At 74.3% G+C, this 82,849-nt stretch carries 59 protein-coding genes, 2 tRNA genes, 1 pseudogene and 1 riboswitch; of the genes and pseudogenes, 40 read left to right on the top strand and 22 right to left on the bottom strand.

Annotation, left to right across the window (positions count from 1 at the left end):
• From ACMA1D_RS05170 to moeZ, 5 genes and pseudogenes are all read left to right on the top strand, one after another.
• Positions 1-502, top strand: a pseudogene (locus ACMA1D_RS05170) (hypothetical protein); the annotation flags it as partial.
• 111 nt (positions 503-613) lie between these two features.
• Positions 614-751, top strand: a complete 138-nt coding sequence (locus tag ACMA1D_RS05165; RefSeq protein ID WP_414722654.1) for a hypothetical protein — start codon at positions 614-616, stop codon at positions 749-751.
• A complete protein-coding gene (locus ACMA1D_RS05160; RefSeq protein ID WP_414722653.1) occupies positions 751-1,746 on the top strand; it encodes an NAD-dependent epimerase/dehydratase family protein in 996 nt (331 codons plus the stop codon). The genes ACMA1D_RS05165 and ACMA1D_RS05160 overlap by 1 nt, the downstream gene beginning before the upstream one ends.
• Positions 1,734-2,483 (top strand): spherulation-specific family 4 protein, encoded by a 750-nt coding sequence (locus tag ACMA1D_RS05155; RefSeq protein WP_414722652.1) that lies wholly within the window; start codon positions 1,734-1,736, stop codon positions 2,481-2,483. The genes ACMA1D_RS05160 and ACMA1D_RS05155 overlap by 13 nt, the downstream gene beginning before the upstream one ends.
• 60 nt (positions 2,484-2,543) lie before the next feature.
• Positions 2,544-3,722, top strand: coding sequence for an adenylyltransferase/sulfurtransferase MoeZ (moeZ, locus tag ACMA1D_RS05150; protein ID WP_414722651.1), 1,179 nt, complete (start codon positions 2,544-2,546; stop codon positions 3,720-3,722).
• 180 nt (positions 3,723-3,902) lie between these two features.
• Here moeZ and ACMA1D_RS05145 read toward each other — a convergent pair whose 3' ends face one another.
• Together ACMA1D_RS05145 and ACMA1D_RS05140 are read right to left on the bottom strand one after the other, a co-directional pair.
• Positions 3,903-5,510, bottom strand: coding sequence for an alpha/beta hydrolase (locus ACMA1D_RS05145; RefSeq protein WP_414722650.1), 1,608 nt, complete (start codon positions 5,508-5,510; stop codon positions 3,903-3,905).
• A gap of 552 nt (positions 5,511-6,062) precedes the next feature.
• A complete protein-coding gene (locus tag ACMA1D_RS05140) occupies positions 6,063-6,623 on the bottom strand; it encodes a TetR/AcrR family transcriptional regulator (RefSeq protein WP_414722649.1) in 561 nt (186 codons plus the stop codon).
• Positions 6,624-6,733: 110 nt separating this feature from the next.
• Between ACMA1D_RS05140 and ACMA1D_RS05135 the strand changes: the two genes are divergently transcribed.
• The gene (locus ACMA1D_RS05135; protein ID WP_414722648.1) at positions 6,734-7,642 is read left to right on the top strand and encodes an NmrA family NAD(P)-binding protein; all 909 of its coding nucleotides are present in this window, start codon (positions 6,734-6,736) and stop codon (positions 7,640-7,642) included.
• Positions 7,643-7,724: 82 nt separating this feature from the next.
• Here the strand turns inward: ACMA1D_RS05135 and ACMA1D_RS05130 are convergent, their stop codons facing one another.
• Positions 7,725-10,736 carry a flippase-like domain-containing protein gene (locus ACMA1D_RS05130; protein WP_414722647.1) on the bottom strand — a complete coding sequence of 1,004 codons (3,012 nt, stop codon included), beginning with the start codon at positions 10,734-10,736 and terminating at the stop codon, positions 7,725-7,727.
• A gap of 191 nt (positions 10,737-10,927) precedes the next feature.
• On the opposite strand from ACMA1D_RS05130, the gene ACMA1D_RS05125 reads away from it, so the two are divergent.
• The 5 genes from ACMA1D_RS05125 to nudC all read left to right on the top strand — a co-directional run bounded on the left by ACMA1D_RS05125 (position 10,928) and on the right by nudC (position 23,987).
• Positions 10,928-11,476, top strand: a complete 549-nt coding sequence (locus ACMA1D_RS05125) for an MGMT family protein (protein WP_414722646.1) — start codon at positions 10,928-10,930, stop codon at positions 11,474-11,476.
• 843 nt (positions 11,477-12,319) lie between these two features.
• Positions 12,320-15,940, top strand: coding sequence for an ATP-dependent helicase (locus tag ACMA1D_RS05120; RefSeq protein ID WP_414722645.1), 3,621 nt, complete (start codon positions 12,320-12,322; stop codon positions 15,938-15,940).
• A 115-nt stretch (positions 15,941-16,055) separates the two neighbouring features.
• On the top strand, positions 16,056-20,555 hold the full coding sequence (locus tag ACMA1D_RS05115) for a UvrD-helicase domain-containing protein (RefSeq protein ID WP_414722644.1): 4,500 nt from the start codon (positions 16,056-16,058) through the stop codon (positions 20,553-20,555).
• Positions 20,556-20,861: 306 nt separating this feature from the next.
• Positions 20,862-22,271, top strand: a complete 1,410-nt coding sequence (locus ACMA1D_RS05110; RefSeq protein ID WP_414722643.1) for a dipeptidase — start codon at positions 20,862-20,864, stop codon at positions 22,269-22,271.
• A 759-nt stretch (positions 22,272-23,030) separates the two neighbouring features.
• Positions 23,031-23,987 (top strand): NAD(+) diphosphatase, encoded by a 957-nt coding sequence (gene nudC, locus ACMA1D_RS05105; protein ID WP_414722642.1) that lies wholly within the window; start codon positions 23,031-23,033, stop codon positions 23,985-23,987.
• Between the two features lie 784 nt (positions 23,988-24,771).
• Here the strand turns inward: nudC and ACMA1D_RS05100 are convergent.
• Together ACMA1D_RS05100 and ACMA1D_RS05095 are read right to left on the bottom strand one after the other, a co-directional pair.
• Complete coding sequence (locus ACMA1D_RS05100) at positions 24,772-25,014, bottom strand: mycoredoxin (RefSeq protein ID WP_349996711.1); 243 nt, start codon at positions 25,012-25,014, stop codon at positions 24,772-24,774.
• A 96-nt stretch (positions 25,015-25,110) separates the two neighbouring features.
• On the bottom strand, positions 25,111-25,287 hold the full coding sequence (locus ACMA1D_RS05095) for a hypothetical protein (protein ID WP_414722641.1): 177 nt from the start codon (positions 25,285-25,287) through the stop codon (positions 25,111-25,113).
• A 191-nt stretch (positions 25,288-25,478) separates the two neighbouring features.
• On the opposite strand from ACMA1D_RS05095, the gene ACMA1D_RS05090 reads away from it, so the two are divergent.
• The 5 genes from ACMA1D_RS05090 (at position 25,479) to ACMA1D_RS05070 (ending at position 29,477) form a co-directional block, all read left to right on the top strand.
• Positions 25,479-27,710: an ATP-dependent DNA helicase UvrD2 gene (locus ACMA1D_RS05090; protein ID WP_414722640.1), complete on the top strand. Its 2,232-nt coding sequence runs from the start codon at positions 25,479-25,481 to the stop codon at positions 27,708-27,710.
• A 144-nt stretch (positions 27,711-27,854) separates the two neighbouring features.
• Entirely contained in the window at positions 27,855-28,190 is a 336-nt protein-coding gene (locus tag ACMA1D_RS05085; RefSeq protein ID WP_414722639.1) for a hypothetical protein, read from the top strand.
• A gap of 143 nt (positions 28,191-28,333) precedes the next feature.
• A complete protein-coding gene (locus tag ACMA1D_RS05080; protein ID WP_349997269.1) occupies positions 28,334-28,705 on the top strand; it encodes a WhiB family transcriptional regulator in 372 nt (123 codons plus the stop codon).
• Positions 28,702-29,022 carry a hypothetical protein gene (locus tag ACMA1D_RS05075; protein WP_414722638.1) on the top strand — a complete coding sequence of 107 codons (321 nt, stop codon included), beginning with the start codon at positions 28,702-28,704 and terminating at the stop codon, positions 29,020-29,022. Before ACMA1D_RS05080 ends, ACMA1D_RS05075 begins: the two co-directional genes overlap by 4 nt.
• Before the next feature lie 248 nt (positions 29,023-29,270).
• Complete coding sequence (locus ACMA1D_RS05070; RefSeq protein WP_414722637.1) at positions 29,271-29,477, top strand: hypothetical protein; 207 nt, start codon at positions 29,271-29,273, stop codon at positions 29,475-29,477.
• Between the two features lie 298 nt (positions 29,478-29,775).
• Here the strand turns inward: ACMA1D_RS05070 and ACMA1D_RS05065 are convergent, their stop codons facing one another.
• Together ACMA1D_RS05065 and ACMA1D_RS05060 are read right to left on the bottom strand one after the other, a co-directional pair.
• Positions 29,776-31,404, bottom strand: coding sequence for an ABC1 kinase family protein (locus ACMA1D_RS05065; RefSeq protein ID WP_414722636.1), 1,629 nt, complete (start codon positions 31,402-31,404; stop codon positions 29,776-29,778).
• A 74-nt stretch (positions 31,405-31,478) separates the two neighbouring features.
• Complete coding sequence (locus tag ACMA1D_RS05060; protein ID WP_414722635.1) at positions 31,479-32,843, bottom strand: ThiF family adenylyltransferase; 1,365 nt, start codon at positions 32,841-32,843, stop codon at positions 31,479-31,481.
• Between the two features lie 1,214 nt (positions 32,844-34,057).
• Here ACMA1D_RS05060 and ACMA1D_RS05055 point away from each other — a divergent pair.
• From ACMA1D_RS05055 to ACMA1D_RS05040, 4 genes are all read left to right on the top strand, one after another.
• On the top strand, positions 34,058-34,630 hold the full coding sequence (locus ACMA1D_RS05055) for a M48 family metallopeptidase (RefSeq protein WP_349997286.1): 573 nt from the start codon (positions 34,058-34,060) through the stop codon (positions 34,628-34,630).
• 604 nt (positions 34,631-35,234) lie between these two features.
• A complete protein-coding gene (locus ACMA1D_RS05050; RefSeq protein ID WP_414722634.1) occupies positions 35,235-37,067 on the top strand; it encodes a TerD family protein in 1,833 nt (610 codons plus the stop codon).
• A gap of 11 nt (positions 37,068-37,078) precedes the next feature.
• Positions 37,079-37,762, top strand: a complete 684-nt coding sequence (locus ACMA1D_RS05045) for an AIM24 family protein (RefSeq protein ID WP_349997384.1) — start codon at positions 37,079-37,081, stop codon at positions 37,760-37,762.
• Positions 37,763-37,777: 15 nt separating this feature from the next.
• A complete protein-coding gene (locus ACMA1D_RS05040) occupies positions 37,778-38,542 on the top strand; it encodes an AIM24 family protein (protein ID WP_414722633.1) in 765 nt (254 codons plus the stop codon).
• Between the two features lie 274 nt (positions 38,543-38,816).
• Here the strand turns inward: ACMA1D_RS05040 and ACMA1D_RS05035 are convergent, their stop codons facing one another.
• On the bottom strand, positions 38,817-39,347 hold the full coding sequence (locus ACMA1D_RS05035; protein WP_414722632.1) for an NUDIX hydrolase: 531 nt from the start codon (positions 39,345-39,347) through the stop codon (positions 38,817-38,819).
• Positions 39,347-40,864, bottom strand: coding sequence for a zinc-dependent metalloprotease (locus ACMA1D_RS05030; protein WP_414722631.1), 1,518 nt, complete (start codon positions 40,862-40,864; stop codon positions 39,347-39,349). The genes ACMA1D_RS05035 and ACMA1D_RS05030 overlap by 1 nt, the downstream gene beginning before the upstream one ends.
• 191 nt (positions 40,865-41,055) lie before the next feature.
• Between ACMA1D_RS05030 and ACMA1D_RS05025 the strand changes: the two genes are divergently transcribed.
• From ACMA1D_RS05025 to ACMA1D_RS05010, 4 genes are all read left to right on the top strand, one after another.
• The gene (locus tag ACMA1D_RS05025) at positions 41,056-42,198 is read left to right on the top strand and encodes an SDR family oxidoreductase (protein ID WP_414722630.1); all 1,143 of its coding nucleotides are present in this window, start codon (positions 41,056-41,058) and stop codon (positions 42,196-42,198) included.
• A 216-nt stretch (positions 42,199-42,414) separates the two neighbouring features.
• On the top strand, positions 42,415-42,891 hold the full coding sequence (locus ACMA1D_RS05020) for a molybdenum cofactor biosynthesis protein MoaE (RefSeq protein WP_414722629.1): 477 nt from the start codon (positions 42,415-42,417) through the stop codon (positions 42,889-42,891).
• Positions 42,892-43,097: 206 nt separating this feature from the next.
• Complete coding sequence (locus tag ACMA1D_RS05015; RefSeq protein WP_414722628.1) at positions 43,098-43,268, top strand: hypothetical protein; 171 nt, start codon at positions 43,098-43,100, stop codon at positions 43,266-43,268.
• Positions 43,269-43,684: 416 nt separating this feature from the next.
• Entirely contained in the window at positions 43,685-44,791 is a 1,107-nt protein-coding gene (locus tag ACMA1D_RS05010) for a PDZ domain-containing protein (RefSeq protein WP_414722627.1), read from the top strand.
• A 234-nt stretch (positions 44,792-45,025) separates the two neighbouring features.
• Here ACMA1D_RS05010 and ACMA1D_RS05005 read toward each other — a convergent pair whose 3' ends face one another.
• The gene (locus ACMA1D_RS05005; protein WP_414722626.1) at positions 45,026-45,592 is read right to left on the bottom strand and encodes a PPA1309 family protein; all 567 of its coding nucleotides are present in this window, start codon (positions 45,590-45,592) and stop codon (positions 45,026-45,028) included.
• A 144-nt stretch (positions 45,593-45,736) separates the two neighbouring features.
• Between ACMA1D_RS05005 and ACMA1D_RS05000 the strand changes: the two genes are divergently transcribed.
• From ACMA1D_RS05000 to ACMA1D_RS04985, 4 genes are all read left to right on the top strand, one after another.
• Positions 45,737-48,763 carry a UPF0182 family protein gene (locus tag ACMA1D_RS05000; protein WP_414722663.1) on the top strand — a complete coding sequence of 1,009 codons (3,027 nt, stop codon included), beginning with the start codon at positions 45,737-45,739 and terminating at the stop codon, positions 48,761-48,763.
• A 53-nt stretch (positions 48,764-48,816) separates the two neighbouring features.
• Positions 48,817-48,890, top strand: a tRNA-Met gene (locus tag ACMA1D_RS04995).
• Positions 48,891-49,179: 289 nt separating this feature from the next.
• On the top strand, positions 49,180-51,084 hold the full coding sequence (locus ACMA1D_RS04990; RefSeq protein ID WP_414722625.1) for a sel1 repeat family protein: 1,905 nt from the start codon (positions 49,180-49,182) through the stop codon (positions 51,082-51,084).
• Between the two features lie 80 nt (positions 51,085-51,164).
• Positions 51,165-51,238 (top strand) — tRNA-Met (locus tag ACMA1D_RS04985).
• A 336-nt stretch (positions 51,239-51,574) separates the two neighbouring features.
• Here ACMA1D_RS04985 and ACMA1D_RS04980 read toward each other — a convergent pair.
• The gene (locus ACMA1D_RS04980) at positions 51,575-51,991 is read right to left on the bottom strand and encodes a Fur family transcriptional regulator (protein ID WP_414722624.1); all 417 of its coding nucleotides are present in this window, start codon (positions 51,989-51,991) and stop codon (positions 51,575-51,577) included.
• A gap of 157 nt (positions 51,992-52,148) precedes the next feature.
• Here ACMA1D_RS04980 and ACMA1D_RS04975 point away from each other — a divergent pair, with 157 nt between their 5' ends.
• Positions 52,149-53,624, top strand: a complete 1,476-nt coding sequence (locus ACMA1D_RS04975; protein WP_414722623.1) for a catalase — start codon at positions 52,149-52,151, stop codon at positions 53,622-53,624.
• Between the two features lie 243 nt (positions 53,625-53,867).
• On the opposite strand, the gene ACMA1D_RS04970 is transcribed toward ACMA1D_RS04975, so the two are convergent.
• Together ACMA1D_RS04970 and hisN are read right to left on the bottom strand one after the other, a co-directional pair.
• Positions 53,868-54,275 (bottom strand): cyclic nucleotide-binding/CBS domain-containing protein, encoded by a 408-nt coding sequence (locus tag ACMA1D_RS04970; protein ID WP_414722622.1) that lies wholly within the window; start codon positions 54,273-54,275, stop codon positions 53,868-53,870.
• A 531-nt stretch (positions 54,276-54,806) separates the two neighbouring features.
• Positions 54,807-55,598, bottom strand: a complete 792-nt coding sequence (hisN, locus tag ACMA1D_RS04965; protein ID WP_414722621.1) for a histidinol-phosphatase — start codon at positions 55,596-55,598, stop codon at positions 54,807-54,809.
• 126 nt (positions 55,599-55,724) lie between these two features.
• On the opposite strand from hisN, the gene ACMA1D_RS04960 reads away from it, so the two are divergent.
• Positions 55,725-56,519 (top strand): TetR/AcrR family transcriptional regulator, encoded by a 795-nt coding sequence (locus tag ACMA1D_RS04960; RefSeq protein ID WP_414722620.1) that lies wholly within the window; start codon positions 55,725-55,727, stop codon positions 56,517-56,519.
• Positions 56,520-56,532: 13 nt separating this feature from the next.
• On the opposite strand, the gene ACMA1D_RS04955 is transcribed toward ACMA1D_RS04960, so the two are convergent.
• From ACMA1D_RS04955 to ACMA1D_RS04940, 4 genes are all read right to left on the bottom strand, one after another.
• Positions 56,533-56,856 (bottom strand): multidrug efflux SMR transporter, encoded by a 324-nt coding sequence (locus ACMA1D_RS04955; protein ID WP_349995948.1) that lies wholly within the window; start codon positions 56,854-56,856, stop codon positions 56,533-56,535.
• A 102-nt stretch (positions 56,857-56,958) separates the two neighbouring features.
• Positions 56,959-57,966 (bottom strand): ribosome small subunit-dependent GTPase A, encoded by a 1,008-nt coding sequence (gene rsgA, locus ACMA1D_RS04950; RefSeq protein ID WP_414722619.1) that lies wholly within the window; start codon positions 57,964-57,966, stop codon positions 56,959-56,961.
• A 10-nt stretch (positions 57,967-57,976) separates the two neighbouring features.
• Positions 57,977-59,377, bottom strand: coding sequence for a 3-phosphoshikimate 1-carboxyvinyltransferase (gene aroA / locus ACMA1D_RS04945; RefSeq protein WP_414722618.1), 1,401 nt, complete (start codon positions 59,375-59,377; stop codon positions 57,977-57,979).
• A 287-nt stretch (positions 59,378-59,664) separates the two neighbouring features.
• On the bottom strand, positions 59,665-60,378 hold the full coding sequence (locus tag ACMA1D_RS04940) for a M50 family metallopeptidase (protein ID WP_414722617.1): 714 nt from the start codon (positions 60,376-60,378) through the stop codon (positions 59,665-59,667).
• Between the two features lie 240 nt (positions 60,379-60,618).
• Here ACMA1D_RS04940 and ACMA1D_RS04935 point away from each other — a divergent pair, with 240 nt between their 5' ends.
• From ACMA1D_RS04935 to def, 8 genes are all read left to right on the top strand, one after another.
• Positions 60,619-61,440, top strand: coding sequence for an SOS response-associated peptidase (locus ACMA1D_RS04935; protein WP_414722616.1), 822 nt, complete (start codon positions 60,619-60,621; stop codon positions 61,438-61,440).
• Positions 61,441-61,753: 313 nt separating this feature from the next.
• Complete coding sequence (locus tag ACMA1D_RS04930; protein WP_414722615.1) at positions 61,754-62,428, top strand: alpha/beta family hydrolase; 675 nt, start codon at positions 61,754-61,756, stop codon at positions 62,426-62,428.
• Between the two features lie 255 nt (positions 62,429-62,683).
• The gene (locus ACMA1D_RS04925) at positions 62,684-63,475 is read left to right on the top strand and encodes a sigma-70 family RNA polymerase sigma factor (protein ID WP_414722662.1); all 792 of its coding nucleotides are present in this window, start codon (positions 62,684-62,686) and stop codon (positions 63,473-63,475) included.
• Positions 63,472-63,954, top strand: coding sequence for a mycothiol system anti-sigma-R factor (gene rsrA / locus ACMA1D_RS04920; protein WP_414722614.1), 483 nt, complete (start codon positions 63,472-63,474; stop codon positions 63,952-63,954). The genes ACMA1D_RS04925 and rsrA overlap by 4 nt, the downstream gene beginning before the upstream one ends.
• A gap of 650 nt (positions 63,955-64,604) precedes the next feature.
• Positions 64,605-67,043, top strand: coding sequence for an HD-GYP domain-containing protein (locus ACMA1D_RS04915; RefSeq protein WP_414722613.1), 2,439 nt, complete (start codon positions 64,605-64,607; stop codon positions 67,041-67,043).
• Between the two features lie 275 nt (positions 67,044-67,318).
• Entirely contained in the window at positions 67,319-68,608 is a 1,290-nt protein-coding gene (locus ACMA1D_RS04910; protein ID WP_414722612.1) for an HD-GYP domain-containing protein, read from the top strand.
• A gap of 349 nt (positions 68,609-68,957) precedes the next feature.
• Positions 68,958-69,956, top strand: a complete 999-nt coding sequence (locus tag ACMA1D_RS04905; RefSeq protein ID WP_414722611.1) for a tetratricopeptide repeat protein — start codon at positions 68,958-68,960, stop codon at positions 69,954-69,956.
• Between the two features lie 231 nt (positions 69,957-70,187).
• Positions 70,188-70,844 (top strand): peptide deformylase, encoded by a 657-nt coding sequence (def, locus tag ACMA1D_RS04900; RefSeq protein ID WP_414722610.1) that lies wholly within the window; start codon positions 70,188-70,190, stop codon positions 70,842-70,844.
• A 164-nt stretch (positions 70,845-71,008) separates the two neighbouring features.
• Here def and ACMA1D_RS04895 read toward each other — a convergent pair whose 3' ends face one another.
• The 3 genes from ACMA1D_RS04895 to ACMA1D_RS04885 form a co-directional block, all read right to left on the bottom strand.
• On the bottom strand, positions 71,009-71,719 hold the full coding sequence (locus tag ACMA1D_RS04895; RefSeq protein WP_414722609.1) for a hypothetical protein: 711 nt from the start codon (positions 71,717-71,719) through the stop codon (positions 71,009-71,011).
• 105 nt (positions 71,720-71,824) lie between these two features.
• Positions 71,825-72,781, bottom strand: a complete 957-nt coding sequence (locus ACMA1D_RS04890) for a ribonucleotide-diphosphate reductase subunit beta (protein ID WP_414722661.1) — start codon at positions 72,779-72,781, stop codon at positions 71,825-71,827.
• Positions 72,782-72,903: 122 nt separating this feature from the next.
• Positions 72,904-75,423: a ribonucleoside-diphosphate reductase subunit alpha gene (locus tag ACMA1D_RS04885; protein WP_414722608.1), complete on the bottom strand. Its 2,520-nt coding sequence runs from the start codon at positions 75,421-75,423 to the stop codon at positions 72,904-72,906.
• 157 nt (positions 75,424-75,580) lie between these two features.
• Positions 75,581-75,720, bottom strand: a riboswitch (cobalamin riboswitch).
• A 426-nt stretch (positions 75,721-76,146) separates the two neighbouring features.
• On the opposite strand from ACMA1D_RS04885, the gene ACMA1D_RS04880 reads away from it, so the two are divergent.
• A complete protein-coding gene (locus ACMA1D_RS04880) occupies positions 76,147-77,538 on the top strand; it encodes a TolB family protein (RefSeq protein ID WP_414722607.1) in 1,392 nt (463 codons plus the stop codon).
• 153 nt (positions 77,539-77,691) lie between these two features.
• Here ACMA1D_RS04880 and ACMA1D_RS04875 read toward each other — a convergent pair whose 3' ends face one another.
• Both ACMA1D_RS04875 and ACMA1D_RS04870 read right to left on the bottom strand, forming a co-directional pair.
• Positions 77,692-77,904, bottom strand: a complete 213-nt coding sequence (locus tag ACMA1D_RS04875) for a CstA-like transporter-associated (seleno)protein (protein WP_414722606.1) — start codon at positions 77,902-77,904, stop codon at positions 77,692-77,694.
• Positions 77,905-78,285: 381 nt separating this feature from the next.
• Complete coding sequence (locus tag ACMA1D_RS04870) at positions 78,286-80,472, bottom strand: carbon starvation CstA family protein (protein ID WP_414722605.1); 2,187 nt, start codon at positions 80,470-80,472, stop codon at positions 78,286-78,288.
• A 1,255-nt stretch (positions 80,473-81,727) separates the two neighbouring features.
• Between ACMA1D_RS04870 and ACMA1D_RS04865 the strand changes: the two genes are divergently transcribed.
• Positions 81,728-82,510 carry a PIG-L deacetylase family protein gene (locus ACMA1D_RS04865; RefSeq protein ID WP_414722604.1) on the top strand — a complete coding sequence of 261 codons (783 nt, stop codon included), beginning with the start codon at positions 81,728-81,730 and terminating at the stop codon, positions 82,508-82,510.
• Positions 82,511-82,849 lie beyond the last annotated feature (339 nt).

The following is an 82,849-nucleotide window of genomic DNA, read 5'->3' as shown; positions in this document are numbered from 1 at the left end:
GCCCGGCTGCGGGGCGCCGGCCCGCCCCGTCGAACACCTGATGACGGCCGCGGGGCCGGCCGCGGTCCCCGCACTGGCCGCCGCGACCGCGACCCTCGCACTCGGCGGGTACGCGCTCGCCGCGCTCGGCCGCGCCCGACCGCACCCCATCGGCGCCGCGCGCCCGGCGGCGCACGCCCCCTGCCTGACCGACACTGGACCGCTCGGCCGCGACCTGCTCGCCGCGACCGGCACCCGCACCGGGCGCCGCGCCACGGCAGGCTCCCGCACGGGCCGCCGCGCGGACGCCCACCCCTACGACCGCGGTGGCCGCCAGGAGAGCGCGGCGGCCACCCCCCACCCAGGCGCCCGCCACCCCCTCGTGCGGGACGCCGCGTACACGCGGAGGGCGACGGACGGCGAGCGCCGTTCCGCCGCGGTTCCGCGGGGAACCGGTGCCCGCAGCACAGCACCGTGCGACGGCCGGCCACGGCGATCCCGCGGCCCCGCCGTCTCCCCGTAGACCCCGCCCACCCCAGCCCGGGCGCCGTGCCTCCCGGCGCCCGACCCACGACCTCCGCCGCCCACCACCGGGCCAGCCCGGCCGGCGCAACCCTCACAAGGAGCAAGCGAGATGACCAACCACTCCGTCGACCGCCCCATCGGCCCGGTGGCCGAAGCGCGCGGGGCCACCCGGCGGGGCGCGGGGGACCGCGCCCACGCCGCCGGCCCCGCGCGGACCAGCGGCCCTGCGGAACGGGGGCGCGGCTGATGCGCGTACTGCTGCTCGGCTCAGGCGGCTACATCGGGCGCTACGTCGCCGACCACCTGCTCGCCGACCCCGCGGTCCAGCTCACCGAACTCGGCCGGGGCGACACCGCCGACGTCCGCTTCGACCTGTCCACCGGCAGCCCGGGAGCGCTGACCAGGTTCCTGGACGCCGTCCACCCCGGCGTCGTCATCAACTGCGCGGGCACCACCCGCGGCGGCGCCAGGGAGCTCACCCGGCACAACACCGTCGCCGTCGCCACCGTCTGCGAGTCGCTGCGCCGCAGCGGCTGCGGCGCCCGGCTGGTGCAACTCGGCTGCTCCGCCGAGTACGGGCCGTCCCAGCCGGGCTCCTCCACCGCCGAGGACGCCATCCCGCGCCCCGGCGGCCCGTACGGCGTGAGCAAGCTGGCCGCCACCGAATTGGTGCTCGGCTCCGGGCTCGACGCCATCGTGCTGCGCGTCTTCTCGCCGGTCGGCCCCGGCACCCCGCCCGGCTCGCCGCTGGGCCGGCTCGCCGACACCATGCGGCGCGCGATGCAGGCCGGCGACCACGAACTGCGCTTCCCCGGGCTCGGCGCGCAGCGCGACTTCGTCGACGTGCGCGACGTGGCCCGCGCCGTGCACGCAGCCTCGCTCTCCGCCGCGCAGGGCGTGGTGAACATCGGCACCGGGCGCGCCGTACGGATGCGGGACGCCGCCGGCGTACTCGCCAGGGTGGCCGGCTTCGGGGGCGCGCTGCACGACGTCGAGGGCCACCCGCTGCGCACCGTCCCGCACCCCTCGGGCCCCTCCGGCCTCCACTCCGCCGGGCACGGCCGGGGCGAACACGGCCCCGAGACGCCGGCCGGCGCCGTCGGCTACGCCTACCCGGACGGCTGCGGGAGCTGGCAGCAGGCCGACGTGCGCACCGCCCGCGACCGGCTGGGCTGGCGGACCAGGATCGGCCTCGAAGAGTCGCTGGCCGACATCTGGATGGAGGCGGCATGCCGTATCTGACCTCCACCGGCACCCGGCGCCCCGGGGCGGTGGGGTGGCGGCTCGGCTTCGGGGTGCCCGGCTGCGCGCACCCGCTCGTCGCCCCCGCCGAATGGGCCGAACTCGCCCGGCCCCGCACCCCGCTGCACTGGGCGGTGCTCAACGTGGCGCGCGGCCCAGGCAGTCGCCCCGACCCGCACTGCCTGGGCGCCGCCGCCCGGCTGCACGAGGCGCGCGCCCGCGTCCTCGGCCACCTCGACCTGCGGTTCGGCACCCGCCCGTTCGGCGAGCTGATCTCCGACGCGCACCGCTTCCTTGAGTGGTACCAGGTCAACGGGTTCTACCTGGACCGCTGCCCCACCGAGCGGCCGGGGCTGGCCGAGGTGCGCCGGCTGGCGACCACGCTGCGCGCCCTGTGCGCACCGGTGTACGTGGTGTTCGGGCACGGCACCCACCCGTACCCGGACTACGTGCAGGACGCCGACCAACTGGTGACCTTCTGCGGACAGTGGGCCGACTACCGCTGGTCGCAGGCGGCGCCGTGGACGGCCGACTACCCGCCGGAGCGGTTCTGCCACCTGGTGCACGGAGTGCCCCGCACCCACCTGGACGAGGCGCTGCGCATCGCCCGCTGGCAGGGTGCAGGGACCATCTACTTCACCGATCGGCAAGGCCATGGCCAAAGCGACGCATGGGAGACACTGCCCGGTTACTGGGACGAAATCGTCTCGCGCATCGGACCTGGTGTCACGGAATGAGACGCCGCGTGGCAGTGTTACCAGGAGAACAACGCTGCTCCCTTCCCTTACGGAGTCCCCGTGTCGCTGCCACCCCTGGTCGAGCCGGCTGCCGAGCTCACCGTCGACGAGGTCCGCAGGTACTCGCGTCACCTGATCATTCCCGACGTGGGAATGGACGGGCAGAAGCGACTGAAGAACGCCAAGGTGCTCTGTGTGGGCGCGGGCGGCCTCGGCTCGCCCGCGCTGATGTATCTGGCCGCCGCCGGTGTCGGCACGCTCGGCATCGTGGAGTTCGACGAGGTCGACGAGTCGAACCTGCAACGCCAGATCATCCACAGCCAGGCCGACATCGGCCGCCCGAAGGCCGAGTCCGCCCGTGACTCGGTCCTCGGCATCAACCCGTACGTCAACGTCGTCCTGCACGAGGGCCGCCTTGAGGCGGACAACGTGATGGAGATCTTCTCCCAGTACGACCTGATCGTGGACGGCACGGACAACTTCGCCACCCGGTACCTGGTCAACGACGCGTGCGTGCTGCTCAACAAGCCGTACGTGTGGGGCTCGATCTACCGCTTCGACGGCCAGGCGTCGGTGTTCTGGAGCGAGCACGGCCCGTGCTACCGCTGCCTGTACCCGGAGCCCCCGCCGCCGGGCATGGTGCCCTCCTGCGCCGAGGGCGGCGTCCTCGGCGTGCTGTGCGCCTCCATCGGCTCGATCCAGGTCAACGAGGCCATCAAGCTGCTCGCCGGCATCGGCGAGCCGCTGGTCGGCCGGCTGATGATCTACGACGCCCTGGAGATGGCGTACCGCCAGGTCAAGGTCCGCAAGGACCCCGACTGCGCGGTGTGCGGTCCCAACGCCACGGTCACCGAGCTGATCGACTACGAGGCGTTCTGCGGCGTGGTGTCGGAGGAGGCGCAGGAGGCGGCGGCCGGCTCTACGATCACGCCCAAGCAGCTCAAGCAGTGGATCGACGACGGTGAGGGCATCGACATCATCGACGTCCGCGAGCCCAACGAGTACGAGATCGTCTCCATCCCCGGCGCGCGGCTGATCCCGAAGAACGAGTTCCTGATGGGCACCGCCCTCCAGGACCTCCCACAGGACAAGAAGATCGTCTTGCACTGCAAGACGGGCGTCAGGTCGGCCGAGGTGCTCGCCGTCCTCAAGTCGGCGGGCTTCGCCGACGCCGTGCACGTGGGCGGCGGCGTGATCGGCTGGGTCAACCAGATCGAGCCGGAGAAGCCGATCTACTGATCCGGCGGGGCCGCAGGGGTCACCGGGTCTGCTGACCCGGCCGGCCCGTCGGCGGCGCCGTGGAGCGGCGGGACCTGCTCCACCCGAGCACGGAGCAACAAGGGGCCGGGGCCATCCCTCACGGGTGGCCCCGGCCCCTTGTGCGTGCCGGGTGCCCGGTGCGTCCGGGTGACCGGGCCGTCAGCCGCAGGTGGTGCCGTTCGCCGGCACCACGCCCTTCAGCAGGTAGTCGTTGACGTTGCGGGTCACGCAGTCGTTGCCGCTGCCGTACGCGCCGTGCCCCTCGCCCCGGTAGGTGAGTTCGACGCCGACGCCCTTGCCGAGTTGGCGGGCCATCGCGCGTGCGCCCGCGTACGGGGTGGCCGGGTCGCCGGTGGTGCCGATCACCAGGATCGGGGGCGCGCCGGGCGCGCTCACCCGCGGGTGGTCGTGCAGCCCGGGCACCGGCCAGTCGGTGCAGGAGAGCAGCGACCAGGCCAGGGACTCACCGAAGATCGGCGATGCGGCGCGGAAGGCCGGCAGTTCGGCCTTGACCTGCTCCGGCGTGAAGCGCTGCCGGACGTCACGGCAGGAGATGGCGGCGTTGGCGGCCTGGATGTTGCTGTAGCGGCCCTTCTCGTCGCGGCCGGCCTGGGAGTCGGCGAGCAGGAGGAGCACCGAACCCTGCCCCGCCTCGATCGCCTCCTGTAGGCCGTACGAGAGGTACTCCCACCCCTCCTTGTCGTACAGCGAGGCGATGATGCCGCCGAGCGCCTGGCCCGCGGTCAGTTCGCGGTCGCCGTCCTCGGTCGGCAGCGGCTGCGTCTCCAGGTCCTTCAGGAGTGCCTGGATGCGCTGCCGGCCCTCGGCCGGGTCCGCGCCCACCGGGCAGTCCGCGCCCTGCGTGCAGTCCTTGAGGTAGTTGTCCAGGGCGAGTTGGAACCCCCTGGCCTGGGCGAGTGCGCTCGCCTTGAGGTCGGTGTTCGGGTCGACGACCGCGTCGAACACGGCCCGGCCGACCTTGTTCGGGAACAGGCCGGCGTAGGTGCCGCCGAGTTCGGTCCCATACGAGAAGCCGACGTAGTGCAGCTTCTCGTCGCCGAGCACCGTGCGCATCAGGTCCAGGTCGCGGGCGGCGCTGACGGTGTCCACGTGGGGCAGCACCTTGCCGGAGGTGCGCTGGCAGGCCGCGGCGAACTTGCGGGCGTCCGCGAGGCCGGCCTGCAACTCCTGTTCGTCGTCGGGCGTGCCGTCGACGGTGGCGGACGCGTCCCGCTCCTGGTCGGTGAGGCAGGTGATGCCGGCGCTCTCGCCGACCCCGCGCGGGTCGAAGCTGACCAGGTCGTACCGGGTGCCGAGCTCTTCGTAGTCCTCGGCGAAGGACGGCAGGGTGGCGACGCCCGAGCCGCCGGGGCCGCCGAAGTTGAAGACCAGCGAGCCGATGCGCTGGTCGGCGTCGGTGGCCGGCTTGCGGATGAGCGCCAGGTCGATGGCCTCGCCCTGTGGCTTCGCGTAGTCCAGTGGGGCCTTGAGCGTGCCGCACTGCCAGGCGTCGCCCGGCTTGTCGCCGCCCCCCTGGAGCGTGCTCGGCGCCTCGCACGCGCCCCACTTGACCTGCTGGTTGGTGAGCGCCCTCGGGAGCCCGGGGTCGGCCCCCGCGGGTGAGGCGGTGGCCGAGTGGGTCTCGCGGATGCCGGAGGGGCCATCGGCCTTGCCGTCGTCCCCACCCCCGCAGCCGGCCACCGTGGCCCCGACCGCGACCATCAGGGCGGCCGATGCCAGGGCCGTGCTCCGTATGTGACGTGACATGGCAAGTGATCCTAGGGCGCGGGGCCGGCCGCCGCGCAGGGGCCGGCCACCGGGTCCGGGCCGGCTGCCGGGTCCGGGCCGGGGCGGCGTCCGCTCCGCGCGCACCGTCCGCATCGCGCACCTCCTGCGCATCGGCCCTATCGGCCACCGCCTACGCGCCCGGCGTCCGGCCCGCGCCGGGTGGCCGGGGCCAGGGCTCGGGGCTGCGGTCGGGTGGGAGCGCCCGGGGCATGGTCGTCCGCTCGGTTGCGCGGCCCCGGTACGGGGGCACCTGTCTGCCATCGTCGGCACTGCCGCAGCCCCCTGCCCGCGCAGCGCGCCGGACGGGTGAGGGGCGGTGGCCGGGGCCGAGCCCCGTGCGGCTTCCGGCTCGTACGAACTGGTTCCGCACGGCCCGGCCCCGCGCGGGCAGCGCTCGCTCCGTACGACCTGATCCCGTACGACCCACGGCGCCCAGGCCCCGCCGGCAGCGCGCCGTACGGCCAGGCCCCCGCGGCCAGCGCCCCGTACGACTGCCCCGCGCGGGCAGCACCCCGCGCCCCGCACGCCGATTCAGCGCGGTGGGATGACGCCGCGCACCGTCAGGTCGAGCAGGCGGCTGGCCTCGGCGGTCGGGTCCTGGTGGCGTTCGGTGGCCAGGGCGATGCCGGTGACGAGGGTGAGCAGGTCGGTCGCGGTGACGCCGGGGGCCAGCGCGCCGGCCTGGGCTGCGCGCCGCACCAGTGGTTCGGCCGCCGCCCCGAGCTTGGCCGAGCAGTCCTGTACCTGTTCCGGGTCGGTCAGCCCGTCCTGCACCAGCGCGTCGGCCATGCCGCGGGCTGATGCGGCGTACGCGGTGAGCGCGTGCAGCCACTCCAGGAGCGCCTGCCGGGCGTCGGGCGCGTCGGCCAGTGCGGCGGCGCGGGCGCACAGCACCGCGATCCGTTCGCCGAACACGGCGGCCAGCAGCGCGCGCCGGCCGGGGAAGTGCCGGCGCACGGTGGCCGAGCCGACCCCGGCGGTGCGGGCGATCTGCTCCAAGGACGCGTCGGCGCCGTGCGCGGCGACCTCGGCTTCGGCCACGGCGAGGATGCGCGCGTAGTTGCGCCGGGCGTCGGCCCGTTGCCCGGTCATGGGCGGTCACCTCCGAGGATTGCTAAATGGCGGGGCCCTCCGTATCGTACCGGGCAGATAAATGGCGGGCCCCGCCATTTCTTCCCTGCCGTCATCTTCCGAGGAGTGTCATGGCCATCGAGCCCACCCCCGTCCTGGTCACCGGCGCCACCGGGCAGCAGGGCGGCGCCACCGCCCGGGCCCTGCTGGCCGCCGGCGTGCCCGTCCGGGCGCTGGTCCGCGACCCCGAGACCGACCGGGCCCGGGCGCTCGCGGCGCGCGGCGTCGAACTCGCCGTCGGCGACCTCGACGACCCGGCATCGCTGACCCGCGCCGCCGCGGGCGCCCGCGCCGTCTTCTCGGTGCAGATGCCCGACCTGGCCGGGCGCGGCTTCGACGGCGAGGTCGCCCAGGCCGGCAACCTGATCGAGGCGGCGCGGGCCGCGGGGGTGCCGCAGTTCGTGCACACCTCCGTCTCCGGCGCCGGCCAGCACACGGCGTGGGTGACGGGGCGCTGGGCCTGGCTCGACGCGTACTACGCGGCCAAGGCCGGCATCCAGGACCGGGTGCGGGCGGCGGGCTTCGCGCACTGGACGCTCATCAAGCCCGGCTTCTTCATGGAGAACCTGCTGCCGGAGGCGGGGATCGTCTTCCCGCGCGGGGTCGCCGGCGGCCTGGTGACCTTGTTGCGGCCGGAGACCGAACTGGCGCTGGTCGCGGTCGCCGACATCGGCGCGGCAGCCGCCGCCGCCGTGGCCGACCCGCAGCGGTTCTCCGGGGTGGAGCTGGAGTTGGCGAGCGACCTGCGCACCGTGGCGGAGGTCACCGCGGTCCTCGCCGAGCGGCTGGGCGTCCCGCTGACGGCGCCCGAGTTCACCGAAGAGGAGGCGCGCGCCGCCGGAATGCCGGAGTCCGGCTTCGGGCAGTCACACCTCAACGAGCACCCGCAGCCGGCCCGCCCCGAGTTCGCCCGCGCCCTGGGGCTGACCCCGACCCCGTTCGCGGAGTGGGCGCGCGCACACCTGCACCCGGCCGGCTGACCGGCGACGTCCCCGGCGCGGCGCGCCCCGTGCGCCACGGCTGCGCGCGCCCCGTGCGCCCGGGCGGCGCCCGCCCCGTGCGCTACAGCGCTTCCTTGCGCGTCAGGTACGAGAAGGACAGCCAGCCCGGCAGCACCGGCAGCCAGAACGTCATCAGGCGGAACAGCAGCACCGCGGGCGCCGCCGTGTCGTACGGGAGACCGGCGAAGGTGAGGCCGGCGATCAGGGCGGCCTCGACCGCGCCGACGCCGCCGGGGGTGGGCGCAGCCGACCCCAGCGCGTTGCCGGCGAGGAAGACCACCGCGATGCTCGCGTAGCTGAGCTCGCCGTCGAACGCGCGGATGGAGGAGTCCAGGCACATCACGAACGTCGCGGTCAGCAGCAACATGCCGCCGATGCCGGCGAACAGCTTCTGCGGGCGCTGGAGCAGGTCGAGCATGCGCGGGATGACGCCGGCGAACAGCGAGCGGACCCGGGTCGAGACGAACTTGCGCAGTGCCGGCACGGCCGTCACCACCAGTGCGAGGACCGCGGCCGTCAGCAGCCCGGCGATCACCGTGCGGGACGGCGAGAGGGTGGGGGTGCGCTCGGTCCCGGTGATGTAGCCGAAGGTGCCGAGCAGGATCACGTGGCTGGCCAGGCCGAAGAGCTGGGAGGCGCCGACGCTGGCGACCGCCTGCCCCGGGCGCACCCCGGCCCGTTGCAGGAAGCGGGTGTTCAGGGCCACGCCGCCGACCGCGGCCGGCGCGACCAGCTTCGCGAAGGAGGCGGCGACCTGCGCCAGCACGGTCCGCCCGAAGGGCACCTTCTCCGGTACGAAGCCGAGCAGGCTGATCGCCGCGCACACGTAGGTCAGACCGGAGAAGAACAGCGCGATGGCCACCCAGGCCCAGTTGGCCTCGCCTATCACCTGGCCCAGCTTGATGTGCGTGAACTGGGAGAGCAGGAAGTACGCGGCGAACGCGCCGGCGCAGAAGCTGACCAGCGTGCGCGGCTTGATGCGCTCCAGGCGTACCGGCTCTATGGGCGCCTGCGGACGCACCAACAGCACCTGCTGCCGGATCTGCGCCAGCAGGTCCTCTTCGCGCGCTTCTTCCAGCGCCTCGTCCGCGGCCCGCTTCTGGGCCTGCCGCTCCGCCTTGAGCGCCTTGCGCGCCTTGCGGTCCAGCGGCTCCACGTCGGCGCGTTCCTTGGCCGCGGCGGCCTCCGCCTCACGCTCCGCCTTCTCGGTACGGGCCGCCGCGAGCACCGCCTCGCGCTGCCGGCTCGCCCGCTCCCTGGCGAGGTGCCGGAGCGTGGCGCGGGTGGCGCGGTTGAGGGCGAGCGGCTGGAGCAGCGGCAGGCTGTCGGCGACCGCGTCCGGGCCGATGACCTCGACCGCCGCGGCCACCGAACGCTCGGCGCCCACCCGCAGCGCGAGCGTGGTGAGCAGTTGCGCGATGTCCATCCGCAGCACCAGGTCACCGGCGGCGATCTCACCGCCGCGCAGGTCCGAGACGATGACCCGGCCAAAACGATCCACCAGGATCGCGTCGCCCTCCAGCCTGCGGTGCGCGATCCGCCGCGACTGGAGCGCCCGCACCTGCTGCCAGGCGCCGGCCAGCAGCTCGTCGGTGATCCGCTCGTCGGGCAGCGCGTTCAGGGTCCGCCCGCCGGTGTGCTCGTACACCAGCATCACGGCGTCCGGGCCGAGCTCGGAGGTGGCGATCAGCTTGGGCGCGTTGGCCCCGGCGGCGATGGCCGCGTAGGCGAGCAGCGCTTCCTGCTCCAGGGCCTGGCGCAGCGACTGGAGGCTGCGGCGCTGGGTGATGGAGCGCAGCGCGAGCCGCTGCCAGGTGCGGTAGAAGAAGCCCTGCGCCTGTTGCTCGCGGTCCACGACGGTGACGTCCAGCGGTGGGCCGTCCTCCAGGGTGACCAGGTAGCGCCGGCCGCGGTCGGCACTGGCGGGTTGTTCGCCGCTGAGCCCCTCGTCCCAGCGCAGCGCGCTGACCGGGCTGAAGCCGACCCGGCGCAGACCGAGCAGCAGGTGCTGGCCGGTGGGCCGGACGTTGGGCGAGCCGACCGCGTACAGCGTGCCGTACGCCACCGTCCAGCCGATGAGCACCGTGATCAGGATGGAGAAGGGCGTGGTGTAGCGGCCGACCAGTACGGCGAACGCGTCGAGCAGCAGCACCACCCACATCGCCACCCGCCAGCGCGGCCTGCGGGCCATGCCGACGGCCGTCATGTACGCGATGACGGGGGCGAGGTAGCCGTGCACGGGGTCGGAGAAGGCGCCGCCCGGGGACTCCTGGGTCAGGGTCTCGCGCACCGAGTCGGGCGCCGAACGGGCCACCCACAGGTCGGTGGCGAGCGAGACGCCGTGCGCGAGTACGGCAGCGAGCACGCCGTCGGCGATCCGCAGCCCGTCGCGCTTGATCAGCCGTTCCATGGCGAACGCCACCGGAAGGATGAGCACCGCGACGCTCGACGCCAGGCCGGCGAACTCGATCAGCAGGTCGGGGGCCTGCCCGGCGCCCTTGCTGATGTCCTTCGCCAGACCGGTGGTCGTCCCGTGCGCGAACGCCGCCACGGCCAGGACGACGGCCAGGCCCAGCACCCCGAGCAACAGCTTGACCAGGTCGGACGGCCGGTGCACCCGGGCGGGCAGCAGCGGCTCGTCGACCGCGACCCGGTCCGCGGGCAACTCCGGCTCCTCACAGCGGTGCGCGCCGGTGGGGACGGGTTCGGCTGAGGTGTCGGTTTCGGGGGCGGCTTCGGGGGAGGGTTCGGTGGTGGGGCCGGCTTCGGTGCTGGTGCTGGTGCTGGTGCTGGTGCTGGTGCTGGGGCCGGTGTCGGCGGGGGCGTCGTCGGACGGCGGGGCGGGTCCCGTGGGCTTCGTGAGGTTCGGGGTCACGGATGCGGCGCCGGCCGCGGCGGGCCCGGGAGGGTCAGCGGGGCCGGGTTCCCCGGGGGGCCCGGCGGAACCGGCGGGCTCGGCCGGGGCCGCCGCCGGCTCGGCGGAATCCGTGGGCGCTACGGAACCGGCGGACTCTTCGGAAGGAGGCAGCGCGGCGGGAGCACCGTCCCCTTCCGAAGGCTGCGCACCCTGCATCTCAGTCGTCTCTTCTTGATCTCGTATCACCTGTCACCGCCCGGACGATGGTGGCATGGCCGCGTGGCCGGGGCCGGCATCAGGGGGTACTTCGGGGGCGCGAAATACGGATGGTACGCGCCGTAGCACGGGTGCGCACACGGTGTGATCACGACGGCCGGCTGTCGGTGGCGTACGGCAGGATGAGCCGGATGAGCCGCCAGAGCGAGGAACGCCCCGAGCCGGACGAGCTGCCCGAGTACGCCGAACGGGTACTGGCCGTCGCCGAACTGATTCCGCCCGGCCGGGTGATGACCTACGGCGACGTCGCCGAGTGGTTGGCCCAGGAGATCGATCCGGATGCGCCCCCGATCGCCGGCGGCGGTGGCCGCGGCGTCGGCGGCCCGCGCCAGGTGGGGCGCGTGATGGCCACGTACGGCGACATGGGCCCGTGGTGGCGCGTGGTGCGCTCGGACGGTGCGCTGCTGCCCGGCCACGAGCGCGAGGCGTTGCAGCACTACCGGACCGAGGGCACCCCGCTCCGCGAGCCCGCGCGCGCGAGGGCCGCGGCTGCGGGGGCCGGGGCGGGTGTCGACTCCGATGCCGATGCGGGCGCCGACGGCCCGGGGCGGCCCCGGTACGGGCGGCCCGCCGGCCGCGCCGGTGATCGTTCCCGAGCGGCCCTGCCCCGCCTCGACATGCGACGGGCCCGCTGGGACGGGAACCGGCCGGACGCTCCGGACGCCGATGACCGGGCGTGAGGGGGGTGCGGCGGCGGGCGCTGCTTCCGCTGGCCCCGCCGGCCTTGCTTCCCCGGCTGGCGTTGCAGCCCTTGTCGGTTCGTGCGCGGGGCGCGGCAACGCGGTGTCGGGTGCCGGGCCTGCCGTGCGGGTGTCGGGCGCGGTGGCGCGTGTGATGCCGGTCGCGGTGTCGGGTGCGTCACCCCGGGGTGCGGGTTGTGGGCCCGCCGCGCGGTCGGTCGGGGGCCGCCGCCGTGCCGCGGTGCGCGCGCTGCCGGTCCGTGTGCGGCGGGCCGTGACGGGGCGGGGACCTGGGGCGTCGTGCGGTGCGTACGGGCCCGGGCGGGGCGCGGCGGGCGGCGCGTGGCGGTCCGGCGGGGCCGGTGCGGCGCTCTGCGGGGCCGGCCGGGTGCACACCGGCGGCGCTGTGGTGCGCACCGACTCTGGCGTAGCGTCGGGGGCGGCCGACGGCGGGTGGGCCCAGGGCGCCCCGGCGCGGCCGGGGCCGGACGCGTCCGGGGCCCGGTGGGGCACGCCGGGGCCGCCCGGGTGCGGCGCGGGGCGGCGCCCCGGCCGGGCCGCGACCCCGACCGACGTACGGCCGTAAGGCACCCAGCACGACCACCAGGACCGGCGAACCACGTGAGCTCCTCTTCCTCGTCCCATCCCCGGCGCGGGCCACAGGCCCCCGCGGGGCCGGGTGCTGCGGGCGGTGGAGCGCCCGGGAACGCCCAGGAGCCCGGAGCGGCGCCGGGCGCAGCGCACGCCCCCAGGCCCGGCCCGTCGGGCCCCGGCGGCTACCGCCTGGTCCGTACGCCGCCCGGGTCGGCCACTCCACCTGTGCTGGACGCCCGACAGCGCGCCGTGGTTGATCACGCAGGCGGACCGCTGTTGGTTCTCGCGGGGCCCGGTACCGGGAAGACGACCACGCTGGTGGAGGCCGTGGCGGCCCGGGTGCGCCGCGGCACCGACCCCGAGCGCGTCCTCGTCCTCACCTTCAGCCGCAAGGCGGCGGTCGCGCTGCGCGACCGGCTGGCGGTGCGGATCGGCACCGTCGCCACGCCCTGGGCGACCACCTTCCACTCCTTCTGTTACGCGCTGGTCCGCGCCCACCAGGACGCCGATCTGTTCGCCGATCCGCTGCGCCTGCTGTCCGGGCCCGAGCAGGACGTGGTGGTGCGCGAGCTGCTGGCCGGCCAGGCGGAACTTGAGGGTGCGGGCCGCGCCGCCGTCCGCTGGCCCGACGAACTGCGCGCCTGCCTGACCACCCGCGGCTTCGCCGACGAGGTGCGGGCCGTGCTCGCCCGCAGCCGGGAACTGGGCCTCGGCCCGCAGGCGCTCGGCGCCTTCGCCGCCCGCACCGGGCGTCCCGACTGGGGCGCGGCGGCTGACTTCCTCGCCGAGTACCTGGACGTGCTCGACGCACAGGGCGTGCTCGACTACGCGGAACTGGTGCACCGCGCGGTGCTGCTCGCGGAGCGGCCCGAGGTGGCCGCCGAACTGGCCGGCACGTACGACGCGATCTACGTCGACGAGTACCAGGACGCGGACGTCTCCCAGGTCCGCCTGTTGCGTGCGCTCGCCGGCGGCCTGGTGGCCCGCGGTGCGCGGGGCGGCCCCGCCGGTCCGGCGACGGACGGCGACGGTACGCGCGGGGGCGGGCGCGATGCCGTGCGCGAGGGTGCGTACGGCAGTGACGTACGGGGCGGGGCCGTCCGGAGCGGTGGGGCGCCGGCGGGCGGCGGCCCGGGTACGGCGCTGGTCGTGTTCGGCGACCCCGACCAGTCGATCTACGCCTTCCGCGGTGCGGACGTCGGCGGCATCCTGGGCTTCCCCGCGGCCTTCCCGCGGCCCGACGGCCGGCCGGCGGACGTAGCCGTGCTCAACACCGCGCACCGGGCCCGTGCCGGCCTGCTGGCGGCCACCCGTACGCTCGCCGGCCGGATGCCGCTCTCCCGGCTGCCGGCGGCCGTCGCGCGCGCCCACCGGGAGCTGACCGCGACCCGGGGCGGCGGCCGGGTCGAGGCGTACACCTACCCCACGCCCAGCGCCGAACTGGACAACGTCGCCGACATCCTGCGCCGCGCGCACCTGACCGACGGGGTGCCGTGGAGCGAGATGGCGGTGCTGGTCAGGGCTGGTGCGCGCGGGCTGCCCGGGGTGCGGCGCGCGCTGACCACCGCCGGTGTGCCGGTGGAGGTCGACGGTGACGACATCCCGCTGCGGCACGAGCCAGCGGTGGCCCCGCTGCTGACCGCCCTGCGCGCGGCGGCGACCGCGGCCCTCACCCCGAACGGACCGGCGCGCCCCGGCCCCCACCTGCCCCACCAGCGCACGAGCGCCGGGCCCGAGACGGCGCCCGTCGGTGCGGAGACGGGCACGGTGGCGGGCGCGGGGACGGGCACGTCGCCGGACGCGGAGGCGGCCCCCGACGCCGCCGGTGCGGGCCCCCAGCCCGCGGGTTGGCTCTCCGTGGAGACCGCGCTGACGCTGCTCGGGTCGCCGCTCGGCGGGATGGACGCGGCGGACCTGCGGCGCCTCGGGCGGGCCCTGCGTGAGGAGGAACGGGCCGCCGGCAGTCCGGTGCCCCGGCCGTCCGACGTACTGATCGCCGAGGCGCTGGCCGAACCGGAGCGGTTGGTCGCGCACGACCCGGCCTACGCGCGCGGTGCGCAACAACTGGGCCTGCTGCTCCGCACGGCGCGCGAAACGCTGGCCGCCGGCGGCACCGCCGAACAGGCGCTGTGGCGCCTGTGGGACGGCACGACCTGGCCGCGGCGGCTGGAGAACGCCGCCTGGCGCGGCGGGGCCGCGGGGCGCCTCGCCGACCGGGACCTGGACGCGGTGTGCGCGCTGTTCGAGACGGCCGCGCGCGCGGAGGAGCGCACCGGCGGCCGGGGCGCGCTCAACTTCCTCGAAGAGCTCGACGCACAGGACATCGCGGCCGACACGCTGGCCAGGCGCGCCGTGCGCCCCGACGCGGTGCGGCTGCTGACCGCGCACCGCGCCAAGGGCCTCCAGTGGCGGCTGGTGGTCGTCGCGGGTGTCCAGGAGGGGCTCTGGCCCGACCTGCGGCGCCGCGGTTCGCTCCTGGAGGCGGACCGGATCGGCCGCGACGGCATCGCCGAACCGATGCCGCCGGGCGCGCTGCTCGCCGAGGAGCGGCGGCTGTTCTACGTGGCGGCCACGCGCGCGCGTGAGCGGCTGGTGGTGACCGCGGTACGGGCGCCGGCCGACGACGGGGACCAGCCGTCACGGTTCCTGACCGAACTCGGCGTGGAACCCGTGGACGTGCTGCACCGCCCGCGGCGCCCGCTGTCGGTGCCCGCGCTCGTCGCCGAACTGCGCGCCACCACCGTCGACCCGCAGGCGTCCGCCGCGCTGCGGGACGCCGCGGCGCAGCGGCTGGCCAAGCTCGCCGCGCTGCGCGACGACGAGGGCCATCCACTGGTGCCGGCGGCGCACCCGTACCGCTGGTGGGGGCTGGCCGAGACCACCCGCAGCGCGGCGCCGCTGCGGGACCGTACGGCGCCGGTGACGCTGTTGGGCAGCGCGCTCGACCAGTTGGTCAACACCTGCTCGTTGCAGTGGTTCCTGGGGCGCGAGGTGAAGGCGGAGCCGCCGTCCACCGCCGCCCAGGGCTTCGGCAACGTCGTGCACGTACTCGCCGACGAGGTCGCGTCCGGCCGCACCCCGGCCGACCTCGCGGTGCTGATGGAACGGCTGGACTCGGTGTGGGACGCGCTCGCCTTCGACGCGCCCTGGAAGTCGCGGCAGGAGAAGGAGAACGCGCGGGCCGCCCTCGAACGCTTCCTGCACTGGCACGTCATGGAGCGCGGCGGGCGGACCGCGGTCGGCAGCGAGCACTCCTTCGACGTCACCCTTGAGGTGGCCGAGCACCGGGTGCGCATCCGCGGCTCCATGGACCGGGTGGAGCGGGACGCGGACGGGCGCGCGTACGTGGTGGACTTCAAGACCGGCAAACAGCCCGTCACCCGGGACGCCGTGGCGCACCACCCGCAGCTCGCCGTCTACCAGCTCGCGGTGCGCGAGGGCGCCGTGGACGACCTGTTCGGCGGGGTCCGCCCGGAGCCCGGCGGCGCGGAACTCGTCCAGTTGCGCCAGGGCGCGGCCCGCAAGGCCGGCGGCGAGACGCTGCCCAAGGTCCAGGCGCAGGAGCCGCTGCCGCCGGTGTCCGCCACGCCCCACCCGACGGACGGGGGCGCCGGCCAGGACTCCCCGGGGCCCGCGTCTTCCGACGGACCGGCCCCTGCCGACGGGGCTGCCGCCGACGGCGCCGTGGGGGGCACCACAGGGGCCGCCGCTGGCAACGCCGCGGGGAGCTGGGTGGGCGACCTGCTGGCCACGGCGGCGGGCCGGGTGCTGGACGAGTACTTCCCGCCGACCGCCGGCGACCACTGCAACCGCTGCGCCTTCCGCACCTCCTGCGGCGCCCGCCCGGAGGGCCGGCACGTGGTGGAGTGACGGGCGGGCCGGGGCCGCTCGGCTGGCGGCCCGCTCGGGGGCGGCCGGCGCGGTGCAGACCGCTGTCCGCCCTGGTCAGCCGCGATTGTCAGAGCCGGGCATTAGCCTTTCTGGGGTGTCGACCCAACTCACCGATCCCGAGCAGCTCAAGGAGTTGCTGGGCATCCCGTTCACCCCGGAGCAGGTGGCGTGCATCACCGCGCCGCTCGCGCCGCAGGTGATCGTGGCCGGGGCCGGTTCGGGGAAGACGACGGTGATGGCCGCGCGGGTGGTGTGGCTAGTGGGTACGGGACAGGTCGCCCCCGAGCAGGTGCTCGGTCTCACCTTCACCAACAAGGCGGCCGGCGAGCTGGCCGAGCGGGTGCGCAAGGCGCTGCTCCGGGCGGGCATCGGCGAGCCGACCGGTGCGGAGGCCGGCGGTGGCACCCGCAGTGGTCGTGGCGGCGGCCGGGACACCCACGGCCGGGCTCCTGCTCCGTACGGCATCGCAAGCGGTGCGGAGGACGAGGTTCCGGGCGAGCCGCGGATCTCCACGTACCACGCCTTCGCAGGTCAGCTCCTGAAGGACCACGGACTGCGGATCGGCGTCGAACCCGGCGCGCGGCTGCTCGCGGACGCGACCAGGTTCCAGCTCGCGGCGCGCGTGCTGCGCGCCGCGCCCGGCCCGTATCCGGCGCTCACCCGCTCCTTCGCCGACCTGGTCACGGACCTGTTGGCGCTCGACGGCGAACTGGCCGAGCACCTGGTCCCGGTCGAGCGGCTGCGGGAGTACGACACGGCGCTGCTCACCACCCTCGGCGAGGCCAAGCTCACCAACGACGACCTGCGCAAGGCCCCCGACACGGCGCTGGCCCGGCTGGAACTCCTCGGCCTCGTCGAGCGCTACCGCGCCGAGAAGCGCCGCCTTGACCTGCTGGACTTCGGCGACCAGATCGCCCTCTCCGCCGCCCTGGCCCGCAACCACCCGGAGGTCGGCCGGGCCCTGCGCGCGGAGTTCGCCGTCGTCCTGCTCGACGAGTACCAGGACACGTCGGTGGCGCAGCGGCTGCTGCTGTCCAGCCTGTTCGGCGCGGGCGATGCGGGCGGCACGGACGCGGCACACGCGGGGGCGGACGGCGCAGGTGCGCGGGCCGGCGCGACGGCGGGCGGCGGCATCGGGCACGCCGTCACCGCCGTGGGCGACCCCTGCCAGGCGATCTACGGCTGGCGCGGTGCCTCCGTCGCCAACCTGGACGACTTCCCGCTGCACTTCCCCCGCACCACCGGGCCGCGCCCCGCGGCATCGCCCACGGAACCCGGCACGGAATCCGGTACGCCAACCCGTACGCCGTCTCGTACGGACGCCGCCGAGGCCACGCAGCGCGGGCCCGCCCCCGCGGCTTCCGACGCGGACACCACGGGCGCCACCGGGCCCTCCGCCCCGGCCACCGCGTCCCCTGCCCCGACCGGCACGCCGACAGCAGCCCCGGCCACCGCCCCGGCCGAGCGGTTCTCGCTGAGTGAGAACCGGCGCAGCGGCGGCCGGCTGCTGGAGCTCGCCAATCGGCTCGCCGCCCCGCTCCGCGCGCGTCACGCGGGCGTGGCGGCGCTGCGGCCGGCCCCGGGCGCGGAGGGCGAGGGGCTGGTGCGCTGCGCCCTGCTGCCCACCCACGCCGACGAGATGGCCTGGCTCGCCGATTCGATCGCCCACCTGGTGCGTACGGGCACCGCGCCGGGCGAGATCGCCGTGCTGTGCCGCACCGCCGCGGACTTCGGCGAGATCCAGGGCGCCCTGGTGGCGCGCGACGTACCGGTCGAGGTGGTCGGCCTGTCCGGTCTGCTGCACCTGCCGGAGGTCGCCGACCTGGTCGCGGTGTGCGAGGTGCTCCAGGACCCGACGGCCAACGCCGCCCTGGTCCGGCTGCTCACCGGCCCGCGCTGGCGCATCGGCGCGCGTGACCTGGCGCTGCTCGGGCGCCGTGCCCGGACCCTGGTGGGGCGCGACCACGCGGGCCCCGCGCAGGACGCGGACCGCCGGCTGGCCGAGGCGGTCGAGGGCGTCGACCCGGCCGAGGCGATCTCGCTCGCGGACGCGCTCGACACCTTCGTCACGGACACGGCCACCCCACAGGCGGGCCCCGCCGCCCCGCCCGCGCTGCCCGACTCGCACGCGCCGGCCGACCCGCAGGACGCCGGCGCGGGCCAGGACCTGCGGGACCGGGGCGAGGCGGGCCAGGCGGGCCAGGCCGCAGGGGCCGACCTGCCGTTCTCCCCGCAGGCCAGGGTCCGTTTCGCGCGGCTCGCCGCCGAGCTGCGCGAACTGCGCCGCTCACTGGGCGATCCGCTGATGGACGTGCTGCACCGCATCCTCGCGGTCACCGGCCTTGAGGTCGAACTGTCCGCGTCCCCGCACGCGCTGGCCGCCCGCCGCCGCGAGACGCTCGGCAACTTCCTGGACGTGGCCGCCGGGTTCGCCACCCGCGCCGGCGGGTCGCCGGTGGCCGACGGCGCGCCCACGCTGCTGGCGTTCCTCGGCTTCCTGCGCACCGCGGCCCAGTACGAGAAGGGCTTGGACAACGCGCTGCCGGGCGGCGAGAACACCGTGAAGGTGCTCACCGCGCACAAGTCCAAGGGCCTGGAGTGGGACGTGGTGGCGGTCCCCGGCCTGGTGACCAAGACGTTCCCCAGCGAGCAGGCGCGCGAGGCGTGGACGGCCAGCGCCAAGGTGCTCCCGCACGCGCTGCGCGGCGACGCCGACACCCTCCCCGACGTGTCGAGCTGGGACGCGAAGGGGCTCGCGGCGTTCAAGGCCGCGATGAAGGAACACCAGCGCACCGAGGAACTCCGCCTCGGCTACGTGACCTTCACCCGTCCCCGCTCCCTGCTGCTCGGCTCGGGACACTGGTGGGGCCCGTCGCAGAAGCGTCCGCGCGGCCCCTCCGCGTTCCTGACCGCGCTGCGGGAGCACTGCGAGGCGGGCGACGGGGAGATCGAGGTGTGGGCCGACGAGCCGGCCCCCGGCGAGCAGAACCCGGCCCTGCAAGACCCCGAGCCCGACCAGCCGTCGCGCGCCGACCGCCGCTGGCCGCTGCCGCTCGACGCCACGGCACTGGACCGCCGCCGCCGCGCGGCCGAAGCGGTCCTCACCCACCTCGACCACCAGCCCCCGCCCCCCGCCACCAGCCCCGCCGCGGGCCACCGGCCGAGCCACCTCGCGCCCGCGCGCGACACCTCCGATCCCAAGGCGTACCCCGAGCCGTACGGGGCGGGCCCGCTGGCGCCAGAGCCGTACGAGCCCGAGCCGTACGAGGCAGCCGCCCCCACCGAGCCCCCCGCCGCGCCCGCGTCCGCGTACGACGACCCGTACGCCGAACCACCGGAAGACCCGTACGGCGAGGACCCCTACGGCGAGGACCCGTACGCCGCAGACCCGTACGGCGAGGACTCCTACGCCGCAGACCCGTACGCCGGAGACCCGTACGCCGATCCGTACACCGCCCCCGACGCCGCCCCGGACGGCGAACAGCACGCCCCGTACGACACCGCGCACGCCCCCGCGCCCGACGGCCACCGCCACGGTCGCAGCCATCCCGACGGCCCCGACGGCGGGCGGTCCTCCGCCTCCTCCGCCTCCTCCGCCGCGCCCGAGGTCGGCCCGGCCGTCGGGCGCGGTGGCGCGGAACGGCCCGCGGGGGCCGGCGCGGCGGCGCTGCTGCCCGAAGAGGCGCGGCTTGCCGCCTCCTGGGACCGGGACCTGGAGGTGCTGGCCAAGGAGTTGCGCCGGGCCAGGGCCACGGTGCGCGAGGTGCCCGTGCCGGCGGCGCTGAGCGCCACCCAGCTCCTGCGGCTCGCCGCCGACCCGGACGGCTTCGCGCGCGAGCTGGCCCGCCCGATGCCGCGCCCGCCGCGGCCCGCCGCGCGCCGCGGCACCCGGTTCCACGCCTGGGTCGAGTCGCGGTTCGAGGCGCTGCCGCTGCCCCTGCTCGGCCCCGAGGACCTGCCGGGCGCCGAGGAGTACGGCGCCGACCCCGAAGGCGACGGCTGGGACCTGGACGCGCTCAAGGAGGCGTTCAACCGCACCCCGTACGCCCGGCGCACGCCGTACCGCATCGAGGCGCCCTTCCACCTCACCCTCGCGGGACGTGTCGTCCGGGGTCGTATAGACGCGGTCTACCGCCACCGCCTGCCGTCCACCGAGCCGCACGGGGCGGCCACCACCCTGGCCGGCACTCCGGCCCGCGGCCCTTCGACCGGCGACCCCGGCGACGCCCCGCAGGGCATATCCACCGCGGCGCCGTCCGCCCCTGCCGCGCACCAGGACGCCCCGCCACCGCAGGCCCCGCACTCGCACCCGTACGCGTACGAGATCGTCGACTGGAAGACCAACCGGGCCCAGGACGCCGACCCGCTCCAGCTCGCCGTCTACCGGCTGGCCTGGGCGGAACAGCACGGCCTCCCGCTGTCCGCGGTCACGGCGACCTTCCTCTACGTGCGCACCGGGGAGATCGTCCGCCCCACCCCGCTGCCCGGCCGCGCCGAGATAGAACGCATCCTGCTCGGCGAGCCCGTCACCCCCGGGGAGCGCACTGACCGCAGCCGGCCCGCGGAGCGCACCCGGGCACCGGGGCCGACCTGAAGGACCCGGCCGCCCCACGCCAAAACCCCGCCCCCGCGGTGGTGAGCCTCACACCGTCGTGGAGCGGTGCGCGGGCGGGGGCCACGGCGGGGTGCGGGCGGCCCGGCCGGGCCGTGCGGAGGGGTGCGCGTGCCGGTCGCAGCGGGCAGGCCGGGGCGCCGACGGGCAGGTCACGGGAGGGGTTTGGCGGCGAGTACGGGGCGGAGCCGGCACCGCCGCACCACCGCGTGCGCGCCGCCGCCCGGCCCGGCCGCGGGCCCCTAACCCCGGCGAGGAGGTCCCGCCGAGGCGGCTAGGCTCGTCACCATGAGCACCACCCCGGACGACGCTGTCCGCGCCTATGTCGATGCCCATCGCGCCGAGTTCCTCGACGACCTCGCCGCCTGGCTGCGCATCCCCTCCGTATCGGCCGATCCCGGCCGCGCCGGTGACGTCCGGCGCAGCGCCCAGTGGCTGGCGGACAGGCTCACGACCACCGGTTTCCCGACGGTGGAGGTCTGGGAGACGGCGGGCGCCCCGGCGGTGTTCGCCGAGTGGCCGTCCGATGATCCGCACGCCCCCACGGTCCTCGTCTACGGCCACCACGACGTGCAGCCCGCGGCGCTGGCCGACGGCTGGCACAGCGAGCCGTTCGAGCCGCAGGTGCGCGACGGCAAGCTGTACGCGCGCGGCGCGGCCGACGACAAGGGGCAGGTGCTCTTCCACACGCTCGGCGTCCGGGCCCACCTGGCCGCCACCGGCCGCACCGCGCCCGCCGTCCACCTCAAGCTGCTCGTCGAGGGCGAGGAGGAGTCCGGTTCGCCGCACTTCCCCGCCCTGGTCAGCGCCCGCGCCGACCGACTGCGCTGCGATGCGGTCGTCGTCTCCGACACCGGCATGTGGTCCGCGGACACCCCGACGGTCTGCACCGGCATGCGCGGCCTCGCCGACTGCCAGATCGACCTGTACGGGCCCGACCAGGACATCCACTCGGGCTCCTTCGGCGGCGCGGTGCCCAACCCCGCGATGGAGGCGGCCAGGCTCGCCGCCGGCCTGCACGACGCCGACCTGCGGGTGGCCATACCCGGCTTCTACGACGGCGTGGTCGAACTCACCGACCGCGAGCGCGAGCTCTTCGCCGAGCTCCCCTTCGACGAGGCCGAGTGGCTGCGCACCGCGCACTCGCACGCCACCGCGGGCGAGGCGGGGTTCACCACCCTCGAACGGCTCTGGGCCCGGCCGACCGCCGAGGTCAACGGCATCGGCGGCGGCTACCAGGGCCCCGGCGGCAAGACCATCGTGCCCGCCACCGCCCAACTCAAGCTGTCGTTCCGGCTGGTGGAGGGCCAGGACGCGGACCAGGTCCAACAGGCGGTGCGGGACTGGGTGGCCGACCGGCTGCCCGCCGGCATCCGGCACGAGATCACCTTCTGGGGCGCGACCCGCCCCTGTCTGACCCCGCTCGACCACCCCGCGCTCCGCTCGGTCGTACGGGCCATGGAGCGCGCCTTCGACCGGCCGGTCCGCTTCACCCGCGAGGGCGGCTCGGGCCCGGCCGCCGACCTGCGCGACGTGCTGGGCGCACCGGTGCTGTTCCTGGGCATCTCGGTGCCGTCCGACGGCTGGCACGCCCCGAACGAGAAGGTCGAACTCGACCTGCTGATGAAGGGTGTCGAGAGCGCCGCCTACCTGTGGGGTGACCTCGCCGAGAGTTGGCGGGTGCCGGTGACCGGGTAACGGGCCGGGCGGCGGCCCGGAAGGCGTGTCCGCAACGGTGCGCTCGGCGCGGCGCGTCCGGCGCGTACAGACAGCTCGCACGGAGGCACGGACGGACAGCACGCACGCACGGACGACGCTTACGGACGACGTGCGCGGGCGGCCCGGACGGACGGCCCGTGCGGGCGGGGCGCGAGGTCGGTCTTGTGGCCGGTCCGTGCGACTGGTTCGTACGGGCGACCCGCGCGGACGGTCTGTGCGGCCGGTTCGGATGCGCCGCCCGCGCCGGTCCCGGCCGCCGACCGGGGCGGCCGAACCCCGGCCCACCGCCGGACGGCCACGGACCACCGACCCCGGACACCGCCCGGGAGCGGGCGGGACCGACCGGGGCCGGGCAGCGGGCGGGACCGCGCCCCGCGCGCCCGCCAGGGCCTGGCAACCGGCCCCGTGGACCCGCCCGGGGCCCCGGAGCCGGCGACCTGGCCACGGTCCGGACCGTACGGGCCACACCCCACCCGGCAGCGGGCCGGCCACCAGCCGGCCGCCCGCCGGCGCCCCACCACCCCGCGGGCGCCGTGCGGACACCGGCCGGGACGCACGACCCCGGCCGCTCGCTGGCCGGACCGCACGCCAGGGCGCAGCCCGACCGCACGCCCGGCCTCCCGGCCCGGGGGCGCGGCCGGGGAAGCCCGACCGGTACGAGGGCTTGACCAGGACGAGCGCGAGGCCGGGAAGAGAGCACAGCCATGAACCGTTCACATAGGGGGAGTTGGAAGTAACGTGACCACCTGGACCGAACGACCCGCCGGCCTGCCCATCCCGCTCACCGCCGAGAGCGGCATCGACCGCGCGGCACACCACCGGCTGGACGAGGCGTGGCTGGCCGCCGCCTGGAGCCACCCCAGCACCCGCGTCTTCGTGATCTCCGGCGGGCAGGCGCTGGTCGACGACACCCCCGACGGCCGGACGGAACTGGTGATGACACCGGCCTTCGAGGCCCCCGTCACCGAGACCCACCGCTACTTCCTCGGCACCGACGCCGAGGGCGTGCGCTACTTCGCGCTCCAGAAGGACGCCCTGCCGGGCCGCATCGACCAGTCGGCGCGCCCGGCCGGGCTGCGCGAGGCCGGCGCCCTGCTCTCCGAACGCGACACCGGGCTGCTGGTGCACGCCGTCGCCCTGGAGAACTGGCAGCGACTGCACCGCTTCTGCTCGCGCTGCGGCGAGCGCACCGTGATCGCCGCGGCCGGTCACATCCGCCGCTGCCCGGCCTGCGGCGCCGAGCACTACCCGCGCACCGACCCCGCCGTGATCATGCTGGTCACCGACGACCAGGACCGGGCGCTGCTCGGCCGCCAGGTGCACTGGCCGGAGGGCCGCTTCTCCACCCTCGCCGGCTTCGTCGAACCGGGCGAGTCCATCGAGCAGGCGGTGGTCCGCGAGGTGGCCGAGGAGGTCGGCGTCACCGTCGGCTCCGTCGAGTACGTCGGCAGCCAGCCCTGGCCCTTCCCCTCCAGCCTGATGCTCGGCTTCATGGCCCGCGCCACGACCTCGGACATCCAGGTCGACGGCGAGGAGATCCACGAGGCCCGCTGGTTCTCCCGCGAAGAGCTCCGCAAGGCGTACGAGTCGGGCGAAATGCTGCCTCCGTACGGCATCTCCATCGCCGGCCGCCTCCTCGAACTCTGGTACGGCAAGCCACTGGCCGAGGACGGCCCGGGAAGCGTCGAGGGCTGAGCACGGCGGCCCCGGAGCGGGTGCCGTCGGGCCGGGGCTGAGCTGACGGTGGCCCCGGGGTCGGGCCGGGGCGGGCTCAGGGGAGCGCTTCGGGCCGGCCGGGCCGACTGGGCGCAGTCGGGGCCCGGGGTGGGCAGGGGGGGGCGGTGCTGGTGGGCCGAGCCGGGTGCGGCTGCGTGGGCTCCGTCGGTCCGGGCCTGGTGGGGCCGTGTGGGCTTCGCCGGGCGGGGCGGTTCGACACTCTGCACGCGCCCGCTCACGCGCGTATGAGCGCGCTCCGTCGGCCCGACGCCGACAGCCCCGCCCTCATCGGAGGGCTGCGTGGGGTCTGGCCTGGGCGGGCGGCTGGCGGGTTGCCTGGGGTCTGACTCGGGCGGGCGGCTGGTGGGCTGCGGGCGGTGCGGACGTTGCGATCTGTGCGGGGTCCGTCCCGGGCTGCTCGGGCTGCTCTGCCGCCTCGTACGCGCCCGCCCACGCGCGTACGGAGCGCCTGCTGAACCGGCAGCACCTGGCCCGCACCGCACCGCCGTACGCGCGCAGGTGCACGTACCGGCCATGGCCAGGGCACGGTCGGAGTGGCCGCCAGCCGCACGCGCACGCGGACGTACCCGCGCCGACCCACTCGGCCCCGCCTACCCCCGCGCCCTCACCCGTGCCGGGCGCGCTGCCAGGCGCACTCGTGCCGGCCGCGCTGGCAGGCGCCCCATACGGCGAGTCCCCGGCCGGTCGTCGTACCGGTCGGGGACTCGGGGCGCCCGTCAGCGCGCGGGCCGCGTCGTTCGGCTCAGACGCCGAGCTTCTCCTTGACCTGTGCCAACGACGGGTTGGGGAGCGCCGAACCGTCCGGGAAGAGCACGGTGGGCACGAGCTGGTTGCCGTTGTTCACCTGCTCCACGAACTTCGCCGACTCCGGGTCCTGCTCGATGTTGATCTCCGTGTACGCGATTCCCTCGCGCTCCATCTGGCCCTTGAGGCGGCGGCAGTAGCCGCACCAGGTGGTGCTGTACATCGTCACAGTGCCCGACATCGGTCCTCGCGCTCCTTGGGTTGGCTCTCGTCGCGGTTGCGGTCGTACAACGCGCACCCACCCCCGGCCATTCCCACCGCGCCCCCGCCGCATCCGTCACGGCGCCGCCCCGCATCCCGCACGGGGCCGACCCGGGGCTGACAGAGCCTCCACCCAGCGCCCGGCGCCGTACCCGAAACGGCGCCGCCAGCGTGACAACAGCAACAGCAACAGCAACAGCAACAGCGACAGCAACAGCGACAGCGACAGCGACAGCGACAACAGTGATGGCATCGGCTGCCATGGCGGCATCAGCGGCATCCGGTACGCGCACGGCCCGGGCGGCCCCGACCTCGACGCCTCGACCCGGCGGCCCGGCCGTCGCCCTCCGCACCGCCCACCGCCACGCGGCATTAATACGACCGCAACCCCTGGGCTGTGGACAACCGGGCCGCGCCCCTCCCGGCACCTGGCAGCATGGCGGGGTGACAGCAAGCAACGCACCCCTCGCCCCGGGCGGCGGCCACCCCGCGCTCTTCCCGGGCGCCCCGGACTCCGCCGACGCGGTGCTGGACGGCCTCGACCCCGAGCAGCGCGAGGTCGCCACGGCCCTGCACGGCCCGGTGTGCGTGCTCGCGGGCGCCGGCACGGGCAAGACCCGGGCGATCACGCACCGGATCGCCTACGGGGTGCGTGCGGGCATCCTCCAGCCCGCCAGCGTCCTCGCCGTGACCTTCACCAACCGGGCCGCCGGCGAGATGCGCGGACGCCTGCGGCAACTGGGCGCGAGCGGCGTCCAGGCCCGCACGTTCCACTCGGCGGCGCTGCGCCAGTTGCACTACTTCTGGCCGCGCGCGATCGGCGGCGAGATGCCCCGCCTCGTGGAGCGCAAGGCGCAGCTCGTCGCGGAGGCCGCCGCCCGCTGCACCATCCGCCTGGACCGCAGCGAGCTGCGCGACGCCACCAGCGAGATCGAGTGGTGCAAGGTCACCCAGACCGTTCCCGAGGAGTATCCGGCGGCCATCGCCAAGGCCGCCCGCGAAGCCCCCCGCGACCCGGCCGAGACCAGCCGGATCTACGCGATGTACGAGCAGCTCAAGCGGGACCGCGGCGTCATCGACTTCGAGGACGTGCTGCTGCTCACGGTCGCCGTGCTCCAGGACCGGCTGGACATCGCCGACCAGGTGCGCGCCCAGTACCAGCACTTCGTCGTCGACGAGTACCAGGACGTCAGCCCGCTCCAGCAGCGGCTGCTCGACCTGTGGCTCGGCGACCGGGACGACCTGTGCGTCGTCGGCGACGCCAGCCAGACCATCTACTCCTTCACCGGCGCCACCCCCGACCACCTGCTGGACTTCCGCACCCGCCACCCGGGGGCCACCGTCGTCAAGCTCGTCCGCGACTACCGCTCCACCCCCCAGGTCGTCCGCCTCGCCAACGGCCTGCTCGCCGCGGCCCGCGGCCGTGCCGCCGAGCACCGCCTGGAACTGCTCTCCCAGCGCGACCCGGGCCCCGACCCCGGATACGCGGAGTACGCGGACGAGCCCGCGGAGGCCGAGGGCACCGCCCGCCGCATCGGCGCCCTCCTCGACGCGGGCGTCCCGGCGAGCGAGATCGCCGTGCTCTACCGCATCAACGCCCAGTCGGAGGTCTACGAACAGGCCCTCGCCGACCAGGGCATCCCCTACCAGATGCGCGGCGGCGAGCGGTTCTTCGAGCGGGCCGAGGTGCGCGAGGCGGGGCTGCTGCTGCGCGGCGCGGCCCGCGCCGGCGGGGCGGCGCCCGGCCTGGAGGACGCCGACATACCCGCGCAGGTGCGCGCCGTCCTCGGCACCCGGGGCTGGACGCCACAGCCCCCGGTGGGCGCCGGCGCGGTCCGGGAGCGCTGGGAGTCGCTGGCCGCGCTGGTCCGCCTCGCAGAGGAGTTCGTCGGGGCCCGGCCCGAGGCCACCCTGCGGGACTTCGTCACCGAACTCGACGAGCGCGCCGCCGCCCAGCACGCCCCGACCGTCGAGGGCGTGACCCTGGCCTCCCTGCACACGGCCAAGGGCCTGGAGTGGGACGCGGTGTTCCTGGTCGGTCTCACCGAGGGCATGATGCCGATCAGCCACGCCAAGACCGACCAGCAGATCGAGGAGGAGCGGCGACTGCTGTACGTCGGGGTCACCCGGGCCCGCCAGCACCTCACGCTGTCCTGGGCGCTCTCGCGCTCCCCGGGCGGGCGGCCGAACCGGCGCCCCAGCCGCTTCCTGGACGGCCTGCGGCCCGGCTCCGGGACCGGCGCCGCCGCCCGCTCCAGCGCCCCGGGGACCGCCCGTGGCTCGGCGGGCGTCGAGCGCGGCGCCACCGTGCGACGGCGCCCGCGGGGCCCGGTGCGCTGCCGGGTGTGTGGCAGGTCACTGACGGACCCGGGCGAGATGAAGCTGATGCGCTGCGAGGACTGCCCGTCCGAGCTCGACGAGGGGCTGCACGACCGGCTCGTCGACTGGCGGGCGGAGCAGGCCGCCCGGCTGGGCCAGCCGGCGTACTGCGTCTTCACCGACAAGACGCTGCTGGCCATCGCCGAGGCCACCCCGGAGACCGAGGCCGAGCTCTCGGCGATCCCCGGGGTCGTCGCCCGCAAACTCCGCACGTACGGCCCTGACGTGCTCGCCCTGTGCGCGGGGGAGGATCCGGCGGCTCTCGAAGAGGCCCGAAAAAACTCGTCGAAAAAATAGTTTGCGCGCGTGGAGGGCCTAGCCATAGCCTTCCGAGCACGGAGACAACGGGCCTTCCGAGACCCGATGGATTCATGTTCTACTGACCTAGATGGACAGGTCCCACCGGACCGGTCCCGAGAGCCGAGAGGAGGCGAAGACCAAATGATCACTTACTACATCACCACCAAAGCAACCGATCGCTCGGTCATCGCCGCCTGCCCGCTCGGCTTCTCTGCACAGGGCACCGGTGTGTCCAGCTTCGGCGCGTCCGAGTTCGGCGCTTTCGCCTTCGGTACGCCCGCTGCACGTCCGGAATCCCTGGCCACCCTGCTGGCTCGGGGACTCCGCAGCGAGCGACCGACCCAGGCACCGGCAGTAGCAGCAGTGGCTAAGGCCAAGACCTACGCCATGGCAGCGGCTAATGGTGCCGAAATCTCGACGCAGCACCCCCAGATGTGGGCCTCTCGCGGGCTTGATCCCTGGAGTGATCCAACCTGATCGGCGATCAGGTCGGCACCTTCCAGGGCCGCGAAACCCACACCGGGTTTCGCGGCCCTTTTGATTTGCCCTCCTGGTCGTCCAGGGGGGAGACGCAGCGCCCGGCCACCAGCCGGGCCGACACAGACGAGGAATTCACCACCGTGCATCTCAAGGCGCACACCCCGTCCGTAGCGACCGACCTGATCCCCCCGCCCGACCACCCCTCGGAGGACTCCTTGACCCCGGCCCCGCTCACCGCTCTGACCGAGCTCGATGACGCCATCGAGAGCCTCGGCGAAGCCGTTCCGTGTCGCTCGTACGACCCGGAGGTCTTCTTCGCCGAGTCGCCCGCCGACGTCGAGTACGCCAAGTCGCTGTGCCAGACCTGTCCGCTGCGTGCGGCCTGCCTCGCCGGTGCGAAGGACCGCCGGGAGCCCTGGGGCGTCTGGGGCGGCGAGCTCTTCGTGCAGGGCGTGGTGGTGGCTCGGAAGCGGCCCCGTGGTCGCCCGCGCAAGAACCCGGTCGTGGCATGAGCACCGCCGGCACCATCGACCGCCCCGCGACGCACGACCCCAAGAAGCAGGACCCGACGATGTCAACCACCGACGAACCCCAGCTCGCCTACCCGCTGGGCAACACCACGAACGCACCCGAGACGTGCCAGAACAGGACCCGCGAAATGCAACTCATCCCAGAAGCCTTGGCTCGTGCACATATGCACGAGCGGCTCAACGAGGCTGAATCACAACGCAAGGCCGTGCGCCTTGCCGCGGCGCGACGCATGCAGCGTCGGGCAGAGCGCGCCTCGATGCGTGCCCGCCGCGCCTTGGCCATGGCGGTCATGAGCTGAAGTGCCGCCGGCCGCTCGACGGCCGGCCGTACTCGGCGACCCGAAGGTGACCACGGCCCGCAGGACGGTGTTCTGCGGGCGGGTCACGCCACGTCCACCGAGGGGTGGTCGCCGACCCGTTTCACCAGCAGTGAGTAGTGTCGTATCTGGGGGCAGGTCCGAAAGGACCGGCCCCCAGCGCTTTTTGTGCCGCCCGGCCGGGGCGCGTTGCCCCTGCCGTACGCGAACGGCGGGGCTATCGTCGGCGGGTGGACCAGACGTCACATGAACCGGCTGAACCGGCGCCGTCCGACGGCGAGACCCGCACCTGCGCCCGCTGCGGCACCACCGCCCACGGCACGCCGCCCACCTGGACGTACTCCGTGGAGAACGGAAGACGCAGCTACCTCTGCGACGCCTGCGCCCGGGAGAACATCCGGGCCATCGAGGGCCGGCTCGACTCGGCCTGGTGGTAGCGGGGCCGTCCCGACAGTGCGTCCGTCCCGACAGTGTGTCCTCACCCGCGTTCTGGCGCGGACCCTTCCATGGGTCCTGCCCCTGCCGCGGGCCCTGCCGGGGGAACGAGCCGGCGAATCAATGAGCCGGTAAGCCGACCACGTGCCCGCCACCAGCGGACTAACGCCCACGGATGAGCCCGTAGGCGGGCGCCCGCGCAGCGGGGCGGGTCGGCGGGGGAGTGGGGGCGGCTGGGTTGCTGACGGTTGGGTCGCTGGGGTGGCCCGGGGCGGGGGCCCGGGCCGGAGCCAGGGGCCGTCAGGCCGGGGTCTCCTCCGTGACGCCGTGCTCCGGCGCCGTCGTGACGGGCTTCGTCAGCTCCACTGCCGCGGCAGTCTCGGCCGCGGGCGCCGTGGCAGATCCTGCAACCCCTGCCGCCGCCGCTGTTCCTGCCGGCCCCGCGGGCTCCGCAGTCGCCGCGGGTTGCGTCGCGCCTTCGGCCTCGACCGCCGGTACGGCCGCCTTCGTCGTACGCGTCGTCGTAGCCGCCGCGGTGGGCTCGGCCGCCTCGGACGTGGGCTCAGCCGCTTCGAACCCGTCGGCCTCCTCCACCACGGCGAACCCCGGCACCCACGTCTCGATCTCGTCCCGCATCCGTACCGTCGCACCGAGTTGGGAGAGCACGCCGATGGTGCTCATGCTGACGCGGTGGATCAGCAGGTAGGACGGCGGCAGGTTGAGCTGTCGGCCGAGGTCGTACGAGGGGGAGCGGCGGTCGGCCAGCATCGTCGCCTGGCCGCGAATCCACTCGCGGGTGAAGGTGAACTCCTCCTGCTGGGCCGGTTCGATGATGGGCAACAGGTACTCCATCAGGGCTTCCGAGTCGAGCTGGAGGTCCTGCCTGATGAAGCCCTCCTCGCGCAGCAACTCCTGGACCTCGTCGCCCTCGCCGTCCAGCAGCATGCGCAGGGTGACCCCGATGTGGGGCGGCAGCCCATCGGGCAGCCGGTCGACCGTGCCGAAGTCCATGACGCCCAGCTTCCACTTCTCCGGCGGCCCGTCCGGGGCGTCACCGACCACCAGCCGGAAGTTGCCCGGGTGCGGGTCCGCGTGCAGCAGCCCCGTACGGGCCACGCCGGAGAAGAGGAACAGGGTGAGCAACTGACCGGCGCGGTCCCGCTGCTCGCGCGTGCCGTTGGCTATCACCTCGGAGAGCGGTATGCCCTCCATCCACTCGGTGATCAGTACCTGGTCGGACTGGTGCACCACGCCCGGCACGGTGAAGTCCGGGTCACCGACGAACTCCTCCGCGTAGATGCACTGGGCCTCCGCCTCCAGCTCGTAGTCAAGCTCCTCGGCGACCCGGTTGCGCAGTTCCGCGATGAGCGGCTTGATCTCGATCCCGGGCATCAGCGGGCCCAGGAGGCGGGAGAAGCGGCCCAGTTGGGTGAGGTCGGAGAGCAGGGCCTCGCCGGCGCCGGGATACTGCACCTTGACCGCGACGTCGCGGCCGTCGTGCCAGACGGCCCGGTGCACCTGGCCGATCGAGGCGGCGGCTGCCGGCTTGTCGCTGAACTCCAGGAACAGCTCGCGCCAGTCCGCACCGAGCCGGTCCGCCAGTGCCGCGTGCACCGAACGGGTGGGCATCGGCGGCGCGGCCTCCTGGAGTTTGGTGAGCGCCGCGCGGTAGGGCTTGGCGATCTCCTCGGGCAGGGCGGACTCGAAGACCGACATGGCCTGGCCGAGCTTCATCGCACCGCCCTTGAGCTCGCCGAGGACCTTGAACAACTGCTCGGCCGTGCGCTGTTGCAGCTCTCGTGCGACGATCTCCGCGGGCCGGCCGCCGATGCGTTTGCCCAGGCCCCAGGTGGCTCGCCCCGCGAACGTCAGTGGCAAGGCTGCCAACTTCGCGGTGCGGGTGACCGCTTTGCGGGGTAGATCAGACATGCGCCCCTCCAACTCCAACTGAGTTCTCCCGGGGCGGACCCCGGACCCCCGTCGTCCACCCAGCGGACGCCGGTTTACCCGGACATTGTCGCCTGCGGCCTCGCACTCCTCGATGAATACCCCGTAACCGGAGCGGTCATCGTGCCGCACGCGCAGTCCGGATGCGGCTCGATGGACCGCACGTCCCAGGCTAGACCCGGCAAGGTCAGCTCCCAGCGGGCCCCCATCGCGGGCAGCGCCCCGCCGTCCAGGTAGGCCAGAGCCCGGGTGGCGGTCAGCCCCGCCACCGTCGTCGCCAGTGCCGCGTCGCAGGCCGGTGCGGGAGCCCGGCGCCCCGACTGCCACTGGGCCAGCAGCCGCGGCCAGCCGGGCTCGCGCTCCGCCCGCCACAGCGCCATGCAGGTCGCACAGCACGTAACACCGGGCACGACCAGCGGGCCCACGAAACCGGTGCCCTCCAGGACGCCTGCGTACAGATGCGGGACGCCCGAGGTGATCAACAACTCGGCCGCGTCGGGCTGCGGTGCGTACGCGGCGAGCCCGTCGCGCGGGGCGATGACCACCAAGTGCAGTTCGTCGATCGGGGGCGCGCCCGGCAGGGCGGTGTGCGGGCCGGGCCAGCCGTCAGCCGAGGCAGTCAGGGTAGGCGGGTCACCAGGACCAGCCGGGTCGGAGCCAACCGGGCCCGGGCCAGCCGGTCCGCCTGCGCCGATCGGGGCAGCCAGATCGCCAGGGTTGCCCGGGGCAGCCGGTGGTGTGCTTGGAGCGTGGGTGCGCCTTGGCCGATCCGCCCCCTGCTCCGCTCCGTCGGCGGTCGGACTCGCGGTCGGGGTCGGGCCGGTGGGTGCGGCGGCGTGTCGTCCCGCGGGGCGCCGGCCGGTGCGGGGTGCGGGGCGGTGGGTCGGCGCGCATTCCCGTACGAGGCGGCGCCCCGCGGCCTCCCTGCGCTCGCCGATCTCGGCGGCGGCGAGCCCGGCGGGCAGGATGTCCCAGGGCTCGACCCGACCACCGTCCATCACCTCCACCCGGCCCACCCCGGAGGCCGACAGCAGGGCCGCCACCGCGGCGCCGACCCGGCCCGCCCCCCGCACCTGGACCCGCGCCGCCCGCCTGGCACCCAGCAACCGCGGGCCGGCGGCGGGCTGTGGGTGGAGCACGGTGAGCGCCGCCAGGTCGCCGCGCAGCCGCTCCCGCGCCCGGGGGTCGTCCTGGAGGGCTGCGGCGCCGTCCTCCCGGGCCAGCGGATCGTCGACGAGACCGGCCGCGACGAGCCGCGCCACCACGGCGTCAGCCTTGCCCTCCGGCAGCCCCAGCGACCTGGCCTGTTGGCGCAGCAGCGGCATTCCCCGGGTGCCGTCGAGCAGGGTGAGGAAGCTGCCGGTGGCCGTGTCGAGCGGGCCGAGTAGCACCGCGTGGGCCTCGGTGATGCCGAACTGCACGGTGTCCCGGCTGCGCCACGCCCTGCGCAGGGCCGGCTTGAGCCGCGGGTGCGTCGGCAGTTCCCCGGCCGGGGCGGCCCACGGCGCAGCCGTGCCCGCCGCACCGACTGCGCCCGCCGCACCGGCCGCGCCCGGCGGGGCTGCCGTGGCCGGGGGCCCGGCCGGCTCCGACGGCTGGCCCCTTCGATGGGCCGTTGCCCGCAGGCCGGTGCCGTTGCTCCGGGAGCGGTCGGCCGGCGCTGCACCGGGCGAGGGCGGGAGCGGGGGCAGCGGAGGTGGGGGTGGGGCATCACGCGGGGGCAACGGAGGCGTGGACGGGGCGCGCGGTGGGGGAGTGGGCGAGGGGGCGCCGCCGGGGCGTGGCGGCGTGGGTGCTTCGGAGCGCGGTGTCCCCGTCCGGAGCTCAGGCCGTCCCGGCGCACGGGTCGGAGGGGCAGCGTGTCGGGTGGTGGACAGGGCGGGCGGGTGCGTGGGCGTGGGCGTATCGCGGGGCCGGGCGTGGCGCCGGCCGTGGGGCGGTGCCTGCGGGGGCCTGCTTCCCGGTGGGGCGGCGGGGCCGCAGTCCGGTGGGGTCACCGGACCGCCGCCCGCGGGGACTGCGCCCGCGACCCCGGCTGTAGCCCCGGCGGTGTGCCTGGCCGCGGGTGGTGCCGTGGGTGATGTCATGGGTGGGGCCACGGTGGGCGGGGCGTCCAGTGTGGGTGGTCCCGGGCGGGGTGTCGAACCGGTGGTCCGTGGTGGTGTCGGGCGCGTGGCGTGCATCGTTCCCCCTCCTTGTGCTCTGGGTGGGCCGCCCGCACCAGGGACGGTCGTGTGCGGTGGGCCGTGGGCGGGGCGGGGCCGGCGGTGGCCCGGCGCTCGCTGCCCGGCGGACCGGTCGGGGCGCTGGGCCCGCTGGCGCGGGCTGTCTCGTCAGGCGGCGCACGGGGCGCCGGCCGTCCTGTCGTGGGGCTGAGCGGTTCCAGCATGGGCACGGCGCTCGATCGCTGCGGAGAGTTATCCACAGGCGCTCGCGTTAGTCGTACAAGCTGAATGGACGTGCGGATCGTTCGACCGCTATCCGCGTGCGGGGCGGGACTTCACACACCGCTAGCGGGTAACGTCGGGGCGTGTCCGCTGACCCGCCCCCTCGCCATTCGCCGAGAAGCCGCCCGGGTGCTGGACCTGCCAGCGCGAGCTGGGGGAGCGCCGCCGGGGAGACCCCGTTGCAGAGCGTGCCCCGCACCCAGCGCCTGCCCCCCGATCCGCAGCAGCGCAGCCTCCAGGCGAGCTCCGTGGAGATCCGCCGCAGCAGTCGCCGGCGCCGTACGGTCTCCGCCTACCGCGAGGGTGACCGCACCATCGTGCTGCTCCCGGCCCGCATGTCGGAGGCGGAGGAGCAGCGCTGGGTGGGCGTGATGCTCGACAAGCTCGCCGCCCAGGAGAGCAAGCGGATGCTGGGCGACGCCGAGCTCGCGGCCCGCGCCGAACTCCTCTCCGACCAGTACCTGGGCGGTCGGGCCAGGCCGAACACCGTCCGCTGGGTCACCAACCAGAACACCCGCTGGGCCTCCTGCACCCCCGCCGAAGGAAGCATCCGGCTCTCCCACCGGCTCCAGGGCATGCCCGGCTACGTCCTCGACTACGTGCTGCTGCACGAGCTGGCGCACCTGCTGGTGCCGGGCCACGGGGCGGAGTTCTGGCGGCTGCTCGACGCGTACCCCCGTACCGAGCGGGCGCGCGGCTACCTGGACGGCGTCGTGGCCGCGGACCGGTTGCCGCACCTCCCGGAGGCACGGGGCGAGTAGCGCGCCCCTCCGCCCCCAACCACCCGCCGCGCCCCCGCGCGCCACGGCCGCGCCCCACCACACCCCAGCCCACAGCCACCGCCGCGCCCCACCGCAACACCCCTCACCACCACAACACGCCCCAGCCCGCACCCACCGCCGTCACCACAGCCACCGCCGTGGCCGCGTCCCCACACCCACCTCACACCCACCCACCGCACGCGCCCACCCCACGGATTCCTCGGACCCACCCACGCGCCCGCGCCCACCCCACACCCTGTACACACCCACCCCGCGGGTCCACCCCCGTACGCGCCCAACCCCCCCACCCACTCCGCAAAGCACCCCACTCCGCACCCACACCCACTCCAACCCCGCCCCCGCCCCACCGTGCCAGCCATGTACCAGCCTCGTACCGGTCGTGTGCCGCCGACGGGGTTGGGCCGGGGCCGTCGTGGTGTCGCGTGGTGGGGTTGCAGGGGAGCTCACGGGGGTGGGGGCGGTGGTGTTCGGTGAGGTGTCGCGCGGTGGGGCCCCGTCGCCCCGGTATCCCCGATCCGAACGGTCAGCGGTTAGCCTGACGCGCAACGAACTCACGGTTTCGGGATGGGGGACGGCGTTACGTATGGCCAGGGAATTCCAGCGCGGCCACAAGGCCAAGATCAGCGATCTGACGGCAGGGAGGGACCTGTACGTCGGTGTGCAGGTCGCGGGGCCCGGGCTCACCTTCGACATCAGTTGCTTCGGGCTTGACGCCGACGAGCGGCTCTCCGACGACCGTTACTTCATCTTCTTCAACCAGCCCAAGTCGCCCGAGGAAGCGATCCAGCAACTGGGCACGCAGGCCGGCGACACCGAGTCCTTCCGGGTCACCCTGGACGCCATCCCGGCGCACATCCAGAAACTGTCGTTCACCGCGACCATCGACGGCGCCGGCCAGATGTCGCAGGTCGGGCCGGGGTACATCCGCATCGTCGCGGGCGGTGAGGAGGTCGCGCGCTACGCGTTCACCGGTGCGGAGTTCAGCACCGAGCGCGCCGTGATGCTCGGCGACTTCTACCTCAAGGACGTCTGGCGGTTCGCCGCCGTCGGTCAGGGCTTCGACGGCGGGCTCGAAGCGCTGCTGAAGAACTTCGGCGGTGAGGTGGCGGAAGAGGAGCCCGCGCCGGCGCCCGCTCCCGCCGCGGGCGCCGCCCCCGGCTTCGCCCCGCCCGGCGGTGGCCAGCCGGCCCCGGCAGCCGCGGCCCCTGCCCCCGCCTTCGGCGCACCGGCCGGCGGCCCGCCGCCCGCGCCACAGCCCCAGGCCCCGGCAGCTCCGGCCCCGGCGCCGCAGGCCCCCCAGCCGCAGGTCGCGGCCCCGGCGCCGCCCGCGCCGCCGCAGGCACCCATGCACACGGCCCCGACCGTGGTCGCGCCGCTCACCCCGCCCGGTGGCCAGGTACCGCCCCCGGGCGCGCCCGGCCAGCCGCAGGGCTACCCCGGCCAGCCCGCCCCGTACGGCACGCCCGGCGGCCACCCCGGCGCCCCGGGCCAGCCCCCCGGCCAGTTCGCGCCCGGTCAGCCCGCCCCGCCGCAGGCCCCGTACGGGCAGCCGCAGGGCCAGCCGTTCCCGGGCCAGCCCGGCCACGGGCAGCCGGGTGCACCGGGCTATCCGGGCCAGCCGACCCCCGCCCCGTACGGCCAGCCGCAGCCGGGCCACCCGCAGCCCGGCCACCCGCAGGGCTACCCCGGCCAGCCCGCTCCCTACGGGCAGCAGCCGATCCCGGGCCAGGGCGGCGCGCACGGCGGCGCGGCTGCCCCCGGCGTGCAGGCCGCGCTCGCGAAGTACCGCGAGGCGCCGACCGGCCAGCGGTGGACCCCGCAGAACCCCCGACTGATCCGGGTCGACCTCGGCATCGGCGGCCAGCCCGTACTGGCCAAACAGGGCACGATGGTGCTCTACCAGGGCAAGGTGGACTTCGGCTACAAGGGCGCCGGCTTCCGGGGCCGCATCGTCGGCAACGCCACCGGCCAGGAGATGCAGCTCATGCGCTGCTCGGGGCAGGGCCAGGTGTTCCTCGCCGAGAACGCGGCCGAGGTGCACCCCATCGAGCTCCAGGGCGACGCGATCTGCGTGGCCGCCGAGAACGTGCTCGCCTTCGACGAGTCGCTCCAGCACGAGGTCCGGCGCATCGAGGGGCACGGCATCCCCGGCGGCGCCCTGTTCACCATGCAGTTCCAGGGCACCGGCACCGTCGTCGTCAAGACCCAGGGCACCCCGGTGGTGCTGCCCGTCACGCCGACCACGTTCGCCGACAGCAACGCCATCGTCGCCTGGTCCGCAGCCGCGCAGGTGATCATCTCCAGCCAGGTGCGGCTGCGCCGCGCCGCCTTCCCCGGCCACAGCGGGGAGACCGTGAACCTCCAGTTCCGGGGCGCGCCCGGCAACTTCATCGTCGTCCAGCCGTACGAGGTCTGAGGGAGCCCGTCATGAACCAGCACCAGCTCGCGGGCTACGCCCCGACCCCCGTCGCCGCCCGGATGGAGAACCACGGCAGCAGCATGCTCAAGGTCGCCATGCAGAGCGGCCAGGACCTCTTCGCCCGCACCGGTTCGATGGTGGCCTACGAGGGCTTCGTCCAGTACGAACCCAATCCGCCCGCCGTGCGCCAGATGGCCTCGCAGTGGCTGACCGGCGAGGGCGCGCCGCTGATGAAGTGCAGCGGCGACGGACTGCTCTACCTCGCCGACTACGGCGCCGACGTGGTCTGCATCAACCTCAACGGCGACTCCCTCTCGGTCAACGGCACCAACCTGCTCGCCTTCGACGCGCACCTCCAGTGGGGCGTGCAGCGGGTCAAGGGGATGGCCAAGTTCGCCGGTCAGGGCCTGTTCAACGTCGGCGTCTCGGGCACCGGCTGGGTCGCCCTCACCTCGCGCGGCACGCCGATCGTGGTGGACTGCGGGCGCGGTGAGGACGAGACGTACGTCGACCCGGACGCGCTGGTGGCCTGGTCGACCAATCTGAAGATGAAGGGGAAGCGCAGCTTCAAGGCGTCCTCGATGATCGGCCGGGGCAGCGGCGAGGCGTACCAGCTCGGCTTCTCCGGCCAGGGCTTCGTCGTCGTCCAGCCCAGCGAGGACAGCACCGACCGGCTCCGGGCCCGGGGCTGAGGGGGAACGAGAGAGATGCAGAGTCCGCTCTTCGGCCACACCGAGGCGCAGTCCCAGGACCGCTACGCCATGCAGAACCCGCAACTGCTGCGGGTCTCCCTGACCGGCCACGACGACGTCCTCGCGCGCAAGGGCTCGATGGTCGCCTACCAGGGGCTGATCGAGTTCGACGGCGAGTTCCAGACGCAGAGCCAGCGCCGCGCCCGCGCCAACACCGGCGAGGGCCTGGACCTGATGCGCTGCTCGGGGCAGGGCACGATCTACTTCGCGAACCTCGCGCAGTACGTCCACGTCGTCGACGTCGACCACGACGGGCTCACCGTGGACGCCGGGTACGTGCTCGCGCTCGACTCGGCGCTGCACTGGGAGACCGTCGCGGTCGACAGCCAGTACGGCATCTCCGGGTCGGGCAAGTACAACCTGGTCATCTCCGGACAGGGCAAGGTCGCGCTGATGACCTCGGGGCAGCCGCTCATGCTCCAGGTGACGCCGGACAAGTACGTCAACGCCGACGCCGACGCCATCGTGGCCTGGTCGAGTTCGCTGCGGGTGCAGATGCAGGCGCAGACCCACTCGTCGGGCGTGTGGCGGCGGCGCGGCAACACCGGCGAGGGCTGGGAGCTCAGCTTCCTCGGCCAGGGGTACGCGCTGGTGCAGCCCAGCGAGCTGCTGCCGCCGCAGAACGCGGTGGTGGGGCAGGGCGTCGCGGCCCAGTTCGGCATGGGCCAGCAGGGCGCCCACGGCCAGAACCAGGGCAACATCTGGTCCAACAACCGCTGACGCCACACACCCCGGCCCGGTACGCGCCTGCGCCCGTACCGGGCCGGGGCGCGTCCCGGGCCTCGTTCACCGTCGGGTGCGGCGCGCGGTCGTGTGCGGCGCGGCTGCCCACGGCTCACCGCGCACACCGCATGACCGCGTACGCCGCACGCGTGCGGCCAAACCCACCACGTGCTTCACCCCTGCGCGCGACGCCCGCCCGCCCGGACCTCACCCGCGCGCGTACACCTCGCCCTCGCGTACGGCTCGCGGCGCCGCGCTCCCGGCAGTGCCCTCACAGCAGCGCGCGCGTGCGCTCCACCAGGCGGACCACCGAGTCGTCGGCGACCGCGGCCACCTCGGCGTAGTCGAACCAGCGCACGTCCAGCGACTCCGCGCTCACCACCGGTTCGGCGCCGGCCGGGGCGAGCGCCGCGTACTGCACGTCCAGGTGCCAGGCGCACGGCGTGTGGTGCCGGTCCAGGCGGACCGGGCCGGCCGGCAGCAGCGTCAGACCTGCGACGCCCGACTCCTCGGTGGCCTCGCGCAGCGCCGCAGCCGCCAGCGTGGCGTCCTGCGGCTCGCAGTGGCCACCCATCTGGAGCCACATCCGCAGCTTGCGGTGGAGCGTGAGCAGCACCCGCCCCCGGTCCGGGTCGATGACCAGCGCGCTCGCCGTCAGGTGCCCGTCCCGGCACGCCTTCCACATGCCGTCCTGATGCGCGGCCAGGTGCTCCAGGTACGTCACCCGCAGCCGCTCCTGCTCCGCGTCGGGCGCCGGCCAGGCGGTCAGCGCGTCGGCCGCCGCCGCGTGCAGGTCAGCCATCAGGGACGCCCGCCGGCGGGGCCCGGGCCCGTGTCGCCGCCCGCTTCGCCGTCCTCGTCCAGGCCCGCTCCCGACTGGCCGGGGGCCGCGTCGCCAGGGGCCGTACCGCCGGGAGCCGCATCCCCGGGAGCCGCATCGCCGCGGGGGCCCTTGCCGAGGCTCGGGCCGCTGGCCGCCTCGCCCAGCATCTTGTCCAACTCGGAGAAGTCGAGCTGCTCGCGGTGGACGAAACCATCCGGGTCGTCCAGGTCGGCGGCGGTGGGCAGCATGTCCGGGTGCGCCCACAGCGCGTCCCGGCCGTCCAGGCCGCGCGCATCGGTCAGCGAGGCCCACAGCCGCGCCGCGTCCCGCAGCCGCCGGGGCCGCAGTTCGAGCCCGATCAGCGTGGCGAAGGTCTGCTCGGCGGGACCGCCGGTGGCCCGGCGGCGGCGCAGCGTCTCGCGCAGCGCGTCCGCGGACGGCAGGTGCGGCGCGGCGGCGGCGTGCACCACCGCGTCCACCCAGCCCTCGACCAGGGCCAACGCCGTCTCAAGCCGGGCCAGCGCGGCCTTCTGCTCCGGGGTGTCCTCGGGCTGGAACATGCCCTGCTGGAGCGCTTCCTGCAACTGCTCGGGGTGGGTCGGGTCGAGCTGCCCGACCGCGTCCTCCAGCTTGGCGGTGTCCACCTTGATGCCCCGCGCGTACCCCTCGACGGCGCCGAACAGGTGCGAGCGCAGCCACGGCACGTGGGCGAAGAGCCGCTGGTGGGCGGCCTCGCGCAGGGCCAGGTAGAGCCGCACCTCCTCCTGCCGCACGCCGAGGCCGGAGCCGAACGCCTCCACGTTCGTCGGCAGCAGCGCCGCCTTGCCCGCGGGGCCGAGCGGCAGCCCGACGTCGGTGGAGCCGACCACCTCGCCGGCCAGCACGCCCAGCGCCTGCCCGATCTGGGTGCCGAACATCGCCCCGCCCATGGAGCGCATCATGCCGAGCAGCGGCCCGGCCATCGCCTGCATCTCCTCCGGCAGGACGCTGCCCATCGCCGAGCCGACCTGCTCGGCGACCGGGTCCACCAGGTCCTTCCAGACCGGCAGCGTCGCCTCGACCCACTCCGCGCGGCTCCAGGCCACCGCCGTGCCGGCGCCGGACGGCAGCGACGTCACCCCGTCGAGCCACAGGTCGGCAAGGCGCACGGCCTCCTCGACCGCGGCCCGCTCCTTGGGACCGACGCTCACGTCCTTGCTCTGGTCCTCGCCGCCCTGGGCGACGGTCTGGCGGGCGATGTCCTTGGCCATGTCCCAGTTCACCGGGCCGCCCTCGTACGAGAGCATCTGGCCGAGCTGTTGGAAGGCGGCGCCCAGGTCGTTCGGGTTCAGCGAACCGAACATCGCGGCGAACGGGTTGTCCGCGCCGCCGCCCCCGCCGAAGCCGAAGGGGTTCGCGGGCCCCGGGCCACCGCCCTGGTTGCCCTTCTTCTTGCCGTCGTCGCCGTCCTCCGGCTCCTCCGGCGGAAGGCCAAATCCAAATGGGGTGTCACTCACGGGTTTCCTCGGCTCCTAGGGCCGTCGGCTCGAAGCCGGCGGCGACTGCCCGACAACACCACCAGCGTAGACACCCAGCCGCTATCAGGGCTCGGTGCTTCGCCGACCGGATGCCTGCGGCAGGATGGACAGCGCCTGGTACGTACGCGTCAGTTCTCTTACGTACAGAAGACAACCGCTGGAGCCGCCCGGTGAGTTCCCCAGATCCAACCGTTCGCGCAGCGCGAAACGATCCGCCCCCCGAGCATTCGACCTGGGCGGAGCCGTCCTCCGCGCCGCTGCGCCGCCCCGTCGTCGCCGTCACCGGAGCCGCGTCCGGCGTGGGCGCCCTGCTGACCCGCAGGCTCACCGAGTCCGCCGAGATCAAGCAGGTGCTCGCCATCGACGAGCGGCGCGGCGAGGTCAGCGAGGCGAGCTGGCACGTGCTCGACGTACGTGACCCCCTCATCGCCGAGAAGCTGCGCGGCGCCGACGTCGTGGTGCACCTCGCCACCGATCTCGACCTGGAGACCGACGCCGAGGCCAGGACGGCCTACAACGTGCGCGGCACCCAGACCGTCCTGACCGCAGCCGCGGCTGCCGGGGTGCGCCGCGTGGTGCTGTGCACCTCGGCCATGGTCTACGGGGCGCTGCCCGACAACGACGTGCCGCTCTCCGAGGACGCCGAACTGCGGGCCACCGCCGAGGCCACCGGCGTCGGCGACCTCCTGGAGATCGAACAGCTCGCCCGCCGCGCGCCCCGCGCCCACCCGGGCCTCAACGTCACCGTGCTGCGCCCTGCCGTCCTGGTCGGCGGCACCGACACCGCCCTGACCCGCTACTTCGAGTCGCCGCGTCTGCTCGTGGTCGCGGGCTCCCGGCCCACCTGGCAGTTCTGCCACGTGGACGACCTGGTCAGCGCCCTGGAGTACGCGGTACTCGAAAAGGCCGAGGGCGAGCTGGCCGTGGGCTGCGACGGCTGGCTCGAACAGGAGGAGGTGGAGGAGCTGACCGGCATCCGGCGGATGGAGCTGCCGTCGGCCGTGGCCCTCGGCGCCGCCTCCCGGCTGCACCGGCTCGGCCTCACCCCCTCGCCCGCCGGCGACCTCGCGTACACCATGCACCCCTGGGTGGTCAGCGGCAGCCGGCTGCACGATGCCGGCTGGCGGCCCCGGTGGACCAACGAGGAGGTGCTGGCCGAACTCCTGGAGGAGGTCGCGGGCCGGCGCACGGTGGCCGGCCGCCGACTGGGCCGCAAGGACGCCACCACGCTGGGCGCCGCCGGTGCCACGGTCGCCCTGGTCGGCACCGCGGCCCTGGTCCGCCGCGCCCGCAAGGCCCGCAGGCGCCTGTAGCCCCACCCCGGCGAGGCCCGCGGGCGCCTGGGACCCGGCTCCCGCAAGGCCCGCGGGCGCCTGAGCGGCCACTTCCGCGAGGCCCGCGGGCGGCCTGTGCCCCGCCCGGCGGGCGCCGGGGCCTGGGCCCCGCGGCCGGCCCCGCGTCGCGTGCGGCGCCCCGGCGGCGCCGGCCGTGCCGAGGTGGCCTGCCACGGACGGGGCGGGTGCGGCACGATGGGCCACATGGCAGACACCGAAGCAGCGCAGGCGGCACAGCCCGGGCCGAGCAGCCCCCTCCGGCTGCTGGCCATCCGCGACACACCGCTCTCCGTGGACGAGGTGTTCGGCGCGGTGGCCGACGCCGGCGCGGGGGGCACCGCGCTCTTCGTCGGCACCGTGCGCGACCACGACGGCCCGACCGACGCGCAGGTCACCGGCCTGGGCTACGCGGCCCACCCCAGCGCGACGGACGAACTACGCCGAGTGGCCGAGAAGGTGGTGGCCGACTTCCCGGTCCGCGCGCTGGCCGCCGTGCACCGCGTCGGTGACCTCGCCGTCGGTGACCTGGCCGTGGTCGTCGCCGTCTCCTGCCCGCACCGCGCGGAGGCGTTCGCGGCCTGCCGCCGCCTGATCGACGACCTCAAGACGGAGGTCCCGATCTGGAAGCACCAGAGGTTCGGCGACGGCTCCGAAGAATGGGTGGGGATCTGAGGCATCCTCACGGCCCCTTCACGCGTCTTACGGAACGAGCACGCGAGCGCCGCAGCGCGCAGGTGCCCCGGGAGCGCCCCGCGCGGCCCGGGTCACCGGCCACCGGTGCGGTTGCGTAACTCGACCCCTGCCGTGAGCGTTGTGCTGGCAGACGATTAATCTGCTCATCTGTCAGTTGCGGGTGCGTAGGGGATTGGAAGTCCGCCGTGGGTGTGCTCGTGTGGTTGATCATTCCGCTTGTTGCTGCTGGTGCGGCCGTCGTCTATACCGCCTGGGCCGCGCGTGACCGCCGGGCCGGGGACGCCGCCGAGGTCGCCGGGTACGAACGGTTCCGCGAAGCGATGCAGCGTTCGCATTCCGGTTCCGGCTCGGTCTAAGCCGCTCCGCCCCGTCCCACCCGGCCGGACCCCGTCCGGCTACGTTCGCGAGTGCGACGGCGCGCCCCCGGGCGCACCGTCCGCCGGCGGCCTCGGGACGGGGCGGTCGGCCACCCACAGAACGCAGCGCGCGCCACCGCCACCCCCTGCACAACCAGCCGCCGCATCGCGCACGACCCGACACGTCCCGCGTACCCGTGCACCCGCGCCCGAAGCGGGCACCTGCGCCGCGCGCCCGCACTCGAATCCGTGGACGTCGGCACTCGCTTCACCGGCCCCCGCGGTGCCCGCCCCAGAGCCTGGACGGCCCGCGCCCGGCGGCCCGCCCCCAGCCGACCCCGTACGCCCCCTCCCGAGCACCACCGGACGGACGGCCCCGGAGGTGAACTCACAGGCCCGTCCCGTACTGTCGTTCCATGCCACGCCGCACCGCCACGCTGCTCGCCTCCCTCCTGACGCTGATCGCGTTGCTCTGTGCGGGGGTGCTGATACCCGTGCCGTACGCGGAGATGAGTCCGGGGCTCACGGTCAACACGCTGGGCAAGCACGAGGGCGAGACGGTGCTCCGGATCACCGGGCAGAAGACGTACCCGACCAGTGGCCACCTCAACATGACCACCGTCCAGGTCACCAACTCCGAGTACAAGATGAACCTGGTGGAGTCGGTGTACGGCTGGCTCTCGCACGACAAGCTGGTGGTGCCGCACAAGACGCTCTACCCGGACGACAAGTCCGCGGACGAGGTGAACCAGGAGAACGCCGAGGAGTTCACCCAGTCCCAGGAGAGCGCCAAGGTGGCGGCGCTCAAGGAGCTGAAGAAGCGCAAGCTGCTCGACGTGAAGCTCACCTCGCACACCGTGGTGGGCAGCGTCGCCAAGGGCGCCCCGGCCGAGGGGATACTGCACGCGGGCGACGCGATCAAGGCCGTGGACGGCGAGGCGGTACGGACCCCGGCGGACGTCGTCAAGCTGGTCAGTCAGCACAAGCCCGGCGACAAGACGGTCTTCACGGTGATCCCGGCCGAGCGGGTGGCGGCGGCCGAGAAGCAGCGCAAGGAACCGCGGGGCGCCAAGAACGTCACCCTGACCACGATGCGCGCGCCGCAGGAGGACCGGGCGATGATCGGCATCGAGGCGGCGGTCGACTACACGCTCCCGTTCGACATCTCGATCACCGTCAGGGACGTCGGCGGGCCCAGCGCCGGGCTGATGTTCTCGCTCGGCATCATCGACAAGCTGACCCCGGGCGACCTGACCGGCGGCGAGTTCGTCGCCGGCACCGGCACCATCGCCGAGGACGGGACGGTCGGCCCCATCGGCGGCATCTCGATGAAGACGGTGGGCGCGCGGAACAAGGGCGCCACCTACTTCCTCACCCCCGAGGCCAACTGCCCCACCGCCGCCCGGGACATCCCGGACGGGCTGACGCTGGTCAAGGTGGCGACGCTGGACGACGCCATGGACGCGCTGGAGAAGATCCGCGAGAAGAAGACGGCCGACCTGCCGAGCTGCACCCGCGGCTGAGGCCGGGCCCGCGCCCGGCCGGCTCAGCGGCGGCGTCGGACCAGCGGCGGCGCGGGGCTCGCAGCACACCCCCCACCGCGGCACCGGGCCCCGCAGCGGAGCCAAGGCCCCGCAGCCGGCCGCCGGCATCGGCCCGCCCGCCACGGCGGCCGGGCCCGGGCCGGCCCCCGCGACCCCACTGGCCCGCCGGACTGCTGGCCCGTCAGGCCGCTACTCCGCTACTCCTCGAACGTTCTACTCCTCGAACGTCGCCGCCAGCGCCTCGGCCAGCCCCGGCACCAGGTCCGACCCGGTCAGCACCTCGGTCGGGGTGTCCTTCTCGCGCAGCCGCAGGGCCGAATCGCGGGCCCCGTCGCGCAGCACCGCGACCGTCATCCGCACCTCCTGCCGGCCCGGCTGCTTGGCCACCCAGTCGGCGAGCTGCTGGTCGCTCAGGCCCTCGGGGATGGCGGCCTCGGCCGCGGCGGGCAGCATCAGCCGCTCCACCACCAGCGCACAGCCGGTGACCGCGTCCGGCCAGGCGATGGTCCCAAGGAACTCGTCGAGCGCGGCACCGGCCGGCAGCTCGTCCTGCTCGATGGGGGTCAGGGCGCCGGCCTGGCCGTCGGCTTCGAGGCCGAGCTGGTCGGCGAGCTGCGGCTGATCGGCCCGCAGCCGGGCGGTGTCGACCAGGGCGAACAGCCGGGCCGGCTGGTCCCAGCCGAGCCCCGCCGCGTACTCGTCGAGCTCCAGTACGGCGCGGGTGAGGGGGCTCGCTGCCATCGGGGGCGCGGGCGTGGAATCCGGGGGAAGGTTGGACATGGTCAATATCGTGCCTTGAACGGACCCGAAAACGGGAACTGAGTAAAGCCTGAGTAAGTTGCATCAATGGGCCCTAGTATCTCGGGGCTGCTTTACCGAGCTTCAACGACACCGAACTTCGAGGTGCGCACCTTGGCTTTCCAGATGCCGGACCGCGGCGGAGGCCCGACCGGGCCACGGATCAGAGTCGGCCGACCGTCCCGGCGGGTCCGGACCCTGCTCATGACGTTGGGCGTGCTGGCCGTGCTGGCCATGGCGTTCGTCATGTTCGCCGGGTTCTGGACGGACTGGCTGTGGTACCGCTCGGTGCACTACTCATCGGTCTTCCGGACCACGCTGATCACCAAGATCGGCCTCTTCGCCGTCTTCGGCCTCCTGATGGCCACCGCCGTTGGGGTGAACATCTGGCTGGCGCACCGGCTGCGCCCGCCGCTCAGCGCCATGTCGCTGGAACAGCAGTCCCTGGACCGCTACCGGATGGGCATCGACCCGTACAAGAAGTGGCTGCTGATCGGCATCACCGCGCTGGTCGGCCTCATCTCGGGGGCCTCGGCCTCCGGCCAGTGGCGCACCTGGCTGCTGTGGGTCAACGGCGTCTCCTTCGGTGAGAAGGACGCCCAGTTCCACAAGGACGTCTCCTTCTACGCCTTCGACCTGCCGTGGTACCGCTTCCTGCTGAGCTTCGGCTTCGCGGCCACCGTCCTGTCGCTGATCGCGGCGACGCTGGTGCACTACCTGTACGGCGGGCTGCGCATCACCAGCCCCGGCGCGCGGGCCACCGCCGCCGCCACCGGCCACCTGTCGGTGCTGCTCGGCATCTTCGTCGCGCTCAAGGCCGTCGCGTACTGGCTGGACCGGTACGGCCTGGCGGTCAAGTCGAGCGACCTGAAGGAGACCGGCAACTGGACCGGTCTGAAGTACGTGGACGCCAACGCGTACCTGCCGGCGAAGACGATCCTGTTCTTCATCGCGGTCATCTGTGCGCTGCTGTTCTTCGCGACGCTGTGGCGGCGGACCTGGCAGCTCCCGGTGATCGGCTTCGGCCTGATGGTGCTCTCGGCGATCCTGATCGGCGGGCTCTACCCGGCGATCGTGCAGAAGTTCCAGGTCCAGCCGAACGAGCAGGCCAAGGAAGCGCCGTACATCAAGAAGAACATCGAGGCCACGCGCAAGGCGTACGGCATCGACGAGGCGAAGGTCACGGGGTACCAGGGCGAGAGCACCTCGGACCCGAAGTCGCTGCGCGAGAAGGCGGAGTCCACGGCCAGCCTGCGGCTGCTCGACCCGAACGTCGTCTCGCCCACCGTCCAGCAGCTCCAGCAGGTCCGCGGCTACTACCAGTTCCCGCAGGTCCTGGACGTGGACCGGTACAAGGACGAGAACAACGAGGACCAGGACACGGTCATCGGTCTGCGCGAGATCAACACCAAGGGCATCCCCGAGCGCAACTGGATCAACGACCACTTCAAGTACACCCACGGCTACGGCGCGGTGACGGCCAAGGGCACCGAGACCACCACGACCGGCGCCCCCGCGTTCATGGAGCGCAACCTGCCCTCGCAGGGCCAGTTCCCCAAGTACGAGCAGCGCGTCTACTACGGCGAGAAGACCACGCAGTACTCGATCGTCGGCGGCCCGCAGGAGGAGCTGGACTACTCCGGCGACAAGGGCGAGGAGAAGACGACCAAGTACCGCGGCAAGAGCGGCGTCAACCTCTCCAACCCGCTCAACCGCGCCGCGTACGCGGTGGCCTTCAACGAGCCGCAGATCCTCTACTCGGGGGCCATCGGCAAGGGCTCGCGGATCCTGTACAACCGCACGCCCAAGGAGCGCGTCGAGGCGGTCGCACCGTGGCTGACCATCGACGGTGACGCCTATCCGGCGGTCATCGGCAACCGCATCCAGTGGATCGTGGACGCCTACACGACGACCAACGGCTATCCGTACGCCTCGCGCACCACGTTGGGCGACACCACCGAGGACTCGCTGACCGACGGCCAGCGCGAGGTGGTGGCGCAGGAGAACAAGGTCAACTACATCCGCAACTCGGTCAAGGCGACGGTCGACGCGTACGACGGCTCGGTGAAGCTGTACGAGTGGGACACCAAGGACCCGGTGCTCAAGACGTGGCGCAAGGCGTTCCCCGGGACGGTCAAGGACCACGACAAGATCAGCGACGAGCTGATGGAGCACCTGCGGTACCCGCAGGACCTCTTCAAGGTGCAGCGCGAACTGCTGACCCGGTACCACGTCACCGACCCGGAGCAGTTCTACAGCGGCAGTGAGGTCTGGCACGTGCCGGACGACCCGACCAACAAGGTCAACTCGGTCCCGCCGTACTACCTCAGCATGAAGATGCCGGACCAGGACAAGAAGAAGTTCTCCCTGACCACCACCTTCACGCCCAACGGCCGGGACAACCTGAGCGCCTTCATGGCGGTGGACGCCGATGCCCAGAGCAAGGGGTACGGCGAGATCAGAATCCTGAAGCTACGGCCGAACAACCCGGTCTCCGGTCCACAGCAGGTGCAGAGCAAGTTCAACTCCGATCCGAAGATCGCCGAGAGCATCAGACTCCTCAAGGGCGGCGACTCGACGGTGGAGTACGGCAACCTGCTGACCGTGCCGCTCGACGAGGGCCTGTTGTACGTGGAGCCCGTCTACGTCCGGGGCGCGGGGACGAACTACCCCCTGCTCAAGAAGGTGCTGGTGACCTTCGGCGACCAGACGGCCTTCGAGGATTCGCTGGGCAAGGCGCTCGACGTCGTCTTCGGCAAGAAGAAGCCCACCGATCCGACGAAGCCACCGGGCGAGGGCGACCAGGACCGGCCACCGGCCGATCCGACGGTGGGTCAGGCGCTGAAGGACGCGCAGGACGCCATCGACGCCGGTCAGAAGGCGCTCCAGCAGCAGCCGCAGGACTGGGAGGCGTTCGGCAAGGCCCAGAAGGACCTGAAGGAGGCGCTCGACCGGGCGGCCAAGGCCGAGAAGGAAGCGGCGGACAAGGCGAAGAACGACGCCAAGGGTGACGCCAAGAACGGCGCCCAGGGTGACGGCGAGGGTGACGCCAAGTCGGACGGCGACCGGGACAAGGGCGCCGACCAGGCGTCGTCCCGTACGGGCCCACCCGGCGACCAACCCGAGCGCACGCCCGCCAGAGCGGACGGCTGACCGGACGGCTGATCGAACCCACCCCGCGTCGTGGTACGTTAGGTGCACACCGACGCGGGGTGGAGCAGCTCGGTAGCTCGCTGGGCTCATAACCCAGAGGTCGCAGGTTCAAATCCTGTCCCCGCTACTCACAGGCACAGGCCCGAATCCTCATCAGGATTCGGGCCTTGTCGTGCGTGGGGGCACGGCTCGCCGGCCCCCGGATACCGCTCGCCGGCAGCGTCGCCGGCCGGGGCCGCGCTCGCGGTGACGGGCCGTACACCGTTCTTGCGCAGTGCGCGACGCGCCGGGGACACCCCGCGAAAACGGCTTCAACTGCGGTTTCAGAAGTCGTTCTGTCGGGAAGTCGACAAAACGCTGAAGTGACCTCACGGCTGCGGTATACCAGGTGTACGCCGGTTGTGGGTGGTGCAACGATGGAACGCATGGGGGACAGGGCAAGGTTGGTGGAGAGGGAACGGCTTGTGCCAGCGCCCGACGACGGGCGCGCCCCCAGCGTGTCGGGACTCCCGGCCGACGCCGTGGACGGCGCCGACGCGATCACCACCGACCTTGCAGCAAGCACCTACAGCGCCGAGATCGAATGTGAGACGGCCCACCGCCGCGCGGCCGAGGCCGGCGACACCGCCGCCATGAGCATGTTGGGCGCACTGCTGCTGCGCCGCGGCGACCTGGACGGCGCCGAGCCCCAACTGCGCGCGGCCAGCGTCGCCGGCGACCGGGCCGCCGCCAACAACCTGGGCGTCCTGCTGCACCAGCGCGGCTACGCGGAGGAGGCCGCCGGCTGGTGGCGTACGGCCGCCGTGGCGGGTTCGGCGGCAGCCGCCCACGCCCTCGGCCGCCACCACCGCGAGCGCGGCGACGAGCCGGCCGCCGAGTACTGGCTGCGACAGTCGGCCGAATCCGGCCACGCGCTGGGCGCCTACGCGCTGGCCGACCTGCTGGAGCACCGCAGCGACGTGGGCGCCGAGCGCTGGTTCAGGGCGGCGGCCGAGCACGGCCACCGCGAGGCCGCGTACCGCCTCGCGCAGATCCTGCACAAGCGCGAGCGCGAGCGGCAGCACCCGGACGGCCGCGGCAAGACGGCGCGGGCGGACGGCGAGCAGAGCGAGGCCGAGCGCTGGTACCGGCAGGCCGCCGCGCGCGGGCACCGGCGCGCCGCGCTCTACCTCGGCACCCTCCTCGAAGAGCGCGGCGAGACGAAGGAGGCCGGCCGCTGGTACCTGATGTCGGCCGAGGACGGTGAGGCGCGCGCCGCGTGCGCCCTCGCCTTCCTGCTGCGCGACGCCGGCGACCTGGACAGCGCGGCCGTCTGGTGGCACCGCGCCGCCCAGGACGGCGACGGCAACGCGGCCAACGCGCTGGGCGCGCTGCACGCCGAGCGCGACGAGCCGCAGACCGCCGAGCGCTGGTACCGGGCGGCGCTGGACGCGGGCGACATCAACGGCGCGTACAACCTCGGCCTGCTCTGCACCCGGCAGGGGCGCACCGCACAGTCCGAGCAGTGGTACCGGCGGGCCGCCTACGCGGGCCACCGGGAGGCCGCCAACGCGCTGGCGGTGCTGCTGTTGCAGCGCTCGGACGCGGCCGGCGCCGAGCCGTGGTTCTCCAAGGCGGCCGAGGCGGGCAGCGTGGACGCCGCGTTCAACCTCGGCATCCTGCACGCCGGCCGGGGCGAGGAGGGCGCGGCGCACGAGTGGTACGTGCGGGCCGCCGCCGGCGGGCACACCGAAGCCGCCCTCCAGGTGGCGATCGTGCTGCTGCGGGACGGCGACGAGGAGGCGGCCGAGGGGCACCTGCGCTGCGCGGCCGAGGGCGGCAGCGCCGAGGCCGCGTTCCGGCTCGGCGCGCTGCTCGACCGCCCGGCCACCGACCCGAGCACGGGCCTCGGCGACGGCAGCGGCACGGCCGGCGAGCCGGAGCGCCTGGAGTGCGAGGAGTGGTACGAGCGGGCGGCCCGACAGGGCCACCGGCGCGCCCAGGTGCGGGTCGGCATGCTCGCCTCCGCCCGCGGGGACGTGGTGAAGGCGGCGCACTGGTACCGCACGGCGGCCAAGGCCGGCAGCCGCAACGGCGCCTTCAACCTGGGGCTGCTGCTCGCCCGCGAGGGCAGCGAGCCCGAGGCCGCGCTGTGGTGGACCCGGGCCGCCGCCGCCGGGCACGGCCGGGCCGCCCTGCGGCTCGCGCTGCTCGCGGCCCGGCGGGGGGCGCTGACCGAGGGGCAGCGCTGGTGCGCCCGTGCGGTCGAGCTCGGCCCCGCCCAGGTCGCCGAGCGCGCGGCCCGCCTCGCGGACGCGTTGCAGCAGGAGCTGACGGCCTGAGCGGGGCCGCGCGTGCCGGGGCCGGCAGAGCCGGGATTTGCCCTGGTCGTCGACGCGGGGTTACAGTAAGTACACACCGACGCGGGGTGGAGCAGCTCGGTAGCTCGCTGGGCTCATAACCCAGAGGTCGCAGGTTCAAATCCTGTCCCCGCTACTCAAGATCGAAGGCCCGGATTCATTGAATCCGGGCCTTCGGCGTATGTGGCCGGCCGTGGGGCCGGCGTGTGGGGCCGCGGTGCGGGAGATTCCGTACGGGCGTGGTGCGGCGGGTCCCTGACGGGGCCACGTGTGGCAGGTGCCCCGCACCGCACGCGGGGCGTAGCGCGGGTGCCGCACGAGTGCCTGTGTGACGGCCGGGTGATGTACGGGGGCGCGGCGTCGCCCGGCGCAGTCGCCGGTGTGTGGGGGCGTGTCGGTGGGCGCGTAGCGGAGGCGATCCGCGGCGTACGGCGGTGCGCCGGGCGGGGCCGTGTGGTGGGGTGATCCGCCGTCAGGGGCCCGTACAGGACGGGCAGATGCCGCGGTAGGTGACCTCGACGGCGGTGACCGTGAAGCCGAAGCGCTCCGGGACCGGGAGGTCGGCGAGCGGGTCGCCGGCCGGGTGCACGTCGCGGATGGTGCCGCAGCGGCTGCACACCAGGTGATGGTGGTCGTGGTGGGCGTTGGGGTCGTACCGCTTGGCGCGGCCGTCCGTGCTCACCTCAAGGACCTCGCCGAGCGATACGAGTTCGCCGAGGGTGTTGTAGACGGTCGCCCGGGAGATCTCCGGCAGGCGTTCCGTCGCGCGGGCGTGCACCTCGTCGGCGGTGTAGTGCACATGGTCCCCGTCGAGCACCTCGGCCACCACGCGTCGCTGGGCGGTCAGCCGCCAGCCGCGTCCCCTCAGTCGTTCCAGCAGGTCACTCATGCCATTCACCTATCAGTCAGATAGGAACCAGAGTACCAGTGCGAGTCCACGAACAGACTTTGTACGCCTCTCGTCATCTTCTTGACTTAGACAATGTCCAATGTAGGATCGGGTACGGCTCAGGCCAAGCGACACGACGAGTACGCAGGAGGCACACGTGACGGTTCAGAGCGAGACGGCGCAGTCGGCGGGACCGCTGACGACGGAGGCGGGTGCCCCGGTTGCCGACAACCAGAACAGTGAGACCGCCGGTGTCGGTGGCCCGGTGCTCGTGCAGGACCAGTCGCTGCTGGAGAAGCTGGCGCACTTCAACCGCGAGCGGATTCCGGAGCGCGTGGTGCACGCGCGGGGCGCGGGCGCGTACGGCACCTTCACAGTGACCGGCGACGTGACGCAGTACACCCGGGCGAAGTTCCTCTCCGAGGTCGGCAAGGAGACCGAGACCTTCCTGCGCTTCTCCACGGTGGCCGGCAACCTCGGCGCGGCGGACGCGGTGCGGGACCCGCGCGGCTTCGCGCTGAAGTTCTACACCGAGGAGGGCAACTACGACCTCGTCGGCAACAACACCCCGGTGTTCTTCATCAAGGACGCCATCAAGTTCCCCGACTTCATCCACACCCAGAAGCGCGACCCGTACACCGGCTCGCAGGAGGCGGACAACGTCTGGGACTTCTGGAGCCTGTCGCCGGAGTCCACGCACCAGGTGACCTGGCTCTTCGGTGACCGCGGCATCCCCGCCTCGTACCGCCACACGGACGGCTTCGGCTCGCACACCTACCAGTGGAACAACGCCGCGGGCGAGGCGTTCTGGGTCAAGTACCACTTCAAGACCGACCAGGGCATCAAGAACCTGACGGCCGAGGAGGCCGCGGTGCTCGCCGGGCAGGACCCGGACAGCCACCAGCGGGACCTGCGGGAGGCCATCGAGCGCGGTGAGTTCCCGAGCTGGACCGTGTCCGTGCAGGTCATGCCGGTGGCCGAGGCGGCGAACTACCGCTTCAACCCGTTCGACCTGACGAAGGTGTGGCCGCACGCGGACTACCCGCTGATCGAGTTCGGCAAGCTGGAGCTCAACCGGAACCCGGAGAACGTCTTCGCCGAGGTCGAGCAGTCGATCTTCTCGCCCGCGCACTTCGTGCCCGGCATCGGCCCCTCGCCCGACAAGATGCTCCAGGGCCGACTGTTCGCCTACGGTGACGCGCACCGCTACCGGGTCGGCATCAACGCCGACCACCTGCCGGTCAACCGGCCGCACGCCACCGAGGCGCGTACCTACAGCCGCGACGGCTACGCGTACGACGGGCGGCACGGCCGGTCGAAGAACTACGAGCCCAACAGCTTCGGCGGCCCCGCCCAGACCGGCGTCCCGGCCTGGCAGCCGACCGCGGTCAGCGGCTTCACCGGCGAGGGGCCCGCGCCCTCGCACGCCGAGGACAACGACTTCGTCCAGGCTGGCAACCTCTACCGACTGATGTCGGAGGAGGAGAAGGGCCGTCTCATCGCCAACCTGGCGGGGGCGCTCGCCGGGGTGTCGCGCGATGACATCGTCGAGCGCGCCATCGGCAACTTCCGCAACGCGGACGCAGACTACGGCAAGCGACTGGAGGCAGCGGTCCAGGCCCTCCGCGGCTGAGTCGTCCGCGCGACGGTGCCACCGGCCCGCCCCCGTGGCCGGTGTCGCCTCGCGCGGCGGCTGACCAGTCGCTTGCCGTAACAGACCGAAGAGGCCGGACGCCATGGGGCTCCGGCCTCTTCGCGTGCCCTCGTGCGGTGTTGTCGTGGGGTGCGGCGTGCGGCGTGCGGCGTGCGGCGTGCGGGGCGCTGGGGCGCGTTGCGTTGGTGGACCGGGGCCGGGACCGGGGCCGGGCGGCGGTCGTCAGTGGGTCAGGGCGTCGGCGGGCGTTTCGGCGCGGGACCAGCAGCGGATGATGTCGCGGACGGAGACCAGGCCGACCGGTTCACGGGCGTCCAGCACGATCAGGTGGCGGAAGCCGCCGTGCGTCATGGCCCGCGCGGCCTCAGCCAGCGTCCAGTCGGGCGCGGCGTAGACGACGTCGTGGGTGGTGTGCGCCTGGGCCGTCTCGTGGTCGGGGTCCTGGCCGGCCCCGACGGAGATGAGGACGTCGCGTTCGGTGAGGATGCCGACCCCGCTGGTCTCGGTGTCGAGGACGACGGCCGCACCGACCCGGCGGGCGGCCATCAGCCGGGCGGCCTGGCGGAGGGTGTGCGCCGGGCCGATTGTGAGGACCACCGTGGTCATGGCGTCGCGGACGAGCGTGGGCATGGGGGGAGCCACCTCCTTGGGGGAGCCCGCTCGGCCGTCTTCGGGGTGGGGGCCACCGAACCGTGCTTCACAAGTGCACAAGCGGGCGGAACCTCATGCTCACACGCGCCCGTCGGCGCAACAAGGCCCGGCACGGGAGCGCAGGGAGCGCGAGGAGCGCGGAACCACGGGCCGACGGCGGGGCCGGGGCGGCGCAGTGCGGGTTCCGGGCCGTCCGAAGCGGTGCGTACGAGGGCCGTTGCTGCACGGCGTACGCCCGCGCGCGGGTGCGGGTCCGCGCAGGTACGCGGTGGGGGAGGGGCGGGCAGGGCGTTCGGGCGCAGGCCGGGTGGTGCACCCCGGATGGGACCGGGCGGACGCCGGTTCGGTCGCCGGCCCGCGGGGCGGGTGTGCCGCACGGGCCGGTGGGCCGCGTACGGCGCCGGCCGCTCACGGCGCCGACGGCGTACGGGGAGCCGTGCGGCCCGGGCGTGGTGCCGCGGGGCTCCGCGGCCACCGGAGCCGCCCGCGGTGCCGGTGTGGCCCGCAGGCTTACTGGAGGTACTTGAGCAGTTCGTCGTGGAGCAGGCCGTTGGAGGCGGCGGCGTTTCCGCTGTGCGGGCCGGGGCGGCCGTCGAGGCCGGTGAACGTGCCGCCCGCCTCCTGCACGATGACCGCGTTGGCCGCCATGTCCCACAGCGACAACTCCGGCTCGGCGCACAGGTCGACCGAGCCTTCGGCCACCATCATGTACGGCCAGAAGTCGCCGTAGCCGCGGGTGCGCCAGCAGGCCCGGGTCAGGTCGAGGAAGCCGGGCAGCTTGCCGTGCTCCTCCCAGCCGCCGAGCGAGGCGTACCCGAGCGAGGCGTCGGAGAGGTCGTTGACCTTGGACACCGCGATCCGGGTGGCCGATGAGAGGTTGCGCCCCGTGTAGGCGCCCAGGCCCTCCGCCGCCCACCAGCGCCGGCCGAGCGCGGGCGCCGAGACCATGCCGACCACCGGCCGGTCACCGCCCTCGCCGCGCTCCATCAGCGCGATCAGGGTGGCCCACACCGGCACCCCGCGGACGTAGTTCTTGGTGCCGTCGATGGGGTCGATGACCCAGCGGCGCGGGCCCGAGCCCTCGCTGCCGAACTCCTCGCCCAGCACCGCGTCGCGCGGCCTGGCCCGCTGGAGCGAGGACCTGATCAACTCCTCGGCGGCCTTGTCGGCCTCGGTGACGGGCGTCATGTCGGGCTTGGTCTCGACCTTGAGGTCCAGCGCCTTGAACCGCTCCATGGTCGCGGAGTCGGCCGCATCCGCGAGCACCTGAGCGAGCCGCAGATCATCGTGGTAGTCGGGCATGCTCGCACACTACCTTGGCGAAGCGGGGCGAACCGGCGCACGCCGGGTCCCTTGACAGCGTCTGGCGGCACGTCAATTCTGTGCCGCACGGCAGCCGGGTGAGCTGTCCGGGCCTGGGAGGCAAAGGTGCCTACAGCGCGTGAAGCCCTACTGAACGCGGCGTTCAGCGCCCTGGACCGCCGGCCGTGGGCCGGGGTGCGCATGGTGGACGTCGCCGCGGCTGCCGGAGTGTCCCGGCAGACCCTCTACAACGAGTTCGGCAGCAAGGACGGCCTGGCCAGGGCGCTGGTGCGGCGCGAGGCCGAGGCGTACCTGCGTGGCGTGGAACAGGCGCTGCTGCCCGTCGGCGGCGCCCGCGACCCGGGTGAGCGGCTGGCGGCTGCGGCCGTTTGGACCGTACGGGCGGCGCGCGGCAACGCACTGGTGCGGGCGACACTCACCGGGTGCTGGGGCGACCGGCTGCCGGCGCCCGCGGCCGTGCCGCGGGCGGTGCCCGGGCCGCGGCACGCGGGCGCCGGCTGGCCGTCGGACCACCCGGACCGGGGAACGGCGCCCGCCCGGCCCGCGTTCGACGATCCGCCGCCCCCCGGCCCGCCGCTGCCCAAGGGGCTGCCGACCCCCGTCGAGATGGTGCGGCAGGTCAGCGATCGCTCCCGGGTCGCGCTCAGTGCGGACTGGCCACCGGCCGCGCGCGCCGAGTTGGGCCGGGTGTGCGAGACGGCGGCGCGGCTGGCCGTGTCGTACGTGGTGGCGCCGGTCGCCGCCGACGAGGTGGCCGCGCTGGTCCGGCTGGTGCTCGTACCTCGGTACGGAGCGGGACCGATGGGGCAACCGGGACCGATGGGGCGGCCGGGCCAGGCAGGTCAGCCGGGGCGGCCGGGCTGGCCGAGGTCGGGGCCCGGGGCCCGGCCGGAGCGCTGAGCGGGGGAGGAGGTCAGTGGGCCGAGCCGGAGAGTTGGAGGCCGATGACGCCCACGATGACGAAGGAGATGGAGACGATCTTCAGCGTGGAGACCAGGTCGTCGAGGAAGACCATGCCGTAGATGGCGGTGCCGGCCGCGCCGATGCCCGTCCACACCGCGTACGCCGGGCCCACGTCCAGCTTCTTCAGGGCGAGGGTGAGGAGGCCGAAGCTGCCGAGCGCGAAGATGCAGAACGCGATCGTCGGCCACAGCCGGGTGAACCCGTGGGAGAGCTTGAGGCAGACGGCGAAGCCCGTTTCCAGGAGACCGGCGACCACCACGAGAAGCCACGCCATCAGATTGCCTCCCGCTGTTCGGTAGGTGTGCGAAGAAGCATGTACCTCAGAGATCAACGGGCAAACGTCGGCCCCGGGTTCCCGGGCGTTCCCGGGGCAGCCTCAGTCCCCCTCGTGCCGCTCGCGGGTGGCGAGCAGCCGGCGCAGCGAGTACAGCCGGTCCGGATCGGCGTGACCGTCCGCCACCCAGGCGTCCAGCGCGCAGTCGCGCTCGTCGTGGCTACAGGCGCGCGGACAGTTCGCGGTGCCCGCCTCCAGGTCGGGGAAGGCGTGGATGACGCGCGCCGGGTCCACGTGGTGCAGCCCGAACGAGCGCACCCCCGGGGTGTCGATCACCCAGCCGCTGCCGGTCGGCAGCGGCAGCGCGAGCGCGGACGTGGTGGTGTGCCGACCGCGGCCGGTCACCGCGTTGACGTGCCCGGTGGCCCGCTTGCGCTCCGGCACCAGCGCGTTGACCAGCGTCGTCTTCCCGACCCCGGAGTGCCCGACGAAGGCGGTGACCCGCCCCGTCAGGTGCTCCCTGACCCGGTCGGCGGCGCCGCCGTCGGCGAGTTCGGCCCGGTTGGTCACCACGTGCGGCACGTCCAGGAGGTCGTACGTGGACAGCAGCGCGTCGGGCGGGGCCAGGTCGGACTTGGTGAGCACCAGCAGCGGCTCAAGGCCGGCGTCGTAGGCGGCCACCAGGCAGCGGTCGATGAGCCGGGGCCGTGGCTCGGGGTCGGCGAGCGCGGTGACGATCGCCAACTGGTCGGCGTTGGCGACCACCACCCGCTCGTACGGGTCGTCGTCGTCGGCCGTCCGGCGCAGCACGGAGCTGCGCGGCTGTACGCGGACGATCCTGGCCAGGGTGTCCTTGTCGCCGGACAGGTCGCCCACCACGGCCACCTGGTCGCCGACCACCACCCCCTTGCGGCCCAGCTCGCGGGCCTTCATGGCGTGGATGGAGCGGCCGTCGACCAGGCAGGTGATGCGGCCCCGGTCCACGGTCAGCACGAAGCCGGGGGCGGCGTCCTCGTGCTTGGGCCTGAGGTTGGTGCGGGGGCGGCTGCCCCGGCGGCCCGGGCGGACGCGTACGTCGTCCTCGTCGGTGTGCTTTCCGTAGCGGCGCATGGTGGGACGCTCAGCCTCGCGACACCGGGGCCGCCCCGGGCGTCGCGCTGAGCATCCCTGTCCACAGGCCGGGGAAGTCGGGCAGCGTCTTGGCGGTGGTGGCGACGTTCTCCACCTGGATGCCGCTGACGGTGAGGCCGAGCACGGCCGCCGCGGTGGCCAGCCGGTGGTCCTCGTAGGTGTGGAAGATGCCGCCGTGCAGCGGGCGGGGGCGGATGCGCAGGCCGTCCTCGGTCTCGGTGACGTCGCCGCCGAGGTCGTTGAACTCCTTGGCCAGCGCCGCGAGCCGGTCCGTCTCGTGCAGCCGCAGGTGGGAGATGCCGCGCAGCACCGATTCGGATTCGGCCAGTGCCGCGACCGCGGCGATCACCGGGGTCAGCTCGCCCACCTCGTGCAGGTCGGCGTCGATGCCGCGGATGCGGCCGGTGCCGGTGAAGGTCAGCGCGGTGCCGTCGGCGGTCGTCGTGAACTCGCAGGAGCCACCCATCTCGGTGAAGATGTCGCGCAGCGCGTCGCCGGGCTGCGTGGTGTGCTCGGGCCAGTCGGGGATGGTCACCCGGCCGCCGGTGATCAGCGCGGCGGCCAGGAACGGGGCCGCGTTGGACAGGTCGGGCTCCACCACCAGGTCGCGGCCGAGCAGGGCGCTCGGGGCCACCCGCCACACGTCGGGCTCGCCGCCCGCCTCGGGGGTGTCCACGGCGGCGCCGGCGCTGCGCAGCATGTCCACGGTCATCCGGATGTGCGGCATGGAGGGCAGCGCGGAGCCGACGTGCCGGACCTCGACGCCCTGGTTGAACCGAGCGCCGGAGAGCAGCAGGGCGCTGACGAACTGGGAGGAGGCGGAGGCGTCGATGCGGACCGGGCCGCCGTCGATGCTGCCGTTGCCGTGCACGGTCAGTGGCAGGGCGCCGCGGCCGTCGTCGTCGATGCGGGCGCCGAGCGCGCGCAGCGCGTCGATCACGCCGTGCAGCGGGCGTTCGTAGGAGCGGGGGTCGCCGTCGAAGCGGACCGGGCCGTCGGCGAGCGCGGCCACCGGCGGCAGGAAGCGCATGACGGTGCCGGCGTTGCCGACGTCCACGGTGGCCGGGCCGTGCAGGCCCGCGGGGATCACCCGCCATGCCTCGCCGCCCCCGGTGGGGGCGCCGGACCCGCCGGCGGCGGAGTTGGAGGCGATGGTCTCTTCGATGCCGACGCCGAGCGCGCGCAGCGCCTCGGCCATCAGCAACGTGTCGCGGGAGCGCAGCGGGCGGCGCAGCCAGCCGGGCTCGGCGGCGAGCGCGGCGAGGACCAGGCCGCGGTTGGTCACGGACTTGGAACCGGGCACGGTGACGGTCGCATCGACCGCGTCGTGCGCGAGCGGAGCAGGCCAGAGAGCGAGGGCGTCATCCGGGGAGGTCTCAGTGCCGGTCATGAGCCTTACTTTAGTGGCTCTGTCGAAGGGCCATTACCGATCAAAAACGGTGAAACCCCTTCGTAACACGGCACTGATAGACGTGGTCCGACCCGTGGCCGCTCACCGGGCGAACACCCGGTGGGGGCCGGTCGCCCGCGGGGTGAACACCGCGTACGGGCCGGGCGCCCGGCCGTGACGCGGGCCGCGCGGACGGTCCGCCGGCTGCTCGGCGGGGTCACGCACCGGCGGCTGCTCGGGCGGACCCGTACGGGCGGGCGCCCGGTCGGTCCGTACGGGCCCGGTGCTCAGACGTCCAGCAGCCAGCGCCCGCCGCCGAGCAGCGAGCAGAGCGTCACGGTGTGGAAGAGGAGCATCCACAGCGCCGCCGGTACGTGCGTCAGCCGGGCGAGCTGGTCCGGGTCGGAGTCCCCGGCCTGCCCGTACCGCCGCTTGCGCTGGAGCTCGAACGGCGGCCTGACCCCGCCGAGCAGCAGGAACCACACCACCCCGTACGCGAACGCCGCCTGCACCTCGGGCTCCGTCAGCCAGGAGACGAGCAGGAAGGCGGCGCCGGTGACCAGGACGGACAGCGCCCCGTAGGCGTTGCGGATCATCACCAGCATCGCCACGAGCAGCGCGGTCGCGCCCCACAGCAGGGCCGTGATGTGCCCGGCGGCCAGCAGCCAGGCGCCGCCGAGGCCCAGCAGGGACGGCGCTATGTAGCCGGCGGCGGCGGTGAGGATCATGCCGAGCCCGGTCGGTTTGCCGCGCGAGACGGTCAGCCCCGAGGTGTCCGAGTGCAGGCGTATGCCGTCCAGCCGGCGCCCGCTGAGCAGCGCCACCAGGCCGTGCCCGCCCTCGTGCGCGATGGTGATCGCGTTCCGCGCCAGCCGCCAGGACAGCCGGAAGGTGACGACGGCGAGCGCGATCAGACCGGTGATCACGACCAGCCAGTGGGACGGGTCGGGTTGGGTGCCGAAGACGCGGTCCCACAGGTCGCTCGCGCTGGTGCTTTCCATCTGTGGGTGGCTCCTGTCCGGGTCGGTCCTGGCGTGCGTCCGGCGGCGGTGCCGGCCCGGCCGCGGTGGTGCCGCAGTCTGGCACCTCCGGGCAGACAGTAGGAAAAACGCAGCCGCGCGGGAACGGGTTCCGTCGGGGGCGCGGGCGCCGCCCAGGGGCGCACGCCGTCCGGCCCGGGCGCCGGGTGCGGCAGCATGGGGGCAGCAGCAACGGTGCGCTCGGTAGGGGTGGTAAGCGAGATGTGCGGACGGTACGCGGCGAGCCGGAAGCCCGAGGACCTGGCCGGGATCTTCGACGTGGGCAAGTGGGAGCCGACCGAGACGCTGGCTCCCGACTGGAACGTCGCACCGACCAAGGACGTGTACGCGGTCCTGGAGCGCCCCATCAAGCACGCGGCCGACCGCACCCCGGTCCGCCAGCTCCGACCGCTGCGCTGGGGCCTCGTCCCCTCCTGGGCGAAGACGCCGGAGGTCGGCGTGAAGATGATCAACGCGCGCGCGGAGACGGTGCACGAGAAGCCCTCCTTCCGGCGCGCCTTCGCGGCCCGGCGCTGCGTCATCCCGGCGGACGGCTACTACGAGTGGGTCACCGGCGCCGACGAGCGCCAGTTGGAGGAGAAGGGGCGCAAGAAGCGCGCCCGCAAGCAGCCGTACTTCGTCACGCCGGCGGACGGCTCGGTGCTGGCGATGGCGGGGCTGTACGAGTTCTGGCGCGACCGCACGCTCCCCGACGACCACCCGCGCGCGTGGTGGGCCACCTGCTCGGTGATCACGACCGAGGCGGAGACGGTCCCGCTGGCCGGCCGTGACCCGCAGGACCCGGGGCCGGCCTCGCTCGCCGAGATCCACCCGCGGATGCCGCTCATGCTGACCCCGGACCGCTGGGCGGCCTGGCTCGACCCGCACCACACCGACGAGGAGTCCCTGCGCGCCCTGCTCGCCCCGCCACCCGGCGGCCTGCTGCGGGCCTACCCGGTGGGCGTCGACGTGAGCAACGTCCGCAACAACGGTCCGGAACTGCTCAAGGAACTGCCGGCTCCGGAGGAGGAGACGCTGTTCTAGACCGCCCCGCGTTCTAGACCGCCTCGCCCGCCCCGTGGGGATGCGGCGTGCGAGGTGCTCGTACACGGCGCGTAGGCGGCACGCCCACGCGCGCGCCCGCGGGCGAGGGCGGCGGGCGGGCAGCCGCAGGTCTGCGGCCCCGGTCGGCCGGGCCCGCGTACGGGCGGTGGCGTACGACCGGCCGCGCCGCGGCCACCTCGTACGGGGCGTACGCGGCGTACGGGCTGCCGCGGCGCGGGCCGGTGTCGATGCCGTACGGGGCGCGGCGGCGGGGGTCCCGCGGGCGCGGGCGGGGGCGCGGCAGGATGGGGGGATGCGGACGACGGCGGAGCAGACGGCGGGTGGCGGCGGCCCCGAGGCGGAGCGCGTGACGGTGCAGACCCCGACCGGGGACGCGCGGATCACCTGGCACCGGGCGCCGGGCGCGCGGCTCGTCCTGGCGCTGGGGCACGGGGCCGGCGGCGGCATCGAGGCGCGGGACCTGGTGGCGCTGGCCGCGACCCTGCCGCCGCGCGGGGTGAGCGTCGCCCTGGTGGAGCAGCCCTGGCGGGTGGCGGGCAAGAAGCTGGCGCCCGCCCCCAAGACGCTGGACACCGGATGGCGGGCCCTGTGGCCGGCGCTCGCCGGGCCCGGGGTGCCGGTGGTCGCCGGCGGGCGCAGCGCGGGCGCCCGGGTCGCCTGTCGGACGGGCCGCGAGTTGGGCGCCCGCGCCGTGCTCGCGCTCTCCTTCCCGCTGCACCCGCCGGGCAAGCCGGAGAAGTCGCGGGCGGACGAACTGGCGGGCGCCGGGCTCCCGACGCTGGTGGTGCAGGGCGGCCGGGACCCGTTCGGCCGACCGGCGGAGTTCCCCGCGGGCACCGAGATCGTGGAGGTGCCGGCGGGCGACCACGGCTTCGCGGTGCCGAAGTCGGCCGACCTCACCCAAGAGGCCGCACTGGGCGTGCTCACCGAGGCCGTCGCCACCTGGCTGGATCAGATCGGTCGCTGAGCGCGGGAATGCGAACCGGTGGACGGGTGTTGTGTCGGGCGTAGGGACCGATACGTAGCGGCATCAGTACGAGGAATGGGAGTCTCCCGCATGGGTTCGCTTGCTTGCCCGTCCCGTCCGCAGACCGCCGACCTGGGGTGGTCGCAGCTTCGGGTCGACCAGTCGACGCTGGCTGGAGCGGCGGGCGCACCGGATCGTCGTCTATTCTCCGATTCAAGCGGGACCGCATCCGGCCTCGCCACGGTGTTGGAGGAGGTGGGTCCGGTCACTGGGACGGACGCGGGGACCGACGGCACGACGCAGGGTTCGGCCACGGCGCGCCAGCAGGCGTCCGCCGCGCAGGTCAGCGCTGCCGAGCAGGAGACCGCTCAGGCCGAGACGACCGCGGCCGGCGAGGGACACGAGACGGCCGCCGAGCGGAACGCCCGCTTCGAGCGGGACGCCCTGACCTTCCTCGACCAGATGTATTCGGCCGCCCTGCGGATGACCCGTAACCCGGCCGACGCCGAGGACCTGGTGCAGGAGACCTACGCCAAGGCGTACGCGTCGTTCCACCAGTTCCGCGAGGGCACCAACCTCAAGGCGTGGCTGTACCGCATCCTCACCAACACCTTCATCAACTCCTACCGCAAGAAGCAGCGCGAACCACAGCGCAGCGCCGCGGAGGAGATCGAGGACTGGCAGCTCGCGCGCGCCGAGTCGCACATGTCGACGGGGCTGCGCTCCGCCGAGTCCCAGGCCCTCGACCACCTGCCCGACTCCGACGTGAAGGCTGCGCTCCAGGCGATCCCCGAGGAATTCCGCATTGCGGTCTACCTCGCCGACGTGGAGGGCTTTGCCTACAAGGAGATCGCGGACATCATGGGTACACCCATCGGTACGGTGATGTCTCGACTGCACCGTGGGCGCCGCCAACTCCGGGGTCTGCTGGAGGACTACGCCCGTGGACGCGGGCTGGTGCCGGCGGGCGCGGGGGCCTTGTCGAGCGGGGCCTCCCCGGCACCGTCAGGGGAAGAGTCGCACAATCGGAAAGGCTCGGGCTCATGAGCTGCGGTGACCCGCACGAGACGGACTGCTCTGAGGTCCTCGACCACCTGTATGAGTTCCTCGACCACGAGATGCCCGACGGTGACTGCGCCAAGTTCGAGGTGCACATCGACGAGTGCTCGCCGTGTCTGGAGAAGTACGGCCTGGAGCAGGCGGTCAAGAAGCTCGTCAAGCGCTGCTGCGGCCAGGACGACGTCCCCGCCGACCTGCGGTCCAAGGTGATGGGCCGGATCGAGCTGATCCGCTCGGGCGAGGCCGTGCCCGACCACGCGGTGCTGGAGACCGGTCCCGGCCCGTCCGTGCGCGGCGGCGGGGAGAGTGCCCAGCGCGGTCCGGGCGCGGCGGCGAGCGGCGCTGCTCCGGCCGCCGCCGGTCCGGCCGCCACGTCGTCCCCGGCCGCCGCGGCCTCGGCACCCTCGTGGGGCGCGCCGTCCGCAGGGGCCGCCGACGGCACCGCGGACACCGCCGCCCGCGACTGACCTCCCGGGGCGGCCCACGACTGGCTCCGCCCCGGCCCGCGGCTGACCTCACCCCCGGCCCGCGGCTGACTCCACGGCGGGCTTCCCGCCCTCGATCCCTTCCTCGCCACGTGGCTGCGCGCTTGTGCGTGTCTACGTGTGCTTCTACGCGCCTAGGTGTGCTGCGCGCTCCCGCCCGCGGCTCCCCGCGCTCGCCGGCGGCTTCCCCGCTCGCCCCCGTCGTAGCCACCCGCCCGCTGCCGCTGTTGCTGCCCGCGGTTCGTCCCTGCGCTGCGGCTGCTCAGCCACTGCTTCGTCACTGCTCCGCCGTTCGTCGGGTGCGCCCTTTCCGCCGGCGCTCGCGCCGTCGTGCGCCCCCTTGGGGTCCGTACCGCGTGGTGCTGTGGGTGAGGGGTGGTGCGGTGGTGCTTGCCCGGTGGTGCGGGGTTGCTGGGTGGTGCGGGGCGGGTGGGGCGGAGGGCGCCCGGTATGCGAACGCATGAACGTCTGGTGCGTGGTGCACCACATGTTCGCCAACTGTTCGTCACCCGAAGGTGTGTATCTGTTCCCACCGAGCGGCTGATTCGTACCGAGCAGACGTTTTTGCCGTGGTGCCGTCCTATCCTCCCCAACCTGACTGGAAGGCAGTGTGAACGGGGGAGGAGGGCACCGTGCGGACACTCCCGCAAGCCGCGCGCATCTACATCTTCGGCGCCGTTTGTGCGGCGGCCTGTTGTGCCGCCCCGGCCCTGGCCAGCGCCCCCGCCGCGGTCCTCGGCCCGGACGCCGACCTGCTCCCCGCGCCACCGGGCGCCGCCCCCTGGCTCCCCACCGTGCTGCTCGCCCTCGGCTACGCGGGCTGCCAGCTCGCGGGCCGCGCCGCCGGGCCCGTAGACACGGCCGTGGCGCATCCGGGCAGCCCCGCCGCGGTGGGCTCGACCGGCCCCGCCGCAGCGGATTCGGGCAGCCCCGCCGCGCCACCGGGCCCGGCCGCGGCCCTCGTCCCGGTGCCGCTGTGGTGCAGCGCCGCGCTCTTCGCCGGGGCCTTCCTGTTGCCGCCGGCAGCCGCGGCGCTGGTGCCGGCGGCGGGCGCGCTCGTGCTCCGGGGCGCGGTCCAGGGCCCGGCCGGCGGGCCGGCGTTGGCCAGCCGGAGCTGGCGCGTGGCACGGCTCGCACTGGCGGCGGGGGCGAGCGCCGCCGCCTTCCGCGCGCTCGACGGGCCGGCGGCGGTCGCCGCGGCCGACCTGCTGCCCGCCCTGCCCGGCACGCTCTGCGCGGCCCTCGTCTGCGCCCTGACGCTGACCTGCCTGGACGGCGGGGCGCTGCGTGCCGTCGGGCGCCGCCCTCCGGCCGGCTGGTGGCGCGGGGCGGCCGGGTTCGGCGCCGTGCAACTCCTGTTGGCGCTCGTCGGGCTGGTGATGGCGGTGCTGTGGCGGAGCCCGTACGGGCCGTCGGCCGCCCTGTTGGTGCTGGTGCCGATCGGGGCGGCCTGCCGGGGCCCGGCTCCCTGGCCCCGGGAGCACGCCGCGCGCCAACTGGCCGTGCGGGCGCTGGTGCAGGCCATGGACCTGAAGGACCGCTATACGCGCCGACACGGCGAACGCGTCGGTCAGGCATCGGTGTTGATCGCCCGCGAACTGGGCATGGCGGCCGACCGGCAGGAGGTGCTGCGCGTCGCCGGCGTCCTGCACGACGTGGGCAAGCTCGCCGTGCCGACCCGAGTGCTGCGCAAGAACGGGCCGTTGACCCCGCAGGAGCGGCAGGTGATCGAGCTGCACCCGGAGCAGGGCGACGCGGTGGCGCACGGGATCGGCTGTCTCGGCGAGGCCAGGTCAGCGATCTTGCACCACCACGAGCGGTTGGACGGCAGCGGCTATCCGCACGGCCTGGCCGGGGGCGAGATCCCGGAGGTGGCCCGGGTGGTGGCGGTGGCCGACGCGTTCGACGCGATGACCTCGACCCGCAGCTACCGGCGGGCCCGCCCGGTCTCCGTCGCCGTCGAGGAGCTCCGCCGCTGCGCCGGATCGCAGTTCGACCCGCGGATGGTGGGCGCGCTGGTCCGCGCCCTGGACCGGCACGGCTGGCAGCCCGAGAGCGTGGAGGAGGTCGACGAGGCGGGCCAGGAGGCGATCGCGGCGGGCGCGTACGGCGATGCGGCCGGTGCCGCGTACGGCGAAGGCTCCCGCACGGCCCGCCCGTCCCGCACGGGCGCCGGGCACGGCGTGTACGGCGACGGCGGTGGTGCCCCGTACGGCGTGGCGGGTGCGGCGGGTGCGGCAGGAGCCGCGACGTTTGGCGCGCCGTCCGCCGCGGTGCGGGGCGTGCTGCCGGCGGCTGCGTACGACCGGCGGGCCGCGGGTGCCGCCCGAGGACGCGACCGCGCGGCGGCGGGTGGCGGTTGTCCGGGAGCCAGTTGCGGGGGAGCCTGCCACGCCGCGTACGGCACGGCGTGCGTGGACCTGTGCGGGGACGGCGCGGAGCAGCCGCCCGCCGCCCGCGCGGCGCAGACCGGCCCGAACCGGAGCGACCCCGAACGGGCGGCGGCGGCCCGGCGGTTGTGGGCCGGCCTCCTGCGGCTACGGCTCGGCCAGCGCGCCGCGGCGCCGGTCCGCACGACAGAGGGAGACCGGTACGGGCGCGCCCCCGCGCGCGAGGACGAGCGGACGGGGCGGCGCGAACCCGCGCGCGGCGGGGCGCGTCCTGGCCGGCGCGGCGCGGAGCGGCCTGAGCAGACCGCCCGGTCCGGGCGGTCTGAACAGCGTGCGCCGGTGGCGGGCGACGAGCACACGGGGCGTGGGCAAGGTCTGGTGGCGGGGCGTGGAGTGACCTCTGGCGCGGGCGTGTTGGTCCCGCGCGAGGCGGCCGGCAGATCGGGCCGGGGGGCTCCGCGCGGGGCGGCCGGCGGGTCCGGCCGGGCGGGCCGGTCCCAGACGGCGGGCGGTTCCGGTACGGGCGCGCCGCGGGACGAGCCGGTGGGGGCCGGCGGGGCGGGACAGCAGGACGCGGTGACCGGCGGCGCGCGGACGGCACGGGGCGGCCCGGGGGGCGCGCCCACGGGCCGGCCGGGCCACCGCGGACCGGCCGCCGGGACCGACCGCGCGAGCCGATGACCAGCGGCGGGGGCACGAGGTCGGACGGGCCGGGGCCTGCCGGGCGGGATGGCCGGGGAGAGCGGCCCGCGGCGTCGGATCGGCGGGAGGCAACGGGTCGGGCCGCCCGCGCCGCCCGCCCCAACCAGCCCCCCGCCGTGGGCAACCCGCCCCCTGGCGAAGCCGCCCCGCCTCCCACCGCCGTGCTGCGCCCACTGTTCGTGCACGGTGTTGCCGCTGCGTTCGCGCTTGCCGCGGTTGGCTGGACCGCCTGGCACGGGGCGCAGGGGCTCGGGATGGCGCTCGCCTTCGGGGTGTTGATCGCGGCCGGTGAGGCGGCCCGTTGCCCCGCGGACGCGTTGGTGCGGGACCGGGACCCGGCGCCGCTCGGTGCCGCAGCCGCGCTCGGCCATGCAGTGGTGTGTCAACTGACCGGATCCGGCGGGATGTTGGGCACGGCACAGGCCGTCGCCGTGGTGGCGCTGGCCGGGCTGCTCGGGCGGGTGCCGCTGCTCGCCGTCGGCCAGCGTGCGGACCGTGACCTGTGGGCGCGCCGCGTTGTGACGGTCGCCTTCGCCGCGCTCTGCTGCCAACCCCTCGACCGGTGCGCCGCGTTCGATACCGAGCGGGCCGACGGCGCGCCCGTACTCGGCTACGTGCTGCTCGTGCTCGGGCTGACCGTGCTGTGCGAGACGGGGCTCGCCGCGCTCTGTGCCGCGACCCCGGCGGACGGCGCCCCCGCGACGCCGCTCGACGAGCGGCTGCGGGCCCAACTCGGCCTGGGCCTGGTGGTCGCCGGCGCCGCGGTGGCGCTGGCGCTCGCCGCGGCGGTCGCGGGGCCGTGGGCGGTGCCGCTGCTCGGCGTGCCGCTGCTGCTGGTGCAGTGGTCGGCGCGGCGGGGCGCGCTGGTACGGGCCGCCGGCCGGCAGACCGTCGCCTCGCTGGCCCGTGCCACCGAGATCGCCGGCCACACCCCGCCGGGTCACGCCCAGCGGGTCGCCCTGCTCGCCGGTGAGACCGGCCGTGAGCTGGGGCTCTCCGCGCACGCCCGGGCGGTGCTCGAATGCGCGGCCCTCCTGCACGACGTGGGGCAACTCGCACTCGTCGACCCGTACCCGGCCGGCGCCACCGAGCCGCTGCCGGCCGTGGAGGCCGAGCGCATAGCCCGGCTCGGCGCCAGCGTCGTACGGCGGACCGGGGCGCCCGAAGAAGTCGCCCGCACGGTCGAGCAGCAGGCCGCTCCGTACCGTGAGCAGCCGCCCACCGCCCGCATCCTCCGCGTGGTCAACGCCTATGCGGACCTCACGGGTGATCTTGCCGACCCCTTCGCGGACGGTGCGGACGGCCCGCGTGGTGCGGGTGACCCGCGCGGCGCGGACGGGGCCGGAGCGCGGGGGAGCGGCGCGGGCCGCGGGCGGCGGGCGCCGGCCGCCCCTTCCCTGCCGGCCGCCCCGTCCCTGGACGGCGAGGTGCTGGGCGGTGCGCCGGGGGCGATGGAGCGGCTGTGGTTGGGGACGGAGCGGGAGTACGACCCGGCCGTGGTGGCGGCGCTGGCCCGGGTGCTGCGCCGGATGCCCGCCCCCTGACCCGCCGATCCCGCATGGCGGAAGTCGCTTTTCGCATGGGTGAAGGGCGTCGCAGGGGCGCGGCGCGCTCCGTCGCTCCTGGTGGGCCGGGGCGCGCGGAGTGGCAGGCCCTTGCTACAACCCGTGGGTAATGAGCGGGCCCCGGAATGGGCATGGTTGGATGCGGAGCAGGGGGTGTCGCGGCGCCGGCCCGCGGCAAGGAGTGGGGGTAGTGCATGCCCTGCTCCGACCGGATCGCAGGGGCCGGGCTGAGATGTTCGTGAAGATGTGGCAGGTTGTCGTCAGGGAGGACGACGCCGCTCGTAAGGGCATCGGCGCGGAATGACGCAGCAATCGGTAGGCGGGAATCGTGAGGATCTTCGGCAAGGTGCGGCGCCGGCCGTCCGCCTCCTGGCGGCAGGCCACCGACCGTGCCTTCACGCTCATCGGCGACGGTCGGTACGAGGACGCGGGCGCGCTGCTGACGCGCGCCGTCGACCTGGAGCCCTGGCTCTCCGAGTCCTGGTTCAACCTGGCCCTGCTGCACAAGTTCCGGCACGACTGGGAGCAGGCCAGAACGGCCGGCCTGCGCGCCGTCGCCCTGCTGGACCGCGACTCCGGCGCCCCCGACTGGTGGAACGTGGGCATCGCGGCCACCGCCCTCCAGGACTGGCCGCTGGCCCGCCGGGCGTGGCAGGCGTACGGCCTCAAGTCGCGCGGTGACCAGGCGCTGACCGCGGGTTCCGGCAACGCGCCGGTCGACATGGACCTGGGCAGCGCCGCGGTGCGGCTCTCGCCCGAGGGCGAGGCCGAGGTCGTCTGGGGCCGCCGACTGGACCCGGCCCGGATCGAGGTGCTGAGCATTCCGCTGCCGTCGTCGGGGCGGCGCTGGGGCGAGGTCGTGCTGCACGACGGGGTCCCGCACGGCGAGCGCACCACCGCCGCTGGCCCCTCCTACCCGGTCTTCGACGAGATCGAGCTGTGGGCGCCGTCGCCGGTGCCGACCTGGGTGGTGCTGATCGAGGCGGCCCGCGAGACCGACCGGGACGCGCTGGAGCGGCTGGCCGCCGACGCCGGCTTCGCGGCCGAGGACTGGTCGTCGTCGGTGCGGCTGCTGTGCCGTTCCTGTTCCGAGAGCCGGATGCCGAGCGACGAGGGCGACGGCGAGCACCTGGACCCGCACGACCACAGCGAGCCCGGCCATCCGGGGCCGCTCGGCCACCGCACCGCGGGCTCGGGTTCGCTGTGGGTGCCGGAGCGGGAGTGCGGCATCGCGGCCCCGGTCGGCCTGGTGCGCGGACTGCTCGACGGCTGGGTCGCCGACAGCCCGGAGACCCGCGAGTGGCGGGACCTGGAAGAGGTCTGCTGAGCGCGCCCCGTGCCTCGCGCTGCCGCACGGCCCGCTTGTTCCGTGGCCGCGCACCCTGCTGCCGCACGGCCTTCGTGCCCCGTCGCTGCGCAGCCCTCGCGCCCTGCGCCGCCTGCCCCCGTACCCCGCAGGCCGCCCGCCCGGTGCTCGTCATGGGCGGGTCGCGCCGCGGCGTTGCCCGTACCCTGTAGGGCGACGCATCAGGGATTCCAGGAAGGCTTACGGCGGACGATGGCGCAGCAAGAGACCGACCAGCAGGTGAACGAAGGGTCCGCACTGCCGGAGGTGGAGGACGGGTACGTCGTCGACACTGAGGACTGTGAGGAGCGGGAGCGGGCGCACCGCGAGCGGGGCACGGCCCGTCCGATCACCGTCGTGGGCAATCCGGTGCTGCACAAGGAATGTCAGGACGTCACCGCGTTCGACGACGAGCTGGCCGCGCTGGTCGACGACATGTTCGCCAGCCAGCGCGCGGCCGAGGGCGTGGGCCTGGCCGCCAACCAGATCGGCGTCGACCGCAAGGTCTTCGTCTACGACTGCATGGACGACTCGGGCACCCGGCACGTCGGCGTGGTCTGCAACCCGGTCCTGGTGGAGCTGCCCGCCGAGCGCCGCAACCTGGACGACTCCAACGAGGGCTGCCTCTCGGTGCCCACCGCGTACGCGTCGCTGGCCCGCCCGGACTACGCCGAGGTGACCGGCCAGGACATCCAGGGCAACCCGATCAAGGTCCGCGGTACGGGCTACTTCGCGCGCTGCCTCCAGCACGAGACCGACCACCTCTACGGCTACCTCTACATCGACCGGCTCTCCAAGCGGGACCGCAAGGACGCCCTGCGGCAGATGGAAGAGGGCACGCCGCGCTACGAGACGGTGCCCAACGACTGAGCGCCCTCGCGCACGCGCACGGCTGCGGGCCGTCGCCGACCGGACAGCACCGGTCGGTGGCGGCCCGTCGGCGTGCGGGGCGGTGGCTGGCGGGGCGCCGCCGGTGCAAGGGGCGCAGGTCGGCCGCGGGCCGGCGGTGAGTCGCCGCGGGAGGTACGGGCGCGTCAGTGGTGGCGCAGGAACCAGTCGCGCGTGGTGTGCTGGGCCAGCAGGACCACCCCCACGATGGCGAGGATCGCCGCAGGTCCGGTGGGATGCGTCCGGGCGGCGCCGATGCCGGCGGCGATGGCGATCGCGGTGAAGACGATCGCGGTGATCCGCGTCGGCTGCCGGCCGCCGCCGAACCTGAGGGCGCAGATCGCCGCCCCGAACATGGAGAGCCCCGTCGCCGTCAGTTGCCCGGCGGCCCGCGCGCTGATCGTCATCCCCGCGGTGACGGCGAGCAGCACGTAGTACCCGGCCCCCACGAACAGCAGCACCTGGGCGGCGCGGACGACGTTCGGCATCCGTGGCGGTGCGTACGGGGGCCAGGGGGCTTGCAGGAACGGGGGCAGTGCGGTGCCGTACGGCGGGACCTGTGGCGGCGCGGGCAGCGGGCCCGGGGCGCCGGTCGGGTGGCCGCCGTGGCCCTGCGGTCCGGCGCCGGGCTGGCCGTAGCCGTACGGCTGGTGGGTGCCCTGCGGGTACGGCTGGCCGCTGCCCTGCGCGTACGGCTGGCCGCTCCCTTGGGCGAACGGCTGGCCGCTGCCCTGCGGGTACGAAGGGGGCGCGGCGGGCGGGGCGCCGGTGGCGTGCGGTGGTGGCGGTGCTGTCGGGGGTGGCGCCGCGGGGCCCGGTTGTTGGCCCGGGACCGGGGGCGGTAGGGGTCCTGACATGGGCTCACGCTAGCGAAGCGCCCTGCCGGCGTGGGGCGGGAAGTGCCCGTTCCTGCCTGGCAGGAGAGTGCCAGGCAGGAACGGGAGGGCGGGGGCGGGCCCCTTCTAGAACTCGTCGTCGAAGGAGACCGAGCCCTCCACCGCGACCTGGTAGGCCGAGGCGCGGCGCTCGAAGAAGTTCGTCAGCTCCTGGACGTTCTGCAACTCCATGAAGGCGAACGGGTTCTCCGAGCCGTAGCGGGCCGGCAGGCCGAGGCGGCGCAGTCGCTGGTCGGCCACGCACTCCAGGTACGCGCGCATCGACTCGGTGTTCATGCCGGGCAGCCCCTCGCCGCACAGGTCGCGGGCGAACTGCAACTCGGCCTCCACGGCCTCCTCCAGCATCGCCGTGACCTCGCGACCCAGCTCCGCGTCGAAGAGGTCGGGCTCCTCCTCGCGGACCGTGTCCACCACCGAGAACGCGAACTCCATGTGCATGGACTCGTCGCGGAAGACCCAGTTGGTGCCGGTGGCCAGGCCGTGCAGCAGGCCGCGGGAGCGGAACCAGTACACGTAGGCGAACGCCCCGTAGAAGAACAGGCCCTCGATGCAGGCGGCGAAGCAGATCAGGTTGAGCAGGAAGCGGCGCCGGTCCGCCTTGCTCGCCAACTGGTCGAGCTTCTCCACCTCGTTGATCCACTTGAAGCAGAACTGCGCCTTCTCGCGGATCGAGGGGATGTTCTCGACGGCCGCGAACGCCGCCGAACGGTCGTCCGGGTCGGGGAGGTAGGTGTCGAGCAGCGTCAGGTAGAACTGGACGTGCACGGCCTCCTCGAACAGTTGCCGCGACAGGTAGAGCCGCGCCTCGGGCGAGTTGATGTGCTTGTAGAGGGTGAGCACCAGGTTGTTCGCGACGATCGAGTCGCCGGTGGCGAAGAACGCGACCAGCCGGCCGATCAGGTGCTGTTCGCCCGGCGAGAGCTTGGCGAGGTCGGCGACGTCGGAGTGCAGGTCCACCTCCTCCACGGTCCAGGTGTTCTTGATCGCGTCGCGGTACCGGTCGTAGAAGTCCGGGTAGCGCATCGGTCGCAGGGTCAGTTCGAAGCCCGGGTCGAGCAGGTTCTTCCGCGCCGTGACCGCCTCGCCGGCGGGCTCGGTGGCCGCGGCGTCGGTGGCCGTGGTGTCGGGGGTGGTGGCCGGGCTGGTCACTGGCATGCCTCGCAGGATTCGGGGTTTTCGAGGGAGCAGGCGATCACGTCGGCTGCGACGGCCGTCTGCTGGGCGGGGACCGGCGCGGGCGCGCTGGCCGCCGCCTCCGCGCCGCGCGCCGACTGGGCGATCCGGGTGGCCGGGCGCGAGCGCAGGTAGTACGTGGTCTTGATGCCGCGCTTCCAGGCGTACGCGTACATCGAGCTGAGCTTGCCGATGGTGGGCGAGGCCATGAAGAGGTTGAGCGACTGGCTCTGGTCCAGGTACGGGGTGCGGTCGGCGGCCATGTCGATCAGGGCGCGCTGCGGGATCTCCCAGGCGGTGCGGTACAGCGCGCGCACCTCCTGCGGCACCCAACCGAAGTCCTGGATCGAGCCGTTGGCCTCGCGCAGCGCGTCCCGGGACTGCGCGTCCCACACGCCCAGCTTCTTCAGGTCCTCCACCAGGTACGCGTTGACCTGGAGGAACTCCCCGCTCAGCGTCTCGCGCTTGAAGAGGTTGGAGACCTGCGGCTCGATGCACTCGTACACGCCGGCGATGGAGGCGATGGTCGCGGTCGGCGCGATGGCCAGCAGCAGCGAGTTGCGCATACCGGTCTTGGCGATCTTGGCGCGCAGCGCGTCCCAGCGCTGCGGCCAGTGCGCGGTGGCGCTCGGGTAGTGGTCCGGGTGCAGCACGCCGCGTGCGGTGCGGGTGGCCGCCCAGGCCGGGTGCGGGCCGACCGGGGTCGCGTCGGTGGCGTCGGTGGAGCCGTCCGTACCGGTGCGCGGGCGCTCGGCGAGGTCGGCGGACGCCTCGTACGCGGCGAGCATGATCCGCTCGGCAAGGCGCGTGGACAACTCCTTGGCCTGCGGCGAGTCGAACGGCAGCCGCAGCCGGAAGAAGACGTCCTGGAGGCCCATCACGCCCAGGCCCACCGGCCGCCAGCGCGCGTTGGAGGAACCCGCCTGCTCGGTCGGGTAGAAGTTGATGTCCACCACGCGGTCCAGGAAGGTCACCGCGGTGTGCACGGTGCGGTCCAGGCGCTCCCAGTCCACCGCGTCCAGCGGGTCCGCCCCCTCCGGCACGCCGCCGGCCAGGACGTCGTCGCGCAGGTGGGCCGCGAGGTTGACGGAGCCGAGGTTGCACACCGCGGTCTCGCCGTCGTCGGTGACTTCGAGGATCTCGGTGCACAGGTTGGAGGAGTGGACGACCGCGCCGGGCTCCGCCGTCTGGTTGGCGGTCCGGTTGGCGGCGTCCTTGAAGGTCATCCAGCCGTTGCCGGTCTGCGCCAGGGTGCGCATCATCCGCGCGTACAGCACCCGGGCCGGCACGGTCTTGACGGCCTTGCCCGCGGCCTCCGCAGCCCGGTACGCGGCGTCGAACTCCTCGCCCCACAGGTCCACCAGGTCGGGCGCGTCCGCCGGCGAGAACAGCGACCAGTCGGCGTCCGCCTCCACCCGGCGCATGAACTCGTCCGGGATCCAGTGCGCCAGGTTCAGGTTGTGGGTGCGGCGCGCCTCCTCGCCGGTGTTGTCCCGCAGTTCGAGGAACTCCTCGATGTCCGCGTGCCAGGTCTCCAGGTAGACGCAGGCCGCGCCCTTGCGGCGACCGCCCTGGTTGACCGCGGCGACGGAGGCGTCGAGCGTGCGCAGGAACGGCACGATGCCGTTGGAGTGCCCGTTGGTGCCGCGGATCAGCGAACCGCGGGAGCGGATGCGGGAGTACGAGAGGCCGATGCCGCCGGCGTGCTTGGAGAGCCGGGCCACCTGGTGGTAGCGGTCGTAGATCGAGTCCAGCTCGTCCAGCGGCGAGTCCAGCAGGTAGCAGGAGGACATCTGCGGGTGCCGGGTGCCGGAGTTGAAGAGCGTGGGGGAGCTGGGCAGATAGGCGAGCGAGCTGGTGAGCCGGTACAACTCGCTGACGTCCGTCACCGCCTGCTCGGAGGCGCCGTCCGCGAGGCCGCAGGCCACCCGGAGCAGGAAGTGCTGCGGCGTCTCGATCACCTGCCGGGTGATCGGGTGGCGCAGCAGGTAACGGCTGTGCAGGGTGCGCAGCCCGAAGTAGCCGAACCGGTCGTCGGCCCGGCCCACGCCGGACGCGCCGTCGGTGCGGGCGTTGGTCTCGTCCAGGAGGGCGTCGAGCCGCGCGGCGTGCACCCGTACGAATTCCGCCGTCTCGTCGGCGATGAGCCCTTCCCGGTGACCGACGGCGACCGAGGCGGAGAAGGAGACCGCGCCCTGCCCGGCGGCCTCCTCCGCGATGGCCCGGGTGAGCAGCCGCGCGGCGAGCCGCGAGTACTGCGGCTCCTCGGCGATCAGACCGGCCGCCGCCTCGGTCGCCAGGGAGCGCAACTCCGCCTCGTCCGAGCCGGGATGGCGACCGCGCAGCGCGGCGGCGGCGACCTTCCCCGGGTCGGTGGCGGGCAGGTCGGCGGTGAGGTCGGTCAGGACCCGCAGCAGTGCGGTCCCGGCTCCTTCGGCCGCTGACACGGGCACGGACTCGCGTGAAACGGGGTCCGCGGGCGCGATGGTCACGGGGTGGCTCTCCCTCGCTCGGCAAGGGGCCACGCGGGGCGGGGCGGCGCGCGCGGGGCAGGCCGCGACCGCGGTCCCGGCATGCCACGCAGCGTCCGCCGGCCCAACCCGCGGGGCCCGGACGAATACGACGCCCGGCGGCCGGGGCGGCACCCCGGGCCATGGGCGTACTGTCGGCAGGTCCTCGGACTCACGGCGCGCAAAACGGCACACGTACACCGTTGCGGGACAGTTCCGGATTTCCACCGGATTCCCCTGCGGCGACAGCGAGGACGAGCATACATCTTGTGTTGGCCCGGGCATGCGCCCCCACATCTTGTGTCGGATGGGAAGGAATCCCGTACGGATGTGCTAATGCGCGGCGTTCGTTGGCGGCCCGTCGGGCCCGTCATCACGGGCCGGAACGGTTCGGCCGGCGGGCCGCGCATTGGTGGCTTGCCACAGTCCTGGTGTGTTGACCCCCGCCCCGGAGCGGAGTTGGGTGCGTCGCACGCCGTTCACGGACGACGGCGGACATCGGCTGGCGAAGGGGTGGGAAACGGGATGCGCAACACCCGAGCGAGAACGCGTACGGCGCTGGCGGGGGTGGCCTGCGCGTGGTTAGCGGCGGGGCTGTTGGCCGGGCCGGCCACGGCGGCATCGACCACGGCGGTACCGGCTGGCGGGCAGCACGGGGCGCGGCACGGGGCGAGGGCGTGGCCCGGCGCGCCCGGCACGGAGCGGGTGAGCCTGGCGCACGACGGCGGCCAACTGGCGCGCGAGTCCTACGGGTACGCGCTGAGCGCGGACGGCCGCTGGCTGACCTTCACGACCGACGCCGACCAGGTGGTGCCCGGCGACACCGACGGGCGCTCGGACACCTTCGTCCGCGACCTGGCGACCGGGCGGGTCGAGCGGCTGGCGTTGACCGGCCCGGAGTGGGAGGTCTCCGACGTGTCGGCCAGTGCCGACGGGATGCTGCTCGCCTTCGCGGCCTGGCGCACGGACCTGCCGCCCGACCAGCCGTGGCAGGAGGACCTGTTCCTGCACGACCGGCGCACCCACCGCACGGAGCGGCTGCTGCCACCCAACCCGCATCCGGACAAGGGCCTACAGATGCCGGTGATCAGCGCGAACGGGCGGGTGGTGGCGTTCCAGTCGGTCCGCGCCGACCTGGTGCCTGGCGACACCAACGGGGTCGCGGACATCTTCGCGCTCGACCGCACGGACGGCACCATCCGGCGCGCCAACGTCACCAGCGACGGAACCCAGGCGCCCCGGGCGGCGGCCCTGCCGGTACTCAGCGCCGACGGCCGGCAGGTGGGCTTCATCTCCCGCTCCCCGGTGGGCGACCCGGGGCCGGGCGCGGGGACGAGCGGAGTGCGGGGCGCCGCTGCGGACGCTGGTGCGGTCGGTCCGGCGGCGGAGGGCGTGGGGCGCGCTGACCGACCGGGTGTGCCGCCGGGACGTGCCCAGGACCTCTGGGGCGAGCGGGGGGCGGGGGCGGGCACGTCGGACGCGACGGGGCAGGCCCGGGACGTGCCGCAGCCCGGCACCGGGCCGCGCGGGCCGCGAAAGCCGCGCTTCGAGCCGATGTACGTGCACGACCTGCGCACCGGCCGGACCGTGGCCGCGAGCGTGATGCAGGACGGCGCCGAGATCGGCGCCACCACCCACGCGCTCAGCGCCGACGGCCGCTTCGCGCTGTTCGCCAGCAAGTCGGCCGCGGTGGTGCCGGGCGACACCAACGGCGCGTTCGACCTGTTCCTGCGCGATCTGAAGCGCGGTACGACGGAGCGGGTCAGCCTCGCCCCACGGGGCGTCGAGGCGGCCGGCGACTCGCTGTTCGGCCAGCTCAGCGGCGACGGCAAGACCCTCGTCTTCGTCTCGGCGGCCAGCAACCTGGTGCCGGACGACACCAACGGGGTCGACGACCTCTTCGCCCGAGACCTGCGCACCGGCGAGGTCGAACGGCTCTCCGTACGCACGGACGGCACCCAGTCGACCACACCACCGGACGCGTACCTCACCGACACCCACGCACGCACGGTGGTGTTCGGCTCCGCCGACGACCACCTGGTGCCGGGCGACACCAACGCGGCGACCGACCTGTTCGCACGGCACCGCCGGGGGTGAGCGCGACGGAGCCGCGGCCCCGTGATGCGCGAGGGGAACGGCCCGGCTCCGTTGCTCCGCTTGCTCCGTAGGGACTCCGTAGGCCGGGCGGCGCGGGCCCGGGCGCGGCGCGGGCCCGTCGGCGATGCCCGGGGCCGCCCGCCGGGCCGGCGCTCAGCAGCAGCGGAAGTCGCCCCGGGGGTCGGCGTCGCGCTCGTCCATCCGGCGCCGTTCGAACTCGTCGCGGCTGTCCGGGACCCGCCCGGGGTGCTGCTGCCTGGCGTGCGCCACGTACCGGTCGTACGCGCTCTCGCCGGTGAACTCGCGCACGTACCAGCGCATCCGGCGCCCCCAGTGCGCGGCCCGGCGTGCGGTGCGGGTGATCATGTGGGCTTCTCCTTTCCGGGTGATCCGGACTTCTGGATGATCCGGGCTTCTGGATGGCCGGGCTCCTGGATTCCCGGGCTCCGGGGCTCCGGAATTCCTGGCCGGGCCCGCGCGGTGCGGGCGCGGGTGCGGCTGTCCTCGCGTCCTCGTGCGTCGTCCTGCCGCAGGGGCCCGGCGCGGACGACGGCCCCGCCTCCAGGGTGCCGCCGTCCGTGCCGTGCGTCACGCACCGCGGGCCGCCGCGGGCACGGGGCCCGCAACCCAGCGGCGCCCCGCAACCCAGCGGCGCCGTGGGCGCGGGCGGCGCCCCGTACCCACCGGCGTGCGTCCGTCGCCGGCGCGCCCGCCCCGTCAGTCCGCCCGCTCAGTCCGCCCGCCCCGTCAGTCCGACCGGCCCGCGCCCGCCGCCTCGGGTTCGCCGCCCGTGCCCGCGGCAGCCGCGGCCAGTTCGGCCTTCTCCTCGCGGGTCGGGACGAGCCCGGCGGGGGCGACGAGCTGCGACTTCACGTACGGCGCCTCGTGCAGCCTGGACGCCTCCGGGTTGCGGACGGCCCGTACGCAGGTGCGCAGCGCGTCCACGATCACGATGATCACCAGCACGGCGAGCAACGCCGAGAGCACGCCGTCCACGGTCGAGTTGGTGACCACGGTCTGCATCTCGTCCATGTTCTTGGCCGGCGGCAGCACCTTGTCCGCGTCGATGGCGTCCTGGTAGCGGTCGCGCTGGCTGAAGAAGCCCACCTTGGGGTCGCCGGAGAAGACCTTCTGCCAGCTCGCGGTCAGCGTCACCACCCCGTCCCAGACCAGCGGGACGGCCGTCACCCAGGCCCACTTGAGCCGGCCCGACTTCACCAACAGCGTGGTGCAGACGGCGAGCGCGACGGCGGCGAGCAACTGGTTGGCGATGCCGAAGATCGGGAAGAGCTGGTTGACGCCGCCCAGCGGATCGTGCACGCCGACCCAGAGGAAGTACCCCCAGAGCGCCACCACCAGCGCGCTCGCGATCCAGGCGCCGGGCTTCCAGCTCACGTCGCGGAACGGCTTGTAGACGTTGCCCAGCATGTCCTGGAGCATGAAGCGGCCGACCCGGGTGCCCGCGTCGAGCGCGGTGAGGATGAACAGCGCCTCGAACATGATCGCGAAGTGGTACCAGAACGCCTTCATCCCCTCACCGCCGATCACATCGGAGAAGATCTCCGACACGCCGACGGCCAGGGTGGGTGCGCCACCGGTGCGCGAGAGCAGCGACTGTTCCTCCACGGCCTTGGCGGCTGCCGCCAGTTGGTCGGGGGAGATGGTGTAGCCGAGGCCGGCGACCGCGTCGGACGCGGCCTGCACGGTGTCGCCGACCACGCCGGCCGGCGCGTTCATCGCGAAGTACAGCCCCGGGTCGATGATCGACGCCGCCACCATCGCCATCACGGCCACGAACGACTCCATCAGCATGGAGCCGTAGCCGATCATCCGGACCTGCGTCTCCTTCTCGATCATCTTCGGCGTGGTGCCGGAGGAGATGAGCGCGTGGAAGCCGGAGAGCGCGCCGCAGGCGATGGTGATGAAGACGAAGGGAAAGAGCGCCCCGGCGAACACCGGCCCGTCACCGCGGCCCGCGAAGTCGGTGACCGCGTCCATCTTCAGGTTCGGCAGCGTGACCACCACGCCGACCGCCAACAGCGCGATCGTGCCGATCTTCATGAACGTGGACAGGTAGTCGCGCGGCGCAAGCAGCATCCACACCGGCAGTACGGAGGCGATGAACCCGTACGCCACCAGCCAGATCACCAACGTGCTGTGGTCGAGCGTGAAGGCGTCGGCCCAGGAGGACTCGGCGACCCAGTTGCCGCCGGCGATGGCGGCAAGGAGCAGCACGATGCCGATCAGCGAGACCTCGGTGACCCGGCCGGGGCGCAGGACGCGCAGGTAGAAGCCCATGCCGAGGGCGATCGGAATGGTCATCGCGATGGAGAAGGTGCCCCACGGCGACCCGGCCAGCGCGTTCACCACGATCAGCGCGAGCACCGCGAGCAGGATGATCATGATGATGAAGACCGAGATCAGCGCCGCAGCGCCGCCGATCGGGCCGATCTCCTCGCGCGCCATCTGCCCCAGCGACTTGCCGTCCCTGCGCGTGGAGAAGAAGAGCGTCACCATGTCCTGCACGGCGCCGGCGAAGATCACGCCGGCGACGATCCAGATGGTGCCCGGCAGATAGCCCATCTGCGCGGCCAGCACCGGCCCCACCAGGGGGCCCGCGCCGGCGATCGCCGCGAAGTGGTGGCCGAGCAGCACCCGGCGGTCGGTCGGGTGGAAGTCGACGCCGTCGTTGAGCCGCTCGGCGGGGGTGGCCCGCGTCTTGTCGACGCGCAGCACCTTGGTGACGATGAACCGCGAGTAGAAGCGGTACGCGATGGCGTACGAGCCGAGGGCCGCCGCCACCATCCAGACGGCGGAGACCTCCTCGCCCCTGGAGAGCGCGAGCATGGCCCAGCCGAGCGCGCCGACGAGCGCGACCCCGGTCCAGATCAGGACCGTCCGCGGTGAGATGGTCCGTGCGGTGGGTGTGCTCACCGGGCCCGCCTCCCCGTGGCCGCGGCCGGCTCAGCCGAGCCCGCGACGGCCTTGCTCGCACCTGCGGCCTTGCTCGCGTCTGCGGCCTTGCTCGCGTCTGCGGACGTGCTCGCGCCCACGCCGGTACCGGGGTTCGCGTCCGCGCCCCTGCTCGCACCCGCGTCCGGGCGCCTGCCGAGCGTGATCGGCGGCCGGGTGCCGGCGGTGACCGGGTGCGGCGCGGGCGGGGGTGGCGCGGACGGGGGTGGTCCGCCTGGTGTGGTCTGGACCAGTTCTCCGGGGGCTCGTACGATCACCTGCATCTGGTTCAACTCCGCTTCCCCACGCCTGCGATGGGACCTGAACGTGCTCGAAATCGTGGTGGTGCTGCGGGCCGACGACATCGCTGTCGACGTCTGTTCCGCGCTCGCTCGTCACGCAGCGACGCCTTCCGTCCTCGCCGACACCGGATCATCCTTCCCTCTGACCTCATCCGTCACGCGCGTATCGCGATCGGCGGTAGGGGGTCGGTGGGCGGGGCGGCGCGGGCCCGCTGAACAGTCCCTTCCGCTCGCCTGTGCCGCACCGGCCGTCGGTCGACAGGCGCACATACTGGCCCGCCCGGCCGGTGCAGGGGAACCCTCTTCCCGTCCCGACCTTCGCGCCGCTCCGGTACGGAACGCCGGGGCGCGGATCAGCCTCCCGAGCGGCCGAAGAGTTGGCCGGAAAGCGATGGATCGGGGCACGCGCCCTTGCGGGAACTGGCTCAGACGTGCATACGACCGGGACCCGGGCGGCGCGGAGCGGTAGCCACCGTGGGTTCCCACCCGGTCCGTCGTGCGTGACCAGCCTTTCATTCGCTGGCCTCGGCCGTTCCCGGCGGCACCCCGCCGGTCGTAGGGTATGGCCAGCTATCCGCACGATTGGGGTGCGACGGGGTCGGCGCACCCCCGACGTACGGTGGCCGCGCCCCACCCCGGGGCGCTGTCCTGTCCCCTCCTAGCTGTTCCGCCCGTACCGCCCGTACCGCCCGTCCCGCTCTTCCTGCTCGTCTTGCTCCGTCTTGCTCCGTCTCGTTTCGTCCCGCTCGTCCGCCGTGGTCCGGCCGTCCCGCCTCGCACCGCGGGGCCTGGCAGCGCCTGCGGCGCGCGCCAGGCGCCGGCCCGTGGCGCTGCTCCGCACCGTGCCCCGTGCGACCGCCCCCGGCCGCACCCCCGTACCGCCCGACCTCCGTCCGTCACCCAGCGCAGGACCCACCAGGAAGGACCCGAAGTCCATGCCCGAGAACGCAGCGTCCGCAGCCGCGAACACGTCGCCCGGCACGCCCCCGTGGGGCACCGTCGTGATCTCGCCGCACTTCGATGACGCCGTACTCTCGCTGGCCGCCGTGATTCCCCAGCTCCCCGGGCCGGTCGTGGTCGTCACCGCGTACGGCGGGGCGCCCGGGCCCGAGGCGACCGTCTCCTCCTGGGACGAGGAGTGCGGTTTCGGCACCCCGCACGAGGCCCACCGGGCCCGGGTGATCGAGGACGCCCAGGCCCTCCAGATGGTGGGCGTGGCGCAGATCACGCTGCCGCACCCGGACGGCCCGTACGGCGACCCTTCCGAACTCGGCCACCTCGACCAGTGGCTGCGCGAACTCCCCGCCGACACCGACGTACTGGCCCCGCTCGGCACCCGCCAGGACCACCACGCGCTCGTTCGCGAACAGGTGCTGCGCACCCGCGCCGAGCAGGGCGCGGCCCTGCCGCTGATCTACGCGGACCAGCCGTACACCGGGCACTCCGCGGGCTGGCACACCGACGACGCCGAGGCGGTGCTCGCCGCCGAGGAGGAGCGCGGCGCGTCCTTCCGCAGCCTGACCGACCGCTACCGGCTCACCCGGCGGTACGAGGTCAAGCTCGACGACGACCAGTGGTCGGCCAAGCGGCTCGCCGTGCAGTGCTACGGCTCGCAACTGGCCACGCTCGGCGTGGGCCACGGCCCGTTCATGGCCTGGCGCGGCCCGCTGCGCACCGAGCGCGTCTGGTCCCTGGAGCCGCTGTCGGCGACCTCCTGAGACGGCGGGCGACGAGCGGCGAGCGGGCGGCGGAGCCGGCAGGGCGACGGAACGACGGGTGACGGGCGACAGGGAGCGATGACGGTGGAGCGGTGTCCGCGAGCGGGGCGGGGGCGGGGGCGCGACGAGCGCCCGTGCCCGTGCCTTCGCGCGCGCCCCCGCCGGTGTGCCCGTGCCCGCATCCGTTCCTGCGTTCGCGCCCGTGTCTGCTTCTGTTTCGGCTTCTGCTTTCGCGTTCGCGCCGACGCTCACGCCCCTGCTCGCACCTGCCGTACGGGCCGTCGCCGAGACGGCCGCGGGGGGGGGGGGGGGGGGGGGGGGGGGGGGGGGGGGGGGGGG

This window comes from Streptomyces sp. 796.1, from assembly GCF_047525675.1.
Classification (GTDB): Bacteria; Actinomycetota; Actinomycetes; order Streptomycetales; family Streptomycetaceae; genus Streptomyces.
This window is presented reverse-complemented; position numbering and strand designations above follow the sequence as displayed.

Excerpts from the sequence above, each read along its gene's own strand:
- ACMA1D_RS05165 (WP_414722654.1), top strand. The coding sequence starts at position 614 with ATGACCAACCACTCCGTCGACCGCCCCATCGGCCCGGTGGCCGAAGCG.
- ACMA1D_RS05160 (WP_414722653.1), top strand. The coding sequence starts at position 751 with ATGCGCGTACTGCTGCTCGGCTCAGGCGGCTACATCGGGCGCTACGTC.
- ACMA1D_RS05155 (WP_414722652.1), top strand. The coding sequence starts at position 1,734 with ATGCCGTATCTGACCTCCACCGGCACCCGGCGCCCCGGGGCGGTGGGG.
- ACMA1D_RS05145 (WP_414722650.1), bottom strand. The coding sequence starts at position 5,510 with ATGTCACGTCACATACGGAGCACGGCCCTGGCATCGGCCGCCCTGATG.
- ACMA1D_RS05140 (WP_414722649.1), bottom strand. The coding sequence starts at position 6,623 with ATGACCGGGCAACGGGCCGACGCCCGGCGCAACTACGCGCGCATCCTC.
- ACMA1D_RS05135 (WP_414722648.1), top strand. The coding sequence starts at position 6,734 with ATGGCCATCGAGCCCACCCCCGTCCTGGTCACCGGCGCCACCGGGCAG.
- ACMA1D_RS05130 (WP_414722647.1), bottom strand. The coding sequence starts at position 10,736 with ATGCAGGGTGCGCAGCCTTCGGAAGGGGACGGTGCTCCCGCCGCGCTG.
- ACMA1D_RS05125 (WP_414722646.1), top strand. The coding sequence starts at position 10,928 with ATGAGCCGCCAGAGCGAGGAACGCCCCGAGCCGGACGAGCTGCCCGAG.
- ACMA1D_RS05110 (WP_414722643.1), top strand. The coding sequence starts at position 20,862 with ATGAGCACCACCCCGGACGACGCTGTCCGCGCCTATGTCGATGCCCAT.
- ACMA1D_RS05100 (WP_349996711.1), bottom strand. The coding sequence starts at position 25,014 with ATGTCGGGCACTGTGACGATGTACAGCACCACCTGGTGCGGCTACTGC.
- ACMA1D_RS05095 (WP_414722641.1), bottom strand. The coding sequence starts at position 25,287 with ATGCCATCACTGTTGTCGCTGTCGCTGTCGCTGTCGCTGTTGCTGTCG.
- ACMA1D_RS05085 (WP_414722639.1), top strand. The coding sequence starts at position 27,855 with ATGATCACTTACTACATCACCACCAAAGCAACCGATCGCTCGGTCATC.
- ACMA1D_RS05075 (WP_414722638.1), top strand. The coding sequence starts at position 28,702 with ATGAGCACCGCCGGCACCATCGACCGCCCCGCGACGCACGACCCCAAG.
- ACMA1D_RS05065 (WP_414722636.1), bottom strand. The coding sequence starts at position 31,404 with ATGTCTGATCTACCCCGCAAAGCGGTCACCCGCACCGCGAAGTTGGCA.
- ACMA1D_RS05050 (WP_414722634.1), top strand. The coding sequence starts at position 35,235 with ATGGCCAGGGAATTCCAGCGCGGCCACAAGGCCAAGATCAGCGATCTG.
- ACMA1D_RS05045 (WP_349997384.1), top strand. The coding sequence starts at position 37,079 with ATGAACCAGCACCAGCTCGCGGGCTACGCCCCGACCCCCGTCGCCGCC.
- ACMA1D_RS05040 (WP_414722633.1), top strand. The coding sequence starts at position 37,778 with ATGCAGAGTCCGCTCTTCGGCCACACCGAGGCGCAGTCCCAGGACCGC.
- ACMA1D_RS05035 (WP_414722632.1), bottom strand. The coding sequence starts at position 39,347 with ATGGCTGACCTGCACGCGGCGGCGGCCGACGCGCTGACCGCCTGGCCG.
- ACMA1D_RS05020 (WP_414722629.1), top strand. The coding sequence starts at position 42,415 with ATGGGCCACATGGCAGACACCGAAGCAGCGCAGGCGGCACAGCCCGGG.
- ACMA1D_RS05010 (WP_414722627.1), top strand. The coding sequence starts at position 43,685 with ATGCCACGCCGCACCGCCACGCTGCTCGCCTCCCTCCTGACGCTGATC.
- ACMA1D_RS05005 (WP_414722626.1), bottom strand. The coding sequence starts at position 45,592 with ATGTCCAACCTTCCCCCGGATTCCACGCCCGCGCCCCCGATGGCAGCG.
- ACMA1D_RS05000 (WP_414722663.1), top strand. The coding sequence starts at position 45,737 with ATGCCGGACCGCGGCGGAGGCCCGACCGGGCCACGGATCAGAGTCGGC.
- ACMA1D_RS04990 (WP_414722625.1), top strand. The coding sequence starts at position 49,180 with ATGGAACGCATGGGGGACAGGGCAAGGTTGGTGGAGAGGGAACGGCTT.
- ACMA1D_RS04980 (WP_414722624.1), bottom strand. The coding sequence starts at position 51,991 with ATGAGTGACCTGCTGGAACGACTGAGGGGACGCGGCTGGCGGCTGACC.
- ACMA1D_RS04970 (WP_414722622.1), bottom strand. The coding sequence starts at position 54,275 with ATGCCCACGCTCGTCCGCGACGCCATGACCACGGTGGTCCTCACAATC.
- hisN (WP_414722621.1), bottom strand. The coding sequence starts at position 55,598 with ATGCCCGACTACCACGATGATCTGCGGCTCGCTCAGGTGCTCGCGGAT.
- ACMA1D_RS04955 (WP_349995948.1), bottom strand. The coding sequence starts at position 56,856 with ATGGCGTGGCTTCTCGTGGTGGTCGCCGGTCTCCTGGAAACGGGCTTC.
- rsgA (WP_414722619.1), bottom strand. The coding sequence starts at position 57,966 with ATGCGCCGCTACGGAAAGCACACCGACGAGGACGACGTACGCGTCCGC.
- aroA (WP_414722618.1), bottom strand. The coding sequence starts at position 59,377 with ATGACCGGCACTGAGACCTCCCCGGATGACGCCCTCGCTCTCTGGCCT.
- ACMA1D_RS04940 (WP_414722617.1), bottom strand. The coding sequence starts at position 60,378 with ATGGAAAGCACCAGCGCGAGCGACCTGTGGGACCGCGTCTTCGGCACC.
- ACMA1D_RS04935 (WP_414722616.1), top strand. The coding sequence starts at position 60,619 with ATGTGCGGACGGTACGCGGCGAGCCGGAAGCCCGAGGACCTGGCCGGG.
- ACMA1D_RS04930 (WP_414722615.1), top strand. The coding sequence starts at position 61,754 with ATGCGGACGACGGCGGAGCAGACGGCGGGTGGCGGCGGCCCCGAGGCG.
- rsrA (WP_414722614.1), top strand. The coding sequence starts at position 63,472 with ATGAGCTGCGGTGACCCGCACGAGACGGACTGCTCTGAGGTCCTCGAC.
- ACMA1D_RS04910 (WP_414722612.1), top strand. The coding sequence starts at position 67,319 with ATGGCGCTCGCCTTCGGGGTGTTGATCGCGGCCGGTGAGGCGGCCCGT.
- def (WP_414722610.1), top strand. The coding sequence starts at position 70,188 with ATGGCGCAGCAAGAGACCGACCAGCAGGTGAACGAAGGGTCCGCACTG.
- ACMA1D_RS04895 (WP_414722609.1), bottom strand. The coding sequence starts at position 71,719 with ATGTCAGGACCCCTACCGCCCCCGGTCCCGGGCCAACAACCGGGCCCC.
- ACMA1D_RS04890 (WP_414722661.1), bottom strand. The coding sequence starts at position 72,781 with ATGCGCTACCCGGACTTCTACGACCGGTACCGCGACGCGATCAAGAAC.
- ACMA1D_RS04875 (WP_414722606.1), bottom strand. The coding sequence starts at position 77,904 with ATGATCACCCGCACCGCACGCCGGGCCGCGCACTGGGGGCGCCGGATG.
- ACMA1D_RS04865 (WP_414722604.1), top strand. The coding sequence starts at position 81,728 with ATGCCCGAGAACGCAGCGTCCGCAGCCGCGAACACGTCGCCCGGCACG.